The sequence below is a fragment of the Chitinophagaceae bacterium genome, assembly GCA_016710165.1.
Lineage (GTDB): Bacteria > Bacteroidota > Bacteroidia > Chitinophagales > Chitinophagaceae > Ferruginibacter.
The window spans coordinates 922,742-1,038,084 of sequence record JADJLJ010000001.1; the positions used below are offsets into that span (position 1 = coordinate 922,742).

The 115,343-nt window shown below is 45.6% G+C and carries 100 protein-coding genes, 3 tRNA genes and 7 pseudogenes (2 of these 110 running past the window's edge); 69 read left to right on the top strand and 41 right to left on the bottom strand.

The annotated features are described in order from the left end of the window. A protein-coding gene (locus tag IPJ02_04095; GenBank protein ID MBK7374759.1) for a tetratricopeptide repeat protein crosses the window boundary here: on the top strand, nt 1-89 show its 3' end. It extends 718 nt beyond the left edge of the window; 89 of the gene's 807 nt are visible here — the last part of the coding sequence; its start codon lies off the left edge, out of view; its stop codon occupies nt 87-89. A gap of 230 nt (nt 90-319) precedes the next feature. Then, nucleotides 320-967: a ribulose-phosphate 3-epimerase gene (locus tag IPJ02_04100; protein ID MBK7374760.1), complete on the top strand. Its 648-nt coding sequence runs from the start codon at nt 320-322 to the stop codon at nt 965-967. Here the strand turns inward: IPJ02_04100 and IPJ02_04105 are convergent. From IPJ02_04105 to IPJ02_04120, 4 genes are all read right to left on the bottom strand, one after another. Continuing rightward, on the bottom strand, nt 962-1,333 hold the full coding sequence (locus IPJ02_04105) for a DUF3703 domain-containing protein (GenBank protein MBK7374761.1): 372 nt from the start codon (nt 1,331-1,333) through the stop codon (nt 962-964). The genes IPJ02_04100 and IPJ02_04105 overlap by 6 nt on opposite strands. Before the next feature lie 2 nt (nt 1,334-1,335). After that, nucleotides 1,336-3,516 (bottom strand): TonB-dependent receptor, encoded by a 2,181-nt coding sequence (locus IPJ02_04110; GenBank protein ID MBK7374762.1) that lies wholly within the window; start codon nt 3,514-3,516, stop codon nt 1,336-1,338. Nucleotides 3,517-3,594: 78 nt separating this feature from the next. Beyond that, on the bottom strand, nt 3,595-3,918 hold the full coding sequence (locus tag IPJ02_04115) for a hypothetical protein (protein MBK7374763.1): 324 nt from the start codon (nt 3,916-3,918) through the stop codon (nt 3,595-3,597). 174 nt (nt 3,919-4,092) lie between these two features. After that, complete coding sequence (locus IPJ02_04120) at nt 4,093-4,989, bottom strand: hypothetical protein (protein MBK7374764.1); 897 nt, start codon at nt 4,987-4,989, stop codon at nt 4,093-4,095. Nucleotides 4,990-5,055: 66 nt separating this feature from the next. On the opposite strand from IPJ02_04120, the gene IPJ02_04125 reads away from it, so the two are divergent. The 7 genes from IPJ02_04125 to IPJ02_04155 all read left to right on the top strand — a co-directional run bounded on the left by IPJ02_04125 (nt 5,056) and on the right by IPJ02_04155 (nt 12,866). After that, entirely contained in the window at nt 5,056-7,557 is a 2,502-nt protein-coding gene (locus IPJ02_04125; GenBank protein ID MBK7374765.1) for a TonB-dependent receptor, read from the top strand. Nucleotides 7,558-7,684: 127 nt separating this feature from the next. After that, nucleotides 7,685-8,485: an ion transporter gene (locus IPJ02_04130; GenBank protein MBK7374766.1), complete on the top strand. Its 801-nt coding sequence runs from the start codon at nt 7,685-7,687 to the stop codon at nt 8,483-8,485. Nucleotides 8,486-8,514: 29 nt separating this feature from the next. Further along, a complete protein-coding gene (locus IPJ02_04135) occupies nt 8,515-9,297 on the top strand; it encodes a type I restriction enzyme HsdR N-terminal domain-containing protein (protein ID MBK7374767.1) in 783 nt (260 codons plus the stop codon). Between the two features lie 177 nt (nt 9,298-9,474). Then, entirely contained in the window at nt 9,475-9,648 is a 174-nt protein-coding gene (locus IPJ02_04140) for a hypothetical protein (protein ID MBK7374768.1), read from the top strand. Between the two features lie 32 nt (nt 9,649-9,680). Next, the gene (locus IPJ02_04145) at nt 9,681-10,256 is read left to right on the top strand and encodes a DinB family protein (GenBank protein ID MBK7374769.1); all 576 of its coding nucleotides are present in this window, start codon (nt 9,681-9,683) and stop codon (nt 10,254-10,256) included. A gap of 185 nt (nt 10,257-10,441) precedes the next feature. Then, entirely contained in the window at nt 10,442-12,088 is a 1,647-nt protein-coding gene (locus IPJ02_04150) for an AMP-binding protein (protein ID MBK7374770.1), read from the top strand. 91 nt (nt 12,089-12,179) lie between these two features. Continuing rightward, a complete protein-coding gene (locus tag IPJ02_04155; GenBank protein ID MBK7374771.1) occupies nt 12,180-12,866 on the top strand; it encodes a DUF998 domain-containing protein in 687 nt (228 codons plus the stop codon). 62 nt (nt 12,867-12,928) lie between these two features. Here the strand turns inward: IPJ02_04155 and IPJ02_04160 are convergent, their stop codons facing one another. Beyond that, nucleotides 12,929-13,399 (bottom strand): phosphoglycerate mutase family protein, encoded by a 471-nt coding sequence (locus tag IPJ02_04160; GenBank protein MBK7374772.1) that lies wholly within the window; start codon nt 13,397-13,399, stop codon nt 12,929-12,931. Between the two features lie 208 nt (nt 13,400-13,607). Between IPJ02_04160 and miaB the strand changes: the two are divergent. From miaB to IPJ02_04210, 10 genes and pseudogenes are all read left to right on the top strand, one after another. After that, nucleotides 13,608-15,109, top strand: a pseudogene (gene miaB, locus IPJ02_04165) (tRNA (N6-isopentenyl adenosine(37)-C2)-methylthiotransferase MiaB). Continuing rightward, the gene (locus tag IPJ02_04170; GenBank protein MBK7374773.1) at nt 15,106-15,279 is read left to right on the top strand and encodes a hypothetical protein; all 174 of its coding nucleotides are present in this window, start codon (nt 15,106-15,108) and stop codon (nt 15,277-15,279) included. Before miaB ends, IPJ02_04170 begins: the two are co-directional and overlap by 4 nt. A gap of 124 nt (nt 15,280-15,403) precedes the next feature. Further along, the gene (locus IPJ02_04175) at nt 15,404-16,627 is read left to right on the top strand and encodes a sigma-54-dependent Fis family transcriptional regulator (protein MBK7374774.1); all 1,224 of its coding nucleotides are present in this window, start codon (nt 15,404-15,406) and stop codon (nt 16,625-16,627) included. Nucleotides 16,628-16,751: 124 nt separating this feature from the next. Beyond that, nucleotides 16,752-17,225 (top strand): hypothetical protein, encoded by a 474-nt coding sequence (locus tag IPJ02_04180; protein MBK7374775.1) that lies wholly within the window; start codon nt 16,752-16,754, stop codon nt 17,223-17,225. Nucleotides 17,226-17,238: 13 nt separating this feature from the next. Beyond that, on the top strand, nt 17,239-18,195 hold the full coding sequence (locus tag IPJ02_04185) for a hypothetical protein (protein MBK7374776.1): 957 nt from the start codon (nt 17,239-17,241) through the stop codon (nt 18,193-18,195). 1 nt (nt 18,196) lies between these two features. Then, a complete protein-coding gene (gene secG, locus IPJ02_04190) occupies nt 18,197-18,553 on the top strand; it encodes a preprotein translocase subunit SecG (GenBank protein ID MBK7374777.1) in 357 nt (118 codons plus the stop codon). Between the two features lie 246 nt (nt 18,554-18,799). Continuing rightward, nucleotides 18,800-19,030 (top strand): hypothetical protein, encoded by a 231-nt coding sequence (locus IPJ02_04195; GenBank protein MBK7374778.1) that lies wholly within the window; start codon nt 18,800-18,802, stop codon nt 19,028-19,030. A gap of 130 nt (nt 19,031-19,160) precedes the next feature. Next, nucleotides 19,161-19,811 (top strand): endolytic transglycosylase MltG, encoded by a 651-nt coding sequence (gene mltG, locus IPJ02_04200; GenBank protein MBK7374779.1) that lies wholly within the window; start codon nt 19,161-19,163, stop codon nt 19,809-19,811. Nucleotides 19,812-19,859: 48 nt separating this feature from the next. Continuing rightward, complete coding sequence (locus tag IPJ02_04205) at nt 19,860-20,834, top strand: YihY/virulence factor BrkB family protein (protein MBK7374780.1); 975 nt, start codon at nt 19,860-19,862, stop codon at nt 20,832-20,834. Nucleotides 20,835-20,886: 52 nt separating this feature from the next. Continuing rightward, complete coding sequence (locus IPJ02_04210) at nt 20,887-21,483, top strand: thioredoxin family protein (GenBank protein MBK7374781.1); 597 nt, start codon at nt 20,887-20,889, stop codon at nt 21,481-21,483. A gap of 93 nt (nt 21,484-21,576) precedes the next feature. Here IPJ02_04210 and IPJ02_04215 read toward each other — a convergent pair whose 3' ends face one another. After that, nucleotides 21,577-22,068 carry a TlpA family protein disulfide reductase gene (locus IPJ02_04215; GenBank protein MBK7374782.1) on the bottom strand — a complete coding sequence of 164 codons (492 nt, stop codon included), beginning with the start codon at nt 22,066-22,068 and terminating at the stop codon, nt 21,577-21,579. Nucleotides 22,069-22,396: 328 nt separating this feature from the next. Here IPJ02_04215 and lpdA point away from each other — a divergent pair. Continuing rightward, nucleotides 22,397-23,784 (top strand): annotated as a pseudogene (gene lpdA / locus IPJ02_04220) (dihydrolipoyl dehydrogenase). Between the two features lie 395 nt (nt 23,785-24,179). On the opposite strand, the gene bshC reads toward lpdA, so the two are convergent. Further along, nucleotides 24,180-25,778: a bacillithiol biosynthesis cysteine-adding enzyme BshC gene (gene bshC / locus IPJ02_04225; protein ID MBK7374783.1), complete on the bottom strand. Its 1,599-nt coding sequence runs from the start codon at nt 25,776-25,778 to the stop codon at nt 24,180-24,182. Nucleotides 25,779-25,975: 197 nt separating this feature from the next. On the opposite strand from bshC, the gene IPJ02_04230 reads away from it, so the two are divergent. Next, nucleotides 25,976-26,917, top strand: a complete 942-nt coding sequence (locus IPJ02_04230) for a c-type cytochrome (GenBank protein MBK7374784.1) — start codon at nt 25,976-25,978, stop codon at nt 26,915-26,917. A gap of 194 nt (nt 26,918-27,111) precedes the next feature. Beyond that, the gene (locus tag IPJ02_04235) at nt 27,112-28,092 is read left to right on the top strand and encodes a c-type cytochrome (protein ID MBK7374785.1); all 981 of its coding nucleotides are present in this window, start codon (nt 27,112-27,114) and stop codon (nt 28,090-28,092) included. Between the two features lie 60 nt (nt 28,093-28,152). Here IPJ02_04235 and rimO read toward each other — a convergent pair whose 3' ends face one another. Continuing rightward, nucleotides 28,153-29,460, bottom strand: a complete 1,308-nt coding sequence (gene rimO, locus IPJ02_04240; protein ID MBK7374786.1) for a 30S ribosomal protein S12 methylthiotransferase RimO — start codon at nt 29,458-29,460, stop codon at nt 28,153-28,155. 375 nt (nt 29,461-29,835) lie between these two features. On the opposite strand from rimO, the gene IPJ02_04245 reads away from it, so the two are divergent. The 3 genes from IPJ02_04245 (at nt 29,836) to IPJ02_04255 (ending at nt 33,221) form a co-directional block, all read left to right on the top strand. Further along, on the top strand, nt 29,836-30,366 hold the full coding sequence (locus IPJ02_04245) for a DUF2975 domain-containing protein (protein MBK7374787.1): 531 nt from the start codon (nt 29,836-29,838) through the stop codon (nt 30,364-30,366). 3 nt (nt 30,367-30,369) lie between these two features. Next, complete coding sequence (locus IPJ02_04250; GenBank protein MBK7374788.1) at nt 30,370-30,591, top strand: helix-turn-helix transcriptional regulator; 222 nt, start codon at nt 30,370-30,372, stop codon at nt 30,589-30,591. Nucleotides 30,592-30,734: 143 nt separating this feature from the next. Continuing rightward, nucleotides 30,735-33,221, top strand: a complete 2,487-nt coding sequence (locus IPJ02_04255; GenBank protein ID MBK7374789.1) for a TonB-dependent receptor — start codon at nt 30,735-30,737, stop codon at nt 33,219-33,221. Between the two features lie 405 nt (nt 33,222-33,626). Here IPJ02_04255 and ftsY read toward each other — a convergent pair whose 3' ends face one another. The 4 genes from ftsY to rpmB form a co-directional block, all read right to left on the bottom strand. After that, entirely contained in the window at nt 33,627-34,595 is a 969-nt protein-coding gene (ftsY, locus tag IPJ02_04260; GenBank protein ID MBK7374790.1) for a signal recognition particle-docking protein FtsY, read from the bottom strand. A 212-nt stretch (nt 34,596-34,807) separates the two neighbouring features. Continuing rightward, complete coding sequence (locus tag IPJ02_04265) at nt 34,808-34,978, bottom strand: DUF4295 domain-containing protein (GenBank protein MBK7374791.1); 171 nt, start codon at nt 34,976-34,978, stop codon at nt 34,808-34,810. Nucleotides 34,979-35,044: 66 nt separating this feature from the next. Then, on the bottom strand, nt 35,045-35,227 hold the full coding sequence (gene rpmG / locus IPJ02_04270; protein MBK7374792.1) for a 50S ribosomal protein L33: 183 nt from the start codon (nt 35,225-35,227) through the stop codon (nt 35,045-35,047). A 69-nt stretch (nt 35,228-35,296) separates the two neighbouring features. Then, nucleotides 35,297-35,533, bottom strand: coding sequence for a 50S ribosomal protein L28 (gene rpmB / locus IPJ02_04275; protein MBK7374793.1), 237 nt, complete (start codon nt 35,531-35,533; stop codon nt 35,297-35,299). A gap of 133 nt (nt 35,534-35,666) precedes the next feature. Here rpmB and IPJ02_04280 point away from each other — a divergent pair, with 133 nt between their 5' ends. Continuing rightward, nucleotides 35,667-37,847 (top strand): right-handed parallel beta-helix repeat-containing protein, encoded by a 2,181-nt coding sequence (locus IPJ02_04280; protein ID MBK7374794.1) that lies wholly within the window; start codon nt 35,667-35,669, stop codon nt 37,845-37,847. Then, nucleotides 37,844-38,260, top strand: coding sequence for an OsmC family protein (locus IPJ02_04285; GenBank protein MBK7374795.1), 417 nt, complete (start codon nt 37,844-37,846; stop codon nt 38,258-38,260). The genes IPJ02_04280 and IPJ02_04285 overlap by 4 nt, the downstream gene beginning before the upstream one ends. On the opposite strand, the pseudogene IPJ02_04290 reads toward IPJ02_04285, so the two are convergent. Then, nucleotides 38,251-39,155 (bottom strand): annotated as a pseudogene (locus IPJ02_04290) (DMT family transporter). The gene IPJ02_04285 and the pseudogene IPJ02_04290 sit on opposite strands and share 10 nt — an antisense overlap. 502 nt (nt 39,156-39,657) lie before the next feature. Here IPJ02_04290 and IPJ02_04295 point away from each other — a divergent pair. The 6 genes from IPJ02_04295 (at nt 39,658) to IPJ02_04320 (ending at nt 51,306) form a co-directional block, all read left to right on the top strand. Beyond that, nucleotides 39,658-42,828, top strand: a complete 3,171-nt coding sequence (locus tag IPJ02_04295; protein ID MBK7374796.1) for a DUF2723 domain-containing protein — start codon at nt 39,658-39,660, stop codon at nt 42,826-42,828. A 121-nt stretch (nt 42,829-42,949) separates the two neighbouring features. Then, nucleotides 42,950-44,047, top strand: a complete 1,098-nt coding sequence (locus IPJ02_04300) for a hypothetical protein (protein MBK7374797.1) — start codon at nt 42,950-42,952, stop codon at nt 44,045-44,047. A gap of 153 nt (nt 44,048-44,200) precedes the next feature. Next, entirely contained in the window at nt 44,201-44,590 is a 390-nt protein-coding gene (locus IPJ02_04305) for a GxxExxY protein (protein ID MBK7374798.1), read from the top strand. Nucleotides 44,591-44,664: 74 nt separating this feature from the next. Continuing rightward, complete coding sequence (locus IPJ02_04310; protein ID MBK7374799.1) at nt 44,665-46,188, top strand: magnesium chelatase; 1,524 nt, start codon at nt 44,665-44,667, stop codon at nt 46,186-46,188. Between the two features lie 161 nt (nt 46,189-46,349). Then, nucleotides 46,350-49,013 (top strand): tail fiber domain-containing protein, encoded by a 2,664-nt coding sequence (locus IPJ02_04315; protein ID MBK7374800.1) that lies wholly within the window; start codon nt 46,350-46,352, stop codon nt 49,011-49,013. Nucleotides 49,014-49,233: 220 nt separating this feature from the next. After that, nucleotides 49,234-51,306 (top strand): tail fiber domain-containing protein, encoded by a 2,073-nt coding sequence (locus IPJ02_04320; protein ID MBK7374801.1) that lies wholly within the window; start codon nt 49,234-49,236, stop codon nt 51,304-51,306. Between the two features lie 354 nt (nt 51,307-51,660). Here IPJ02_04320 and murB read toward each other — a convergent pair whose 3' ends face one another. The 3 genes and pseudogenes from murB to IPJ02_04335 form a co-directional block, all read right to left on the bottom strand. After that, complete coding sequence (murB, locus tag IPJ02_04325; protein MBK7374802.1) at nt 51,661-52,689, bottom strand: UDP-N-acetylmuramate dehydrogenase; 1,029 nt, start codon at nt 52,687-52,689, stop codon at nt 51,661-51,663. A gap of 27 nt (nt 52,690-52,716) precedes the next feature. Continuing rightward, nucleotides 52,717-55,193, bottom strand: a pseudogene (gene priA / locus IPJ02_04330) (primosomal protein N'). A gap of 30 nt (nt 55,194-55,223) precedes the next feature. Next, nucleotides 55,224-56,006 carry a 1-acyl-sn-glycerol-3-phosphate acyltransferase gene (locus IPJ02_04335; GenBank protein ID MBK7374803.1) on the bottom strand — a complete coding sequence of 261 codons (783 nt, stop codon included), beginning with the start codon at nt 56,004-56,006 and terminating at the stop codon, nt 55,224-55,226. A gap of 175 nt (nt 56,007-56,181) precedes the next feature. Between IPJ02_04335 and rplU the strand changes: the two genes are divergently transcribed. From rplU to IPJ02_04365, 6 genes and pseudogenes are all read left to right on the top strand, one after another. Further along, nucleotides 56,182-56,487 (top strand): 50S ribosomal protein L21, encoded by a 306-nt coding sequence (gene rplU, locus IPJ02_04340; GenBank protein ID MBK7374804.1) that lies wholly within the window; start codon nt 56,182-56,184, stop codon nt 56,485-56,487. Between the two features lie 91 nt (nt 56,488-56,578). After that, on the top strand, nt 56,579-56,845 hold the full coding sequence (gene rpmA, locus IPJ02_04345; GenBank protein MBK7374805.1) for a 50S ribosomal protein L27: 267 nt from the start codon (nt 56,579-56,581) through the stop codon (nt 56,843-56,845). A 512-nt stretch (nt 56,846-57,357) separates the two neighbouring features. Continuing rightward, nucleotides 57,358-59,043: pseudogene (locus IPJ02_04350) on the top strand (DNA polymerase/3'-5' exonuclease PolX). Nucleotides 59,044-59,314: 271 nt separating this feature from the next. Further along, on the top strand, nt 59,315-59,992 hold the full coding sequence (locus IPJ02_04355) for a hypothetical protein (GenBank protein MBK7374806.1): 678 nt from the start codon (nt 59,315-59,317) through the stop codon (nt 59,990-59,992). An 86-nt stretch (nt 59,993-60,078) separates the two neighbouring features. Further along, nucleotides 60,079-60,546: a hypothetical protein gene (locus tag IPJ02_04360; protein MBK7374807.1), complete on the top strand. Its 468-nt coding sequence runs from the start codon at nt 60,079-60,081 to the stop codon at nt 60,544-60,546. Between the two features lie 246 nt (nt 60,547-60,792). Continuing rightward, nucleotides 60,793-61,338 (top strand): hypothetical protein, encoded by a 546-nt coding sequence (locus IPJ02_04365; protein MBK7374808.1) that lies wholly within the window; start codon nt 60,793-60,795, stop codon nt 61,336-61,338. Between the two features lie 523 nt (nt 61,339-61,861). Here IPJ02_04365 and IPJ02_04370 read toward each other — a convergent pair. After that, nucleotides 61,862-62,656 (bottom strand): hypothetical protein, encoded by a 795-nt coding sequence (locus IPJ02_04370; protein ID MBK7374809.1) that lies wholly within the window; start codon nt 62,654-62,656, stop codon nt 61,862-61,864. A 77-nt stretch (nt 62,657-62,733) separates the two neighbouring features. Between IPJ02_04370 and IPJ02_04375 the strand changes: the two genes are divergently transcribed. Next, the gene (locus tag IPJ02_04375) at nt 62,734-63,711 is read left to right on the top strand and encodes a helix-turn-helix transcriptional regulator (GenBank protein MBK7374810.1); all 978 of its coding nucleotides are present in this window, start codon (nt 62,734-62,736) and stop codon (nt 63,709-63,711) included. Nucleotides 63,712-63,964: 253 nt separating this feature from the next. On the opposite strand, the gene IPJ02_04380 is transcribed toward IPJ02_04375, so the two are convergent. The 3 genes from IPJ02_04380 to IPJ02_04390 are packed head-to-tail and all read right to left on the bottom strand — an operon-like array spanning nt 63,965 to nt 69,604. Next, nucleotides 63,965-67,717 (bottom strand): HAMP domain-containing histidine kinase, encoded by a 3,753-nt coding sequence (locus IPJ02_04380; protein ID MBK7374811.1) that lies wholly within the window; start codon nt 67,715-67,717, stop codon nt 63,965-63,967. Between the two features lie 7 nt (nt 67,718-67,724). Then, nucleotides 67,725-68,537: a nucleoside triphosphate pyrophosphohydrolase gene (mazG, locus tag IPJ02_04385; GenBank protein MBK7374812.1), complete on the bottom strand. Its 813-nt coding sequence runs from the start codon at nt 68,535-68,537 to the stop codon at nt 67,725-67,727. Nucleotides 68,538-68,545: 8 nt separating this feature from the next. Beyond that, on the bottom strand, nt 68,546-69,604 hold the full coding sequence (locus IPJ02_04390) for a DUF3667 domain-containing protein (GenBank protein ID MBK7374813.1): 1,059 nt from the start codon (nt 69,602-69,604) through the stop codon (nt 68,546-68,548). A 143-nt stretch (nt 69,605-69,747) separates the two neighbouring features. On the opposite strand from IPJ02_04390, the gene IPJ02_04395 reads away from it, so the two are divergent. Further along, nucleotides 69,748-70,578, top strand: a complete 831-nt coding sequence (locus tag IPJ02_04395; GenBank protein ID MBK7374814.1) for a hypothetical protein — start codon at nt 69,748-69,750, stop codon at nt 70,576-70,578. 218 nt (nt 70,579-70,796) lie between these two features. On the opposite strand, the gene IPJ02_04400 is transcribed toward IPJ02_04395, so the two are convergent. The 5 genes from IPJ02_04400 to IPJ02_04420 form a co-directional block, all read right to left on the bottom strand. Further along, complete coding sequence (locus IPJ02_04400; protein MBK7374815.1) at nt 70,797-71,426, bottom strand: response regulator transcription factor; 630 nt, start codon at nt 71,424-71,426, stop codon at nt 70,797-70,799. Between the two features lie 11 nt (nt 71,427-71,437). Continuing rightward, nucleotides 71,438-72,187: a sensor histidine kinase gene (locus tag IPJ02_04405; protein ID MBK7374816.1), complete on the bottom strand. Its 750-nt coding sequence runs from the start codon at nt 72,185-72,187 to the stop codon at nt 71,438-71,440. 76 nt (nt 72,188-72,263) lie between these two features. After that, the gene (locus IPJ02_04410) at nt 72,264-72,443 is read right to left on the bottom strand and encodes a hypothetical protein (GenBank protein ID MBK7374817.1); all 180 of its coding nucleotides are present in this window, start codon (nt 72,441-72,443) and stop codon (nt 72,264-72,266) included. A gap of 13 nt (nt 72,444-72,456) precedes the next feature. Further along, a complete protein-coding gene (locus IPJ02_04415; protein MBK7374818.1) occupies nt 72,457-72,798 on the bottom strand; it encodes a hypothetical protein in 342 nt (113 codons plus the stop codon). Nucleotides 72,799-72,801: 3 nt separating this feature from the next. Further along, entirely contained in the window at nt 72,802-73,173 is a 372-nt protein-coding gene (locus IPJ02_04420; GenBank protein MBK7374819.1) for a hypothetical protein, read from the bottom strand. Between the two features lie 599 nt (nt 73,174-73,772). On the opposite strand from IPJ02_04420, the gene IPJ02_04425 reads away from it, so the two are divergent. From IPJ02_04425 to IPJ02_04440, 4 genes and pseudogenes are all read left to right on the top strand, one after another. Beyond that, nucleotides 73,773-75,242 (top strand): hypothetical protein, encoded by a 1,470-nt coding sequence (locus IPJ02_04425; protein MBK7374820.1) that lies wholly within the window; start codon nt 73,773-73,775, stop codon nt 75,240-75,242. Between the two features lie 262 nt (nt 75,243-75,504). After that, nucleotides 75,505-75,876: a hypothetical protein gene (locus tag IPJ02_04430; protein ID MBK7374821.1), complete on the top strand. Its 372-nt coding sequence runs from the start codon at nt 75,505-75,507 to the stop codon at nt 75,874-75,876. A gap of 428 nt (nt 75,877-76,304) precedes the next feature. Next, nucleotides 76,305-76,415: pseudogene (locus tag IPJ02_04435) on the top strand (helix-turn-helix domain-containing protein). A 46-nt stretch (nt 76,416-76,461) separates the two neighbouring features. Continuing rightward, nucleotides 76,462-77,022: a transposase gene (locus IPJ02_04440; GenBank protein ID MBK7374822.1), complete on the top strand. Its 561-nt coding sequence runs from the start codon at nt 76,462-76,464 to the stop codon at nt 77,020-77,022. Between the two features lie 477 nt (nt 77,023-77,499). Here the strand turns inward: IPJ02_04440 and IPJ02_04445 are convergent, their stop codons facing one another. Then, entirely contained in the window at nt 77,500-77,907 is a 408-nt protein-coding gene (locus IPJ02_04445) for a helix-turn-helix transcriptional regulator (protein ID MBK7374823.1), read from the bottom strand. Nucleotides 77,908-78,010: 103 nt separating this feature from the next. Here IPJ02_04445 and IPJ02_04450 point away from each other — a divergent pair, with 103 nt between their 5' ends. Genes IPJ02_04450 through IPJ02_04460 form a run of 3 tightly spaced genes read left to right on the top strand, consistent with a single transcriptional unit; the run spans nt 78,011 to nt 80,744 of the window. After that, on the top strand, nt 78,011-78,811 hold the full coding sequence (locus tag IPJ02_04450; protein MBK7374824.1) for an SDR family NAD(P)-dependent oxidoreductase: 801 nt from the start codon (nt 78,011-78,013) through the stop codon (nt 78,809-78,811). 44 nt (nt 78,812-78,855) lie between these two features. Further along, nucleotides 78,856-79,719 carry an alpha/beta hydrolase gene (locus tag IPJ02_04455; GenBank protein MBK7374825.1) on the top strand — a complete coding sequence of 288 codons (864 nt, stop codon included), beginning with the start codon at nt 78,856-78,858 and terminating at the stop codon, nt 79,717-79,719. A gap of 23 nt (nt 79,720-79,742) precedes the next feature. After that, nucleotides 79,743-80,744, top strand: coding sequence for an NADP-dependent oxidoreductase (locus tag IPJ02_04460; protein MBK7374826.1), 1,002 nt, complete (start codon nt 79,743-79,745; stop codon nt 80,742-80,744). A gap of 44 nt (nt 80,745-80,788) precedes the next feature. On the opposite strand, the gene IPJ02_04465 is transcribed toward IPJ02_04460, so the two are convergent. From IPJ02_04465 to IPJ02_04485, 5 genes are all read right to left on the bottom strand, one after another. After that, nucleotides 80,789-80,950: a hypothetical protein gene (locus IPJ02_04465; protein ID MBK7374827.1), complete on the bottom strand. Its 162-nt coding sequence runs from the start codon at nt 80,948-80,950 to the stop codon at nt 80,789-80,791. A gap of 230 nt (nt 80,951-81,180) precedes the next feature. Then, nucleotides 81,181-81,266: transfer RNA gene (locus IPJ02_04470), tRNA-Leu, on the bottom strand. Between the two features lie 218 nt (nt 81,267-81,484). Next, nucleotides 81,485-81,557: transfer RNA gene (locus IPJ02_04475), tRNA-Gly, on the bottom strand. 200 nt (nt 81,558-81,757) lie between these two features. Next, nucleotides 81,758-81,961 carry a hypothetical protein gene (locus tag IPJ02_04480; protein MBK7374828.1) on the bottom strand — a complete coding sequence of 68 codons (204 nt, stop codon included), beginning with the start codon at nt 81,959-81,961 and terminating at the stop codon, nt 81,758-81,760. 48 nt (nt 81,962-82,009) lie between these two features. Further along, nucleotides 82,010-83,035 carry a glycosyltransferase family 2 protein gene (locus tag IPJ02_04485; GenBank protein ID MBK7374829.1) on the bottom strand — a complete coding sequence of 342 codons (1,026 nt, stop codon included), beginning with the start codon at nt 83,033-83,035 and terminating at the stop codon, nt 82,010-82,012. Nucleotides 83,036-83,248: 213 nt separating this feature from the next. Between IPJ02_04485 and IPJ02_04490 the strand changes: the two genes are divergently transcribed. Beyond that, a complete protein-coding gene (locus IPJ02_04490; protein ID MBK7374830.1) occupies nt 83,249-84,403 on the top strand; it encodes a HAMP domain-containing histidine kinase in 1,155 nt (384 codons plus the stop codon). A 488-nt stretch (nt 84,404-84,891) separates the two neighbouring features. Here IPJ02_04490 and IPJ02_04495 read toward each other — a convergent pair. Next, nucleotides 84,892-84,975: transfer RNA gene (locus IPJ02_04495), tRNA-Leu, on the bottom strand. Nucleotides 84,976-85,157: 182 nt separating this feature from the next. On the opposite strand from IPJ02_04495, the gene IPJ02_04500 reads away from it, so the two are divergent. Then, entirely contained in the window at nt 85,158-86,318 is a 1,161-nt protein-coding gene (locus IPJ02_04500) for a DUF2130 domain-containing protein (protein ID MBK7374831.1), read from the top strand. Here IPJ02_04500 and IPJ02_04505 read toward each other — a convergent pair. Continuing rightward, on the bottom strand, nt 86,312-86,896 hold the full coding sequence (locus IPJ02_04505) for a 4'-phosphopantetheinyl transferase superfamily protein (GenBank protein ID MBK7374832.1): 585 nt from the start codon (nt 86,894-86,896) through the stop codon (nt 86,312-86,314). The two genes, IPJ02_04500 and IPJ02_04505, sit on opposite strands and share 7 nt — an antisense overlap. Nucleotides 86,897-87,082: 186 nt before the next feature. Between IPJ02_04505 and IPJ02_04510 the strand changes: the two genes are divergently transcribed. Next, complete coding sequence (locus IPJ02_04510; protein ID MBK7374833.1) at nt 87,083-87,619, top strand: dCTP deaminase; 537 nt, start codon at nt 87,083-87,085, stop codon at nt 87,617-87,619. 15 nt (nt 87,620-87,634) lie between these two features. Beyond that, nucleotides 87,635-88,726 (top strand): serine hydrolase, encoded by a 1,092-nt coding sequence (locus IPJ02_04515; protein MBK7374834.1) that lies wholly within the window; start codon nt 87,635-87,637, stop codon nt 88,724-88,726. On the opposite strand, the gene IPJ02_04520 is transcribed toward IPJ02_04515, so the two are convergent. Continuing rightward, nucleotides 88,723-89,181 (bottom strand): tryptophan-rich sensory protein, encoded by a 459-nt coding sequence (locus tag IPJ02_04520; protein MBK7374835.1) that lies wholly within the window; start codon nt 89,179-89,181, stop codon nt 88,723-88,725. The two genes, IPJ02_04515 and IPJ02_04520, sit on opposite strands and share 4 nt — an antisense overlap. A 30-nt stretch (nt 89,182-89,211) precedes the next feature. After that, nucleotides 89,212-90,291, bottom strand: coding sequence for a DUF3810 domain-containing protein (locus IPJ02_04525; GenBank protein ID MBK7374836.1), 1,080 nt, complete (start codon nt 90,289-90,291; stop codon nt 89,212-89,214). Nucleotides 90,292-90,408: 117 nt separating this feature from the next. Here IPJ02_04525 and IPJ02_04530 point away from each other — a divergent pair, with 117 nt between their 5' ends. The 7 genes from IPJ02_04530 to IPJ02_04560 all read left to right on the top strand — a co-directional run bounded on the left by IPJ02_04530 (nt 90,409) and on the right by IPJ02_04560 (nt 97,835). Next, nucleotides 90,409-90,972 carry a DUF177 domain-containing protein gene (locus IPJ02_04530; protein MBK7374837.1) on the top strand — a complete coding sequence of 188 codons (564 nt, stop codon included), beginning with the start codon at nt 90,409-90,411 and terminating at the stop codon, nt 90,970-90,972. A 31-nt stretch (nt 90,973-91,003) separates the two neighbouring features. Next, entirely contained in the window at nt 91,004-91,198 is a 195-nt protein-coding gene (gene rpmF, locus IPJ02_04535) for a 50S ribosomal protein L32 (GenBank protein MBK7374838.1), read from the top strand. Between the two features lie 256 nt (nt 91,199-91,454). After that, a complete protein-coding gene (gene plsX / locus IPJ02_04540; protein ID MBK7374839.1) occupies nt 91,455-92,402 on the top strand; it encodes a phosphate acyltransferase PlsX in 948 nt (315 codons plus the stop codon). 203 nt (nt 92,403-92,605) lie between these two features. Continuing rightward, nucleotides 92,606-95,104 carry a TonB-dependent receptor gene (locus IPJ02_04545; protein ID MBK7374840.1) on the top strand — a complete coding sequence of 833 codons (2,499 nt, stop codon included), beginning with the start codon at nt 92,606-92,608 and terminating at the stop codon, nt 95,102-95,104. 290 nt (nt 95,105-95,394) lie between these two features. Further along, nucleotides 95,395-96,234 (top strand): alpha/beta hydrolase, encoded by an 840-nt coding sequence (locus tag IPJ02_04550; protein ID MBK7374841.1) that lies wholly within the window; start codon nt 95,395-95,397, stop codon nt 96,232-96,234. Nucleotides 96,235-96,299: 65 nt separating this feature from the next. Further along, nucleotides 96,300-97,163: a sulfurtransferase gene (locus IPJ02_04555; GenBank protein ID MBK7374842.1), complete on the top strand. Its 864-nt coding sequence runs from the start codon at nt 96,300-96,302 to the stop codon at nt 97,161-97,163. A 150-nt stretch (nt 97,164-97,313) separates the two neighbouring features. Beyond that, a complete protein-coding gene (locus IPJ02_04560; protein ID MBK7374843.1) occupies nt 97,314-97,835 on the top strand; it encodes a DUF1905 domain-containing protein in 522 nt (173 codons plus the stop codon). A gap of 275 nt (nt 97,836-98,110) precedes the next feature. Here the strand turns inward: IPJ02_04560 and IPJ02_04565 are convergent, their stop codons facing one another. The 4 genes from IPJ02_04565 to IPJ02_04580 all read right to left on the bottom strand — a co-directional run bounded on the left by IPJ02_04565 (nt 98,111) and on the right by IPJ02_04580 (nt 104,202). Beyond that, nucleotides 98,111-98,407: a gliding motility-associated C-terminal domain-containing protein gene (locus IPJ02_04565; protein ID MBK7374844.1), complete on the bottom strand. Its 297-nt coding sequence runs from the start codon at nt 98,405-98,407 to the stop codon at nt 98,111-98,113. After that, nucleotides 98,404-100,074, bottom strand: a complete 1,671-nt coding sequence (locus tag IPJ02_04570) for a PKD domain-containing protein (GenBank protein MBK7374845.1) — start codon at nt 100,072-100,074, stop codon at nt 98,404-98,406. The genes IPJ02_04565 and IPJ02_04570 overlap by 4 nt, the downstream gene beginning before the upstream one ends. A 208-nt stretch (nt 100,075-100,282) precedes the next feature. Then, complete coding sequence (gene mutS / locus IPJ02_04575) at nt 100,283-102,886, bottom strand: DNA mismatch repair protein MutS (GenBank protein ID MBK7374846.1); 2,604 nt, start codon at nt 102,884-102,886, stop codon at nt 100,283-100,285. A 119-nt stretch (nt 102,887-103,005) separates the two neighbouring features. After that, a complete protein-coding gene (locus tag IPJ02_04580; protein ID MBK7374847.1) occupies nt 103,006-104,202 on the bottom strand; it encodes a DUF4407 domain-containing protein in 1,197 nt (398 codons plus the stop codon). A gap of 238 nt (nt 104,203-104,440) precedes the next feature. On the opposite strand from IPJ02_04580, the gene IPJ02_04585 reads away from it, so the two are divergent. Further along, a complete protein-coding gene (locus IPJ02_04585; GenBank protein ID MBK7374848.1) occupies nt 104,441-105,097 on the top strand; it encodes an outer membrane lipoprotein carrier protein LolA in 657 nt (218 codons plus the stop codon). A 66-nt stretch (nt 105,098-105,163) separates the two neighbouring features. On the opposite strand, the pseudogene IPJ02_04590 reads toward IPJ02_04585, so the two are convergent. Then, nucleotides 105,164-105,723: pseudogene (locus IPJ02_04590) on the bottom strand (UbiX family flavin prenyltransferase). A gap of 40 nt (nt 105,724-105,763) precedes the next feature. On the opposite strand from IPJ02_04590, the gene IPJ02_04595 reads away from it, so the two are divergent. Further along, nucleotides 105,764-106,291, top strand: coding sequence for a DUF255 domain-containing protein (locus IPJ02_04595; GenBank protein ID MBK7374849.1), 528 nt, complete (start codon nt 105,764-105,766; stop codon nt 106,289-106,291). 199 nt (nt 106,292-106,490) lie between these two features. Continuing rightward, a complete protein-coding gene (locus tag IPJ02_04600; protein ID MBK7374850.1) occupies nt 106,491-107,888 on the top strand; it encodes an APC family permease in 1,398 nt (465 codons plus the stop codon). 70 nt (nt 107,889-107,958) lie between these two features. Here the strand turns inward: IPJ02_04600 and IPJ02_04605 are convergent, their stop codons facing one another. Continuing rightward, the gene (locus IPJ02_04605; GenBank protein MBK7374851.1) at nt 107,959-108,393 is read right to left on the bottom strand and encodes a type I restriction enzyme HsdR N-terminal domain-containing protein; all 435 of its coding nucleotides are present in this window, start codon (nt 108,391-108,393) and stop codon (nt 107,959-107,961) included. Between the two features lie 197 nt (nt 108,394-108,590). Here IPJ02_04605 and IPJ02_04610 point away from each other — a divergent pair, with 197 nt between their 5' ends. The 7 genes from IPJ02_04610 to IPJ02_04640 all read left to right on the top strand — a co-directional run. Next, nucleotides 108,591-109,361: an AMP nucleosidase gene (locus IPJ02_04610; GenBank protein ID MBK7374852.1), complete on the top strand. Its 771-nt coding sequence runs from the start codon at nt 108,591-108,593 to the stop codon at nt 109,359-109,361. A gap of 286 nt (nt 109,362-109,647) precedes the next feature. Next, a complete protein-coding gene (locus tag IPJ02_04615; protein ID MBK7374853.1) occupies nt 109,648-111,462 on the top strand; it encodes an ABC transporter ATP-binding protein in 1,815 nt (604 codons plus the stop codon). A gap of 189 nt (nt 111,463-111,651) precedes the next feature. Continuing rightward, nucleotides 111,652-112,701, top strand: a complete 1,050-nt coding sequence (gene queA / locus IPJ02_04620; GenBank protein ID MBK7374854.1) for a tRNA preQ1(34) S-adenosylmethionine ribosyltransferase-isomerase QueA — start codon at nt 111,652-111,654, stop codon at nt 112,699-112,701. Nucleotides 112,702-112,999: 298 nt separating this feature from the next. After that, nucleotides 113,000-113,464 carry a DUF962 domain-containing protein gene (locus IPJ02_04625; protein ID MBK7374855.1) on the top strand — a complete coding sequence of 155 codons (465 nt, stop codon included), beginning with the start codon at nt 113,000-113,002 and terminating at the stop codon, nt 113,462-113,464. A gap of 182 nt (nt 113,465-113,646) precedes the next feature. Further along, on the top strand, nt 113,647-114,465 hold the full coding sequence (locus IPJ02_04630) for a helix-turn-helix transcriptional regulator (protein MBK7374856.1): 819 nt from the start codon (nt 113,647-113,649) through the stop codon (nt 114,463-114,465). Between the two features lie 67 nt (nt 114,466-114,532). Then, on the top strand, nt 114,533-115,108 hold the full coding sequence (locus IPJ02_04635; protein MBK7374857.1) for a DUF4287 domain-containing protein: 576 nt from the start codon (nt 114,533-114,535) through the stop codon (nt 115,106-115,108). A gap of 7 nt (nt 115,109-115,115) precedes the next feature. Continuing rightward, a protein-coding gene (locus IPJ02_04640) for a hypothetical protein (GenBank protein MBK7374858.1) crosses the window boundary here: on the top strand, nt 115,116-115,343 show its 5' portion. 111 nt of this gene lie beyond the right edge of the window; only the first 228 of its 339 coding nucleotides appear in the window; its start codon is at nt 115,116-115,118; the stop codon falls past the right edge of the window.

The following is a 115,343-nucleotide window of genomic DNA, read 5'->3' on the forward strand; positions in this document are numbered from 1 at the left end:
ATGCCATGGAAGATTACCGGACGGCCCTCCTGTATAATCCCGGATATGCTGAAGCCAAAGATGCACTGGCAAGGCTGGAAGGGAAGTGATCGTTACAGGGTTTGAAACCGTTTAATTCGTTTCAGCGTTCGGGGCAAAGTTTTTATAGTCACTTCATAGTAGTTAACTTTGCGGAATAAAAAAAGTCACTAAAACGACTAAAACGACTAAAACGACTAAAACGACTAAAACGACTAAAACGACTAAAACGACTAAAACGACTAAAACGACTTAAACGACTTAAACGACTTAAACGACTTAAACGACTCAAACGTTAACAATGCCCATCATCGCCCCTTCCCTCTTATCCGCTAATTTCCTGGATCTACAGGCCGATTGCAACATGCTGAATGAAAGTGCTGCCGACTGGTACCATTTAGATGTGATGGACGGACATTTTGTACCCAACATCAGTTTTGGTCCCATGCTGGTGGAGTTTTTCAGGAAAGCAACCACCAAGGTTTGTGATGTGCATTTAATGATCGAAGAACCGGGCAGGTATGCCGAAGCATTTAAAAAAGCCGGCGCCGATATCCTGTCTGTTCATATCGAAGCATGCCCGCACCTGCACCGGAATATCCAACAGGTAAAAAGTTTAGGGATGCAGGCCGGCGTGGCTGTTAATCCGCATACACCGGTTGAAAGCCTGAAAGACGTCCTTGCCGATATTGACCTGGTATGCCTGATGAGCGTAAATCCCGGTTTCGGCGGACAATCATTCATACCACACACCCTCCATAAGATCAAACAGCTGCGTGAAATGATCGACGAACGGGCGCTCAATGTAAAGATCGAGATCGATGGCGGCGTTACGCTGGAAAATGCCAGGACCATTTTAGATGCAGGAGCCGATGTGCTGGTGGCCGGCAATACGGTCTTCCGGTCAGCTGATCCCAAAGCAACCATTGCTGCACTGAAGAACCTATAAGTTTTCATGACCTTGTATTATTGCGAGCAGGTCTTCAGGTATTTCCATGGGCTGAAGTGAAGGAACATTTGCCCCGCCTGAATTACCAACCGGTATCTTCCCAATAAATGATTTCACACCGCCAACCAGCAACCGGGGGATCTGCCCGATAATTTCTTTTGTGTTCTTTATTTTAATACCAAAAAGAAGCATTTTCCAGTGAACAGCGGTATGTTCAACCGGGTAGGGTTGCCCCAAAATGTGAGCCCGCTCTAAATGCCGCCAGCTTTGCTGGTATTTTTTTTCAGCAAAGGCATTTTCAGCCGATACCAGTTCCTCCCGGTAAAATGGCCGCAATGTTCCCGGCATTGTTGTATGCATTTTCATAACTACCATTTGATCTTTATTCCACCGTTTGTTACAAACCCTTCTGTATGATTCCAGATATCATCAAAGTTTGGATCACTGTGCGGCGGGTTAACCACCGCCTTGTATTTGCTCTGCCGCTGATCGGTAAAGTTCTCAAAATTTATGAATACCGATACCTTTCCAAAGGTCTTCTGCGCCATGAAACCAAATTCCCAGAAAGACGGTGTCCTGGAACCATTGTATAAATACTGCCGGCCTGTAAAATACCCTTCCAGGCCCAGTTTAAAATTATCTTCCTTTTCATACATGAATGTAAGGTTCAGTTTACTCTTTGGCAATAAGGGCAGAAACTGGTTCGCTGATAAGTAGGTGGCATTGGCATTGGTAAACGTATATCCCACAAAAAACTTCAGATCCTCTTTATAAATGAATTTCAGGTTTGTTTCAAAACCGCTGCTGACAATTGGTTTGGAAGCATTGGCAAAAGAATAATTTCCAAAAGGATCCATCTGCAACACCAGTGGCTTTTTAATGGAAGTATAAAAGAACAGTTGGTTGATACTGAACAACAGGTGGCCACCGATCGTTGTTTTGTAATTAATATCGGCAGTCCCTCCCGCACTTCGTTCCGCAACCACGTTGCTCAAAGGCAGAATATCCCGGTACTGCATGCTTTCTGTCTGCTCCGTGAAAATGGTCGGCATTTTATAGCCGAGGCCTCCCCCGATCCTTGAGCTGACCTTATCGGTAAGTTTGAACAGCGCAGAAATTCTCGGCAACACAAAGGTTTGGTTCTCCGAATAATTATTATTTCGGAGTGCTGAATGATCGACACGTATCCCGCTTTCCAGTTTCAGCCTGTCTGAAATATCCCAGGTATCCTGCAGGTAAATCCCCGATGTGAATGTTCTTGTATCCTGTGTATTGATGATCTCCTGTGTGAACTTATCATACACAAAATTCAATCCGCCGATCAGGGTATGTTTCTGCTTAAAGAACAGCAGCGACAGGTCCGTAAAACTGTTTGTGCTTTGCCCGGAGAATTCATAGTTGGGGATATTGATATGCCGGTCGAAAATGCTCACACTTTGTTTCAGCTTAAGCACATTGCGGTTTGCAAACCGTTTATCCGCTTCCAGTGTAGTTGTATTCCTGAGCGTTCTGTTCTTCTCAAAATAAGAATGGCCGGGAGCCGGGTTCCCCTTGATCATTTCCATATCGCCGCCGGTATTCAATCCCTTTGTAAAGCTGTTGCCGAGCATGATGGTGAGTGAAGGACCCGGATAAAAGAACAATCTCGGGTTAATGGTGAAATTGTTGCTTTTGGGCAATTCAGAAAAATCATCTTTATCCACATCATACGCCTTCTGAAAATTATACAGGCCCAAAAATGCATAACCGAACCGGCCTCTTTTCTGAGAAGCATAGGCGCCAATATTCGTCTGACCAATGTGCGACTGGTTGAACATAAAATTATACTCCGCCTTTTCGCCCGGCATTTTGGAAATAAAATTCACCACGCCGGCAATAGCACCTCCCCCGTATAAAGTGGATGCGGGCCCTTTGATCACCTCCACCTGCTTAAGGTCCAATGGCGGGATCTCCAATATGCTCAATCCGCTTGCAAAATTTCCAAAACTGGGATAGCCGTCTTTCAAAAGCTGGGTGTACCGTCCATCCAGTCCCTGCACCCGTATGCTTGCATTGCCACTGGTGGCAGATGTTTGCTGCACCTGCATGCCCGTACTTTCGTGCAGCAGCATGGATACATTTGCCGGTCGCATATTACCCTTCTCATCCAGTTCCTCCCCGTCTATCGTTTCTACACGTGTAGGCGTATTGGCAATGGTTCGGCTGGTACGGGTTGTTTGCAGCACCACTTCTTCCATTTCCTCCGAGATCTCTGCCAGCAGTATTTCAACCACTTCATCCTTTGCCAAAGGAAAAATAAATGTTTCTGTCCTGGTCTCATAGCCGGTATGACTGAAGACGATCACCTGCTTTCCGCCGGGAATATTCTTCAACTCAGCCAGTCCGCCGGTGTCAGACGAAGTGCCGTTTTGGGTATTTTGTAAAACAATATTCACGCCGGACAATGGATCACGGGTCTCACCATTCCTGGCCAGTATCTTCAAACGATGTTGTGCATCAGCACCATGCACAAGCATGATCAAAAGCAATATGGTAATTATCCTCGGCATAAAAATCTTTTGCTGGTTAAATAACAGTACCCTGCAATACTTTCGTATTTCTACAGGCTTAAAAATATTTATCAGTTATTAACCAACCCGGGGAGGTTGCCAGATATTGCCGAAAGAATCAGAAGGAAGTGAGATGCTGTTGTAATAAGACGGCAGCCTTTTACCGGCCACTGGTTTTACTGTAACAATTTTCAGGATGTGGGAATTTGAAGTAACAATATGCCCACAGCAGGTGCAATTACAAAAAGGGGCACAGGCCTCTTCTTCGTCCTGGTGATCATGCTGACCAGCTGATTGTGAAACCGGGGTCGTTGCCGGTTCGGTGCATTCATCACTGTCCATACAGGGCATGCAGGGCAACACAAGCATGTATATACCGAATATCAGCGTAAGTAGTTTCACAGGCCAAAGATAAAGTTTAAACAAATGAGCAGGCATGATCTGCTGCAGAAATTATCACAACTCCGTTGCAATCTGTTTGAGGTTTGAAGTTTGAGGTTTGAAGCTATTAGCACCCTGTTAAAATAAGCATTATTCTAACTACAAACCTCAAACCTCAAACCCCAAACCTCAAACTCATCTTATCTCATCTATCTTCTTATACATCTGCTCCAGCACCGCCAGGTTCAGTTTCAGCCAGTTGTTTTCTTTCTTTGGCCACTCGTATTTCTGCTCCAGCAGTTTACCGGCAAGCTTATATGCCTGCTTCGCCTGCTCTTTATTGTAAAAACAACGGATCCAGTTATTTGCCAGTTCTTCTTCCTTCTTCAGGTAAATGCCGCCGCCATACCATTTAAAACAGGATGGCAGTCCCCAGAACGAGACCGACCTGTCATCCTTTTCAATGGATGCCTTATAAAATAAAATAAAGAAGCGCAGGTTCTCTTTCAGCCGCTGGCGGATGGCCGCATCGCTTTCTTTTTTTGCCGGCGGAATGCGCCATAGGTTATTCTTTATATAAAAAGGATCTTCTTCCGGGTCCTTAAAACGCCGGGCCGGGGAAATGAATTTTAAGATCGTGCTGGTATTGATGCCGATGTTCAGCAGCTGCAGTTCATCCGGCGCCAGCGCAGCGATCTTATAAACGTCGCTGCCTTTCTCTACAGAATAATTGAGAGTGATGGTCTTTTTATCATCATCGTATACCCAGGTGCCGTGATCCATGGCATTGCGGGGGTTCTTTACAAAGGTTCCGTTGGTTGCAAGATAAAAACTGCGGTAGGGTATCTCAAACTTCGAATCCTCTGTCATGCTTTGCAGCGAGATCTCATCATCTTCCATGGCCCAGCCCTGGCAAAGGGCATTGTACATATTTTCAGCCGTATCCAGGTACAGCAACTTATCACTGCGCTTTTTACCATCGGGGGTTTCTATAACAAGGTCCGGCTCCTTTTTTTTTGAACCCGGCTTGTTCTCATTGCAGGAAAATACCAGCATAGCAAAAACAATAAATGCCGATATTCTTTTGATCACACGCATGGGTTTAGATCTGTAAAATAAGGATTATTGCAAAACACATAAAATATTTACCTTCATGCCATGAGATTTTTTCTTACCATTCTTTCACTGCTTTTTACCCTGTTTTCCGTTGCGCAAAAAAAATCTGCATGGGTCAGTGGCAAGGCCATCGACGAAAATGAAAGACCGGTTGCCAACGCATCGGTGGTGATACTTGGCAGAACAACCGGGCTCACCACCAACGATACAGGCTATTTCCGCATAAAAGTTCCGGCAGACAGATCCTTTGCACTCGTTTTTTCCCATACCGGCTACGCAGATGTGCAGAAGAATTTTTACCTGAGCGACGGAGAGGAAGAAAAGATCAGCATCCTCATGGAGAAGGGCGGCAAAACACTGGAGACGGTGGTGGTAAGTGAGAACAGGGAACGTACCGAGACCGGTCTCACCCGTATAAATCCAAAAAGCGCCATCCGCATGCCCAGTACCACCGGCGGCATCGAAAGTATGATCAAGATACTGGTGGGCAGCAACAATGAACTCACTTCGCAATACAGTGTACGGGGCGGCAACTACGACGAGAACCTTATTTACATCAACGACTTTGAGATCTTCCGCCCTTACCTGGTACGCAGCGGCCAGCAGGAAGGACTCAGCTTCATCAACCCCGAGCTGGCGAAAAACGTGAATTTTTATTCCGGGGGTTTCCAGTCAAAGTACGGCGATAAGATGAGCAGCGTGCTTGACATCCAGTATAAAAAGCCAACCGGCTTCGGCGGCTCGGCCTATGTAAGTCTGCTGGAACAGGGATTACACCTGGAAGGCGCTGCAAAAAAAGGAAGGATCAGTTACCTGGTGGGCATACGCAACCGGAGCAATAAGAACCTGCTGAAGAGCCAGGAAACATTGGGCGCTTACATTCCTTCTTCATCGGATGTGCAGGCTTCCCTTTCCTACAAACTGAATGAAAAGATACTGTTCGAATTCCTGGGTACCTACTCGGTTACCAAATTCACCCTGTTCCCTGAGTCGGCGCAAAAAACAACTTCGGTATTCTCTCCCCTCTTCACGGCCAACCTGGGACTTGACATTGTTTTTGAAGGGCAGGAAAAGGACAGTTACAAAACAAACCTGGTTGGCCTCAGCATCCTGCATACGCCCAACAAAAAATTAAAACTGAAATGGATGCTGAGCCGTTTCCAGAATAAGGAAACCGAAAATTTTGACATTGCCGGCGCTTATCTTTTTGGCGACCGCGACTTTGATAATACCAGCAGCACCTACGGACAGATCATCAACCCGCTCGGCGCCGGTTATTACCAGAACTACGGAAGAAATGAACTGGACATCAATGTGTACAATGCGTCGCTGAAAGGAAGCTATGCCGCCGGAAAACATTTCATACAATTCGGCAACAGCATCGAGCAGGCAAATATCAATGACCGGTTAAAAGAATGGGAGTACCAGGACAGCGCCGGATATTCCCTGCCGCACAACCCGGCAAACCTCAATCTCTTCAGATCATTCAATTCCACCGCCGACCTTTCCATCCAGAAATACAGCGGCTACCTGCAGGATAATATCCGGCTGGGAAGCGCCAAAAGAGAAATTACGTTGCAGGCCGGCGTCCGGTACAATTACAATTCACTCAACAAAGAATTTTTAGTAAGTCCACGCCTGCAGTTCAGTTTTAAACCCAACTGGAAAAGGGATATGGTATTTAAACTGGCGGCAGGCGCTTATCATCAGCCTCCTTTTTACCGGGAGTTGAGAAGATACGACGGCACGTTGAACACAGGGGTAAAGGCGCAGAAGAGTTACCAGGTTGTTGCGGGGGTCGATTATAACTTTAAAGCCTTCGACAGCCGCCCCTTCCGGTTGACCACCGAAGCCTATTACAAGAACATGACGAGTGTGGATGTGTATGATATAGATAATGTGAAGATCCGCTATGCCGGTAACAACAATGCCAAAGCCTATGCCATGGGTTTTGAAGCCAGGCTTTTTGGCGAACTGGTGAAAGATGCAGAAAGCTGGTTCAGCATCGGCATCATGCAGACAAAAGAAGACCTGGACGGCGATCATTATTACCAGTACCTGAATGCAGCAGGTGAGATCATCCGGGCTTCCAGCACCGACCAGGTGGCTGTTGACAGCATACGCAATGAAGTGGGTTATGTACGCCGCCCTACCGACCGGCTGATAACGGTTGGTTTGTACCTGGAAGATTATCTGCCTACCAACAAGAATTTCAAGTTTCACCTCAACATGCTCTATGGCAGCAACATGAGTTACAACATCCCCAACAGCGTGAAGTACCGCAATGCCCTCATCATTGAGCCGTACATACGGGTGGATGCCGGTTTCAGCGCCCAGTTGCTGAGTGAAAAAAGCAAGCGCCGCAGCCACAGTCCCTTCCGTAATTTCCAGAACATCTGGGCCAGTTTTGAAGTGTTTAACCTGATCGACCGGCGCAATACCATCTCCTTCCAGTTGGTGAAGGATTTTGCCAACAATGTGTACAGCATCCCCAACCGGCTAACGCCCCGGCTGGTGAATTTTAAGGTGGTGGGGAGGTTTTAGTGTTATTTTTCAAACCCATTTGTTCAAAACTGAGTGAATAATCATTCATTTTTTGAATAAGAACTTACGTATATTTAAGAGTTGTATACTATTTCTTGAGTATAAAAATAGATTTCTTCACCAAAGTATGTATTCAAAGATTAAACAACAAGTCCACTTATTTCTCGACCCCTCTGAGGGTGGAACTAAGCTAGATAAGATAATTAATACCTTCATCATTACTCTCATTGTTACTAATACACTTGCTGTAATACTAGAAACTGTAAACGAAATTTATATCCCAAATAAGAATTTATTTGAATCCCTTGAGCTCTTTTCAATAATTGTTTTTTCGGTTGAATATATATTAAGAGTTTGGAGTTGCACCTGCATTGAAAAATATCGACACCCATTCTTGGGTCGAGTAAAGTACATTATGAGCACCGGCGCAATCATAGATTTATTTGCAATCGTTCCCTTCTATTTACCTTTAGTATTTAAATATGATCTTCGATTTGTTAGGGTACTTCGTCTTATACGTTTCTTTAGGTTTTTTAAACTAAGCAGATATTTGAATGCAACACAGCTAATTTCTGCTGTATTCAAATCAAAAAAAGAAGAGCTTGTTTTAAGTTTTTTAATTACATTCTTTTTGATAATCATTGCTTCAAGTGTCATGTATTATACAGAGCATGATGCTCAACCGGATAAATTTTCAAGTATTCCTGAAACTATGTGGTGGAGTGTCGCTACCCTTACAACAGTTGGCTATGGGGACATTTATCCCATAACAGGCTTAGGTAAAACCCTGACCGCATTTATATCAATCCTCGGAATTGGGATGTTCGCACTTCCAGCTGGAATCTTAGCTTCCGGTTTTTCAGAAGAATTTTCAAAAAGTAAGAAACCCAAAAAACTTTGTCCACATTGTCAAAAAGAAATCACTTAATTTAGAAATTAACCTAAAACCATTAACCAATGCTTACAGCGAGCAAAAGAGCTAAACTTCTAAGTTCACTCAAAACATATAATAAGAAATTTCTCAGAGGCAAGCCAGCTGAACTAGATGAATCTGGTACTCGATTAATGATAAATTCGTTTTTGACCGACGTTTTAGGCTTCACTCCGATAGAAGAGGTGAAAACCGAATATATGATCCGAGGCACCTATGCAGACTATGTAATTCAAACAAAAGGGACTAGACATTTCTTGATTGAAGTAAAATCACTCTCTTTAAGCTTGTCCGATAAACATTTACGACAAGCAATAAACTATGGTGCTAATGAAGGTATCGAATGGGCTTTACTGACTAACGGGAAGCAAATTGATTTTTATAAAATAATATTTGAAAAACCTATTGATAGACGTTTAGTTTTTTCTTTTGATTTATCCGATATAACAAAACTGAAAAATTGTATTGAGACTCTTCAGTTCCTACATAGAGACTCTGTATTAAACAAAGGGCTTGATCGCCTTTGGCAAAAGACAGTAGCACTAGATCCCAAAAATGTATCAGGACTCTTATATGCTAAACCAGTTATGAACTTTATTAAACGTACATTAAATAAAAAATATAGAAATAAATTCTCAGACGAGGAAATCCAGAATTCAATTAGTAGAATAATTTGTGAAGAAATTCAACTCATAGATGTGAAGCAGGTAAAACTTCGTAAAACAAAAAGAAAACTTAAAGTCTCAAATGGTAAAGGATCCTCATCTGCCGAGACGCCTGAGTCACAACAGGCAACTAGTATTTCTTGACTTCTCCCTGGTCAGTGTCCCCACCGATCGGAACTTCACTGAATGGAAAATTTATTTCCCAGCAACGTCTCCTGCAAGGGACGTTGCGTCAACGAAATTTGTTTTAGCTTACGCAACGTCCTCAGCCAGCACACAAATCACAGGAGAGACGTTGCTGAGAATAAATGAGACACAGGGATGGCAACTTTTTTCTTTTTAAACGAAACGAAAGACAAGGCAAAGATGACACATGGCTTAGTGACGTTTACATCTTTGACTTATCAACAAAAAAAGAATACAAAATCGGCGGAGCAGGCTCTGCTCAATGGACAGACTAAAACGACGGCTTACATGGGGTTAGCTGCTATTTGAAACAACATTTATAATAAAGAGACAGGACAAAAATGACACCGTACAGAAAAATAAGCAGACCAGATAAAAGTGAATATCCTGCATATTCCCAGCATTATTTTGATTTAATAAGAACAGACACGGACATATTGCAGGAAATGCACGACAACTTCTTTAAACTAAAAGAGATGATATATGCATTGCCTGACGATAAATTGCTATACAGGTATGCAGAAAATAAATGGACAATCAAAGAAATATTAGTTCATAACATTGACGATGAAAGAATCTTTGCATACAGGGCATTGCGATATGGCAGGAACGACAATACGCCATTACACGGCTTTGAAGAAAACCATTACGCCAGATATTCCTGCGCCAATGATAGAAGTTTAGACAGTATTTTTGAAGAATACGAATCCGTAAGAAATGCAACGTTAACATTATTTCAAAATCTGCCTGATGATGCTTTTATGAGAAGCGGTGGTGGGATTGATGATGATGGAAGCATTATTAATATCAGAACCGTCAGAGCATTAGCATACCACATTGCAGGACACGAATTAAGACACATCAAAATAATCAAAGAACGTTATCTAAATATGACAACAGAAAAATATGTCATATAAAACAGCCGCCAACACCAACTTGTCTCAGCGTGGTTTTCGCAACGTACTATTTTTATTTTTACATATCCCTTCTGCGAAACCCCGATGTGACGAAAACCTCAAACCTCAAACTTCAAACCTCAAACCCCAACCCTCTTTGCCAAATGAAGTATAATCCTTAGATTGGAATTTAAAACCGCAACGATATGCCTGCTCCCTCGCCGCTTGCCCGGTTCTTGAAATGGGAAACTGAGATCCCGCATGATGTTTTTCTGCGCCAGCCTTTCAACGGCGTATGGAAGACCTGGACCTGGGCAGAGGCCGGTAATGAAGCCAGGAGCCTGGCAGCCGGGTTGTATGCACTGGGTTTACAGAAGGGCGACCATGTGGCCATCCTGTCAAAGAACTGTGCACAATGGATCATCGCCGACCTCGCCATCATGATGGCCGGTTGCAGGTCGATACCCATCTATCCCACATTGTCGGCACATGCCATTGAACCGATCTTGGTACACAGCGACTCCAAAGCCATCATCATCGGCAAGCTGGATGATTTCTCTACACAAACGAATGGCATCCCCCCGGGTATGATCCGCATCGGTATTGATATGTATGGCATGCAGGAACCATTCAGCATGGAAGCGCTGATCGCCGGAAATGAACCGGTGAAAACGGTTTACAACTGGGAACCCGATGATATCCTCACCATCATTTATACATCCGGCACCACCGGAAAAAGCAAGGGGGTGATGCACCGGGTACATGCATTCAGTTCGGTATTGCCCCTGGCGGTTGATACATTGAAAATGCCCCTGAGGCCCCGCCTGTTCTCTTATTTACCCATGAGCCATATTGCCGAAAGGATGGCCATCGAGTTGTACGGCATCTGGTTTGGCGCCATGATCTCTTTTGCCGAAAGCATCGATACATTTCCGAAGAACCTGAAAGACACACAACCGAACATGTTCTTTGCCGTGCCCCGTATCTGGGGCAAACTCAGGGAAGGGATATTGAAAAAGATACCGCAAAAGAAACTGGACCTTCTCTTATCTGTTCCGTTGGTAAGCAGCCTGCTCAAAAACAAGATCCGCAAAAACCTGGGCCTGTCAAAAGCTTCGCATATTTACAGTTCAGCAGCGCCCCTTTCACCCGACATACAAAAATGGTTCATCCGCATAGGGATAAACCTGCGCCAGGCTTATGGCATGACGGAAGACTGTGTGTACTCTCATTTCGACAGCCCCACCGATTTCCGGGTCGGGAAGGTTGGCAGGGCATTGCCCGGGTTACAGGTCAAGATCGCTGCGGATGGGGAACTGCGGGAGAAAAGCGCCGGCAACATGATGGGTTATTACAAAGAACCCGGTCTCACGGCAGATGCATTTGATGAAGAAGGATATTTACGAACCGGTGATATCGGCGAATATGATGCAGACGGGTTCCTGGCCATCACCGGCCGGGTGAAGGACCTTTTTAAAACCGACAAAGGAAAATACATTGCGCCGGCGCCGGTTGAGATGCAGTTGCTTGCTAATGCAAAAATAGAACAGGCATGCGTGGTGGGCACCGGCGTACCCCAGCCCATTGCGTGGGTAACATTGTCGGAGGCAGGCATGAAACTGTCCAGGCAGGAACTGGTATATGAATTCACCGGTTTTCTTGCTTCCATAAACAAAGACCTCGAGGTCTTTGAAAAACTGGAGAAGATCGTGATCATGAAAGAACACTGGACGATCGAAAACGGTTTGCTTACTCCTACTTTAAAAGTAAAACGAAATGAGATCGAAAAAATTCATTTACCCACCTACCCGGCCTGGTATGCCGAAAATGATCGCATCGTTTGGCAACAGTAAGCTGCTTTTTCCTGTTTTCCTTTGAGCCCGTAATCCTTACTGTTTTCCAGGTTAAGTGAATCAATAGCATCTTACAACATTGCAAAGACGTATGTTAAATTCAAAACCTGGTACAGTAAGTAAATTCAAAATACTCCTCGCCCTTGGAGCCATCGCTTGTCCCCTCTTTGTGATCAGCTTTTTAATTCAAGGCGCTGTCCGGGATGGCTACGATCCATTCCGGCATCCCGTCAGTTCCCTCTCCATCGGAGAAAGAGGATGGATACAGGTTGCCGGTTTCATCATTACCGGGCTGCTCATTATTGCATTTGCAGCAGGGCTTGCACGCACATCCTTTTTCACAGATGCATCTAAAAAGGTTCCATGGCTGATTGGGCTGGTGGGCCTTGGGTTAACGGGGGCCGGTATCTTCAGCACCGACCCGGTTTATGGTTACCCGGCGGATGCGCCACTTATTTTTTCACAGCAAAGCATGCATGGATACCTGCACGAAATTTTTTCCATCCCGGTATTCATCGGTTTGCCCCTGGCTTGTTTTATCATGCGCAAACAATTTGCCGCCGAAAAAAATTACAGGTGGGCCGGGTACGCTGTATTCACAGGGATCCTCATGCTTGCAACTTTCATTCTCTCGGGCATCGGCTTCAAACAATATGCAGGACTGGAAAATCATGCCGGGCTCCTTCAACGCATTTCCATCATAACCGGCTGGACCTGGATGACCCTGCTTGCTTTATATTTTTTGAAGAACGCTTCCCGTGCAAAGGGAAATAGCTGAATACATGCTGTCTGTGAAAGATGGACTTTCTCTTTTTCAACCACTTAAGAACCAGGCCGGGTTCAGTGCACTTCCTCTGCACTGAATTTGCTTACAAAACTGTAGCGGTTGGAATTGAACTGGTAATGAAAGACCCGGTGATAATCCTTGCTGAACTGTTCTTCTGACTGTGGCATGATGATATTGCTGATGACGTGAAAGCTGTCCGTCTTGAAACAAAGCAATACATTCCGCACATCGGCATTGGCCTTATTCAGTCCTTCAAAGACCATACTTACATGCGTTTTATCAAATTCGGCCTTAATGCCTTTCATGCCCCGGATGGTATTCCGGCAACGGTTGTAAGGATCAGATGTTTTGATATCATTGGACTGGTAAAAAATATGGTCGAAGTAGATGTCCTTAAAATGATCATCCAGGAAGCCGGCAAATGCAATGCCCTCGTCTGAAAGGTGCAGGTAACTCCTCCTGTCTTTTTCATCCGTATTCACTTTTCCGTGGCGTACGATGTACAGATTGATATGCATAGACATGTTCTGAATTTAGATCTTTTAATGCCTTAAACCGGGAACCTAAGAAATCCCGCACAGGGAATGAAGGAAATGAAAGAGGTCAGGCAGCAAATTTAACCTATTTGTCCCGGAATGAAGGGATTTCATTTATAGCATACAATATTTACTGCCATCCTGTCATCATTAGCCCGGTTTGAGTTATATTTGCTGTTCGATAAAAGAAATGCAGATGCTGGATCTGGCAACCGATAAAACACATGACGAAACAAGGCAAGGGGAGGCTTTTGCCCCCTTTGTGCAGGAAGTGAACCCATATAAAAAACACTTTTATATTGAGAGCTATGGTTGTGCCATGAACTTTGCCGACAGCGAAGTGGTGGCTTCCATTCTTATGAACAATGGCTTTGGCGCCACCCGGACTGCCGAAAATGCCGACCTCATCCTTATCAACACCTGCTCCATCCGGGAAAAAGCAGAGCAGACCGTGCGCAACCGCCTCACCCAATTTAAGGGAATAAAAAAACAAAAGCCCGGTTTGATCGTCGGTGTATTGGGCTGTATGGCAGAAAGGCTTAAGATAAAATTCATTGAAGAAGAGAAACTCGTTGATATCGTGGTGGGGCCCGATGCCTACCGCACCCTGCCCGGCCTGATCGAAGAAGCGGAAACGGGGCAAAAGGCAGTGAATGTTCTGTTGAGCCGGGATGAGACCTATGCAGATATTGCGCCCGTGCGTTTGAACAGCAACGGCGTTACGGCATTTGTAAGCATCATGCGTGGCTGCAACAACATGTGTTCTTTTTGCGTGGTGCCCTTTACCAGGGGAAGAGAGCGAAGCCGGGATGCAGAAAGTATCGTTCAGGAATGTAAGGATCTTTTTGAGCAGGGGTATCGTGAAGTTACCCTGCTCGGACAAAATGTGGACAGTTATTACCAGGCCCCCCCACCCCCCAAAGGGGGGATCTTGGAAGACCCTGCTAAAGAAAAGAATACTTCAGATTTAGCAGGGTCTATGGCCCCTCCTTCGGAGGGGTTTGGGGAGGCGGTGACTTTTGCCCTGCTTTTGGAAAAAGTAGCACAGATCTCTCCCCTGCTTCGTGTCCGTTTTTCCACTTCACATCCCAAAGACATTACAGACGATGTATTGTTCACGATGCTGAAGTACGAAAATATCTGCAACTACATCCATCTTCCGGTTCAGAGTGGCAGCAGCCGGGTACTTCAGATGATGAACCGTACCTACAGCCGGGAGTGGTACATTGCAAAAGTTGACCGTATCCGGGAACTGATCCCCGGTTGCGGCATATCCACCGATATGATCACCGGCTTTTGTACCGAAACGGAAGAAGACCACCGGCAATCACTAAGCCTGATGGAATATTGCAGGTACGACCTGGCCTATATGTATTTTTATTCTGAAAGGCCGGGCACATTGGCAGCAAGAAGGTTTAAAGACGATGTACCCGAAGAAGTGAAGAAAAGAAGGCTGCAGGAAATGATCGACCTGCACCGCATCCATTCCCTGCAAAGTATGCAGCGGGATGTGGGCAAAACATTCAGGGTGCTGATCGAAGGGACGTCAAAAAGAATGAGGCCGAATTGTATGGAAGAACGGATCAGAATAAAGTAGCGGTATTTCCAAAAGGAAATTTAAAGAAGGGTGATTATGTGTATGTGAAAGTGGAAAGCTGTACAGCAGGTACATTGATCGGCAAACCAGTTGACTTATGAAGATACCTGTAAAATACCTGATATTGATTTTTGCATTTTCAGCCGGAATCACTTCATTTAAGGCAGGCAATATTGCTGCAGGAATTGCAGCAGCTGGTGCATTCATCGGGTATGCTTTGATAGAGATTCAGGATCTTAAAATAATGAATAAAGAGGAAAACGAAGGATGAGTATGTAATTGTTCCTGTCAGCTGTCCTTGTATACAGGAATAGTAGTCTAAATCAATCGCAAAGACACTTGGTGCATCTTCGTGCCTTTGTGTTCTTTGTGGTATAAAAAATTGCGGAGCAATCATGGACTTACAATCAATAAAAAACCGTTTTGGCATCATCGGCAATTCGCCTGGCCTTAACCATGCATTAAATGTGGCGGTGCAGGTGGCTGCCACCGACCTCAGCGTACTCATCACCGGGGAAAGTGGTGTGGGCAAGGAAGTATTCTCCCAGATCATTCATTCCTTAAGCGCCAGGAAGCATAACCCGTTCATTGCCGTGAACTGCGGCGCCATTCCCGAAGGAACGATCGATTCGGAATTGTTCGGGCATGAAAAAGGTTCCTTCACCGGTGCGGTTGACAGCCGCAAGGGATATTTTGAGACCGTGAACGGGGGCACCATATTCCTGGATGAGATCGGCGAGTTGCCGCTGGGTACACAGGCCAGGTTATTACGTGTACTGGAAGCCGGCGAATACATACGGGTGGGCAGCAGCAAGGTGCAGAAGACCGATGTACGGGTGATCGCCGCCACCAACAAAGAACTCATCGAGTCAACACAGGTACATAAGTTCCGGGAAGACCTCTATTACCGGTTGAATACCGTGCCCATTAAAGTACCTGCCTTACGGGAAAGAAAGGAAGACATCATCCTGCTGTTCCGCAAATTCGTGAACGATTTTTCAGATAAATACAAAGCCGTGCCCGTGCAGCTGGATGAAGGAGCGAAAGAGGTGTTAATTAACTATACCTGGCCGGGCAATGTGCGGGAACTGAAGAATATTGCAGAACAGATATCGGTATTAAGCAGGGATAAAGTGATCGATGCAAACACCATGCGCACCTTTCTGCCCGAACACAATTATTCCCGCCTGCCGGTGCTGGCCGGTGGCCATGGCGTGGTAAGCCAGTCGGAATTTGCAAACGAACGGGAGATCCTGTACAAGCTTTTCTTCGACATGAAGAAAGATGTGAACGAGCTGAAGAAGATGTTCTACGACCTGTTGCAGAACCCGAACCTGGCACAGCATGCACCCGTTTTTAATGAACAACCCTTTACCGAAGTGCACAGCAATGTGCCCAACCTGTCGGCGGCAAAACCTGTTTTTCTCCCGCACAACGGACAGCCCATTGACCAGCATGAAGACGTGGAAGAATCGCTGAGCATTATGGACAAGGAAAAAGAACTCATCATAAAAGCATTGAAGAAACACAAGGGAAAACGCAAGGATGCATCACTCGACCTGGGCATCAGCGAACGTACTTTGTACCGTAAATTAAAAGAGTATGATATTGAAGAATAAAAACGACAACAGACCACAGACAACAGACCACAGAAGACATTGCCCGAACAGCAGTAGCCTGCTGTCTGTCATCGGTGGTCGGTCGTCGCTCGTCGGTGGTCGTATACTCCTTGGCCTGATATTTATGGGCATCTTCAACTTCGCCACCTGCAAATACGGATTCAAGGATGCCGCCCCCATTCCGCAGGAAGTGAAAACCTTCCGCGTGAATTATTTTGAGAACAGGGCCGAATATAAGAACCCGCAACTAAGCCCGCAGCTTACCGAAAAACTGAAACAAAAGATAATCAGCACCACCCGGCTCCGCCAGACCAATGACGACGATGCCCATTACGATATCAGCGGTTATGTTTCCGGCTACCAGATCACTTCCACCGGGGTTACCGGCAGCAGTACAAGTCTCAACCGCCTTACGGCCAATTTTCATGTTATCTTTAAGAATACCCTGGATGAAAAGAAGAATTTTGAAGGGGATGTGACCTACAGCATCGACTTTGATGCCAACCTCAGCCTTTCACAGGTGGAAACACAGAAGAACGAGGAGATCGTGAAGAATCTTACCGATGCCATTTTCAACAAAATATTTTCCAACTGGTAAACCACCGGCAACCATGCAGCATAACCAGGCATTATTCGAATCGTTGTTCAAAAGAAATTTCTCCGACCCGGGGAATAAAAATTTCCTGGAAGGGATAACGGCCGCCCACCCTTATTTTTCGCCGGCACAGTTTTACCTGCTGCAACGAACGGATGAAGGTACCGCTGCATTTGAAGAACAGGCCGGCAAAACAAATATCTTCTTTAATAATCCCCTTTGGCTCAATTTTCAACTGCAGCAGACCGAGCCGGAGACGCTAAAAGAAGCAACCGTGATAGCGGGATCCGCACCTGAAATACAGGAGGCTGAAAATATAGTTGAACCCGAACCGGTAAAAGTTGATCTTCCTGTTATTGAAAACATAACAGAAACAAAAACAGAACCCGAACCTGAATTTGAACCCGAACCGGTAATGACAGAGTTGCCTGTTATGGAGAATATCACAAAAACAGAACCCGAACCTGAATTTGAACCCGAACCGGTAATGACAGAGTTGCCTGTTATGGAGAACATAACAAAAACAGAACCCGAACCCGAATTTGAGCCCGAACCCCTGAAAATAGAATTAAAACTTCCTGAAGAAAAGAATATAACGGATGACCTGCCGCTCTTTGAACCCATGCACATGGTTGATTATTTTGCATCGCAGGGTATAAAACTGGGTGAAGAAGTGCAGGCAGGGGACAAACTGGGCAAACAACTGAAAAGTTTCACCGAATGGCTCAAGACCATGAAGAAAGTGCATACGGTTGCCACGGCAGAAGAAACCATTAAAACAGATCTGACCGTGGAGGCACTGGCCGAAATGAGCAATACGGAAAACGAAGTGATCACAGAAGCCATGGCCGAGGTGTTTGCCCGGCAGGGAAAGACGGGCAGGGCCATGGAAGTGTACCAAAAATTAAGTTTGCTCAATCCTGCCAAAAGCGCTTACTTTGCAGCCAAAATAGAAAATTTAAAAGGAGCATAACATGTTAATATTATTCGGAATTTTAGTGATACTTGCCTCGGTGATACTTGGTCTCATCGTATTGATCCAGAACCCCAAGGGGGGCGGCCTGTCTTCCAGCTTTGGCGGATTCGGCAACCAGATCATGGGCGTAAAACAAACCACCGATGTGCTGGAAAAAGGCACCTGGTTGTTTGCAGCCATTGTAGCCATCCTGTGCATCACTTCACCGGCCTTTATACCAAAAGAAGGCAGCAATGCCAACAGCGAAAGCAAGGACCTGATCGAAGGCGTTTCAACCAAAACACCGGCCACCACACCGGCTAATACGGCCACACCGCCTGTTCAGAAAGCACCGGATACCAACACAGCTAAATAATATTTTACAAAGATTTCTGAACCCCGTCGTTAACCGGCGGGGTTTTTTCTTTTATTTTGTTGAACACAAAACATGGTAGTACAGCAGTTTTAAAAAATGGATGTCAGCCTTTGTCAGCCTGAGCCCGTCGAAGGGTGTCGAAGGCGATTTAGCAGGTTGATTTGCTTTAAAATCCCGATTGCTATCGGGACAGCCTGACAGGGTTTGTAGTACAAATTTTTCAGCTGATGCGCTACCCAAAACATGATGAGTAAGAAAATAATTCTCAGTACCCTTTTCATTTTACTGGCTGCAGCAGGCTTTTTAGCCTGGCAGGTTTTCGGTCCCACCGTATCGGCCCCGGAGGGAAAATATTTCTACATTAAGACCGGGTCAGGTTATGACGATGTGAAAACTGACCTGGTTGATAAAAAGATCATCCGCAATGTCTTTTCTTTGACCGCATCGCCAGGCAGATCAAATATAACAGGGCGGTAAAGGCCGGGCGCTACCAGGTAAAGGATGGAACAAGCCTGTTCAGCCTCATCCGTATGCTGCGATCGGGCAGGCAGGCCCCGGTGAACCTGGTCATCACCAAGCTAAGGACCAGGGAAGACCTTGCACAAAAATGGCTGTGAATTTTGAAGCGGATTCTGCTGCGTTTGCCCGGGTCATGACGGATGCGGAACTGCTGAGATCCTGGCACCTCGACAGCAATACAATAATGACGGCCGTGATACCAAATACCTATTCTTTTTTATGGAATACAACACCCGAAAAGATATTCAGCAAGCTGGTGAAGGAGAAAGAAAAGTTCTGGAATGAAAAAAGACTTGCCGGGGCAAAAGCGTTGCAACTGGGTCCCGAACAGGTTTATACCCTGGCCAGTATCGTGGAAGAAGAAACGAACAAGGAAGAAGACAAAGGAAAGATCGCCCGTGTGTACCTGAACCGCATGCAAAAAGGGATGAAGCTGCAGGCCGACCCCACGGTGAAATTTGCCATGAAGAATTTTGAACTGAAACGCATCTTGGAGAAACACCTCTCGTATGCATCGCCGTACAATACGTACCAGAACAGCGGGCTGCCCCCGGGCCCCATCTGCACGCCATCATCCAAAACAATTGATGCGGTATTGAATGCCCCCGCCACCAATTATATATTCTTTGTGGCAAGGCCCGATTGGTCGGGACTGTCTAATTTTTCTGAAACCTATGCCGAACATCAGCTCCATGCAAAAAATTACCAGCGCTTTCTGGACAGCGTCAACATCCGGTAAATCTTAGCCAGTATGTTGTAGCTTTGGGTTAATCAATGAACGATCGCTTTGACCAAAATTGAACGCATCATCATCACCAGTTTCCCGGTTGCTTTTATCCTAGGTAAAAGCAAACACTGGTACCTGCCCGGTTTTGAGGGCGTACCGCTGTATGATGTGGGAAGATTTTTTTTAGGACAGGTGAAAACCGTTGGTCTGACAGAAAGGGCTTCGGCCATTGCCTACAACTTCATCATGGCCATACCGCCATCATTCTTATTCCTGTTCACGCTGATCCCGCACCTGCCTTTCATAAAAAAGAAGGATATCCTCAAACAACTCACGCTTATCATAAAAGACATCATCCCGGCAGAAGGGTATAATAAGAACATCATCAACTTTATTGACGACACTTTTTTTAAGACCCCTGTCTTTGGATTACTGTCCTTTGGATTGCTGCTGGCACTTTTCTTTGCCTCCAATGCCATGATGGGCATCATGCGTTCGTTCAATAAGAATTACATCGGTTTTGCAAAAAGAAAGGGGCTGCACGACCGCTGGGTTGCCATCCGCCTTACCACACTTATTTTCGGGCTGGTGCTTGGCTGCCTGATCCTGCTCATCACCCAGGGCGCCGTTTTAAAATGGTTTGGTCTCAAAAGTGAATTCTGGCGCTACCTCATCCTGTATGCCCGGTGGATCGTAATCATTGCCCTTGTTTTCTACTCCATCGCCTTTATCTATAAATATGCCCCGGCCGTTCATAAAAAATGGAGACTGGTCTCCCCGGGCAGCATCCTGGCCACCTTCCTGTGCATCCTGGCCACACTGGGTTTCTCAGAATTTGTGAACAATTTCGGCAGTTACAATGCCCTGTACGGCTCCATTGGAACCATCATCGTTCTGATGGCACTCATTTTCATCAATTCGCTGGTGCTGCTGATCGGTTTCGAACTCAACGTAAGCATCAAATCCCTGCGGGCCATTGCCGAAAGAAGGGATGCCCACGAAAAGGAACTGGCCGGCAAAGAAAAAAATACATGAGTGGTCATTTTTGACCGGTTCTCTTTCTTAACTTTAATAAAAACACGTTACCATGAAAAAGACATTATTTGCATTTGCTGCCATGGCCACACTTGCCTTCACCGTTGGTGACCCGTTGCCCATCGGCAGTGCCATGCCCAGGGCCGACCTGAAGATGAAAGACATTTCCGGTAAAGAGGTCGCCATGAAAGATGCCGCCAAAGAAAACGGCGTACTGGTGATGTTCAGTTGCAACACCTGCCCCTATGTGATCAAGAACCAGCAACGCACCCTCGCCATCAGTGAGTATGCCATCAAAATGAAGATAGGCGTCATCCTGCTCAACAGCAATGAGGCATACCGGGGCAACGAAGACAGTTTTGACGCCATGAAAGAATATGCCAAAGAGCAGGGATACCAGTGGAATTATGTGATCGATAAAGACCATGTGGTGGCCGATGCCTTCGGCGCCAACCGCACCCCGGAATGTTTCTTATTCGACAAGAACCTGAAACTGGTATATCATGGTGCCATTGACGACAGTCCATCTGATGTAAGCGCTGTAAAAAGGATCCACCTGCAGGAGGCCATTAATGAATTGACAACAGGCAAGGAGGTTTCTGTGAAAGAAAGCCGGAGTGTGGGCTGTACGATAAAGAGGAAGAGCTAGGAATTTGTGGTTTGTAGTTTGTGGTTGGGACCCTGAGAATTAAAACGCTTTTATAAATAAATATTGGCTTGTTTCGGGAGAGCCGGGCTTTTTTTATTGTGCAATGGTTGGTTTTATGATGGCTTCTTTGATCATGGTCTCAAAATCCGCTGCACCCATCTCCCCTTCTGTAAATTTCCGGTAACCCGTTTTGTTGTTAACCACAATGGTGGAAGGAATGGAACCACTCCACTTCACATCGATCATCGGGCAGAAATGATCGGCATTGGTCTCATCCAGCCATACAATGGGTACATTGTACTTATTCTTTTTGGCAAAGGCGGCGATCCGGGAAGGGTAATAGGATGCCAGGTCAAGACTCACCAGCAGCAGTTTCACCTTCTGCTTTTCATACTTCTTCACGATCCGTATAAAGTCGGGGATCTCGGCAATACAGGGTTTGCAGAAAGTGGCCCAGAAATTAACCACGTAAACCGTATCGTTGTTCTTTGTGTATGATTTCACCACATCCTCTATCTTCCATTTGCGTATGGACTGGCTGTGGGCAAACCCAACAAATAAAATAAGTGTAAGGAGAAAAAGCATTCGTTTGACCATACTTAAAAATACAGAGAATTGTGGAAGTGTGGGGCTAAAAAAAGTTACATCAATTGAACCACATAGGAACATAGGAAACATAGTCTTGTATCTTCTGGAAAATGCGGAAGGGGCTGGCTAAAAAAAGTTAAACCAAGCAAATACATCTGAACCACATAGGAACATGGGAAACATAGTCTTGTATCTTCTCTGTGCCCTATGTGCCTATGTGGTTCAAAGTTTTTTTCTCCCCCTAAATTAGCGTTTGGCCGATACCCCGTTTCAGGCTAAATTTGCCTCTCATTTAACATTCAACATTTAAAATTCATCATTTCATATGGCATACGACGTAATTGTTCTCGGAAGCGGCCCCGGTGGTTATCCTGCCGCGATCAGGGCCAGCCAGCTCGGTAAAAAAGTGGCGATCGTGGAAAGAGAAAGCCTCGGAGGCATCTGCCTCAACTGGGGTTGCATCCCCACCAAGGCTTTGTTGAAAAGCGCCCAGGTATATGAGTATGCAAAACATGCATCCACCTATGGCGTAAAAGCCGACAACGTGGGCGCCGATTTCGAAGGCGTTGTAAAACGCAGCCGCGGCGTGGCCGATAAGATGAGCAAGGGTGTACAGTTTTTGATGAAGAAGAATAAGATCGACGTGGTAATGGGTAATGGAAAGCTCATTGCAGCAAACAAATTAGAAGTAACTGCAGCCGATGGAAGCAAACAGGTGCTGGAAGCAAAGAACATCATCATCGCCACAGGGGGCAGGGCACGCCAGCTGCCCAGCATGCCCATTGATGGCAAAAAGATAATCGGTTACCGGGAGGCGATGGTTCTTCCCCAGCAGCCAAAGAGCATGATCATCTGCGGAAGCGGGGCCATCGGTTCTGAGTTTGCCTATTTCTATAACAGCCTGGGAACAAAGGTCACCATCGTGGAGTTTATGCCACGGGTAGTACCGGTTGAAGATGAAGAGATCAGCAAGGAACTGGAAAGGCAGTTCAGAAAGCAGGGCATGACCATCATGACCAACGCTGAAGTTACCAGCGTGGATACCAGCGGTAATGGCGTGAAGGCAAAAGTAAAGACCCAGGCCGGCGAAGAAATACTGGAAGCAGATATTTTATTAAGCGCTGTGGGCGTGGTTGCCAATATTGAGAACATCGGGCTGGAAGCCCTGGGCATTAAAACAGATAAAGGAAAGATTCTGGTGAATGCGCTTGGCCAGACCAATATACCCACCATTTACGCCATTGGTGACTGTACACCCGGGCAGGCCCTTGCACACGTGGCCAGCAAGGAAGGCATCAATGCAGCCGAACATTTATGCGGGCACAATCCGCAGCCGATGGATTACAACAATATACCCGGCTGTACCTATTGCACACCGGAAATTGCCAGCGTGGGATATACTGAAAAAGCGGCCAAAGATGCCGGTTATGAAGTAAAGTGGGCAAGTTCCCCTTTATGGCCAGCGGCAAGGCCAGCGCTGCCGGAGCCACCGAAGGTTTTGTAAAAGTAATTTACGATGCCAAATATGGCGAATTCCTGGGATGCCATATGATCGGCATGAACGTAACGGAAATGATCGCCGAGGCAGTCGTTGCCCGCAAACTGGAAACAACGGCTCACGAAATACTGAATGCAGTACACCCCCACCCAACCATGAGCGAAGGATTGAAAGAAGCAACAGCCGTGGCGTATGGTGAGGCTACGGATGTGTAAATGAAAAAACTCCTGACTTATTGTATCCCACCAAATGGTGGGATTTTTTTGTACGCCGTGGCGTGGTCTTTGACCAGCCACCAGGGCAAGCCACCGAAGCAATTGCTCTAGCTTCCACCTTTTTTCCCGTGAAAACAGCATTCGTTCCGGCTGGTCAAAGACCAGGCCGGGGCGAAAAGAGATATCTCCGTTGCTCTGTGTTGTATTTCCTCTTCGCCGTGGTTGGTGTTCCCGGGCTACCCGTAAGCCAACTCTTAAAATCTAAGTACGCGGGGACGAAGATGATCTGTGGCTATCTGAGAAAATAATCTGTGCTGATCTGTGGTTAAAAAATCAATTCGCTGAATTAATCCGGGTTTCTTCAACAGGTAGGAGTGTCACCAATCCAAAAGAAATCATTTCTCCTCCATCACCACAAACTCCTGTTCCAGTGCCAGCGAATTCTTATAAACGGCATCTATGAACCCCCTGCCCCATTTTGCATAAAAGGGCATGAAATTCTCAATGCGTTCCTGCAGGCTGCCGTGCGGGAAGAGCTGCTCCTTCAGTTTGTGCAGCTGCCGCTGCTGGGCCTCAAATTTCTTCTTTTCAGCACGCAGCATTTTTTTCTCAAGCGCTTCCAGTTTGTCCAGCGCCTTTTTGTGGAGGGCTTCGGTATGTCTTTGCAAGCTGGTATCCACTGCCCCTGCAGTTTTCTTCAGGTTGGTATAGAACGTATCCATGGCCTTCCTTTCCTTTTGCAGGCTCAGCTGCACGCTACTGTTGCGTTTTACGATATCATTCAGCAGGTCGTTCTCTGTTTTGAAAAGATCCATGAGGGAAAGTCCCAGGTTGCCCGCCAGTTTACCCTGCTTTTCCTCTGCCAGCATAAACGAATTACGCAGCACCAATGGCGGAAAAGGAACCTTTACCACTTCAAATACTTTTTTCAGTTCCAGCCAGTAGGCGATCTCTCCTCCCCCGCCGATGAAGGCGATGTTGGGCAGGATCATCTCCTGGAATACCGGGCGAAGGATCACATTCGGACTGAAACGATCCGGGTGTTCATTAAACTCTTTTCGTATCTCCGGTTCACTGAACTGCTGTTTACCATTTACTATTGACCATTGGGTACCGCTCTTTTCTATTCTTTGCCGGCTGTCGTCCTTCAAATAGAATAAATTAATGGCCCGCCCACCTGCCTGCACCTTATATTCAGCAGGGAATGCAGCCACCGACTGTTCAACCAGTTTATGCGAAAATGCTTCTGTGAGTTCTTTTTCAATAACAGGTATGAACGCTTTCTTCAATGCCGCATTATCGGGCAGCAATACGACCAGCCCGTATTCCCCAAACAGTTCATTCACCAGTTTGAACGTGGCCTGTTCAATCGTTTCGCCTTCGGTATAACAATCCTTCATCAGCCCGGTGATATCCTTGCCAAAGGGTTGCACGCTGAGTTCCCCGGCGATGACATCCAGCACGCTGGTCAGCGCCTTGTCCACTTTCATCCTGCCCACAGCGCCGGTCTGGTCCGTCTTCCATTCATGTTTAACGCCGTTGATGTACACATGGCCCAGTTCTTCCAGGTCGGCGTCTTCGCTGCCCATATAAAACACGGGTACAAAATCACAGCCGGGTATCTCTGCTTTAAGAAATTCGGCCAGTTTAATGGCATGCATTACCTTGTAAATAAAATACAGGTGGCCGGTAAAGATATTCGGCTGGTGGGCTGTGATGATGGTAAAGCTGTTCCCGGAAAGCAGCAGGCCGATATGCTGCGCTGTTTTTTCTGAAGCAATAACATGCTGGTACTGCTTCTTCAGTTCTTCCACCAGTAATTCCCGGCCGGTGGGGTATTTCTTACGGTCTTCGATGGCCGCCTTTATACCCTCCACGGAGACCGGGTGGGTATAGAAAGGCAGCAAAGGCTTTACCTGGCCCAGGTAATCCAGTACCATTTTCGAAAAAAAACCCGTTTTGCTGTAAGGTGTTTGCGTAGATGTAAAATTCATTGACTATCTTTTGTCCCTCAGGAGTTAAGGCAACAAACTTACATGAATCCTGAAAACTAATGTGTGTCGGTTCAGTTAATTTAATTGCCGGATTTTTCACCGATGGATGACGAATATCATGCAATAATATTTGTTTTTCCCTCTTTTTATTTCATCTTTTACAACCGGAATATTGCAATCAAGTTAAACATTTATTTATGAAAAACAGTTATCTGAAATTCGGTATATTTTTCCTGGGATTGTTTGCATGCACCGCATCGCTTCCCTCCTGCAACAGCGCCGATAAAAGCAGCGATGACAAGGCTGCAAAGGAAGACTCGCTTAAAATGAAGGTTGAAAAGGGCAGGTACCTGGCCTATCATGTGTCTGGCTGCATCGACTGCCACAGCCAGCGGGATTATAAAAAATTCTCGGGACTTATTGTGCCGGGAAGCGAGGGCAAAGGCGGGGAGGTATTCAATGAGATATACGCCATACCGGGAGTGGTATTTGCCAAGAACATCACAGCCGACACGGTGAACGGTATCGGCAAATGGACCGATGAGGAGATCGCCCGGGCAATTACCCGCGGCATCAGCCGTAACGGGGACACGCTTTTCCCCATCATGCCCTACCCCCATTATAACCAGATGAGCAAGGATGATATTTACAGCATCATTGCTTTCTTACGCACCCTCAAACCCAATGACAATAAAGTGACCGAGCGGAAACTCTTTGTTCCCCTTTCGACCGTTTATCCCCCGCTGCCAAGCAGTTTGCTGGAATATAATATCAAACCGGATGTTTCAGATATGGTAAAATACGGCGCTTACGTGGCAAACAGCGCCGCCTGCATGGATTGTCATACACCAATGGATAAGGGCAAATACCAGATGGATAAATTATTCTCCGGCGGATTTGTCTTTAACATGGGATCGTTCAAAGTAACTTCCGCCAATATTACCCCGGATACCGCAACCGGCATCGGCAAGTGGACGGAAGAAATGTTCCTGGATAAGTTCAAGCATTACCGTGACCCGTCGCTGATACCAGTGACCCTGGCAAAACAAATTCCATCATGCCCTGGTCCCTGTTTGCTAAAATGGAAGATTTTGACATCAAAGCCATTTACCGGTACCTGCGTACCGTACCGGCGGTAAACCACCATGTTGATAAATACCCACCTGAGAAATAGTTTTATGACAGATGAAAACGCCTTCGGATAACCGGAGGCGTTTTGCTTATAAACATTCTTTCACATTTTGTCCATATTGTTTGCCGTCTGCTTGTATTTTTCAGGTTTTTTTTATTTTTTGTACTCCGAACAGAAATCAAACAACACAAACTACTGCATATGAAAAGAAAATCTGCAGGCCCGGCAATTTGCCTGGCCGTATTATTTCTCCTGCTCAGCGTGCTGGTTTCCTGCAACAATAATGATGAAAAAAAAGAGCCCGTCGCTGCAGGCAATTCCGATTCCCTGGCTAAGGTGATCGAACGGGGCAGGTACCTGGCCAACCATGTAAGCCTGTGCATGGACTGTCACAGCCAGCGTGATTTCAACCTGTTCTCCGGTCCGCCCAAAGAAGGCACGGAAGGCATCGGCGGCGATGTCTTCGACAAGGGGGTGGGCATACCGGGTGTGGTCTATGCCAGGAACATTACCCCCGACACAGTGAACGGCATCGGCAAATGGACCGATGAAGAAATTGCCCGGGCCATCACCCGGGGCATCAATAAGAACGGCGATACGCTTTTCCCGGTGATGCCTTACCCCTACTACAATACCATGAGCAAGGATGATGTCTATAGCATCATTGCCTACATACGCACCCTGAAGCCCAGTACCAACAAAGTGCCGGAAAGGAAACTGATGATGCCCGTATCGCTGGCTTACCCGCCGCTGAAAAGCAGTTCACCAGACAGCAACCGGGCGCCCGATGTTTCAGATATGGTGAAATACGGCGCCTATGTATGGAACAGCGCCGCCTGCATGGACTGCCACACCCCCATGGAAAAAGGGCAGTTCGTAATGTCAAAGATGATGGCGGGAGGGTTTACTTTCGACCTGGGAAGTTTCGTGGTCACTTCGGCCAACCTGACCCCCGATACCGCCACCGGCATCGGCAAGTGGACCGAACAGCAGTTTCTGGATAAGTTCAGGAACTACCGGGATAAAGCCTCCTATTCCGCCAACCCTGGTAAGAACAATTCCATCATGCCCTGGACCATGTACGCCAACATGACCGACTTCGACATCAAAGCGATCTACCGCTTTTTGCAAACCCTGCCGCCGGTTAACAATAAAGTTGAAAAATATCCTCCGGCAAAATGATATCCTGTAAAACAAAACGCCTTCGCATTAACGGAGGCGTTTTGTTATTTTCTTATTGTATTAAACCACTTCCCCTTCAATATCGTAATCATAAGCCCTGGTGATCTTCACGTTCACAAATTCACCGATGGCCAGTTTTTTCTTTGACTGGATGATCACTTCATTGTCCACTTCCACGCTGTCAAATTCCGTCCGGCCCAGGTAACGGCCAGCTTCTTTTTTATCGATCAGCACTTTGAAGGTCTTTCCAACTTTTTCCATGTTCTTCTCCAAAGAGATCTCCTGCTGCACTTCCATGATCTCCTGAGCCCGTTCTTCTTTTTCTTCAGCCGGGATATTGTCTTCCATATCAAAGGCGCTGGTTCCTTCTTCGTGGCTGTAGGTAAAAATACCCACCCGGTCAAAGCGCATCTGCTGCAGGAAGGTTTTCAGTTCTTCCACATCATCCCTCGTTTCACCGGGAAAACCGGCGATCAACGTGGTACGTAAACAAATACCCGGGATGCGGTTGCGTATCTCCCCCACCAAATCTTCCATCTCTTCCCGGGTGATCTGCCGCTTCATGGCCTTCAGCATATTGTTGGCAGCATGCTGCAGCGGCATATCGAGGTAGTTGCAGATATTCTCCCGCTCTTTTATCGCATCAATGATCTCAATAGGGAATTTTGAAGGGTAGGCATAATGCAGACGTATCCATTCCAGTCCTTTTACATCGGCCAGTGCATGAAGCAGCCTGGGCAGCTCCCTCTTTTTATAAATATCCAGTCCGTAATAAGTCAGCTCCTGTGCGATCAGCATCACTTCTTTCACCCCCCTGTCTACCAGCCGCTTTGCCTCATCCACCAATGATTCTACCGGGCGGCTCACGTGGGCGCCCCGCATCAATGGAATGGCGCAGAACGCACAGGTCCGGTTACAGCCCTCGCTTATCTTCATATAGGCATAATGCTGCGGTGTGTACAGCAGGCGTTCGCCCACCAGGTCATTCTTATAATCTGCCTCAAAGGTCTTTAAGATATTGGGCAGTTCCATCGTACCAAAATAGGCATCTACTTCAGGGATCTCCTCCTCCAGGTTGTTTTTATACCGTTCGCTTAAACAACCGGTAACATACACTTTATCGAGTTTACCCCTTCGTTTTAATTCCACCTGCTGCAGGATGGTGTGTACACTTTCTTCCTTTGCCTTTTCAATAAAGCCGCAGGTGTTCACAATCACAATATTGTGGTCCTTTTTTGCATTTTCATGCACCACGTCAATGTCGTTTGCAATGAGCTGGCCGCTAAGCACTTCACTGTCAACCATGTTCTTGCTGCAGCCCAGGGTGATGATGTTTACCTTGTCTTTTTTAAGTGTTTTTGTTTTCATGAGCCGCAAAGTTATGCCATTACATGCGCAGTTTGGAGACCCCTTAAAATAACACATCATATATCAGTAAATTGGTGGCTTCTTTTCCAATTCAATACGCACAATACTTGAATCATCAGAAATAAAAACTAACCTACCCCCTCTTATTGGTATTGTAGTTACCGGTAAATTGATCAAACAAATCTTACTTAGCGATTAACTGGGCTACGGGCAAACTATTCCTGTATGATCTTGGACAAGACCCGGAATTTTTACTAATTCAGAATCAGCTTCTTAGGAGGACCAGGAAATGTATTTATCTTTTTACTAAAAATATTTATTGTTTTTCAATAAATATTTATCTATATTTGCTTTTCACTTCTAAAAGCACTCAAAATGAGCACGAAAACAAAAACAGAAACGATCCTGGTAGTAATGAATGTGATAGCCTGGATAACTTTTGTTGGGCTGATGATAGAAGCCGGCGCAGTACTAACTACTTACGCGTTAAGTGTAGCAAACCCGAAAGGAGCTATGAATCTCTACAAGGGACTTGATTTTTTCAGCCTGAGGCAATATGATTTCTGGCACTATACGGGAATCATTTCGTTAAAAGCAGCAATCCTGATGGTAGAAGCCTATACTGCATTCCTCGTAATCAAGGTGCTCTCCACGATCAAAATGACAAACCCGTTTACTACGGATGTAGCCAAAAGGCTTGAGAACATTGCCTACACACTTATTTTGGCGTGGGTTGCCGCAATGCTTTACAATGGACAACTGAAATGGCTTTCGAAGCAAGTGGCCGGTTTACAGGAAAACCGCCTTTCTGTAGACTTCATATTCTATGCAGGTCTTGTTTTTATTATCGCCCAGATCTTCAAAAAAGGTGTGGAAATCCAATCTGAGAACGAATTAACCGTATAAGCCATGCCGATCATTGTAAACCTTGATGTGATGATGGCCAAACGTAAGATGTCTCTGAATGAGCTTTCCGAAAAAGTGAACCTGACGCTGGCCAACCTCTCGATCCTTAAAACCGGTAAGGCAAAAGCAATCCGGTTCAGTACCCTGGAAGCCATCTGCAGGGTACTGAATTGTCAACCGGCCGATATCCTGGAATATGTTGACGACCGCAGGGCGCCGGCTTAGGTCATCGGACAAGTTCACACTACTGCAAACCATTCGGCAAATCCCTACCATTCATCCATCAAAAACCCCGGTTCATAGATTGTGACATTGTAACTACAAAATACACGAGCTAAGTTTGCGGCGGAATTATAAAAGTAAAAGCCATGAAACAAAAACTACTATTTATTGCATCGCTGTGTTTTATTTCGTCAACAGCCATTTATGCCCAGGCACCCGCAAAGGTTTCGGGGCAAATAAAAGATAACACCGGCAAGGCACTTTCAAACGCCACCATCATGCTGCATTCAGCAAAGGACTCATCGCTGAAGAAAACAGCCGTTTCCGACAGCAGGGGTTATTACGAAATGCTGGCCATAAATCCGGGCAGGTATTTTGTGACCAGCACCGTGCTGAATATGCAAAAGACCAGCTCTCCTGCCTTTGAAGTAAAAGAGAATGAAACCGTTTCAGCCCCCGATATCATTACCCAGCCGGCTGCCAAAAGCATGGAAGGCGTGACGGTGAGCAGTAAAAAGCCCATGGTGGAAGTAAGGGCCGATAAGACCATCCTGAATGTGGAAGGAACCATCAATGCCGTTGGCCAGGATGCCCTGGAATTATTAAGAAAATCCCCGGGAGTGATCGTAGATAAAGACGATAACCTGAGCCTGGCCGGCAAGAACGGTGTACAGGTATATATAGATGGCAAGCCCAGCCCGTTGAGCGGCGCCGACCTGGCCAGCTATCTTAAATCGCTGCAGTCAGCCCAGATAGAAGCCATTGAACTCATCACCAACCCTTCGGCCAAATACGAGGCCGCCGGCAATGCAGGCATCATCAACATCAAACTCAAAAAAGACAAGACCATCGGCACCAACGGCAGTTTCAACGGCGGGTATAATATCGGTGTGTATGCCAAATACAACGCCGGCCTGTCGCTGAATCACCGTAACAAAAAAATGAACCTGTTCGGCAACTATAACTTCAACACCGGTATAAATGAGAACATCTTCAAGCTGTACCGGGAGCAGGGCGACAGTATCTTTGACCAGCGCAACCGCATGTTGAACCGGAATAAGTATGGCAATAATTTTAAAGCAGGTGCCGATTTCTTTATCAATAAAAAAAGTACGGTGGGCTTTATCCTCAACGGGAATATCGCTAAAACTGTGACCGAATCCGAAGGGCCGATGAACATCATTTACCGCCCGACCAATACGGTTTCCAGGTTATTGCGGGCATCCAGCTATAACGAGTCCAAACGGAACAACCTGAATACAAATATCAACTACCGGTATGCCGTAACAGGTGGTACCGAACTGAATATTGATGCCGACTACGGTTTCTTCAATCTCCGCGGCAACCAGTTCCAGCCCAATGATTATTTCGATGCCTCCGGTAACAATAAGCTGTACAGCAATGTGTACCGCATGATCTCCCCTACTGATATCGACATCTATTCGGTAAAGGCGGATTACGAGCGTAATTTTTACAAGGGCAGGCTGGGCATCGGGGCCAAGGTTGGTTTTGTAAAGACCGACAACGACTTCGCCCGCTATGATGTGATCGGCAACACCGAAGTGTATGACAAGGATAAAAGCAACCGCTTCCGGTACACCGAGAACATAAATGCCCTTTATGTCAATTATAACCGGCCGTTCAAAGGTTTCATGGTGCAGTTCGGGCTGCGGCTGGAGAACACCGTATCAGACGGAAAGTCGACCGGGCTTAAATACAACAGCAATACCGGCCTGTACGAAAATTACGATTCCTCCATACACCGCAACTATACCAACCTGTTCCCCAGCGCTGCCATCACGTTCAATAAGAACCCGATGAGCCAGTTCGGGATCACGTACAGCCGCCGTATCGACCGTCCTGCCTACCAGGACCTGAACCCCTTTGAGTTCAAACTGAATGATTATACGTTCATGAAAGGAAATACCCAGCTGAAACCCCAGTACACCAACAGCATAGGTTTTTCACATACGTACAAATACAAGCTGAACACCCAGCTGAATTACAGCCACGTGAAGGACATATTCACGCAGTTGCCGGATACCACTGAAGGATCCAAGAGCTTCCTTACCAAGAAGAACCTGGCCACCCAGGACATCGTGAGCCTGAACATCAGTTATCCCCTCCAATACATGTGGTACAGTTTCTTTGCAAACCTTAATTCATACTACTCCATGTATAAGGCCGATTTTGGCGGCGGGGACCGTAAGATAGACCTGGACGTTTTTGCCCTGAGTTTCTTTATGCAAAACAGTTTCAACCTGGGTAAGGGCTTTAAACTGGAACTAAGCGGATTTTATAATTCACCCACCATCTGGCAGGGCACTTTCAAGAGCAAAGCCATTTACGGCATCGATGGCGGGATGCAGAAAACACTGTTCAAAGGAAAAGGCAACCTGCGGGTGGCATTAAGTGATATGTTCCGCCTCATGAAGTTCAGCGGAAGCAACAACTTTACGGGCCAGTACAACGAAGCCAGCGGCCGGTGGGAAAGCCGCCAGTTCAAGGTCAATTTCAGCTACCGCTTTGGTAATGCACAGGTTAAAGCGGCACGCCAGCGCAAAACATCCATTGAAGAAGAAAATAAGCGCACCGAAAGCAGCGGAGGCGGCATCGGTGGCAGCGGTAAATAATTTTCCCGGCACATGAAAACATAAGGCCGCCCTGCAAGGGGCGGTTTTTATTTTGTCACAGCAATGTCAATAACCTGTTGAAAACCCGGATCTGTTTTAACGCTCCTTTAACTGCCTTTTGTATAAGTGTTAACAGCAACTTTTAGAAAAGCATCGGATATTTGTGTTGTAATAATCAAGCAATAAAGATTTTCTCATAAGCAGTTAGTTTTGGTAACCGGCCCCTGTCTCTACAGGGGCTTCTTCTTTTCTGTACGTTGCATTTATTTTTTAGCAGAGAAGTGGTATGTGCAGAAACTGAATTTGCAAACCGGTCAGCATTTTAAAAATATAAAAAGCAGCAGCTGTATAAAAACGATCAGTACCTGAAAATCCGGAAGTGACTATTTTAGAAAAGTGAACTTATTAAGCAGGCATATTAAACAGGCTGTCCACAAAATCTGCCTTATCAAAAACCAGCAGGTCTTCTGCTTTTTCCCCTACGCCGATGAATTTTACAGGTATCTTAAACTGGCTGGCGATGGCCAGTACCACGCCGCCCTTGGCTGTTCCGTCTAACTTGGTGATGGTTAACGCCGTTACATCCGTAGCGGCCGTAAAATGTTTGGCCTGCTCCAGCGCATTCTGCCCGGTGCTGCCATCCAACACCAGCATCACTTCATGCGGCGCTGTTGGTATCACTTTCTGTATTACCCGCTTGATCTTCGTAAGTTCATCCATCAAGTGAGCCTTATTGTGAAGGCGCCCGGCTGTATCGATCAAAATTACATCCACATTCTTAGCCACACCGCTGTTCACGGTGTCAAAGGCCACGGCTGCCGGGTCGCTCCCCATATCTTTTTTTACGATGGGTACTCCCACCCGTTCGCTCCAGATGGTAAGCTGGTCAACGGCAGCAGCACGGAAGGTATCCGCCGCACCCAGCAAAACCGATTTCCCTGCTTTTGAAAAGTTGTGCGCCAGTTTGCCAATGGTGGTTGTCTTTCCCACACCATTCACGCCCACCACCAGGATGATATGGGGTTTATGGCCGGCAGGCAGTTCATAGTTCTCATAGCTGCTGTCCTGCGGGGCGCTCACTAAAATATCCCGGATCTCCTCCTTCAGGATATTGTTGAGTTCGGAAGTATTCAGGTATTTGTCTTTGGCTACCCTTTTTTCTATCTGGTCAATGATCTTGACCGTTGTCTCCACACCCACATCGGCGCTTACCAGGGCATTCTCCAGGTCGTCCAGCACTTCTTCATCCACGGTACTCTTTCCGGCAATGGCTTTTGTTATTTTGCTGAAGAATCCCTCCCGGGTCTTTTGCAAACCCTGCTGCAGGCTTTCCTGCTGCTGTTTCTTTCCAAATAATTTATCGAAGATACCCATGGTTGTTGAGTTGATTCGGGATGCGGGATGCAGGATACCGGATACAAGATCCGGGATGATACACGCTGAAAATTAAAAAGGTTTTCATTATTTGAACACTGCCACTATCCTGCTCTCGTATCCGGTATCCGGTATCTCGTATCCAGTATCAAAAAAAGCCATTCTGAAAAACAGAACAGCTTAGTTGTATAATTTTATTCATGACGGAATAATCAGCTCGCCAGGAATTCCTTGATCTTGTCTTTGTGTACGATCGCTTCCTTGAACGTGTATGCACCCGTTTTAGGACTGCGCAAGGTACGTATCACTTTTGTCCAGTTCTTAGCGTCGGCTGCTGCCTTCTGGTCTTTGGTTTTTATCGCTGTTTTAGCTGCTTTTGCCATGATCTTATGTTTAGTAGTTAATCAGTTAACCCGTTTATACGTATTAACCGATTAACGGATTAACGTTTACTTGATTTCTTTATGAACAGTCACCTTCTTCAGGATGGGGTTGAATTTCTTTAACTCCATACGCTCCGGTGTGTTCTTCTTGTTCTTCGTGGTGATGTAACGGCTTGTACCCGGCTGACCACTTGTTTTGTGTTCGGTACACTCCAGAATTACCTGTACCCTGTTTCCTTTCTTTGCCATTTTTTGTATTGTTTATTGGTTAATCAGTTAATCCGTTGATACGTGTTAACCGATTAACGGATTAACGTTTTAGATTTTTTCTCCTGCAGCACGCAGTTTTTTTACTACGGAAAACAGGCCATTTTTATTGATGGTCCGGATCGCTTCGGATGAAACCTTCAGGGTAACCCACTTGTCTTCTTCTGCAAGGAAATAACGCTTGGTCTGCAGGTTGGGTAAAAACCGGCGTTTTGTCTTGATATTTGAGTGAGAAACCTTATTTCCTGTTACCGGCTTCTTCCCGGTCACCTGACATACTCTAGCCATAGTACTAAATTTTGGACGGCAAAGGTAAGGTTTAATATCAATAATCTTGGTTCAAAATGGAAGATTTTTTCCTTTTTTGCAGAAATCTGCCCACAATTCAACTCAAATTGTGAATAAATCTACCTTTACCCCCATGCAAATACTTAAAACCGGCTTCCTGGCGATCGCTCTTTTACTTCCTTCCATGCTGACCATGGCTTCCGGCCCCGTACCGGCTGAACTGAAACCCGGCATGGTCATAACCGCCTCCATGCAGGTTAAAAAAGCCAGCTACCGGTTCAATGGATATGAATCCCTGGACAGGCCCGTGATCCGGATAAAAGGCAACAATATTACGGTGGATTTTAATAATGCCCTGCTGCTGGGCAGCAATAACAAACAACTGCCCAATGAATTTTATGGCCTGGCCCTGCTGATCGAAGGAAATGATATTACCATCAAAAATGCCCGGGTAAGTGGCTATAAAGTGGCGGTGATGGCAAAAGGCTGTACGAATCTGAAGATCGAACATTCTGACTTCAGCTATAACTACCGCCAGCAGTTACAAAGCACCTGGCTTCATGAAGACGTGAGCGACTGGATGAGCTACCACCACAATGAGAACGACGAATGGCTGCGGTATGGCGCCGGCATTTATTTAAAGGACTGCAGCAAAACAGTGATTCAGAACAACATCATCACCGGCGGCCAATGTGCCCTGATGATGATGCGGAGCAATGACGGGCTGATCACGGACAATGATTTCTCTTTCAATTCTGCCATCGGCATCGGCATGTACCGCAGCAGCCGCAACAATATCCTGCACAACAAACTTGATTTTAATGTACGGGGCCACAGCCACGGATTTTACCACCGGGGCCAGGACAGTGCCGGCATACTCATCTTTGAACAATGCAATGAAAATGTATTTGCGTACAACAGTGTAACACACAGTGGTGATGGTTTCTTTTTATGGGCGGGACAAACCACCATGGATACGGGAGAAGGAGGCTGTAATGATAATTATGTTTATAAAAATGATTTCAGCTATGCGCCTACAAACGGGGTGGAAATAACTTTTTCCAAAAATCAGATTAAAGATAATATCATAAATGAATGTGACCATGGTATTTGGGGCGGTTACAGTTGGCAGACATCTATCAATGGGAACATTTTTGAAAAGAACAGGATCGGTATTGCGATTGAACACGGACAGCATAACAGTATTTTCGGCAATCAGTTTACCAGCAACAAACAGGCAGCTATAAAATTGTGGGCAAGAAGGACACAACCTTCAGACTGGGGTTATGCAAACAAGCGGGATACAAGAAGTATGCGGTATTTTCTTTATAGCAATAGTTTCAATAATGAAGCTATCGCTTTAGATTTTAACTTGACCAGTGACATTACTTTGGGAGCGAATTCCTATAATAATACGGCCTTAAAGATAAAGAAAGACAGTACTGTTCATGATTTGGATTCTCAAGCTAATGTAGCCCCGGCTCCTCTTTTTGAGATGCATGAATCTGTTCTTGAATGGAAAACAAAAGAGATACCTGTCACCAATTTTCCCAAAGGCCGCAGCCAGATGCGCATCACCGAATGGGGCCCCTATGATTTCCGCTACCCCATCCTCTTCTTAAAAAAGATCGACAGCAACCAGGTTTATCATTTTGATGTATTGGGACCAAAGGGAAAATTCAAAATCAAGAATTCAAAAGGAGTAACAAACATCAGCCAGACCGAAGGAACGTTCCCTGCGGAGCTAACAGCGCAAAAGAACGGGGAAGATGTGCAACTGAAGATGGAATATACCGGCGAAGCATTCACGGATCAGTTTGGCAGGAGACAGTCAGCAAATAAAGCTGTTGATTTTTCATTCCGGGATTACCAGCCGGATATCAACTGGACCGTGAACTGGTATAGCTGGGATGCAGCACACAACCCCAATAAGAACTACGACCTGTTCAAAACAGTTTATAATAATACCCCGGTAAAAACGGAGCAGGCAAAAAAGGTCGACTACACCTGGTGGGGTTCTATCGGTAAAAACCTGCCGGCTGATTCTTTTGCCATCGTGGCCACCGGGACCGTGGAAGTGGAAAAAGGATCGTACCAGTTAAGTGTTACCGCCGACGACCTGGTAAAAGTTTTTGTTGATGGTAAATTAATGATCGACTTTTGGGATGTCTCTAAATATAAATACGATGAAGACACCCATCACAATGCGACCATTGAATTGAACGGAAAACATACCATCCGGATCGAGCAGGTGGAGAATTCCGGCTATGCAACGCTTATCTTTAAACTAATCCCGCTTAATAACAGATTATGACAACACACAACGTAACCACCGTATTCAACCAGCACATGTCCTTCACCGCCGACATTGACGGGCATAAAATAACCATGGATGACCCCTCTGATGAGATCAGCGACAACAGTGGCCCCAGCCCCAAACGCATGATGCTGGCCTCTCTGGCCGGCTGCACCGGCATTGACATTGTTTCGATCCTGAATAAAATGAAAGTGGAGTTCAGCCAATTCAGCATCCACGTGCATGCAGCGCTCACCAACGAACACCCCAGGATCTACAACCTGGTGAAGATCACCTATAAAATAAAACTGGCTGAAGAAGACAAACCCAAAATGATCAAGGCCGTGAACCTGTCAACCGAAAAATACTGCGGGGTTTTTGCCATGTTCAAGACCTTTGCAAAAATGGATACCGAAATTGATTATCTCTGATCGACAGATCCGTTTCCGGGGGGATATTTACGGTATGCACGCCTTATCCGGAGCATTTGTAAAATAACTGCCAGCAATATCAATCCCACACCAACATAAAATTCCCGGTGCAGGTTCTCATTCTCCTTAAAAAGATAAAGGCCAGGATGATGCCGTAAACAGGTTCCAGGTTATACGTAAGGTTGGCGGTAAAGGCGGATACTTTTTTCAATGCGTTTAGTTGCAGGTCAAAACTGAGCACCGTGCATAACCAGGCCAGCACCAGTAACCACAGCCAGTCGGTACTGGTGGGCAGGTAATAATTTGCCGGGAACTGTGTCAGGTACAGCGGAACCAATAACGTCAACGCAAGCAAGCCTCCTCCCAGTTCATACAGGGTAAGGATCTTTGGTTCGTATACGATCAGCAGTCTTTTATTGAAAATGGGAAAGAGTGCACTGCCCATGGCCGACAGTATCCCGAAGATGACCCCCATCTTATACTGCGGGTGAAAATCGAAAATGATGTAGATACCGGCGATCGCCATCAGCCCCAGCAACACTTCCACCAGCGAAAGCCTTCGTTTCAGGATCAGCGGCTCAAAAAAAGCGGTGAAGAAACCCGTGGCACTGAAACAGACCAATGCCACCGAAACATTGCCATATTTCACACTGCCATAAAACATGACCCAGTGTATGGCAACGATCGCCCCCACACCGGATATCTTCAACACATCGTTGAAAGGCACCTGTTTCAGTTGTTTCCGGAAAAATAAGATGGCGCCCAGCGTAACCACGGTTATCAGCAGCCTGAACCATACCAGCAATCCTTCATTGAGTGTGATCAGTTTGCCCAGTATGGCGGTGAAGCCGGCAAGGAAAACAGCAATATGAAGTTGTACCAGGGCTTTTTTCATGGAGCAACAAAGATAAGAACCAATGTTCCTTTCCCCGATAGATAAATGCGAAGAGACCTCACCCCTCCCGATCGCTATCGGGACCCTCCCTCCTTCGACTCCGCTCAGGAGGAGAGGGCACTGGAAGACCTAAGCGAAGACCATGTTTTGCAAATGATGAGAGAAATGGAGAAGATCGTTGCGAAGAAACCTACCCCCCGATCGCTATCGGAACCCTCCCTCCTTCAACTCCGCTCAGGAGGAAAGAGCACTCGGAGACCTAAGCGAAGATTATGTTTTGAAAAAAAATACTGGTTAAATTATTGCTGAATAAAGAGCCAATGATGATGTGGAAGTTTTAATGGCTGGACCAGTTCTATGTACCGCCTCCTCTCCCGTAGGAGAGGAGGAAGGGTGGTGAGGTCGCAAAAAACTGATAAAAAACCATAAACGGCAAACCATATACAGCAAACTAACTTTATATTTGCCTCCCGATAGGTATCGGATATAACCAAAATATACTATGAGCTTTAAACGCATCAACAACATTACCGGGTGGATCATTTGCATCATTGCCTGTTCCGTTTATATCATGACCATGGAAGCTACCGGCAGTTTATGGGATTGCGGGGAGTTTGCTTCCAGCGCTTATAAACTGCAGATACCCCACCCGCCGGGCGCCCCCCTGTTTGTACTGATCGGCCGTTTGTTCATGGCCCCGTTCGGGCCCGATACCGCCGCCACCGGCATCAACCTGATGAGTGCCCTGGCAAGCGGATTCACCATATTATTCCTTTTCTGGACCATCACCCATTTTGCCCGCAAACTGGTCACAAAAGGCGGTGCTGAATTAACCACAGAAAAGATCTACGGGATCATGGCCGCCGGCATCGTAGGCTCATTGGCCTATACTTTTTCCGATTCATTCTGGTACAGCGCCGTGGAAGGTGAAGTATATGCCCTGTCCTCTTTTTTTACCGCCCTCGTTTTCTGGGCCATGGTTAAATGGGAGCAGAATGTAGATGAAGAAATGAAAGAAGGCATCAAAGGCCATTTCACCAAGGCCGACCGCTGGATCATACTCATCTTCTACCTGATGGGATTGTCGATCGGCGTTCACCTGCTGAACCTGCTTACCATTCCTGCCATCGTTGTGATCTATTTTTATAAGCGCTACGAAAAAATAACCAAATGGAGGACCTTCTGGGCCTTTGTCATCGGTTGCATCATCACCGGCCTTGTACAAAAAGCAGTTGTTGTTTGGACCATCAAAGGCGCAGGTAACTTCGACATCTTCTTTGTGAACAGCCTGGGCATGCCCTTCTTCTCCGGCTTTGCTTTCTTCTTTATTTTCATTGCCGCATTGGTTTATGCAGGCCTGAAGATCGCCGCAAAGCAGAACTGGAATTTTTTAAAGCTGGGTCTCTGGAGTTTTGTTTTCATGCTGCTGGGGTACTCCACTTATTTCACCACCCTGGTACGTTCCAATGCCGACCCTTCCGTGGATATGTTCAATGTAGACAATCCCGTGAACCTGGTTGGTTATCTAAGCCGTGAACAATATGGCGACTGGCCTATCCTGTACGGACAGGATTTTACCGCCCAGCCCATCGATAATAAAGTGACCGAGACCTATGTGAAGAGCAACGGTAAGTATGAAAAGAACGGAAGAAAAGTGGAATACGTTTACGCACCCGAAGATATGCACCTGTTCCCCCGTATGTGGGACCAGAGCAACGACCAGGGCCATGCCGATTATTATGCCGGATGGATGGGCATCGGAAAAGACCAGCAGGGTAACTGGGAAAGGGCCCCAACCGTGGGTGAGAACCTGAAATTTGCCACGGCTTACCAGGTGGGATGGATGTACATGCGCTACTTCATGTGGAATTTTGCCGGCAAGCAGAATGACATACAGGGAGTGAACATGGCCAATGTGCGTGACGGCAACTGGAAAAGCGGCATCGGTTTCCTGGATAACCTGAGATTAGGCAACCAGGATATGTTGCCCGATACGCTGAAGCACAACAAAGCAAATAACAAACTATATTTCCTGCCGCTTATTTTAGGCATCCTCGGACTTATTTACCAGGTGATGAGGGACAAACGGGATTCGCTGGTTACAGGATTGCTGTTCTTATTTACCGGTCTTGCTATTGTTTTTTACCTGAACCAGGCCGGCAACCAGCCACGTGAACGTGACTATGCCTACGTAGGTTCCTTCTATGCATTTGCCATATGGATCGGGCTGGGAGTTTTATATGTGAAAGAACTTTTCTCAAAGTTCATTAAGAATAGTATGATGACCAATGTGGTTGCCGGTGGTTTGTGCTTGCTGGCAGTGCCTGTGTTAATGGCCAGCCAGGAATGGGACGACCATGACCGCAGTAAAAAAACGCTCGCAAGGGACCTGGCCATCGATTACCTGGAGAGTTGTGCGCCCAATGCCATCCTCATCTCTTTCGGCGACAACGATACTTACCCGCTCTGGTATGCACAGGAAGTGCAGGGTATCCGCCAGGATGTGCGGGTGATCAACTCCAGTTTGTTGGGCACCGACTGGTACATCAACCAGCTTCGTTATAAAGTAAATAAAAGCGACCCCATAGATCCCATCTGGACGGCCGCACAGATAGAAGGAGCCAACAGGGCTATCGTGAATTCGGTTGAATCACTGTATGGCAACAACACGGCGTTCATTAATAAATACAGGGCACGTGCCGGCATCACCACCGATCCTTCTGCACCCATGGACCTCTACTCGGTAATGAAAGATTTTGCCGGTAGCGACAACCCCAGTAAAATGGAACAGGGAAGGGACGGCAGCATGCTGAATATCTTCCCGACCAAGAATGTATTCATCCCGGTTGATGTTAACCTCGTGCGCCAGAACGGGACCGTTAATCCGGACGACAGCGTGGTTTCGCAGGTTCAGTTCCAGATAACCAAGAATGTGATATTCAAGAATGATGCAGCCATACTCAATATCATTGCTGCCAATCAATGGAAACGACCCATCTACTTCACATCACAGGATGGTGGCGGGCTCGGCTTCCAGAATTACATCCGCCAGGATGGATTAAGTTACCGCCTGGTGCCTGTGGCAAACAGCGAGGTGAATGACTCCTGGGTATATGATAAGATGATGACAAAATTTGCGGCAGGCAATGCCGACAAACCCGGTGTATATTTTGATGAGGAGAACCGTCGTCACCTGAACACCATCCGCATGGCCTATGCATCGGCAGCCATTGACCTGGCCATTAAAAATAAAAAAGAAGAAGCCAGGAAAATGCTGAACAAAGTGGATAAAATGATGCTGGAGGAGAACTTCCCGTATGGACTGGCTTCCCGTAACCAGCAGCACAACTATGTTTCGCACCTCCTGCTGCAGGCTGCCTATGAGGCGGGTGATACCGTACTGGCAAGTAAAATAACCAGGAGTTTGAAGAAAGACCTGGACCAGCAGATCAAATATTATGCATCTCTCAATGATGACCAGCTGGGCGTATTTGAATACGGTGACCAGACCGGCAGAAGAGGCGGCGATAAGGTTTCTGCAGAACAGCTACTGGTGCGTATCATGCAGTTTGAAGACCAGTATAAACTGAGATCGGCCATGCCGGCGGAAGCACCCGGGCAGATAACCACACAACCGGTGGTGCCGGCAAAACCGGATTCACCGAAAAAGTGATAAACAACTAAGCATCGATAAAATCCCCTGGTCATCCGGGGGATTTTTATTTAACATACCAAACAAACTGCTGCAAAGATTTGTTTCGTAATTTAGTGACCCACGTTATAAAACAGGAACATTGTTAGGATATAACTTCAGTAAATACGACCCCAATGAAAATGGCAGGTCTCCCTTTGAGAAACTGCTGGACCTTTTTCTGCAACTCCTTACCTATACCAACGGCGATTTCAATGAAGCCATGCAATGGCTGAACGAACTGGACAAAGAATATAAACTCACCAATAACGATTACGGCATCGGCGATTTTATTGAAGACCTGAAAGACAAGGGATATATTGATGAAAAAAAAGAGACGGGCGAGATCAGGATCACTTCAAAGACCGAACGGGGCATCCGCCGTAAAAGCCTGGAGGAGATCTTCGGCAAGCTGAAGAAAACCAAAACGGGCAACCACCATACATTCAAACCCGGCGGCGGCGATGAGATAAACCCGGAGACAAGACCCTTCCGGTTTGGCGACACGATGGAACAGATCGACTTCACCAGTTCCATCCGCAATGCACAGATCAATCACGGCATCGACAGCTTCCGCATGCAGGAAGATGACCTGGAGATCCGGGAAACGGATTTCAAATCACAGACGTCCAACGTGCTGATGATCGACATTTCCCACTCGATGATATTATATGGTGAAGACAGGATAACACCGGCAAAGAAAGTGGCCATGGCATTGAGTGAGCTCATCCAGACCAAATACCCGAAAGACACACTGGATATCGTGGTGTTTGGTAATGATGCCTGGCCCATCGAAGTAAAGGACCTTCCCTACCTGCAGGTGGGGCCTTATCATACCAATACGGTTGCCGGGTTGGAACTGGCGATGGATATTTTAAGAAGACGGCGTAACCCCAACAAACAGGTATTCATGATCACCGATGGGAAGCCGACATGCTTAAAGGTAGGCAAGCGTTATTATAAGAACAGTTGGGGTGCTGACCGGAAAATACTGAACCGATGCATGAGTTTAGCCACCCAATGTAAAAAACTAAAGATCCCCATCACCACGTTCATGATCGCATCCGACCCCTGGCTGCAGCGCTTTGTGCAGGAGTTCACCGAAACGAACAACGGCAAGGCGTTCTTTGCATCGCTGGATAAACTGGGAGCATTTATTTTTAAGGATTTTGAGAGCGGGAAAAGGAAGACGGTGTACTAAATGCAACGAAATTTCTAAAAGGACTGTCATGCTGAGCCTGCCTGCCGGTAGGCAGGGAACGAAGCATCTCAGTATAACTCAAAACAGGTTGAGACTCAAAACAGGAATTATTTTTGCCGGGAAGACGGCAAGACGGAATAAAATATTTGAACAGTGTATATTTTAACTGATGTGGAAGAATTTCTTTGCAAAGAGATAGTTGATTGTGCATATAAAGTACATAGCCAATTAGGGCCAGGACTACTGGAGAAAATTTATGAAGCCTGCTTTTGTCATGAATTAAAGAAGAAAGAAATTCCTTATAAGCGCCAGGTCAAATTGCCCATAAAATATGATGGGCTTGAATTTGATGAAGGATTAAAAATGGATGTGCTGGTTGATGATCTTATTATTTGTGAATTTAAAGCCGTTGAGATCATAAATCCTCTTTGGCAGGCGCAAATAATCAGTCATCTGACCTTAACAAAATTACATGTAGGTTTCATTTTAAATTTTAATGTCCCTGTAATAAAAAACGGGATCAGAAGATATTGTGTTGAATAATAGCAAAACGTCTTACCGGCTTACCTGCAAAAAATATTCTTAACAAAACAAAACGTCTTACCGACTTACCGGCTATGAATAAAAAAATCAAAACACTCGGCGAATTAAAAAAGAGCGGCTATATTTCCAAAAGCATCAAGCAGGAGATCCGGGACAACCTCATCAAAAAGATACAGGCAAAGGAAGATCCTTTCCCCGGCATATTGGGTTATGAAGATTCGGTGGTGCCGGATACAGAAAGGGCTTTGTTATCGCAGCATAATATCCTGTTCCTCGGCTTGCGTGGACAGGCAAAGACGAGGATGGCCCGGCAGATGACCGAACTGCTGGATGAATACATTCCCGTTGTTGAAGGAAGTGAGATCAACGACGATCCGCTGCACCCGGTTTCCAGGTATGCGGTTGACCTTATTGAAGAGAAAGGAGATGCCACTCCCATTACGTGGCTGCACCGAAGCGAACGCTACGGAGAAAAATTAGCTACACCCGATGTAAGTGTTGCGGATCTCATCGGCGATATTGATCCCATCAAAGCTGCCAACCTCAAATTAAGTTTTGCCGATGAACGGGTATTGCATTACGGCATCATTCCCCGGAGCAACCGGTGCATCTTTGTCATCAACGAACTGCCCGACCTCCAGGCAAGGATACAGGTATCGCTGTTCAATATCCTGGAAGAAGGCGACCTGCAGATCCGTGGATTCAAATTAAGACTGCCGCTGGATGTATTGTTTGTATTCACGGCCAACCCCGAGGATTATACCAACCGGGGAAGCATTGTAACGCCGCTGAAAGACAGGATCGAAAGCCAGATACTTACCCACTATCCAAGATCACTGGAAACCGCATTGGCGATCACCGGACAGGAAGCAGCCATCAACGATGCCCAGAAACAAAAAGTAAATGTGAGCGACCTGGTAAAACGCCTGATCGAACAGGTTGCTTTTGAAGCAAGGGGCAGTGAACTGGTGGATAAGAAAAGCGGGGTGAGTGCCCGGCTCAGCATCAGCGCTTATGAGAATGCCATCAGTGCCGCAGAAAGAAGGGCCCTCATCAACAATGAAAAAGAAACGCAGGTATGGATCAGTGATCTCATCGGTATCATCCCTTCCATCACGGGAAAAATAGAACTGGTGTATGAAGGCGAACAGGAAGGCCCTTACCAGGTTGCCTTCAACCTGCTGGAACGCTCCATCCGCACTCAATTCGGCCTTTACTTTCCCAACCCCGATACGCTGAAAAAGAAAAGAGGCAAAGAAGCGGTACCGGATGATAATCCATACCGGTCCATCACCCGCTGGTTTGATGCCGGCAATACATTGAATACTTTCTTTGAAACAACCGATGAAGACAAAGTACAGTTATTGTATAAAGTAGATGGCCTGCATGCCCTGGTGAAAAAATATTTCAAAGGGGCGAATGACAAGGAGAATGCCCTGCTGATGGAGTTTGTGCTGCATGGCCTGGCCGCTCATTCACTGATCAGTAAAAAAGTACTGGAAGGGAAGATCGAGTTCAAAGACCTGATGGGAAGTATGCTCAACATCGGTACACAGCATTTCAGCGAAGATGATCTCAACGAGGACGATTTTAATTAGTCGATAGACTTTGCCAAAGTTTTGAACTTTGGCAAAGTTCTTACCCAGTTATTCTTCACCATGACCCGACACCCCTTTTTCCGGTAGTAGCGGAATAAAAATTTCCGATATCTTTAGTACAATAAACTACACAAGATTCACCCGCAATTAAACTGCCCAATATGAACATTTCTATCCTGAAAAAGATAACTACGGTCTTTTTCCCGGTTTGCTTTACGCTGATACACCAGAATACCGGCGCCCAAAGCCTGTCTGTAAATACAACAGGAGCCACTGCTCATGCTTCAGCTATCCTGGATGTAAGCAGTACCAACAAAGGCCTGCTCATACCCAGGGTAAGTTTAAGCAGCATCAACGATGTGGCAACCATCTCCGGCCCGGCCACCAGTTTGCTGGTGTATAACAGCAATGCCGCAATAACCGGTGGCAGCGGTTTGGGTTATTATTATTTCGACGGCACCAAATGGGTGAAGGTAACGGATGCAAACACACCGCTTGTTACCTGGGGCACAGCAGGCAACAGCGGCACCACACCCGGCGCCCATTTCATCGGCACAACGGATAATGTAGGATTCATGTTCAAGGTAAACGGATTTCAGTCGGGCTATATGGATGCAGTGAATTTAAATACCAGTTTTGGAGAAAGAACATTGATCGTGAATACCACGGGAACCAATAACGCAGCATTCGGGTACCGTTCCCTGTTCAGCAATACCACCGGTTTTGATAATGCCGCAATGGGCTACCGTTCATTGCATAACAACAGCACCGGGTATTACAACATAGCCCTTGGCTCCGAGACGCTGATGGCAAACACCACCGGGCGTGAGAACGTGGCCATAGGTATCAAAGCGCTCACGGCAAATACTACCGGAAACAGCAACACCGCTACGGGTTCTTTCTCATTGTTTTCCAATACTACCGGTTTCGGTAATACAGGCTTTGGCAATGCAACGCTATCCACGAACACAACCGGAAGCGATAATACAGCTGTTGGTTCCGTTGCACTCACTGCCAACACAACCGGCCAATGGAACACAGCCGTTGGTTCCAATGCACTCAGCGGCAACTCGACCGGTAATGAGAACACGGCTGTGGGGCTCTCAGCACTTGGCAGCAACACAACAGGCGGATACAATACGGCCAATGGAGTGCAGGCACTCTTCATCAATTCAACAGGAAGTTTCAACGTGGCCATGGGCTGGAATGCCATGCACGATAATACCACCGGCAGTGCCAATACAGCCGTTGGCCCTTCTGCACTTTATTCCAATACCACCGGCGGAACCAATGCTGCTTTCGGCGCATCCAGTCTGCGCAACAACACTACGGGCAACAGCAATACCGCTGTGGGGGCCACTGCCCTGTATCAGAACACAACAGGAAATTTCAATACCGCCCTTGGATTAAACGCCCTTTATACCAATACAACGGGGTCAGACAATACTGCATTGGGAACATTATCACTTTACCTCAACACTACCGGCAATTCCAATACTGCAGTCGGCAATTTTTCACTCCGGAGCAACACAACAGGTTATTCCAATACCGCCGCAGGCCGCAGTGCTCTTTTTTCAAATACGACCGGCTACCAGAATACGGCCGTTGGTGACAGTGCCCTTTACCTGAACACATCCGGAATGGGAAATGCCGGCATGGGTTACAAGGCACTTTACTCAAATACAACCGGTAGCTACAACACCGCAAATGGATACTGGTCTTTATATACCAATTCATCCGGTGGTGGAAATACTGCCAACGGGTATTATGCACTGTACTCAAATACAACCGGAAATAATAACGTGGCCAATGGTTTCAATGCACTTTATGCCAACATAACCGGAAGTAATAATACCGCAACAGGTACAGGTGCGCTTTTAAGTAATACTACCGGGTTTGGGAATACAGCCACCGGCAACTTAGCCCTGGCACTTAGTACCTCAGGAAATTTTAATACGGCCGTCGGAGAACATGCAATGCAGGGAGCCAACACGGGAGATAATAATGTTGCCGTCGGGGCTGCTGCATTATATTTCAATGCATCGGGGTTTTCAAATACTGCCACGGGGTTTGGACCGCTGTACAATAATACCAGCGGAAACAACAATACGGCAGCAGGGTATCATGCACTACTAGCCAATACATCCGGTTTTCAGAGTGTTTCGGTCGGTTCCAATTCACTCCTGCTGAATACGACCGGTGCTTATCATACAGCCGTGGGGTATAACACAGGGCCAAATGCATCCAATTTATTCAACACTACGTCCATCGGTATTGATGCCAGCTGCACGGGAACAGATATGGTACGCATCGGCAATGTCTTTGTGGGTTCCATAGGCGGTTACCAAAACTGGACGAATATCTCGGATGGCAGGTTCAAGGAAAACGTGCAGGAAAATGTACCCGGCCTGCGGTTCATCACTCAATTAAGACCAGTTACCTACCAGCTGAACCGTGATAAGATAAATGACATGAATGGCGTGAATGAACGGAGAAAACAAATTGCGGAGAACATGGAAGGCAAAGGCGAAGTGCCGGTTTTTCTTACCGGTGATAAGTATTCGGAAGTGACCACTGGTTTCATTGCACAGGAAGTAGAGGCTGCTGCAAGAAAAGCAGGCTTTGCTTTCAGCGGCGTGGACAAACCAAAAAATGAAAAAGATTTTTATGGACTGCGTTATGCCGAGTTTGTTGTACCCCTTGTAAAGGGCATGCAGGAACAGCAGGTCATCATTGAAGAGCAGAAAAAGAACCTGGATACCCAGAAACAACGGATCGATGAACTGGAAAAAAGAATAAAAGAACTGGGGGACAGGATCAGATAACACCGGCATCCTTATTTCAACAAAGAAGACCTCCATCTACATGATAAACATTGCCAAAGTTTAAAACTTTGGCAATGTATTATACAGCGCAGCATCGTGTTCCATAGGAGCTTTCCCGCTTTGCCGGTAACAGGAAAAACGGGGCCTGGCTACAATACTGATATAAATCATATTAAAAAAACAGTATTTTAAGGTACTTTATAAACATAATTTACCTGAAATGAAAAAGATATTCTTCCCTAAACTGCTCAGTTTAAAAATAACAGGATGCATTTTATTTTCCATGTCGCTTTATTTTGATATGGCTGCACAAAGCCTTGCCATTAATACTACGGGTGCAACAGCGCATCCTTCTGCCCTGCTGGATGTAAGCAGTTTAAATAAAGGCATGCTGATCCCAAGGATCGGTCTGACCGATGTTACCGATGTAACAACCATCCCGGCCCCGGCAACGAGCCTGATGGTATATAATACGAATGCAGCCATCACCGGCGGAAGCGGAACGGGCTTTTACTTTTATACCGGCAGCAGCTGGGTAAAGATGACCGATGGCAGCACGCCGCTTACCGGGTGGAGTACCACCGGAAACGGAGGAACCATTGCGGGTACAAATTTCGTAGGAACAACTGATCCCGCAGACCTGGTCTTTAAAACAAACGGGGCGGAAAACATGCGGATACTGAATGCCACCGGACGTGTTGCTATTAATACCCCAACCGCTACCCGGCTTTTCCAGGTGAATGGCGACAGCCGCTTTCAGAACAATACCTATCTCGACAATAATTTTTTCCACTATGCTTCAAACTTCGGTAATACAATATTTTACAAGATAGCCGGAATGAATAATGTGAACGAGTTGACCTTTGGCGATAATTCTTTCCCGAATATCCTTACCCGCTTTTACCTCGGGGGAACTGCCAGTACCAATGGATTGAACTTCCAGTCCCCGGCTTTCCCAAACCTCCAATACATAGATGGGCTCAACGGAAGGGTGGGAATTAACCAGAGCCCGGTATTTCTAACCCGTCGTTTCCAGGTGAATGGCGACAGCCGCTTTCAGAACAATACCTATCTCGACAATAATTTTTTCCACTATGCTTCAAACTTCGGTAATACCATATTTTACAAGATAGCCGGAATGAATAATGTGAACGAGTTGACCTTTGGCGATAATTCTTTCCCGAATATCCTTACCCGCTTTTACCTCGGGGGAACTGCCAGTACCAATGGATTGAACTTCCAGTCCCCGGCTTTCCCAAACCTCCAATACATAGATGGGCTCAACGGAAGGGTGGGAATTAACCAGAGCCCGGTATTTCTAACCCGTCGTTTCCAGGTGAATGGCGATAGCCGCTTTCAGAACAATACCTATCTCGACAATAATTTTTTCCACTACGCTTCAAACTTCGGTAATACCATATTTTACAAGATAGCCGGAATGAATAATGTGAACGAGCTGACCTTTGGCGATAATTCTTTCCCGAATATCCTTACCCGCTTTTACCTCGGGGGAACTGCCAGTACAAATGGATTGAACTTCCAGTCCCCGGCTTTCCCAAACCTCCAATACATAGATGGGCTCAACGGAAGGGTGGGAATTAACCAGAGCCCGGTATTTCTAACCCGTCGTTTCCAGGTGAATGGCGATAGCCGCTTTCAGAACAATACCTATCTCGACAATAATTTTTTCCACTACGCTTCAAACTTCGGTAATACCATATTTTACAAGATAGCCGGAATGAATAATGTGAACGAGCTGACCTTTGGCGATAATTCTTTCCCGAATATCCTTACCCGCTTTTACCTCGGGGGAACTGCCAGTACCAATGGATTGAACTTCCAGTCTCCGGCTTTCCCAAACCTCCTGTACATGGATGGGCTCAACGGACGAGTAGGAATCGGCACCGGAACCCCTGCCCACCGGTTAGAACTTTCTACAGACGATGCAGCCAAGCCCGGCACCGGAACCTGGACCGTTGTTTCCGACATAAGAATGAAGCAGAATATCCGTCCATACACCGAAGGGCTTTCCAAATTATTACAGGTGGAACCTGTTGAATACAATTACAACACAATATCCGGCTATGACACCAAGCCATCTTATGTGGGCGTAGTGGCCCAGGACCTGCAGAAAATTGCACCATACATGGTGGGACAATTCAAGAAGAACGGGCAGGAATACCTTGATATCAATACATCGGCCATGACGTACATGATGATCAATGCGATCAAGGAACAACAAAAAATGATCGGGGAATTAAAAAATGAAATAGAAGCGCTGAAAAAGAAATAACATAAATGCAATCAAATCATTTCCCTGGTTAACCGATAAACCAACTTAAATAGAATTCGGATCCAGGGAATTCAAAAAATATAAAATAACCAATGAAGCAATGGCTGCCAGGATCATTACAGACAGCAGCAAACCAATTTTTTTTCTCATTGTGGTTCTTTTGATATAGTCGATAATACAAAGGATGACAAATGCTTTAATACATATAGCCAGTAGCAGGATATACCAGAAAAAAAATGAAGGTATCAAGGCTATAAAAAGACAAACAAAAAAGACCGGGATCAGCTTTTGAATATTTATTGATGTATTCATACGCGTAACATTGATTAAAATTTAACATCTTTTTTAGTCAACTCAAACAATATTCACCTCCCTCTCCAGCACCACCCCAAACTTCTCTTTCACACTCAGCAATATCTCTTCACTCAAATTATAAATCTCATTGCCGCCCGCATTGCCGTAATTCACCAGCACCAATGCCTGCTTTTCGTGGCAACCTGCATCGCCTTTGCGGTAGCCCTTCCACCCGCATTGCTCAATCAGCCATCCAGCAGCCAGCTTTACATTTCCATTTGGTAAATCATATCCAACTATACCGGGGAATTGCGAACGGAGAACTGCAAACTGCGAACTGCTGATCTCCGGGTTCTTATAAAAACTTCCCGCATTACCAATATCCGCCGGATCGGGCAATTTCGAAGAACGGATATTGATCACCGCCTGCGAAATGGCCTGTATGCTCAATTGTTTCACACCCATCCTTTCCAGTTCCTGTTCGATGGCGCCGTAGGAAGTATTGAACTGCGGGATACGGTTTAGCCGGTAAGTAACATGGGTGATGACAAATTCATTTTTATATCTCCGTTTGAACACACTATCCCGGTAACCGAATTCACAATCATTCAATGAAAAGTGTATGATCTTCTTATCCGGGATATGAAAGGCCTCCAGCGAAAAGAACACATCTTTTATCTCCGCCCCATAGGCCCCGATGTTCTGCATGGGTGAAGCGCCCACATTGCCGGGGATCAATGAAAGGTTCTCCACCCCCGCCCAGCCGTTTTGAATGCAATGCAGCACAAAATGATGCCAGTTAACGCCTGCCCCCGCCTGTACATATACATGGTGGGTGTCTTCCTTGATCTCCTTTATCCCCAGTATCTCATTTTTTAAGACCAGGCCATCCACATTTTTGGTGAAGAGGATATTGCTGCCGCCGCCTAAGATCAGCGTTGATCGTTGTCCGTTGGTCGTTGTTCGTGTGTTGAATTCAAGCAGTTCATGTAATTCGTCAACAGAATTAAAACGGGCAAATTGTTTTGCTGAAACATCGATCCCGAATGTATTAAACGACCTGAGTGATATATTCTCCTGCACATTCATTCTTAATTCTTAATTTTTACTTTTTAATCAATTCGTATCCACATCCGCCACCACCGTCACACTCTTGAAATTCTTCTCTGCATTCACCAGGTTTATATAATTCCGGATGGCCGCTTTATACCGTAAACTCATGCCCGGCTCTTTTGGCAGCTTGATCAGTATCTCCATCAGGTATTGGTTGCGGATCCGGTTCACTACGGGTGCAGCTGGTCCTGCTACAAAATCCTTCAGGTCCTGCTTCAGCAAAGTTGCCAGTTTTTCCGCAGCAGCCCCTACAATATCTTTATCCCTGTGTTTCAAAGTAAGTAAAATGATGCGGCTGAACGGCGGGTAAAAGAATTCCTTCCGCTTTTCGATCTCGTACGCATAGAACTGTTTGTAATCATGTTGCTGAACCAGCTGCAGCAACGGGTGCTTGGGGTTGCTGGTCTGTATGAATACCTTGCCCTGCTCCTTCTTTCTGCCGGCCCGACCACTCACCTGCTCCATCAGCTGAAAAGCCCGTTCATTCACCCGGAAATCGGCAAAGGCCAGCAAACCATCTGCATCCAGTATGCCTACCAGGCTTACTTTGTCAAAATCAAGCCCCTTCACCACCATTTGCGTGCCCACCAGGATATCCAGCCGGTGCTGCTCGAATAATTGTATCAGGTTATCATGCGCCGTTTTTCCCCGCACACTGTCCACATCCATCCGGGCTATTTTGTATTTGCTGAAATCCGCTTCCAGCTGTTCCTCGATCTTTTCGGTCCCGAAATTTTTCTCCAGCCAGTTATTGCTGCCGCATGCCGGGCAGGTAATTAATTTGGGATAGGTACTGCCGCAATAATGGCAATGCAGTTTATTGCTGAACTTATGCAGCGTAAGAGAAACATCGCAATGGGTGCACTGCGGAATAAAACCACACACGCCACAGACCAGTAAGGATTATAACCTCTCCGGTTTTGAAACAGGATCACCTGCCGGTCGGCATCCAGCGCCTGCTGCATGGCTTCTTTCAACTGGGGACTGATCATCACTTTGCCCTTCTGGGCTACCTGCCGGGTATTGATGATGTCTATCTCCGGCAATTTGATGCCGCCGAAACGTTCATTCAGTTCCACCAATGCATATTTATCATGCAGGGCATTGTAATAACTTTCCACCGAGGGCGTGGCGCTGCCGAGCAGCACTTTCGCTTTGAACAGCGATGCATAGTAAATGGCAGCATCCCTAGCATTGTACCGGGGAGCCGGATCCTGCTGCTTGAAGGAAGCATCATGCTCTTCGTCCACTATGATCAGCCCGAGGTCTTTAAAGGGCAGGAAAAGGGCGCTCCGTGCACCCAGCACGATCCGCACTTCGCCGGTACGTATCTTATTCCATAATTCAATGCGTTCGTTGTTGTTGAAACGGGAGTGATAGATGGTGATGTTGCCGCCAAAATGTTTCTGCAGCCGGCGGATGATCTGGGTGGTCAACGCGATCTCCGGCAACAGGTATAAGACCTGTTTGCCTTCCGAAAAATATTTTTCGATCAGTTTAATGTACACCTGGGTCTTACCGCTGCTGGTAACGCCATGCAGCAGGCAAACATTCTTTGTTTCAAATGCTTTTGCCACCGCATCGGAACTTTCCTGCTGGGCTGCACTAAACTCAAAATCTATTTCCACGTTCTTTGGCATGGACCTTACCCGGTCAACGGCACGTTTTTCTATGACCAGCACATCCTTATCCACCAGGCCCTTCAACTGGGCCACTGATGCGCCTGATTTTTTTAACAGCTCAGCCTGGGTAACATCGCCTCCTGTTTTCTGAAGATGGAGATAAGCCAGCAATAGTTCCATTTGTTTAGGCGCCCGGCTCCAATTATTAAGCAGGTCGCTTAACTTATCTTCATTGCTGTATTCCGGGTTCAGCAGCACATAGCTTTCCTTTTTTATTTTGTATTGCTCATCCATCGCTTCCCACACATGGCATACCTTTTTATCGATCAGTTTTTTGATGATGGGATACACATGGGTGATGTCCAGTACCTGCTGTACCTCTGTAAGCCGGAGTTCCTTTTTCAGCAGCAATGCTTCCGCTACCAGGAATTCTTCGTCATTCAGGTTAGAGAAATCCTCCCCGGCCTCTTCATTGTAAATTAAAATGGTTTCGCTGCTCAGTTTAAAATGCGTGGGCAATGCCGCCGCCATCACTTCGCCTTCGGTGCACATGTAATATTCGCTCAGCCATTGCCAGAGTTGTAATTGCTGCGGGTACAGGATGGGGGCATCGTCCAGTACATTCAATATCTCCTTGGTAGGGTAATCGGGTTTTTTATCCGATACGGACCCGATTATACCGGCATATTTCTTCTGTTTGCCAAAGACCACTTCGGCCCGGCAACCGGGTTGGGCCCTTTCTTTTAAACGGGACGGAACAGTATACGTGTATGTGGTGGGAACCGCCAGTGGAAGAATGATCGTTGCCCATAGACCGGATGATTCAACTGCAAATGCTATTTCATTTTCCTTGTTCATCTTAGCTCATCTAAAGTTAACCTGAATTTCTCAGTTAATATTTCCTGCCTTGGCATTTATCCAGCTTGCCTTGTACCTTTTTAATCCGTCTTCCATCGCCTGGTACACTTTTCCTTTTAAGGTAGCAACATCATCCAGGGTCAGTCCCTCCACGCTGATCTCTTCCAGGTAAACAGCCCTTGACCTGCCCGGGTTAAGAGAGAAAATGCTGCTGTGGTGCATGCGGTCATACGCATCCAGGATCAAAATGGGTTTGATGGGTGTCTGTGTTTCGATGGCGATCCTGAATGCCCCGTCATAAAATTCCTTCAAAGGATCGGTACTCATATTGAACGTGCCTTCCGGGCTGATGACGACCGAGATGCCCTTTTTGAGCACCGATATGAGTTGTTTTACACTTTTTGCCCTGTTTTCGGGGTTATCCCGCTCCACCATCACCACGGCATTCTTATATATAAAGCCAAAGAGGGGGATCTTTGCCATCTCTGCTTTTCCCAATACCCGGAAATGTTGCCCCCGGATGGCCTTGAACAGGATGGGGATGTCCAGGAAAGAGCTGTGGTTGAATACAAATACATATTGCCGGTTCCTGTCATGGGGCGTTTCAAAGATGTTGCGGTGAAAGATGCCCAGCATAAAGATCACAAAATCAGACCAGCATTGGCAAAGCCAGTAGATAAAATTGCCCCCCTTTATCTTCCCAAAGAACGATGCTGCCACCACCAGCGGAAAGACCAGCAGCAGGAAGGCCGTGAAGGGCAAAAAGGCATAAATGGTAAAAAGGACCCGCAAGGCCCGGCTTATGGATGGCATAATCAGGGGCGAATATAACAGATTCCTCCCTGGCCCCGGGTGGCCGACCCCTGGTTTTGGGGCCAAATACCGGGATTTGGGTATTTTTGCCCGTAACCTGTTGATATTTTTTGGAAAACGCTGCTAGATTTTAGCAGTAAACCCTTACCTTTGCCGTCCTAAATTTGGGATATTTATGTTAGCAGTAGTTAAAATAGCAGGTCAGCAGTTCAAGGTGAAGGCTGGCGATAGCTTATATGTTCCTCACATCGAGGGCAAAGCCGGTGATTCAGTAGAATTTGCCGATGTATTGATGACCGACAACAACGGAAAAGTTGTTCTGGGCAGCGACGTGAAAGCGGTGGTTAAAGCCGAGATCATCAGCGACCTGGTTAAGGGCGACAAAGTGATCGCTTTTAAGATGAAAAGAAGGAAGGGTTTCCGTAAAAAACACGGTCACCGTACCCAGTATACACAGATCAAAGTAACAGGAATTGCTTAATAAAAAAGTTAACAGTTAATAGTTAACGGTTGCTGCACTTCAGAAGTGATCAACTACAAACTACAAACTACAAACTACAAACTCATAAAACATGGCACATAAAAAAGGTGAAGGCTCGGTAAAAAATGGTCGTGATTCACAAAGCAAAAGATTGGGTGTAAAAATTTATGGTGGTCAGCCTGCGATCGCCGGGAATATCATTCTCCGCCAGCGTGGTACCACCTACCATCCTGGCAAAAATGTTGGTATCGGAAAAGACTTTACCATCTTTGCATTGACAGACGGACTGGTTGAATTCAAAAAAACCAAAGGAGATAAGACCCTTGTATCGGTTGCCGCAGTGGAAGCTACGGCTTAAAATTTTTTAATATTTTTTTGGTAGTTTAAAAAATATTTATACTTTTAAGTATTATTTACTAACCAATTAAATTTTAAAAAAATGGCAACAAAGAAAAAAGCTGCAAAAAAAGCTGCTCCTAAGAAGAAAGCTGCTCCTAAAAAGAAAGCTGCTCCTAAGAAGAAAGCTGCAAAGAAGAAATAATCTTCGCTTTTTTAGAAAAGCAAAATATCTTGAAAGTCCCGGAAGTTCTTCGGGACTTTTTCTTTTCAGAAACTCCCGTCCACAAAGGGTTTCAACGGGAACCATTCCGGCAGTTATTTTCAGATCTTCCGTTCCCAGCTATGCTCAAATCTTACTTTTTCCTGTACCGGTAAACAAAACCGTTTTCATTTTTTCCTGTCCGGCATTTTCATTTTCCGCATCATTTTATCCATTGCGCTGTTCCTCCTTTGCATCATTTATGGTTGATTTTCCCGTTTTCAGCCGCCCCGGCCAAAACCGCCCAATTGCCTTATTTGTTACTTTTAGGTATGGATAACTACCAAATAGCCGAAAATTTTTCCCTGCTGGCCAAATTGATGGACATACACGGAGAAAACAGTTTTAAGGCAAAATCGTATGCAGCGGCTGCATTCAATATTGAAAAACTTCCGGTGCAGTTAACGGATGCGCCGCATGAAAAGATCTTCGGGTTTAAAGGCATCGGAGAATCCTCCGGGAAAAAAATAATCGAACTGTTAGAGACCGGTTCTCTCCAGGCATTGCAGGAAATGATCGCTAAAACACCCGCGGGTGTGATCGAAATGCTGAACATAAAAGGCATCGGTCCAAAAAAAATATCCACCATCTGGAAAGAGATGCAGATCGAAAGCATCGGTGAACTTTTATACGCCTGCAAAGAGAACCGGCTTAAATTATATAAGGGCTTTGGCGAAAAGACCCAGCAGAATGTGATGGAGAGCATTGAATTTTATTTAAGCAGTCACGGCAGTTATTTACATCCCCAGGTGGAGGCCGTAGTACCGCAAATAACCGCCTATCTTGAAAAGTCATTCGGCCCGGAAAATGTATTCATCACAGGCAGTTTCAAACGGCAGTTGGAGATCATTGAAGAACTGTAATACGTGATCAAAAGCAGCAATGAGGCCATCAAGCCAAAATTCCAGTCGGCCAACCCGCCCGAACTGCTGGAGGAAAAACCGGGTACCTTATTATATAAGCTGCTCAACGGCCTCAAACTGAGGCTTCATACCGGGGAAACCGATGTGGAAAAAAGGCTCTTCGTTACCGGTTCCAGCCCCGAATTCAGCGAAAACTTCCTCTCCCGCTACCCCAACCTGGATTTCAGCAAGGTTTCCGGGGCCGATGACCAGCCCCTTTTTGCCCAGGCGGGCATCTCCCATATACCAGCCTGCCTGCGGGAAATGCCCACAATAATTGACCGGGCTAAAAAAGCGCCCCTGCCTGAACTTATCCAACCCTTCGATATCAGGGGCATCATCCACAGTCACAGCAACTGGAGTGACGGCAGCAATACCCTGGAAGAAATGGCCCTTGCCGCCAAAGCACAGGGACTGGAATACCTGGTGATCAGCGACCACAGCAAAAGTGCATTTTATGCCAATGGACTGAACGAAGAACGGATAAAAGCCCAGCACCAGTTAGTGGATGAACTGAACAGCAAACTGGCCGGCTTCAAAATATTCAAAAGCATTGAAAGCGATATCCTCTACGACGGAAGCCTCGACTATTCCAATTCAATACTGTCAACCTTCGACCTCGTCATCGCATCGGTGCACAGCATATTAAGTATGACCGAAGAAAAAGCGATGCAACGGCTGATCGCTGCCATTGAAAATCCTTATACAACCATACTGGGGCATATGACCGGCAGGTTATTGCTCAGCCGAAAAGGATACCCCGTTGATCATAAAAAAATAGTGGATGCCTGTGCAGCCAATAAGGTGGTGATAGAACTGAATGCACACCCGAGCAGGCTGGATATTGACTGGCGGCATATTTACCTTGCGCTTGAAAAAGGCGTGATGATCTCCATTGATCCCGATGCCCACAGCATTGAAGGGTTCAGCGACACCCGCTATGGCGTACTGGCGGCACAAAAAGCCATGGTGACCAAAGAACAGAACCTGAGCAGCATGGGGCTGGCGCAGTTTGAAAACTTTATACAGGAGCGGAAGGCGGTGAAAGTGATTTAGCTGAGGCATTTAGGCATATAGGAGAGATAGTTGGTCCCTATATGGTTGAATGTGGTTGAAATTGGTTGAATGTGGTTGAATGTGGTTGAATATTGTTGAATGTCGTTTTTATGTATTTTCTATGTTTCCTATGTGGTCCAATTTGGTTGAATGTTGTTTTGATGCATTTTCTATGTTTCCTATGTTCCTATGTGGTTCAAACAGGTTTAATGTGGTTCACCTGGCATTGCAAATACAACTTTATTAAACTATTTTTCGGAAAACAATCATCATGATCCCCGAATTACCCCTCTACATTAATATTGTTTTTATAATTACCACCTTGCTAACGGTTTTTCTTTTTTACAGGGCTGCCAACAGGTCTATAACAACATTAACTGTAATTACCGGATGGATGCTGGTGCAGGCCGGCCTGGCTTTTAGTGGATTTTATACCGTCACGGATACCTTTCCACCCCGGTTTGCACTGATCGCAGTACCGGCCATTGTTTTTATCATCATCCTGTTCCTGGTACCTGCGGGAAGAAAATACCTAGATGGCCTCGACCCCAGGACCATGACCATACTGCATATCGTTCGCATACCGGTGGAGTTGACCCTCTACTGGTTATTCCTTAATAAAGCTGTACCTGATATAATGACCTTTGCCGGGAGGAACTTTGATATCATTGCCGGCATTACGGCCCCCATCATCTTTTACATAGGTTTTGCAAATAACCAGCCCCGTAAAATGATCCTGGTTGCCTGGAACCTGCTATGCCTTGGCTTGCTTTTTAATATTGTCATCACTGCGGTGTTTTCTGCCCCATCCTCTTTTCAGCAGTTTGGCCTCGACCAGCCCAATATCGCCATCCTGTATTTCCCCTTTGTGTGGCTGCCCTGCTGTGTGGTGCCGCTGGTGCTGCTGAGTCATTTGGCAAGTTTGAGGAAGTTGTTGTTGAATAAATGAGGGTTAATATGGATTGATCGAGTTGTATTTGCGAAAAATTAATAAGCTGAAACTTTCGCCTATTTTTGAGTTAGCTGTAATTAACAATGCTACACGTAAAACTCTTCATATTAGCAACCTTAAGTCTGGTGACACTTAATTGCAGGACAATTTCTCACAAGTATTCAATTGAAATTCGGCATTTTGCTGGTGCAGTGGGTTTGACGATTTATTACATCGTTGACGATAAATCCATAATGGTTGACACTCATTGTGACTTGGAGAATTGCAAAAGAAAAAATGTCTACAAAAGAAGTCTTACATCTGTGCAAAGTGACAGTTTATTTCAAGCATTAAAATCTTTGCACCTGGACACTTTAAAGACAAGTTACAAACCTAAAGGAATGGCATTTGATGGGCTTGTCTCTTCAATAAAACTTCGTGGTTCTGAATTTCCAAACAAGGACATATCTATCGACAATGTAGACTTACCGGCAACGGACAGTTTATATAGAATTTTAGACCGACTTATTTTGGAAAAAAAATATCAGTTTTATCATTTCGGTGAAGAATAACTACAGCCAACTTGGGTTTTGTGCAAGTGTGGCCTGACAAACAAACTTCAGCCAATTGCAAATCCAGGCTGTGGTTCGGGCTGGACAAACAACTTTGGGCTTTAGTTCTTAACTTCAACTTCAGTTTTTCAATCAGCAGCGGCTGTGGGCGGACGGAATACTAATGCCACACCTGCACAAAGCCCTGCTCGGTAGCTGTCTTTGTTGTGTGGCTTTACGTTTATTATACTAACTATCGAAACACTTATGTCGAAAAATGAGACTCTAAATATTCCAAAAATAAATCTCGATTCAAAAGGAGAATTAATAATTGAACCTACTCCCTCTTCATCAAAACATGATTTTGACTTTTTTGAAGGCAAATGGAAACTTCAAAATAAAAAACTCAAATCGAGATTAACTAATTGCAATGAATGGATAGAATTTGAGTCGACGCAAGAAATGTATAGAGTATTAAATGGAATTGGAAATATTGACAATTTCCTTGCAACATTTGATGGGCAACCATTTGAAGGAATGACCGTACGACTTTTTAATCCAAAAACAAAATTATGGAGTATCTATTGGGCTGATTCAAGTCAAGGCAAATTAGATCCACCAGTTGTTGGTTCATTTGAAAATAATGTTGGGTATTTTTTTACAAAAGATATTTTAAATGGTAAAAACGTCTTATTAGTTTTTCGTTGGGATGCTAGAGATAAAGAAAATCCTGTTTGGAGTCAGGCTTTATCAGATGATGATGGAATTAGTTGGGAATGGAATTGGTACATGTATATGTCAAAAATAAAATAACCGCAATAAAAGGTAATAAATTGTGACCTCCCCCCACAACATCGGGTTTTATGCAACTTGGGCAAGACCAGCAACTTCTCAGCTTCGCTACCAATCATTGGCAATGGGCTTGACCGTGCACTATGCATTTTTTTCGTTTTAAAATACAAATTCCGTTTCTTAATTTTTGCTTCAGCGGGGTTTTCGCCAACGGAATTTCCTTTGTTTTTACCGTAGTTTATGCGAAACCCCGATGTTGAGAGTACACTTCATCGGGGTTTCACGGAACTGTCTTATTATTCAGGTGTATGCTGCAAAGTTTCAGCAAAAAAGTAAGACCCCTTTGCGAAGATCTTTGCGGTCTTTGCGGTTACCTTCAACTGTGCAGAGGACTGAACCGCAAAGGACGCAAAGGAAATGCACGCAAAGAAAGCAAAGGGATGTTTCTATCTCAGCGAGGTTTTCTCCAAAGGAATTTCCTTTGTTCTTAGAAAGATTTTTGCAAAACTCCGTTGAAAAAAAACCCAACCTGTTTACCAGTTCCCTATTTAAAATACCTGTACAGCACCCGGTCTTCTCCTTTCCATTGTGCGATCTTTGCCAGCGAATTTATCAAGGGTTCCTGGAACCAGGATGGCATACCAGGCAGGTAAGATTCGCTGTACGCCAGCAGCAATGCCATGTGCCAGGGGTTCCTGGTCATTTCATTTTTCAGGAGCCCGTCATTGATCAGTCCATATGCCACCCGAAGCGTTTTCTCCAAGCCGGCTGCAGGGGCAATTTTCACCTGCAATACCGATTTACTGTCCAGGGCATTTTTAAAGAAATGCATATCCCTTTTACTGGCCGTTATTGTTTTCCCCTTATCCAACAACAGTTCTTTCCCGTTCTGCCCGATACGCACTCGCCCCTCCAATACAGTGAACTGTTCGGTAAACCGGTTGTGGTAATGCCAGTCGTTGCCTCCGTAGGGCTCCAGTTCCACTTCCACCAGTTCATAGGCACCCCCGGTTTCTTTGCCGGTCTTTAAGAACCGGGCTGCATAGTTCCCTTCCCGGTTAATAATAGTTCTGTCGGTACGGTTGCCCACACTGCGGTCCAGTGGCGGAAGGAAGGCAGCAAATAACAGGATCCCCAGGTAACCGGACAGCAGCAGGAATACAGGCAGGTAAAGAACAGAATATACCAGCTTTATCCAGCCACTTCTTTTGCCCTTCCATATTTTAAATACCCCCACCGGATAAAAAAGATACCATAAAGCAGTTAACCGGCTTTGTTTGTTCACAGTTGATGCAGCCTTTTCATCAATACATACGGCTGGGTTCACAATGTTTTGCATGACTATATAATTTTATGCAAAGATGCACCGCACCGGCGCTTCCCCTTTTGAGATAAACGGATCATTATTTACGGAAAATGGATACGATCAATACTGCCGTCTTACATAATCATTTTGGCAATAACGGGCACCGGCTGCTGTATGCCGATGAACGGTATTCCGAAGAGGAAATGAGTTTCAGCGAACCTGCATTGGGTGCTGGTAATATCCGCACTATCGCAACAGCAGCCATGCGACTCACCGAATTCTGCCTGCAAACCGGCCATCCGGTTAAACTGGCAGATACCCAGCCATCTGAAACAACGGAATCAGCCTTTATCTTAAAGGGAGATATTGAATCGAGGTTTAACAATGCAAAGGATACCATGAGGTTCAGCAGGCAGCAGCACAACCTGCAATACAATACAGATTTCAGTGGTGAACATACCCTGCATTCCGGTGAATTGCATGCACTCACCATAACCTATGCCCCATCCTTCCTGCACGGGCTGGTAAATGCATGCGAAGGCAGTACATGGCATGCTTTCCGGAAAAGCCTGGAAAAAAAACAACGGTTCCTGGCATCACCGGCCCCGGTTTATTGCCGGAATGAAATGCAGGACATCATACGATCCATATGTCATTGCCGGTTCCAGGGACTCACCCGCTACCTGTACATTGAAAGCAAGATGATGGAATTATTTGTGCTGCAGATGGAGCAGCTGCACACACACCAGGCCCTGCACCCTGGAGAAAAATGGCGACCCGCTGACAAGGATAAATTGATCTCCGTAAAAGAATTCATAGATGAGCATTACCTTGATCCCCTTACACTAAAAGAAATCGCCAGTACATTCGGGCTTAATGAATTCAAACTAAAAAAAGGGTATAAGCATTTCTTCCAGGCTACGGTTTTTGGTCATATACATCACTTACGTATGCAGAAAGCAAAGCAACTTCTCCAGGAAAAAGAAATGAATGTTTCGGAGACCGCTTATTTCATCGGGTACAACAATGTGAGCAGTTTCTCCGCCGAATTCAAAAAAAGGTTTGGCTATAATCCCAGCAGGGAGTGAGAAGATCCTGGCGGAAAGGCGGGATACGGGATACAGGATACGGGATACAGGATACAGGATACTGGATACCAGATAACGGATACCAGATAACGGATACCAGATAACGGATACCAGATAACGGATACCAGATAACGGATACAGGATATTAGGAAATTATCATTGGGCATTGGGTGCCGCATGTAGCAGGGGACCTTAAAATAGTCAGTGTCCAATGACCAATGACTTAATGACTTAATGACCAATGACCATACCATCATTTTTCATTCACCACCGGCAGTTCCACAAAGAACGTAGTCCCCTCTCCTGCCTTCGTTTCAAACCATATCCTTCCCCTGGCCTGCTCAACGATGCCCTTGCTCATGGCAAGTCCCAACCCGGTGCCCGAGGTTTTGGTAGTAAAATTGGGTGTGAAGATCTTTGCCTGCATCTCTTCCGGTATACCGTTGCCATTGTCCTTCACTTTCACCAGTACTTTTCCATCGGCCAGTAATTCCAGCATATCAATGTTAACCTGCTTATCCTCCGGCACGGCCTGTATGGCATTTAATATAAGATTGGTGAAGAGGCGGTTGATATGTGTACGGTCGGCATGGATACGCACCGGCCCTTCCAGCGGTTTCCAGTTGATGCGTATGCGTTCGTCCACGGCATGCAGCTGGCAGGCAAGGGTGATCACATCATTCAGGTTGAATACTTCATTGTGCGGGTTACCGATATTGGCAAACTGGCTGAACTCCCCGGCTATATGATTGAGGTGATCGATCTGTTCCACCAATGTCTGCGCAACGTTGGCAGTAAGTTCCTTTACATTCCCTGCATCGTTGCTGATGGATTTCTGCAGGTACTGGAGGCTCAGCTTCATCGGTGTCAGCGGGTTCTTTATCTCATGCGCCACCTGCCGGGCCATTTCACGCCAGGCGCCCTCCCGTTCGCTTTTGGCAAGGGCCACGGCACTGTCATCCAGTTTGGCCACCATCTTGTTGTATTCCTTCACCAGTTCCCCGATCTCATCGTCCCTCTTCCAGTCGATGGCTTCGTTCAGCTGCCCCAGGCTCACCGCTTTCATTTTTTTGCTGATGAACGAGAAGGAACGGGTGATGCGGTTGGTGATGAACAGCGCCACGATGCCGGCTATTAAAAAGATGAATGCATTGAGGTTGATGATGGTGACGAGGAAATTGGCGATCTCTTCCTGCAACTTGCTTTCCGAAGTGAAGTAGGGAATATTCAGGTACGCATATTCCCGGCCGCTGCCGTCAATAACCGGCACATAGTTGCTGATGAAATTCAGTTTGCCGATCTTCTCTTCTTTGAAATACTGCACTTCCTTCCCTTTATGAAGATGGTAGTAGGCAATGGGGTCCATCCGGGTGCTGATGATGCCCTTGTTGTAAGGCAGGGGCAGCGAGGACACTTTTAAATTGCCGTCCAGGTCGTAGAGGTTAACATCCACGGCATGGATCTCGGATATCTTGTCGATGATCTTCTCCAGTTTTTCGCGGTAGGCCTCATCATAAACTTTCACCACATCGTCGAAGATGGCCAGGTCCGATAAGGAGATGCGTACTTCGTTCTCCATTACATGGATCACCCGGCTCAGCTTTTCCCGGTTTGTATTCTGGTAGCGGCTGATGAAGAACAGGATGGTTGCCACCCCGATGATGATGAACGAAATGGCGCTGATGAAGATAACCGTGCCGTATATCTGGTTGCGGATGCTGAGCTGCCAGTAATTCCTGAACCGGAACCGGCTGAACCGGGTACGGATGAGCACATTCAGCAGCGAGAATACGCCCGTGACCAGCAAAAAGGCGCAAAACAGGTACGAGAACAGGGTGATGGATTCGATCAGGAAATTATTCTCTTTGGCGATGATCACCACCTTCTGTGCCCCGGCACGGTACCAGAGTTCGTCGTAACTGCCTTTCTTCACGGTCATGAATTCCTCTATAGGCACCTGCGCGGGAGTAAGTTTTGTTGGAAAAGCATAATCGTTGTGACTGCTCACCAGTTGCAGGTTATTGTACACCGCAAAAGCATACACGGCCGAATTCTCAATGGCATTGCTGGTGCCCCGGGAAAAAAGTTCCAGGTTAAGGGCATCTGTTTTATACTTACGGGGATTGGCCAGTATGAATGCATAGCCCAGGGTATCCCCGTCAAAATCGGTGATCGTCTTCTTGCTGATGTAGCTGAACCGGTCGTACGATTCATCATAGTAAAAAAGATCCGGGTTATTGGTGGGCTTTGCCTGGGTCTTCATTACGGTATTCAGTTCATTGAAACCCGTACCATCATCGTTGAACAAAGGATCTTCATTGGCATCAAATGTATAGATCCGGGTCACGTACTTATTGGTATAGCCCGAAAAATTCCCGTTCACCAGGCTGTCTTTAAAGAACCGGCTGGATGAATCGGTTGTAAGCCGGTGAAAATTCGCTGCCAGGTATTCGCTCCGGAAATCGGTGAGCAGGGTATTCAGCAGGGTTTCGCTGGTCGGGTCGGCCTTGGTGGAAAGTGTTTCTGCATAATGCCTGCGGTTACGCAGTTCCTTCCGGCTGTTCTCCACTACGATCACGGAAGTGATGGTGACCGAAAAAAAGAAAAGCCAGAAAATAAGCCGCAGGGATGCCACTTTGCGGCTGGATATGCCCAGGTTTCCACGGTACAACAGTAACAGGTAAACGATGAGCCAGGCCAGTATGAATAATTTAAAGCCGGCATTTTCTTTTCCCAACTGAAAACTGAGGTAAATTAATCCGCCGATGGCCGTGGCCAGGTAAAATACCGGGGAACTTTTCGGGAAGAATGGCTGGATGAAGTGGAGCAGTACCTGGCTCAGTAAAAAATACCCCATGGCCACGCAGCACAGTACCACGAAACCGGTAACACTGTAAATATTCAGCGTGAAGAAATTGATCACATCAAAGGATATCTGCGAATCAGCCACCAGGCTGCGCACGATATCGCCTGCAACAAAGGTTGCGACCAGCAATCCCACACAGGCGGCAGCAAGCACCACCCATCTGAATTCAGGTCTTTTATTACCCAACTGGATCTTCTCGTCCTTCAGGTGATAATGGGTGAATAAAATGATCCAGGTGAACAGCATGGAATTTATCAGCAGGTCGCCCAATGACCGGAACACGATATTTGAACCGTAAATGGAAGGGTCGAACAATTCAAACTGCCGGAAGTTGAGCGGTACCGGCAAATAATAACTCATGACCCGGAGTAAAAGAATACTTGCAAGCAGAAACAGTAAAGCCTTTCCCAGTCCCTTGTTGGCCACTAAAAAATTAGCCAGCAGGTGAATGAACAGCAATACGATCATCGCGGTCAATATCCTTAACCACACCGCAACCTGGTTATTCTTCGGGATCACGATGTTCTGCTTTTCGGTCAGGTAAAATAATGGCCGGCCATGAACCGACCTTACCGGGGAAGCATTGGGCTGTAGGGAAATATCGTAATTCCTTTCAATGTCACGCCCGGTGGCAAACGTATTACGCAGGTATGTATTGGTGATAAAATAATTCCATTTCACCGGAATCAGTGCAACCAGGATACCCGACGCATCATTTACCTTGCGCCACACATAATAACCGTTCTCCAGTTGTATGAACCCGGTGCTGTCGGCCGATGCCAGCAACTCATCCGAGGGCAGCACGGTCTGTGTATTCCAGAATTCCAGTTTGCGCAGGCCGATGTCGTTCACAAAATAGCGGTAGATAAAATATTTCTTACCAACCTGCTTCTGCAGGAAATCCTCTTCATAGCGGTTGTTCCGGATCATCTGCATGGCGGCGGTATCGGCCAGCAGTTTTTCAAAATCCTTTTCATGACGGTGGATATAGCCCTGCAGGTTCTCTTTAACGGCGCCTACCGAAGAATTGCCCGACCAGTAATTGTCGATGATAAAGGATATGGTAATGAACCAGGCAGCAATTATCAGCAGATAACTGTTTTGGATGATAAAACGTCTAAAAGGATTATTGTTTTGCAATCGGTAGTTAACTTGTTTGCTGCTTCTTGATGCTGTTCCAGATGCTGTCCATTTCTTCCAGGGTCATATCCTGCAGGGGTTTGCCGGTATTAAGGGCCGCTGATTCCATTTGGGTAAACCGCTGGATGAATTTTTTGTTGGTACGCTCCAGTGCATTCTCGGCATCTACCTGCAAAAACCTTGCAAAGTTTACCAGCGAGAAGAAAACATCTCCCAATTCATCTTCCATTTTGTTCACATCCCCCGACCGGATGGCTTCAAAAAGTTCTTTCTGCTCCTCTTCCACTTTCTCCCAAACCTGGTCCCGGTTGTCCCATTCAAAGCCCACCTGCTTTGCCTTTTCCTGCAGCCGCATGGCTTTTACCATGGATGGCAATGATTTGGGCACCCCGGCCAGTACCGATACCTTGCCTTCTTTCAGCTTCAGTTTCTCCCAGTTCCTTTTAACATCTTCTTCGTTATTTACATGGGTAAGTCCTGAGCCTGCCTGGCCGGTAGGCAGGCCTGTCGAAGGATAAATGTGCGGGTGCCGGGCTATGAGCTTATCGCAGATGCCGTTGAGCACTTCATCCAGGCTGAACTGCTGCTGCTCGGCCCCTATCCTGGCGTAAAACACAAGGTGAAGCATCAGGTCGCCCAGCTCTTCTTTGATCGATCTCCAGTCGCTTTCGGTGATGGCGTCGGCCAGCTCATAGGTTTCTTCAATGGTAAGCTGGCGCAGGGTATGAATGGTTTGTTTCTTGTCCCAGGGGCATTGTTCCCGGAGTTCATCCATGATCTTCACCAGCCGGAGAAATGAATCAGCATTGGAATTGGACATAATCTTTTTTAAAGTTTAAAGAAGGAAAAGAGGACAAATGTGGTAAACAGAAAGCACAACACGATCAAAAACAGGATGTTCACCAGTATGAATTTGATCATGGTCTTGGCCCTTCGCTGCATGTAAAAATTCCGCATGGCCTTATACTCGTAAAAGAACATGCCCAGGTACAGGAAAAAGATAAGCCAGCTGATGGCCCGCCAGCCGAGTATGCCGTTCAGGCTGTCGAGGCAGAAGATCAGCAGCAGGGCAATAAAAATGAAAATGTACAGGTGCAGGCTGAAGATGCCGTGGCTTACATAATAGAACTCCTTGCGGCGTATATAGACCAGTTTCAGTATCATGGCCAGCAAGGGCAGCGAGAGAAAGAGCAGTTGCGGCAGGCTGTGCAGCAGCAGTTCCTTAAAGTCCCGGAAGGCATCCAGTTTCCTGCCGTTGTATTTGTTATTCAGGTCGATCAGCTTATACGTGAAGGTACGTGCCAGCCAGCCATCGCCTTTGCCTGCTTTCAGCACAGAGTCGTACTGCCGGCGGGTTTTGTAGCTAACATTTATGAGATTGGCATTGGAGGATACAAGCATCGTATCTACATAAGCCCGGAACTCCTCCCGCGTCATTGGTTTATCCGGTTTGCCGTCTTCCCGGTTTATGTTCCGGGTAAAATCTGCAAAGAAAGCTGAATCCATTTTTGCAATATCAGACAGCGTCTTTTTATTTACGGTCGTTCCATTCTGCACATCGATCTTATCCGATTTGAAAAAGGTAAAGAATATCAGAAAGAAAAAGGCCGATGTGAAGATGTACATCCGTACCGGGTTCACATAACTTGCCCGGCGGCCCTGCATGTATTCCTTCGACAGGAACCCGGGCCGTACCAGCAGCCATTTTACCGTACTGAAGAACTTACCGTCAAAATGGGTGATGTCGCGGAAGAAATGGGAAATGAGTTCCCAAACCGATTCTTTGGGTTCTATGTTCTCCTGTCCGCACACATGGCAATACCTGCCCTGCACGTCGGTATTGCAGTTGAGGCAGTTCTTCTGCTGTCTTTCTTTGAGACGGCTCATGGTATTAATTTTGTTAAAAATAATAAAGTTTAAGGGTTTTTATGGTTTGGGGGGGCCGTCCTCCGGGTGACAGGTCACAAAAAATTAAAAAGCCGAATTTCAGTTGCCTAACTTGCATTACTTTTGAAAATAAAATGGCCGTAATGAAAAAAATGTTCCCCGGGCTTTGTGTTTTGCTGTTTGCAGGTCATTCATCTGCCGCCCAGTATTACTATACCGATATCCTGAATAATAAACAGGTGATGGCGGAACTGGCGGTGCTGAAGAGCAGGAATGTGAAGGGGGTAAAAGTGGTTTCCATGGAAGCCGACGGCACCGAAACAGCGGGCTTCACCTGCCAGAAAAAGATAACCAGGGATTTTACCGAAGTGGAGATCTATACGGCTACCGATCAATCTTATCCCAACACATTCATCTCTTATTTCAGCAAAACGGGCGTGCTGCAACGCACTGTTGATTCATCCGAAGCAGGCGCCACTACCATCGGCTATGTGTACGACGCTTCCGGGAAGCTTGTATCCGTTCATTCCGTAAAACGCTTTGCCGATGATGATGCCATGGATGTGGTTGAAAAACACCTGTACAATTACGACGAGGCAGGCATACCCCGGCAGATGATCCTGGTACGGAATAACCGGGATACCACTTTTTATGCTTTTGAAGCAGATGAAAGCGGCAACGTGATCATTGAAAAGAATTCAAAGACCTCCGAAGTATATTATTATTACTACGATACCCGCAACCAGCTCACCGATATTGTGCACCGCTACAGTTTCCAGAAACAGCTCTTCACCGAATCTTCGTTTGAATACAACGAAACAGGACAGCTTGTAAAAATGGTGACCTCCGAAAAAGAAGGCGCTTATTATTTTACCTGGCGCTATAATTACGAAGACGGCCTCCGCACCACCGAACGCTGCTACTCCAAAGAAGGAAGGATCATGGGATCGGTGGAGTATTTATACAAAAAGTAAGCGGATAACGGAGAGCAGATACGAGATACCGGATACAGGATACAGGATACAGGATACCGGATACGAGATACCGACTTGCACTGCATCCAGATAACGGATACCAGCTTCCTGCATCTTGCATCCTGTATCTTGTATCTGGCATCCTGCATCCTGCATTCAAATTCATCATATATCCGATCTTGATCCGGCACTATCGCACCGATACCGGCGGTCAAATCTTATATACCGTTCTTTATCAACAAGCCTTCCATCTTCTCTTCGATCTTTTCCCGGTATCCTTCAATGGTACGGATGCTTAGGTTCAGCTTTTCGGCGATCTCTTTATTGGAATACTGGTCGCATACCAGGCCGATGACCGTGATCTCCTTTTCAGAGAACCGGGGCTTCACGAGTTTTTTATAGGGGTTGAACTTGCTCTTGGCTATCAGCTGCAACAGTTTCTCCGACGTGTTCTTGCAATAATAGTTCTTGTCATTGTTCACTGCCCGGATGGCCTGTATGATCTCTTCCTTGTTTGCATTCTTGAGCAGGTAGCCTTTTGCCCCGGCTTCCAGCATATCAATGATCAGGTTGTCTTCGTCAAACATCGACAGGGCAATGATATTGATACCCGGCTTGCTGCCCACCAGTTCCCGGGTGGCTTCCACCCCATCCATTTTCGGCATTTTAATATCGGTGAGTATCACGTCGGGGTTGAGCTGCTGTGCCAGTGTCACCAGGTCCCTGCCGTTCTCTGCTTCGCCGATGAGTTTCAGCTCCGGGAATTTTTTTACCATGGTGCGGAACCCGTCCCGGAAGATCTCGTGGTCATCGGCGATCAGGATGCTGATGGGCGTATAATGCTTCATTTTTCGGGGGTTTATTTTATAGGTGCAATAAGATGATAGCTCACGCCTTTGCCCGGCCTTGCTTCAATATTCAGTTCGCCCTGCATCACTTCGGCACGGCTGTACAGGTTCTTCAGTCCCAGCCCGCTGGAATGCTCTTTCACTTGTTCCAGGTCAAAGCCCACGCCGTTGTCTTCCGATTTAAGGTCGATCTTCTTTTCATCCATGGCCAGGTGCAGGAACAGCACCGATGCGTGGGAATGTTTGATGGTGTTCTGTATCACTTCCAGTACCATCCGGTAGATATTGATCATTAGTTCGGGTTTCAGTTTGGCATCGCCGCTGTGTTTGAAATGGATCTTTATCGGGAAGATCTTTTCCGTTTTGGGGATCAGTTCTTCAATGGCGGCGATCAGTCCTTTGCGGTTGAGGGCGCTGGGCATCAGGTCGAAGGATATCTCGCGGATGCGGGTGATGGAATCGTCGATATGCTGGCTGGCTTTTTCGATCAGTTCCTTGTCGTCTTCACCCGGTATATCCACGGCATTGATCTTGAACTTGACGGCCGAGAGCAGGGGCCCCAGATCGTCGTGCAGGTCGGCGGCGATGCGTTGCCGTTCCCTTTCCAGCGCACGGATCTCGGCCTGGATATTGTCCAGGTGAAGCTGCCTTGTTTTTTTCTGCTGGCGGATGATGGTGAAAATAAAATAACCCAGTATCACGGCCAGCAACACTGCGGCAGTTATGATGAGAGCATAGACACTTTCTTCTTTGGTATCCATAATACGGCCCAGGCAAATAAAAAGTTTACAAAAAAGTTAATCCCGGTAAAGATTATCAAATACGATAGATCCAGTTTCAGACCCGGCTCCATTCCATGAGGAAAAATACTTCAATAAACGCTTTGTAGGAAAAATAGATGAGCATGCCGCTGCAGATGATGAAGATGGCATTCTTCAGCAGGACTGTTTTGGCCCGGTTTATCATCGAGGTCAACTGGTCGATCGCCAGGAACACCATCATAAAAGAACTGAACATGCGGAACCCGGAGTTAAGTTGTGATGCGGTGAAACACCAAGGTTATCTGCCAGCCAGGCCTCAGCAGTGATGCAGGCAACCAGGCGGTCCGCTTTCTTTTTGTAAAAAGTCCCCAGTTGCTGAACTGCCATATGTATAAGAGCGACTCGATGATCACAAAGATATTTCCATTGACGGCGTTGGACCCGGTGTAATACACCATGGTGAGACTGAGGCTATGGTTAATGAAGCCAAGGCATACGATGATAATAAAAGGTTGATACGCCGGTTCCACTTTACGGTAGCGTATCAACCCCGGAACAGCAGCAAACGCACTGTTAAAGCCCAATATTGCTGCAACCTCGAATAATCTCATTGGTTAAGGGTTTAATGCAGATGGCGGCGGGCAATAAGGCGGACACCTTACGGAGTCGTCCACGATATCATCGCCTACCACATCATTTTCTAAGGTACTGCTTACGGGTAAGATATCCTCATTATTACTGTTCACGGCCACCAGGATGGGGCGAACCTGCAGGTCCTCGTCCATGCCGTAATAAAGACGGATGGCCGTACACTCTGCTTTGTTTACGAGGGTGGCCACGGCAGCTTTGTTGAACGTGTCGCTGATGCAAAGGATGTCCCGCCCTGCATAGAGGGGGTCAATAACGGCGGTCATGTTGTTGCGGTAGCGGGTGGTCATGTCAATGGCTTGTTGCAGGGAGATGAATCCCGGTTCTGGGTTACTCATACTTGAAAAGTTTTAGTGGGTTATTGAATAATAAGGTAATAGGCAGCAAGGTTAAAAAACATCCAGATAATAATAAGGGTATAAATACGGTAATTGTAAAGGTAGTAACCGCAAAATAATAAGGTAGAACTTCCCTTGCTTAGCGGCCCCAAAAAACCCAGTTTTGGATTTTGGGGTTTTTGATCCGTACCCTATACTTTTTGAACATTGAACATTGATCATTGAACATTGATCATTGAATATTTAAAAAATGCTCAATACCCAACGCTCAATGATCAACCTGCTTGCCGGCAGGCAGGTTTTCAACAGGCGGCGACCGAATTTTATCTGTGTAGCGGGGTTTAAACAAACTGTATTTTCTTTGTTTTACGGAGGTTTTTGCGAAATTCCGATGTTGAAAAGAGCCAGGAGTAAACTCCATCGGGGTTTCACGCAATAGTCTGATTAATCAAATGTATGCTGTGCAAATCCCGTTGAGGCAAAAGCAAATTTTTATTACCCCTTGAAACTTTCGCCTATTTTTTATTTGTACCCAATTATTTAAGCCTTTCATATTCTAAAATTTCATATTTTTATTAATATAGAAATAAAAAAATACAATGACAGTCAAAGATTGGTTACCTGAATTCAAAGTTTCGTCAGAAAGTGATGACGAACTTATTCAATACTTTTTTAAAACAAAATATATTGATGAAGTTCTAAAGTCATCTAAATGGCTTGTGCTTGGAAGAAAGGGAACAGGAAAGACCGCAATATATGAGTATTTTAAAAAGACAGCTTTCAATGATATAAATCAATATAATGTCATTCCATTAAATTTTAAAGATTACCCTTGGCCCTTTCATAAAATGTACAAAGAATCTATGGAAGGTGAATTAACTGCATACCAAAAGAGTTGGCTTTATTTAATTACTGTAAAAGTTATTTCTCAAATCATAGCTTTAAAAGAAAAAAACGAAATAAAACTTTCTAAAGATTTATCTGCTTTAAAAAAATATTTTGAGAGCATATATGGCTCACCAAACCCAACTTTAATCGAAGTAATCAAGGGTAAACTACAACGAATTGAAAAAATTAGTTTTCCATCGGTTGACGGCCCTGCAGACATCTCTTTAAACACTGGAGAAATATCTTTCGAAGATCTTTCCAGAAGTACTGAATTAAAAGAGAAGTTACGATACAACGCCTTTAGCCTCTACAACTATTTATATAAAGTTCTGAAACAAGAAATAACGAGTGAAAAATTTCTTGTAATAATAGATCAACTTGATGAAAATTGGCTTACTGAAGAATTAGATGAGCATTCTAAAGTATTGATAAATCTAATTCATGCATGTCAGCACATTAATAAGGAGTTTAATAAGAATATCAAAGTTGTTGTAATGTTGAGAACTGATATTTATGACACATTAAGATTTAATGACAAAACCAAAATATACCAAGACAGTGCTATTGAAGTAAAGTGGGATGCCGAATCATTAGATGATATGTTTTTTGAACGTATCAAAAAATATAAGCCAGTCGTAATTTCACTAGATTTAGCTCAAAAATCCAACTCGATATTCGAGGTAAGAACAGTACGACATGGCGCATCACCGTTTAAGCATATTCTAAGGAGATCATTTTATCGGCCACGTGACATTATTGTTTTCATGAATAAAATTCGGTCAAATTATTCTAATTCTAAATCGGGGCTTTACACTTCAAATGACATCTATTCTGCCGAGAGAGATTATTCAATAAACATATATGGCGAACTTCTGGATGAATGGATAAATCAAAAGCCTTTAATTGAAAAATATTTAGGTATTCTGCAAAGTATCGGAGTTCAAACCTTCACATACAGCGAATATTCAGAAAAGTATTTAAAACAAATCGGCGATGTCTCAAAAGCAACCATCGATGAATCGCTTTTATTTTTGTTCCAAAATAGTATAATTGGACAAAAAATAAATGTCAATTGGGAATACTATTGCACTAATCCATATATTCAAATTGATTTTGACAAAATTTTCCATGTCAACAATGCCCTAAAAAACAGACTCAATCTAACTGAAGGACGTTCATAACTGCGCACAACATTGGTTTGGCGTAATTGGGGCTTGACGGAAAAAATCTCAACTTCAGTACATAGCCAAGCATCTGCTATCGGCTGGATCGTTAACTAATCCACCAGCGGTTCTTTGCTACGCTTCCAGTGCAGCTGGCTGCTTTACAATAACTTAACAATTTCGTTTCTTTATAGAATCACAGGCGGGCGGACGGAAGGCTAATTCCCAAACTACGCCAAGCCCTGAACGTTGGCGGTAATTAATATCAACACTCTGAAAGATGGATTTAACAAGATTAACAGAGCAAGTAAATAAAATCAAAGTAAAGAATGTGGTAGACATGCCACTTTTCTATGGACTTTGGGTACTTGCACTTACTGTTATATCTGCCATTTTCAAATCTCAGCTGGGTAACAATTGTCCTATTTTGTTTTGCCGGACTATTATTTTAATAGCGACATTCAGTTATTTTTTCTTCGCAATGAAGAATCCAGATTATTTAAGGTCTGAAGAATATCATTTACGAAAGCAATCTTTGGAAATACTGGGAGACAAGGAAAAATTACTGCCAATTGACGGGCAAAACATAGTTGACATTGCCAATCCATATCCAACACAATTAGAAGAAGGTAAAAACGAATCGGAAAGTTAATGTACAGAAGAGCATACATATTGACATTTGACAGAGACGACGTCAGAGATTATAGGACATTACATGAAAGTATTGTAAACTTGCCTAGTGTAATTACTTGGTGGCATTATATTAAGTCGTCTTACATCTTAATCGCAAACACAAATAATGCAACAGTTTTAAAGCAGGAAATAAAAGATGTAATGCCAGGTAAACGATTTTTATTGGTCGAGGTAAACATAAAAAATCGAAATGGCTGGCTACCTCAGGAAGCATGGGATTGGCTTAAAACTCAGTCAGAAAAGTTACGTTAAATAACTTTAACTACTCTGAAAATGGAAGAATTACGAAAAATAGTCACATTAATTGAACTAGTCAAGACTTAATCTGACAATTGGGATTAATTTTAAGTAACGACACTTAATTAATCAACCCCAAAAAGTCAGATTATGAATCAAGAAACTAAGTTAATTAAAACCAAGCTAGGTTTAATACAACTAGCCGAACAATTAGGAAATGTATCTCAGGCTTGTAAGATAATGGGTTACAGCCGGGATAGTTTGAAAATCCCTTGCCCCCGTATTCTCCGGTTCTTACCTTTCCACCATGTCTGTAAAGTATAATCACTCCGATACCTACTCCATGTATTTCTGCACGTTCACCTGCTACAACTGGCTGCCGCTGATACGTACAACCAACAGCTATGACCTGGTATATAACTGGTTCACTCTTTTACGTAAGAACAAGATAGAAACCATTGCCTATGTCATTATGCCTAACCATCTCCACTGCATACTCTATTTCCGCGAAACCGGTTTTAACCTGAATAAGATCATCGGCAATGCCAAAAGGTTCATGGCTTATGAAATAGTGAAAAGGCTGGAAGAAACCAAAGAGTCCGGGGTACTGGATATACTAAAAAAAGCGGTTACTGAAAGAGAAAGAAAAAAAGGCCAGGTTCACAAAGTATTCAAAGATTCTTTTGATGCCAAAGCGGTCTTTACGGATAGATTTCTTTTACAGAAACTCAATTATATTCATCACAACCCGGTTTCAGGAAAGTGGAAACTGGCGAAAGATTTTATATCCTATGAACACAGCAGTGCCTCCTTTTATGAAGAAGGAAGATGCATTCATTTTATGCCTTTGCATTACAGGGATATATAAGAAAAGGGATGTAAAAGCAGGGGTATACTCCATCGGGGTTTCACGCAAGTGTTTTCTTATTCAGGTGAATGCGGTGAAAACCCCGCTGAGACAAAAAGAAGGAAGATGTATTCATTTTCTGCCTTTGCATTACAGGGATATATAAGAAAAGGGATGTAAAAGCAGGGGTATATTCCATCGGGGTTTCACGCAGGAGTCTTCTTATCCAGGTGAATGCGGTGAAAACCCCGCTGAGACAACGGGATATATAAGAAACCATATACAAAGACAGGATATATTCCATCGGGGTTTCACGCAAGAGTCTTCTTATCCAGGTGACTGCGGTGAAAACCCCGCTGAGACAACAAGACAGGCTCTTGGGCAGGTTGGCTTCTGTGCTGTGGGTTTGTGTGCCTGACCATGTGCCTGACTTGCAGCGTTAGCTTGTTAGAGTGGTCGTGTCGCTGGGTTTGTCTGTCTGGACCGGGATAAATTTTATCAACTTCTTAATTCTTTGGTTTTTGCTTTAATGTATTCCTCCTTGTTCTTCTTCACTTCTTTCAGTTCCGCTTTTCTATCCTTATTAATGTCGTAATATTTTTCAGACCATATTCCAATTTCAATCATTAATGGCAGCAAGTCAATTCCTTTTAATGTGAGTTTATACAAAACTTTTGCCTTGCTGTCTGGGTGACTAAGTTTTTCAATCACTCCATTTTCTTCTAATGTCAGCAATCGGGAAGCCAAAATGTTGGTTGCAATTCCTTCGGCTGACTTTAAAAAGTCGCCATAGGTGCATTGTTTTGCATACATCAAATCTCTGATAATCAGCAGCGACCACTTGTCTCCCCACACATCAAGGGAGCAACTTACGGGGCAATCTGACCTTCTATTATTCTTAGGCATAAAAAATATTTATTTAATTTACTTGCATATTGCAAGTGATATTGTATGTTTGCACTTGCAATATGCAAGCGAAATTACAATTTAAATTTTAAAGCTAATAAAAATGAATAAGAATATTTTAATAACAGGGGCTTCTTCTGGCTTTGGTTTACTTATCGCAAATGAGCTACACAGAAAGGGTTACAATATAATTGGTACAAGTCGAAATCCCGAAAAAATGCGGTCGGTTCTACCCTTCAAAATGATTGAATTAGACCTTGATTCAGAACAGTCAATAAACACTTTGCCTGAAAGAATTTTCAAAGAAATAGGGCAATTAGATGTTCTTATCAACAATGCCGGCTTTTTAGTTACTGGTATTGCTGAAGAAATACCTATCGAGTTAGGTAGAAAGCAGTTTGAAACAAACTTTTGGGGAACTATCAAAGTAACAAATGCAGTATTGCCCTATTTCAGGAAACAAAAATTTGGTAAAATAATTACTGTTGGCTCAATTACAGGGCTTGTTGCATTTCCAAACACTTCTTACTATGCAGCTTCCAAACATGCTTTGGAAGGATATTTCAAAGCATTACGCTATGAATTATCAGAGTTTAGTATTCGTGTAGCCATGATTGAACCGGGTTCTTTCAAAACAAATATTTTGAATAATTCGTCAACAACCTTAAATAAAATTGAAGACTACAACCCATTAAGGAACAAAAATGAAAAATACACAAATTACATAGTAGAACAAGCTGAAGACCCGGCAATGGTTGCAGCAAAAGTGCTTAAAGTGGTTGAAACAGATAAGCCTCAATTTAGAAATTTGGTTGGAAAAGGTTTATCTGTGTTAATTACGTTACAACACTTTGCTTATGGGATGTTAGAAAAAACAATTCTTAAGCAATTAAACAAAGCTTAATAATGAAACATACAATTCTTCTAACAATTTTAATATTACTTAAAATGACAACACCAAATGCACAAAGTAGTAATTACACTTACGCTACAGTTCCCACTCAGTTCGTGGAAGCTAACGGAATAAAATTCGCCTACCGTTCTTATGGTAAGCAAGGTGAAATTCCTGTTATTTATTTTAATCACTTAACGGCAAACCTTGATAATTGCGACCCAAAAATTATGGATGCCATTGCGGCACATCGGCATATAATTTCTTTTGACTATCGTGGTGTTGGTGCAACCACTGGTGAGCAGGGAACGAGTATTGCTGATATGGCAAAAGATGCTATTGCTTTGATTCATGCCCTGGGATACAAACAAGTAGATATAGTAGCTTTTTCAATGGGCGGTTTTATTACTCAGGAATTACTTTTAGCAGAACCGCAGTTGGCTCGTAAAATAATACTTGCCGGCACAGGTCCAAGAGGCGGAGAAGGTGTTAGTGCCGTGGTTGGGTTAACCTATAAGGATATTTTTAAAGGGCTATTCACATTCAGAGACCCCAAGTTTTATTTATTCTTTACACAAAACAAAGTGGGTAAAGTAGCTGCAAAAGATTTTCTGAAAAGATTAAAAGAAAGAACAGCAAACCGTGATAAGAAAGTAAAACTAAGTGTTTTGAAAAAGCAACTGAAAGCTATCGAAGCATGGGGACATGATACTCCAGCCGATTTGAGTGTATTTAAACATTCAGTGTTAGTTGCTAATGGCGACAACGACAGAATGGTGCCGACACCCAATTCTTACGACTTAGCAAAGCGTTTTCCAAATGCAGAACCAGTAGTAATTTACCCAAATTCCGGACATGGCGGAATATTTCAATATCATGAAGAATTTCTTAAAAAAGCATTGCCATTTTTAACTAAATAAGAAATCAAATAAAAATAGAAATAATGAAAGCATATCAAGTAAAGCGCTACGGCAAAAAAGAAAAACTGCATCTAACAACAATGGCAGAACCTGTTGTAAAGGAAAATGATGTATTGGTGCAAATACATTCAGCAGGTGTCAACCTTTTAGATTCAAAAATAAGAGACGGTGAATTCAAAATATTTTTACCATACAAAACTCCTTTTGTTTTGGGTCATGATGTTGCAGGTGTCGTAACGAAAATTGGTTCAAGAGTAAGCAAGTTCAAAGTTGGTGATGAAGTTTATTCAAGACCTGCTGATTTCAGAATAGGAACTTTTGCAGAATTTATTTCTGTCAATGAAAAAGATGTTGCAATGAAACCAAAAAATATTTCAATGGAGGAAGCTGCATCTATTCCATTGGTTGGCTTAACAGTTTGGCAGGCACTTTTTGAAAAAGCAAACCTGAAAAAAGGACAGAAGGTTTTCATACAAGCAGGTTCAGGTGGTGTCGGAACATTTGCAATTCAGTTTGCTAAACATTTAGGTGCAACTGTGGCAACAACTACAAGTGCTGCAAATATAGCTTTGGTAAAAAGTTTGGGTGCTGATGTTGTGATTGATTACAAGAAAGATGATTTTGAAACCGAGCTGAAAGATTATGATGTAGTGTTGAACAGTCAAGATAAAAAGTCGCTTGAAAAGTCGTTGCGAATATTAAAGCCAGCCGGAAAAGTTATTTCCATTTCCGGTCCGCCTGATGTGGACTTTGCAAAACAAATTAATGTGAATTGGTTTTTGAAAATGGTAATGAAATTTTTGAGTGCAGGAATTAAGAAAAAAGCCAAACGACTTGGCGTAAACTTTTCTTTTTTATTTATGAGATCAGAAGGCGAACAACTAACCCAAATTACAAAACTCATAGAGGCAGGTGTTATAAAACCTGTGATGGATAAAGTGTTTCCATTTGAGCAAACCAATGAAGCAATGGCTTATGTTGAAGCTGGTCGTGCAAAAGGGAAAGTGGTTGTCAAGGTGAAGTAATTTCCCCTACGAAAAACAACATATTGTAGCATGAAGAGTTTCTGTCATTCGGCAAAAACGAAACCGCCTTTAAGCGGTTTTTCTTTTTTCCTCTTTTCTGGGGTTGGGTTTTGTTCCTTCAAATTTAAGGACTGATTGTCATGTGTTGGGTATTGCAGCTCTTTTGCAAGGTTGGCTTTGTGATGAGGGTTTTTTGTGCCTTGCAAATGTGCTGCAATGTGCGGTGGACTATTAGAGACTCCGCCTTGAATGTCTTGTTGCTTGAAGGAGAACGGAATTTCATTTTTGGGTTGCGTACAACAGGGATATATAAGAAAAGAAATGTAAAAGCAGGGGTATACTCCATCGGGGTTTCACGCAAGTGTTTTCTTATTCAGGTGAATGCGGTGAAAACCCCGCTGAGACACAAAAAAGCCGCTCAATAAAAGCGGCCTTGTACTCGGGATGGGAGTTGAACCCACACTTGCATTGCTGCAAACAGGATTTTAAGTCCTGCGTGTCTACCAGTTCCACCACCCGAGTGAAGCTTTCTTTTAATATGCTCTTATTTTTACTATCACCAACAGTATCTTAAGCCCTGCGTCTACCTCCCGATGGCTATCGGGATCACCACCCGAGTGAAACTTAATTATTCCTTTTTCATCTTTACACTCCTTGTGGCTATCGTCCCGATGACTATCGGGAACCCCCGTGAAACCGAAAAGAGAAAAAAAATCCCGGAGGTCCGGGATTAATTTTTGAGCGGAAAACCGGGCTCGAACCGGCCACCTCGACCTTGGCAAGGTCGCGCTCTACCAAATGAGCTATTTCCGCAGTTTGGAACGTTAAAAACGTTAAAGTCGTTAAAGTCGTTAAAATCGTTTAAGACGTTAAAGTCGTTTAAAGGTTAGAACCCTGCAACGTTTGAAACGTTTGCAACGATTTTAACGTATGGAACGATTTAAACGATATATAAAGAACTTACTTATTTTTCGGAGTGCAAAAATAAGCCTTGCGCTGTTACAATAAAAATTTTATTTGTAAGTGGGGTTATACAGGGTATTCGCTGGTACGTTAACTTTTGGCTGGCCCTTATACCGGTGTGTGTACAGGTTATAGCAGCCGCCTAAGATAAAAGCAACCACCAGGAATACCTGGCAGAACCAGATAAAACGGGAAGTGGATACCCAGTTATGAGTAAGATCCTTATGCCTGGTGTCGATGATTTCCTGACTCATTTTATTATAATTTGCTGTGCAAAAATAAGGGCTGGGGATCAAAAAAAATTATTTGCCGCCAACAATTTCTGAAAAGGTCTTTTTCTTCTGTATAAAATGCGCCCAAACCGCCGAGCCATGGTACCATCCGCCCGGCTTTCCATCCCTCCGGGCAGGGAACACCGAATATTTTTGTTTCCGGAAAAGCCAGTCTGCAAAATGCAGGTGCGCCCGGAGTATGGCCATGAAATACCCGCCATCGCCACCCAGTAAAGCACGCCATGCCGCCACGACATCCAGCAGTATCCGGAAGGGGATCTTCCAGAGGGCCTCGCCAAATGAAAAATTTTTTGCCTGCATGATGAGATTATTGCGGAAATTCAGGAAGGTCTTGCGGCTGTTGCCCCGGGGCAAGGTACCGCCCCCCACATGGTATACCACCGATGCCGGCTGAACAAATATCTTATACCCGGCCAGCTGCATACGCCAGCACAGGTCGATCTCTTCCTGGTGTGCAAAAAAGTATTCATCCAGTCCGCCTACTTCGTGGTAAACAGATGCCCTCACAAAAAAAGCTGCACCGCTTGCCCAGAAACACTGCTGCACCGTATCGTATTGCCCGCTATCTTTTTCACAATCATCAAATACCCGGCCCCGTGAAAACGGGTAACCAAATGCATGGAGCCAGCCACCGCAGGCGCCTGCAAATTCAAAGCTGGTCTTATCGGCATAGGCCAGCATTTTTGGCTGGCAGGCAGCAATGGTCTTATCAGGCTCCATCAACCCGATCACCGGCTCGATCCAGCCGGGGGTAACTTCCACATCACTGTTCAGCAAAACATAGTAATCGGCCTGCACCTGTTTGAGGGCCGTATTATACCCTTTGGCAAACCCTTCATTGGCGGGGTTCTGTATCACCTGCACCTGCGGGTACTGCTGCCGGAGAAAAGCAAGGCTGTCGTCCGTAGAAGCATTGTCGGCCACGATAATTCTTTTATTGGGATAGGTTGATGCGGTCACGGAAGGCAGGAACTGCTCCAGGAATCTCTTCCCGTTCCAGTTCAGGATAACGATGGCTACTGATGGATTTGTCATTGGTTGCTTCAGGTGGCCGAGGGCGGTACTTTTTTTGAACCATAACTTGTCCCGCCACCGGCGGGATAGGCACATAGGAAACATAGAAGCCATATAGTATTAACTATGTGTACTATGTTTCTATGTGGTTCAAATTGTACTGAAACCCGGACAGCACAAACATACTTATAACTTATAACTTATAACTCCTAACTTAATGCTTATTTTTACTGCATGTTTACCCAATTATTCAACTGGCGTACAGCGCTGGCCCTGGTTGCGATAGCCATTGTCAGCGGCACCATCTTTTATTCGCAATACCTGGCAAAAAAGATCGCCATCGATGAAAGAAAAAAAGTGAATGTATGGGTCCAGTCCTTAAAAACAAGGGCTGCCACAACGGATGGCTCCGCTTTAGCGCTTACCAATATCATAACCTCCGAGAACAGGGATATCCCCATCATTGAAACAGATGAATACGATAACCCCTCGGGCGCCGGTCTGAACCTGGATACGGTGCAGATCAAAAAAGACAGCAATTACCTGAGAAGGAAAGTAGCCGAATTCAAAAAAGAAAATGAGGCCATCTCCGTTGAAATAAACAAGGATCCCCTCATCATAAACAAATATTACTACGGCGATTCTGAACTGCTGAAGGAAGTGCGGTACTACCCCATCATACAGCTGATCATTGTGGCGCTGTTCATCATCATTACGCTGATCGCTGTTTCTACCCGCAACAAATCGACCCAGAACCAGGTATGGGCGGGCATGGCCAAAGAAACGGCCCACCAGCTTGGCACACCGCTTACTTCCCTGCAGGGCTGGGTGGAGATGCTGAAAGAGATGCCGGGCATGGAAAAGATCGTTCCGGAAATGACCAAGGATGTGGACCGTCTTAAACTGGTAAGCGACCGCTTTGGAAAGATCGGCAGCACCCCCCAGCTGGAAGAGAACAACATTGTTACCCAGGTGGAGAATATGGTGGCATATATTAAAAGGAGGTCGCCGGATAAAGTGAGTTTCAGCATCGACAGTTATGGCGAAAACGAGATAAAAGCCCTGATCAATGGCCCCTTATTTGACTGGGTGATCGAAAATTTATTAAAGAATGCGCTGGATGCCATGGAAGGAAAAGGCAGCCTGGCCATCGGCATAAAAAATGAGACCACGCAGGTTATTGTGGATGTGACCGACTCGGGTAAGGGGATCAGCAAAAAGAATATTGCCCGGGTCTTCAAGCCGGGTTTCACCACCAAAAAACGTGGCTGGGGACTTGGCCTCACCCTCTGCAAACGCATCATTGAACAATACCATAAGGGCGAACTGTTTGTAAAGCATTCCGAGCCGGGAAAGGGAACCACGTTCCGGATCGTGTTGAAGAAATAGCTGCAAGGTTTTCTGAACCACATAGGACATAGGGAACATAGAAGCCAAATAAAAAAGCGAAGTCTGTAACTTCGCTTAGTGCCCGAGACTGGATTCCAACCAGCATCCCGCCACAGGCGGGACCACCACCAATGTGGGGTGTCTACCAACTTCGCCAATCATATTTTGAAGCCTGGTTTTTAATAATAAAAAAGCGAAGTCTGTAACTTCGCTTGTGCCCGAGACTGGATTCGAACCAGCATCCCGCCACAGGCGGGACCATCACCAATGTGGTGCGTCTACTAATTTCGCCAATCATATTTTGAAGCCTGGTTTTTATTAATAAAAAAGCGAAGTCTGTAACTTCGCTTAGTGCCCGAGACTGGATTCCAACCAGCATCCCGCCACAGGCGGGACCACCACCAATGTGAAGCATCTACCAATTTCGCCAATCATATTTTGAAGCCTGGTTTTTAATAATAAAAAAGCGAAGTCTGTAACTTCGCTTGTGCCCGAGACTGGATTCGAACCAGCACGCCGTTTCCAGCGCCACCACCTCAAGGTGGTGCGTCTACCAATTTCGCCACCCGGGCCCTGAGTTTGCAAATGTAAAAGATTGGCGGGGCATAAAAAAACAAAAGCTTAGCTGTGAGGGATATTAATTTGAACCACGTAGATACATAGGGAACGCAGAAGCCACAAAGAACAACCTATGTGGCCTATGTTTCTATGTGGTTCAGGGGAACTTTTTAATTATCTTGTAAAAAATTAGATGATGGGAACCGAGATCAAATGCCCGAACTGCGGGCACCAGTTTGAGCTGAATGAAAGCCTGAAAAATGAAGTGGAGAAAGAACTGCGCAGCAAAATGCTGGACTGGCAGAAGAAAAAAGAAGAGGAATTTGAAAAACAGAGAACGGCCATTGAAACGGCTGCCCGGAAAAAAGCAGGCGACGAACTGTCGGCCAAACTGAACGTGCTGGAAGAGGAAGCCAAACTAAAAACACAGCAGCTGCAGGAAATGCAGAAGAAGGAGCTGGAACTGCTGCGGGAACGATCGGCCCTGGAAGAGAAGCAGAAGAACTTTGAGATGGAACTGGAGAAACGCTTCCTGGAAAAACGGAAAGAGATCGAAGACAGCACCATCAAACGGGAGCAGGAACTGTTTGACCTGAAGACCCGTGAATACAAACTGCAGATGGCGCAGCAGCAGAAATTAATTGAGGAGTTGAAAAGAAAAAGCGAACAGGGCAGCATGCAGTTGCAGGGCGAAAGCCAGGAGACCCTGCTGGAAGATATCCTGAAAGAGAATTTCCCCTTTGATCTTGTGGCAGAAGTGGGCAAGGGCGTGGAAGGCGCCGACTGCATCCAGACCATCCGCAACAACAGCGGCCTGGCCTGCGGCAAGATCATTTATGAAAGCAAGCGTACCAAAACATGGAGCAACAACTGGGTTGATAAACTAAAAGCAGATAAACGGAATACCGGCGCCGATGTGGCCATCCTGGTAACGCAGGCCTTTCCCAAAGACATGGACCGCTTTGGCGAAAAGGACGGGATCTGGATCTGTGGCTTTACCGAAGTGAGCAGCCTGGCGCATGCACTGCGCAGCGGCATCATCAAGATCTATGATGCGCAGAAGGCACAGGAAGGCAAGGGCGACAAGATGCAGATGCTTTACAACTTTCTCACCGGCAACGAATTCCGCGGACAGATGGAAGCCATCGTGGAAGGTTTCATGGCCATGAAGCAAAGCATTACCCGGGAGCGGGTACAGATGGAAAAGATATGGAAGGAACGGGAAAAGCAACTGGAAAAAGTGCTGCTCAGCACCAGCGGCATGTATGGTTCGGTAAAAGGGATCGCCGGCGCTTCGGTAGGTGATATCCCGTTGCTGGAAGGATCAACGGATGAGGAAGCAATGGATGATCAATGAGCCGTTAGCACCCAGGTAAGGAAATTATTATTGAACGAGAGGTAGTGAACAACCAGTTCCGTTTCATTCTTGAAAAGGCAATGCAGTTTTCCTTCTGTATGATCTCCCCGGACCGACTGCAATACCATGCCCCTCTTAAAATCCACCGACCGCTTCCCCCACCATTTAAACACAGATTCCTTTACGCTCCAGCAAAGGGTGAGGCATTGGGTATTGGTCATCAGGCATTGGGTATTGAGCATTTTCATTTCAGCCTCACTCAAAAATTTTTTCTGGAGGATCCCGATCTTATCATTCACCATTTCAATGTCCACCCCCACCCTGTACGCCGTGCTTACGATCGCCGCTGCATAATCCCCGCAATGCGAAATGGAAAAATGAAACGGCTCATCTTCGAGGTAGGGCTTTTTGGTGTCGGCAACCTGGATCAGCGCTACCGGGAAGGCGGGAAACATCTCTTTCAGCAACAAACGGCCGGCCAGGTGCTGCAGGCGCTTATGCCGGTGACTGATATTTTTCTGCAGGGGCACCTGTGCTAAAAAAAAATCTTCCGCTTCCGCAATATGCCATACCGCCATTTTTGTGGATTCGTTAATATTTTGTTGATAAACCAGCGGCATTTAGGCAATTAAAAATTAAGAATTAAAAATTGAAAATTTAGTTTTACAAATTAACAAATTAACCGGTTAACGGATCAACTAATTAACGGATTAACAGATCAACCAATTAACAGATTAACAGACCAACCAATCAACGAACCACCAATGATCTTAAGCGACAAGCGCATTTTAGAAGAAATAGGAAAAGGAACCATCAAGATCGAACCCTACGACCGGGAATGCCTGGGCAGCAACAGTTACGACGTACATTTGGGCAAACACCTGGCCCGCTATACAAACAAGGAACTGGATGCCAAAAAACACAATACGATCGAGCACTTTGAAATACCCGAAGAAGGGATCGTTTTATACCCGCATGAATTTTACCTGGGCGTAACAGAAGAATACACCGAAACGCATGCCCATGTTCCCTTCCTGGAGGGCAAATCCAGTACGGGCAGGCTGGGCATCGACATCCATGCCACAGCCGGAAAGGGTGATGTGGGCTTTTGTGGCAACTGGACACTGGAAATTTCCGTTAAACAACCGGTAAAAGTGTATGCCGGCATGCCCATCGGCCAGTTGATCTACTTCCCGGTGGAAGGAGAGATCGAAGTAAAATACAACCAGAAGAAAAATGCCAAGTACAGCGGCCAGCATAACAAGCCGGTGGAAAGTATGATGTGGAAGAACAGCTTTTGATCTAAACTACTCAATATGCACCTGCAATTTTTCCGGTCCGCAAGAGGGAGTATGCTATTCCTGCTCAGTTTGCTTATAGGCAGTACTTCATTTGCTCAATTGAAACCTGCCCTGGCAGATTCTTTCCTGAATTTTATCAATGCCAATAAGAACAGGGCCTCCGTGTATATTACCCGGAATGATACAGCCATTGCCTCACTGAATGAGAACAAACTGATGCCGCTGGCCAGCACCGTAAAGATCATGGTGGCCATTGAATTTGCCCGGCAGTCGGGACATGATATGATCAATGAGAACAATTATGTGACTTTGAGCGAACTGGATAAATACTATATCCCCAATACCGACGGAGGAGCCCACCCGGCCTGGCTCGATTATGCCAAAAAAAATAAACTGCTAAAAGGCGACAGCGTTAAACTGGTTGACGTAGCCCGTGGCATGATCATCTTCAGCAGCAATGCCAATACCGAATACCTGATGGACCTGCTGGGTTTTGATAATGTAAAAGAGAATATCAGCCTGTTCAACCTGAAACAACACACGGCCATTTTTCCCCTTGTGGGATCGATATTCCTTTACCAGCTTCCCAAAAAAACAACCGAAGACAAACTCCTCAAAACGATCAGCGGGTACTCGGATAAGAAGTACAGCATGGAAGCGTACGATTATCACCTGAACATGAAAGAAGACAGCAGTTATAAAGCAAGGTTCAGGCTCGGAGAATTTTCGATGAAGCTGCAGAAAATGTGGAGCGACCGCCTGCCGGCTTCCACTGCAAAAGAGTATGTGCAGGTGGCACAGGCGCTGAATAAACGGGAAGTACTGGACGAAGGATCCTTTTTTACCATCGCCGAAGTACTGGAGTTTCCGATGGAGAACAAAGCCTTTCAGTCGGTATTCAAACACTATGGCGTGAAAGGCGGCAGCACCGGCTTTGTGCTTACACACGTAATTTATTTCACCATGAAGAACGGAACCCGGATGGAACTGGCCATTTTCTTCAATGACCTTAACCCCGAAGAAGAACAGAAACTGGAAGGCTGGCTGGATCCGTTTGAAGCACAGGTGATGTTTGATGCGGCTTTCAGGGAGCGTGTCAAATTCTAATTAAGCTTCCAGATCGCATAATTCAATATAGAAGCAAAACTCACCCAACTTATATATGGCACCAGCAACCAGGCTGCTGCAGATGAGATCTTCCCAAACCAAAGAATAGTGATGAAGATCATGATCCACATCAGGATGATCTCGGCAAAGGCCCAGCCGGGCAATTGCAGTTTGAAGAAAATAAATGACCAGAAAAAATTCAATGTCAGTTGTACGGCAAATAAAATGATCGCAGTTTGTTTGATGTTTTTATCCGTTTCCGCTTTCCACACTAAAAATAAAGCGATCCCCATCAGGATATAAAGTACCGTCCATACCGGGGCAAATATCCAGTTCGGCGGATTGAACCAGGGCTTGCTGGCTGTTACATACCAGCCGTTAACTCCCGAAGAAGTAAAGAAACCGGCGGAAGCCCCTACTAAAAGCGGAACCAGTATGGATATTATTAACTTCATCCCTGTTCAACGTTCTGTATAAGGAAATGTTCAGATCTTACCGGTCTTTTTGTAATACGCGATCAAAAACCCTGTCACTTCATCATAACTCAATACGCCCTGCGGTTGCTGGTTACGTTTTAAATAAACACCATAGATCCACCGCCACACCGGCTCAATGGGATTCCGGTGGCGGAGATAGAATTTCTTCCACGCTTTCAGGTCTTCCTGCACTTCGGGCGCCAGTTGTTTGCGGAATTGTTTGGAAGCCAGGGAATCTGTTTCAAAAAGATTCCGGTTGCTGTACATGAACAGGTCGAGGTAAACAGAATAATGCAGCAGTTTATCGTTGGAAGAAGCCGCAGCCAGGTAACCCACAAAATTTGCCTCCATCTCTTTGGCATAACCCAGCTGGTGCGCCACTTCATGGCTGGTGGTGAACGGTTGCAGGAATTCCGGCACCAGGGTATTCACCTGCGCTTCGCCGGTAAAGGGATTATAGTAACCCGTAAAACCCATGTAGTTCCCCAGCCAGCTCCACAAAGAAGGTTTCAGCGAAACAGGATCGTACTGCATGAACGGGTAAATTGTTTGTGCCTGTTTATACGCATGGGTGACCCGGGAGAATAATTCTTTTTTTGAGGGATAGTTGATCCTGCCATCCAGCATCATTTGCTTCGACCCGTTCACTTTTTCCAGCAGCAGGGCATTGATCTTCTTCAGGTCATCTGTAGAATATTTTTCCATCTTCAGCCCCAGCTGGCTTGCTATGCCTGCCCGGTTATAATTGATGCCCCAAAGAAAGTTAAAACTGATGTAGATGACCAATAGCACGTTAAACGCATAGCCCGTTCCTGCCAGGAAGCTTTGAACCGAGACCCTTCTTTTAAGAACAGCCCGTATGCCCTTACCCAACCGTATGATAAGCCATAAGATGGCTGCCCCATACAGGATATCCCCGAAGCTGAACGGGATCCAACCCAGCAGGTACCTTAAAACCCGGCTTATCTGCGGGTAAATACCGTTTGAATACCGGCTTTCCACCCGTGCAGGGTCAAGGGAAAAAAGATGGATCGAGACCGCCAAAGCAAGCAGCAAAAGGGTAAGCAACAGGGATTTTTTGAACTTCATATCTTCCCTAAAAGTAATAAAAGCTAAGCCAATGGCTCCCGGGGGTATAAAATCCAAATTTTGAACCTTAAAATTGACAGAATTCCCCTACCTTTGCCGTCCTTTAAACCATACGTAATGGCGGGTAAACGGGCATTTGAGATAGCATTTGTAGGGTTGAAACCGGGTATCCATGAGTTCAGTTACGAGGTGGACGACAAGTTCTTTGCTGAAAGGGGAAACCCGGACTTCAACCATTGCCAGGCAAATATCAAGTTGCAGCTCGACAAAAAAAGCAGTTTCATGCTGCTTAAATTTGAGATCGGCGGCAAAGCGGATGTTACCTGCGACCGTTGCGGCAATCCCCTGAAGATGGACATCTGGGACGAGTTCAACATGCTGGTGAAGCTGGTGGAGAACCCCGACGAGATGAATGAACAGGAAGAAGACCCGGATGTGTTCTATATCTCCCGGAACGAAAGTCATATTGACGTGGGTAACTGGATATATGAATTCGTGCTGCTGAGTTTTCCTTTACAGAAAATGTGCAGTGAAGAAGAGATGGGCGGGCCGCAATGCAACAGGGAAGTGCTGGAAAAACTGAAAGCCATGGAAGTAAAACAGCAGGAGGACAATGCCAACCAGCTTTGGAAAGGACTGGAGCAGTTCAAAAAAGCAAAGAAGGAAAGGACCAAAAAGTAAAATCAATTTTAAAAAATAAAAATCAAGCGATATGCCAAATCCAAAAAGGCGCCACTCACAGCAACGCAGTGCAAAAAGAAGGACGCATTACAAGGCTACCGAACCAACGTTGAGTGTTGACAAAACAACCGGTGAAACACATGTACGCCACCGTGCCCATGTAAGCGAAGGAAAATTATACTACAAAGGAAAATTAGTGGCTGAAAAAGCTCCGCTTAAAGCATAATATTTTTTCAAAGTATCAATTCTAATTCCGAAATTCGTTAAACCGGGTTTCAGAATTAGAATTTTGTATTTATAGGATATCACGGCAACCTTTGCTTAAAAAAATTGTTTTAGCCACAAAGCCCCGAAGGCACAAAATAAAAAACTTCGTTTTTTATTCCTTCGTGACTTAGTGCCTTAGTGGCTGCACTTTTTCTTTCGAAGTAAGAAACTACCTGTTATTGTGATCCCGCATTCTTAACTTAAAGCTGATTGAAATGAATATTGGTCTGGACATGATGGGTGGCGACTTTGCCCCGCTGGAAGCGGTAAAAGGCGCCGCTGAGTTCTTAGCGTCTGCTGCTGACAATATTCATCTTACGCTGATCGGCGATGAGGAAAAGATAAAAGAACATCTTAAAGATCATCCCATACCCGCCGGTAAATACAGCATCGTTCATGCCGCACAGGTGATCGGAATGAATGAACATCCCACCCGGGCTTTAAAGGAAAAACAGCGATCTTCCATCGCCATCGGTTTTCACCTGCTGGCAGGCGGAAAAACAGATGCGTTCATCAGTGCCGGCAATACCGGGGCCATGATGGTGGGCTCCCTCTTCAGCATCAAAGCCATTGAAGGGGTACTGCGGCCCACCATTGGTGCTTACATGCCCCGCGAGAACGGCAGCCTGGGCCTGTTGGTTGATGTGGGCCTGAACGCCGACTGCAAACCCGAGAACCTGAACCAGTTTGCCATACTCGGTTCTTTATTTGCCAAACACATCCTCAATTTTGACGAACCCAGGGTAGGATTGGTGAACCTGGGCGAAGAAGAGGGCAAAGGAAATATCCTGGCACAGGCAACCTATCCTTTATTGAAAGAGAACAAACAGATAAATTTTGTTGGCAACATAGAAGGCCGGGATATTTTATTGAACAAGGCCGATGTGCTTGTTTGTGAGGGTTTCACCGGCAACGTGGTATTGAAACTTGCCGAAAGTATTTACGATATTGTAAAGCGCCGCAACATCCACGATGAACATTTCGACCGTTTTAATTTTGAACAATACGGCGGCGTTCCTGTACTGGGCGTGGCCAAACCCGTCATCATCGGCCACGGCATCTCCCACGCCATGGCATTCAAGAATATGATACGCATTGCATCCCGCATGCTGGAGATCGACCTGATGGGAAAGATGAAGGCAAGTTTCCTGGAGCAGGCATAAGCAGGTATTACATACAATCCTCTACTCTTTTTTTACGTATCCCACCGCCTGTCCGGCTCAGCAACCGCCTGGCTTCTGTCAAAATTTTACATCAATCCTGTTATACATAATTATTACCCTTTATCCCTTTTAAGTTTTCTGTACGAAGCAATTAGTACATTTTCACATAGCCATTTTATTAAAGTATAGCAAAACTACTAGTCATGAAAACAATTTTTCTCCTGGTAACGGCATTGCTGTTATCGGCAATGCTCACCGCACAGAACAAGCCCGGCAAGATACTGGGCACCATCATCAACCCGGATAAAAAACCGGTGGAGTCTGCCACCATCCAGTTATTAAAGGCCGATAGCAAGGCACTGGTGAAGGCAGCCATCACCGATAAGGCCGGTAATTTTTCCTTTGAAAGGATCGCCGAAGGAAAGTACATCGTCAGCACATCGGCATCGGGCTTTTCAAAAAAGATGAGTGAGGTGGTGGAGATCACCGCGGCCAAACCCGATGTGGAACTGGCATCCATCGAACTGAGCAGCCAGGCAAAAGCAATGGAAGGCGTGACCGTGGTTGCACAAAAACCTTTTATTGAACAGAAACTCGACCGCACCGTGGTGAACGTTGAAGCATCTCCCACCAATGCAGGCGCCACTGCCCTGGAAGTGCTGGAAAAATCTCCCGGCGTTAGCGTGGACAACGACGGCAACATCAGCCTGAAGGGAAAACAGGGTGTCATCATCATGATGGATGGGAAACAAACCTATCTCTCCGGCGCCGACCTTGCCAATGTATTACGCAACATGCCGGCATCGGCATTGGACCAGATCGAGATCATGAGCAACCCATCTGCAAAATATGATGCATCGGGAAATTCAGGGCTCATCAACATCAAAACAAAGAAAAGCAAGACCAAAGGCTCCAACGGAAGCATTACCCTGGGCAACACCAGCGGGCTGTTCCGCAAGGACGGAAAAGAAGAGATACTGTGGAAGCCCACCGTTTCGGTGAACTATAATTACAAAAAGAATAAAGTAAACTTCTTTACAAATCTTGTTTACAATTACCGGGAAGGAAGAGGGGCGCTTGACATCACCAGCCGCTATTACGAGAATGAGAAGCAACTCGACAGCATCAATAAGGTGAATACCTCGTTCCGCTTCCGGAATAATAATTACACCCTGAAACTGGGCATGGATTATACCCCCAACAAGAAGAATTCATTCGGCATCGTGCTGAACGGGTTTTTATTTGCCGGCCGCCCTACCCCAACCACCAATACCACGTTCTCCACGCTGGACGGAACCATATTCTCCCGGTTGAACTCAAAAACGATCAACGAACTGAGCTGGAAGAATTTCAGCACCAACCTTAATTACAAACATACATTCGACACTACCGGAACGGAGATCACGCTTGACCTGGATTATGCCCACTACAAGAATGTGTCTGACCAGTTGCTGAGCACAGGCTTCTTCGACGGAAATTTTAACCAGACATCCGATTCAATGTACCTGCGTGGTCACCTGCCGTCCGGTATCAACATCTATTCCATCAAATCTGATTTCACAAAACCATTTAGGAACGGTTTAAGGCTGGAAGCAGGTATCAAATCAAGCTATGTGAAATCGGATAACCTGGTTGATTATGTCCGCAAGTCGGGCAGCAACTGGGTACCCGATTCACGGAACAACCATTTCATTTACGACGAGAATGTGAATGCAGCATATATCAATGCAAGCAGGGAGTTCAATAAAAAATGGAATGTGCAGACCGGTCTGCGCCTGGAGAACACCAATACAAAGGGTGTACAGGTATCAGATAATTCAACCGTTAAGCGCAACTATGTAAGCTTATTCCCCTCTGCATTTGTTAGCTATACCGTGAATGCAAAGAACATGCTGACCGTTTCTGCCAGCAGGAGGTTGCAGCGCCCCAATTACCAGGACCTGAACCCGTTCACTTTCTTCCTCGATTCACTGAGTTTCCGCCAGGGTAACCCATACCTCACGCCGCAGTTCTCCTGGAACTATGAACTGAAGCATACATACAATGGTAAGATCACCAGCACCCTGAATTATACAGCTACCAATGATGTGATCTCGCAGATCATAAAACGGAGGAAGGGAAGCAATAACGAGATCGTCGGTTTCCTTACCATCGACAACATCGCCAGATTCACCAACATAGGCCTGGCCATCAGTGCCCCGGTGAAAGTAGCAAAGTGGTGGAACGTGAACCTCTATGGCAATGTGTACCGCAACCATTACCAGGGCACGTACATTTCCATTGAAAACAACCAGTCGAATGTGGTTGACCTCGACATTTCCTTTACCTCGTTCAGCTTTAATGTAAACAACAGCTTTACCCTGGGCAAAGGATGGATCGCAGAACTGAGCGGCTGGTACAATTATAAAAATGTACAGCAGCTATCGCTGAACAACCCGATGGGCCAGATGAACATCGGCCTGGCAAAAAATAATTTACTGAAAGGAAAAGCCAGTCTCCGCATAAATGCACGAGACCCCTTTGGCTGGCAGCGTTACAGCGGGCTTACCCGGTACGGCAATGTGGACATATCCATCCGCAACCGCTGGGACAACCGGCAATACGGCATAAACTTTACCTACCGCTTTGGAAAGCAGCAGGGACAGAGCCGCCGCAAATCTGCCACCGAAGAAGAACAACAGAGAGTGGGTGCAGGAAGCTAAAGTATAGTTGGTGTTGTTTCAAAGACCATCCGTGATTGGCGGATGGTTTTTTATTTTAAGAACAACCCATGAATTGGTAGTGTCCTATTTTGAATATTTTGTGACCTGTCATGCTGAGGAACGAATCATCTCAGGTTAAACAAACGATCCTGATCAGGAGATCCTTCGTTCCTCAGGATGACAATCATTCAAAACAGGACACTACCCATGAACCATTCACTTTTGTAATCACAATAAATATCTGCACCTTTAAGAGCGTAAAAATCATTCCGCTAAAAAATTCATACACAATGAAACCGTCTTTTCTTTTGGTCTTTATCTTATCCGCCGGCCTTTCATACGCCCAGCCTTCCAACGAAAAGGGTAAACCATTCATCCTCGGCCTGGTGGACGAACTGCCCTCAACCATACTGGCAGAAAAGCGGGTACTGAATATTTATCTTCCCGAAGGCTATGCCCAGAACGATACAGCCAGGTACCCCGTGGTTTATTTACTGGATGGTTCGGCGGATGAGGACTTTATCCATATAACCGGGCTTTACCAGTTCAACAATTTTTCCTGGATCAACCGGGTGCCAAAATCCATCATCGTGGGCATCGCCAACGTTGACCGGGAAAGGGATTTCAGTTATCCCGCCAGCATTGCAGAAAATAAAAAGAATTATCCCAATGCCGGTGGCTCGGAAAAGTTCATCGCCTTCCTTGAAAAAGAACTGCAACCTTATATAGCAAAGAAGTACAGAACAGCCCGGTCCAGAACCATCATCGGGCAATCACTCGGCGGCCTGCTGGCAACGGAGATCTTATTAAAGAAGCCGGCACTGTTCGATCAATACATCATCATTAGTCCGAGCCTCTGGTGGGACAATGGTTCCCTGCTGAAACTAAAACCGGCACCGGTTGATGCCAGGACCGGCGTGTACATCGGCGTGGGCAAAGAAGGATTGGGACCGGGCACCATCCCGCATGTGATGGAAGTGGATGCAAACATACTGGCAGACAAACTGAGAACGGAAGCCAAAAACCTTACCGTTCATTTTGATTACCTGCCCCAGGAGGACCATGCCACGGTTTCCCACCAGGCTGTATTCAATGCGCTGCGGCTTTTTGTACCCGGGGGCAGCAGATAAGAAATAATAGAATTCATATTGATATGAAACCAGACCTTTGTGTAAATAAATAATTTTTCCGCATCATGAGCCAGCAAATGCCACCCCTTATTAAACCAGGCGAATTGCTCTTATTGTACCGCACAAAAGAGATCATCCTTATTGATGCAAGCCCGGGCAACCCTTCAAAAGAACGGTATAAGGAAAAGCACCTGGACCGGGCATTGTATGTTGACCTGGATACGCAACTGGCAGCAATAAAACCGGATGCAGCAAATGGAGGCAGGCATCCCCTTCCAGCCCCGGAACAATTTTCCGGAACATTAAGCAGTCTTGGCATAACCCCAACAAGTCACGTAGTGGTTTATGATGAGAAAAACGGATCAAATGCAGCGGCCCGGTTTTGGTGGATGCTCAGGTCAGCCGGGCATAGTAAGGTACAGGTACTTGACGGCGGTTTTGAAGCAGCCGTGAAAGCCGGGTTCCCGCTCAGTTCAAAGACAGAACTGCCTGCACAGACCGGTACATACCGTTTTGAAAAATGGCTGCTTCCGTTAGCGGATATCGATGAGGTGGATAAAGTCCGGCTGAATAAAGATTTCCTGGTGGTGGATGTACGGGATCATGAACGGTTCATTGGAGCAAAGGAGCCGATCGATCTTATTGCCGGACATATCCCGGGTGCGGTCAATATTCCTTTCAGCAGCAACCTGGACCCGGATGGTTCTTACTTACTGCCGGAAGAACTGCGTAGAAAATATGCGGAAGCATTTGCAGGAGTGAAACCGGAAAATATCATAGTGCATTGCGGTTCTGGTGTAACGGCCTGTCATACACTTCTGGCATTGGACCATGCCGGCATCCCGATGCCGAAACTATACGTGGGTTCCTGGAGTGAGTGGTCGAGAAATGACCGGCCGATAGCAACAATAGCCAACGATCAAAAATAAAAGGACCTGCAGGAGGTTCCCACACCCGAACCCTCCCAACGACTTAAACGACTTAAACGATTTAAACGATTTAAACGACTTCAACGACTTAAACGATTTAAACGATTTAAACGACTTAAACGACTTCAACGATTTTCTTACCTTGTTCCCATGGTCTCATTCAGTACCACCATATTGAAATTCGACAGGCAGGGAGAAAAGACCGGCTGGACATACATTGTTATCCCGGCAACCGTTGCCAAAAAATTAAACCCCGGTGTAAAGAGGTCATATCGTGTAAAGGGCAAATTAGATGCGTATAAAATTGAAAAGACAGCACTGATCCCGATGGGTGAAGGTGATTTCATCATTCCCATCAATGCCGCCATACGCAAAGGCCTGGGCAAAAGAAAAGGAGCCACTGTTAAAGTACAACTCGAAATTGATCATTCGCCCATATTGCCACCCGGCGAACTGATCGAATGTTTGAAGGATGAACCCGAAGCATACAAGTATTTTAATTCCCTTCCGCAAAGCCACCGCAATTATTTCACCAAATGGATCGGATCGGCAAAAACAGAACCCACCAAAATAAAAAGAATAGCGTTGGTGATAAAGACCATGGTACGCAAAATGGACTTTGGCGCAATGCTGCGGGAGGAACGGGATGAGCGGAGGAGATCAGGAAAGTGAAACGGGATGCAGGATACAGGATTCAGGATACAGGATACAAGATACCGGATACAGGATTCAGGATACAGGATTCAGGATGCAGGATACAGGATTCAGGATGCAGGATGCAGGATTCAGGATGCAGGATGCAGGATACGAGATAGATTTCAACTATGTAAAACTTTTCAAAAGACAACTGAGAACATCTGGTATCTTGTATCTGGTATCTTGTATCTTGTATCCGGTATCTTGTATCCGGCATCTTGTATCCGGCATCTTGTATCCGGTATCCGGCATCATCGTATTAAAATCGTCGTTCCCTTCTGCTCCACCCGTTTACCCGTTTCACTATGGGTATACTGCAGTATCCACACATAGGTGGCCGGGTCAACGCCTTGCCCCTTGAAATTGCCGTCCCATTTTTTTGTCCAGTCACTTGTTTCAAACAGCAACTGGCCAAAACGGTTGTAAACCCTGAACTTCAGTTCTGTGGCCTTGTACGCATTAAGCGGGTACAGGAAATCATTCAGCCCGTCGCCGTTGGGCGTGAATGCATTGGGTACAGCTATATAACAGCTGTTGGGTATTATTATTTTTGTGTGGCCGTATCAAAACAGCCATAATTATTCTGAACAATCAGTCTTGGAAAAACAGTTCTCGTTGCGGAAGCCGCCAGGTACGATTGCGCCGGCGGTGACTGCAGGTTGCTGGTATTGCCATTCCCGAAATCCCAGCTCCAGGAAACGATATTGCCGATGCTGTTGTCTTTGAATTGCGCCTGTTCATTGGGGCACAGCACCGCGTTTGTTTCAAAAGCAGCGTTCAGTTCATTATCCAGGAATATGGGTACCACAGCGCTGGTATCGCTGCACACGCCGTTGGAAACGATCAGTTGGGTTTGTTTCTGTCCGAACGTTGCATATATGATGGAGGGATTCTGCAACGTACTCCGCCGCAGGTTATCAAAATTCCATTTCCATACATTCACTTCATTTCTTCCATCGTGGAAATAATTGATGGTGTCACGCTGGCAACCAATCTGTATGTTGTAGGTGAAATCCGCATTCACTGTATCCTTTGTATTAAAATTCAGCACAGAACCTGCCGGGGTGAACTGGTTGCATTCATCGCCGATGGTATTCCCGTCACTGCCGGTTACCAGGCGTATCTCGTAGGTACCTTTTGTTTGTATGGGTGCCGACAATTGTACTTTAATGAGGGATGTCAATCCGTCTGCTGAACAATTACCCGATGCACCGGTAACAGTAACCGGTGTTGTACCCGAAAGCAGGGTCACCACAAAATCACTTCCGTTGGCCGCAATGGTACTGCATTTTATATTTTTCCGGAAAACCAGCTGGATCTCATCAGGACTGCATCCGGGTTTGGTAAGACTGTCCATTGGTGTTGGCAGCAACGGGTATACGATCAACGGAATACTTTCCCCTGCGGGAATATTACGGTCGCAGTTATCCCGGATGGTATTGCCATCGGTTCCGTTTTGTATGGTGATGGTATAATTTCCGGGAGGCAGCGGCGCATCCAGTGTTAGTGTCAGTGAATCCATATCAAAGCCGGTAGTACATCCAAATCCGGTGGCAGCGGTCACATTCGCCAATGGAGGAGTGATGGTAAATTCGGAGCCGGTACCGGTAAGGCTGTTGCATTTCATCCGCTTGTTCATCTTGATGGTGGTGGTGGTTCCATCGCAGGCGGCTTTTGCACTTAACAGGTGGGGTTCCTTCGGATCGGTGATACTTGCGCTGCCTCCTGTAAAAGTAAGATCGTATCCAGTTGTACTCCTTGTCCAGTTTGTGACCATGAGCAGATAATCACGCCCGGTTGTGATCGTTGGCATAGCATTGAAAGGCGTATTTCCATTGGCCGATCCTTCGCAGTGAACATTTCCTGAAGCGCCTGCCCTGCAACCGGTAGGTGATTCAGGAAATGGCGCAGGTCCGCTGCCTGCCCCATAAAGATTGATAGAGATCGCCAGGGCCGGGTTCGAAAAAACATCATTTGGATTACGCCCCGTGATATCAAACAGCACCCAATCATAATCATCTGTACTTGAAATACCGCTGATCAGAAATCCCAAAGTGCCCGTTTGATAACAGGTGAACTTATACCAGAAGGAACTGCTCGAAGTAATGCCTATGGAACAACCAGTCTGGGCAACATTAGGTCCATCGCAATTGGTCACCTGGTCCTGGTGAAATACGGATGTTCCGCAAACAGGAATGGCTTTATCCGGGGTCATTCGGGCAGGGAACAGGGTTGTGCTTTTGCACTTAAAACAACAGAAACAGTAATGATTAAAAGAGTAAAGATTTTTTTGGCCATACGTGCTGTAAAATTATTGTAAAGACACGTTATATTGTCTTTACGCTGCAAGTGTTAATACGATTTTAACAGGTTGGATGATGAGAAGCAGGGAATTACATAATTAACGAGGGCCGTTCATGCTTCTATTTTACTTTTCCTTTAATTTCCTGGAGCTTAAGCAGGGCTTCCACCGGGGTGAGGCGGTTGATGTCCACTTCTTCCAGCAGTTTTCTTATTTCATCAAAAGTCATGGAGTGGGCGTCAAAAATACTGAGCTGCATTTTTGGGGTGGATAATTTTTTCAGGTTACTGTCAAGGGAAGCCGCCTGTCCTCCTTCCCTGCTTTCTTCCAACTGTTTTAAGATCTCATTGGCCCGATCGATCAATGCCGGCGGCATGCCTGCCATACGGGCCACATGAATACCGAAGCTATGGGTGCTTCCGCCCGGGGCAAGCTTACGCAGGAAGATTATCTTATTGCCGACCTCTTTATTGGTTACGTGGTAATTTTTGATGCCGGAGAATTTATTCTCCAGTTCATTCAGTTCGTGGTAGTGTGTGGCAAATAATGTTTTGGGCTGATGGGGTGAATTGTGTAAGAATTCAGCGATACTCCATGCAATACTGATGCCATCATAGGTGGATGTTCCCCTGCCGATCTCATCCAGCAATATCAGGCTCCGTTTGGTAAGGTTGTTGATGATGCTTGCTGTTTCATTCATTTCCACCATGAACGTGCTTTCGCCACCGCTTAAATTATCGCTGGCCCCTACCCGGGTGAATATTTTATCGGTCAGGGGGATCCTTGCATCACTTGCCGGGACAAAACTTCCCATATGTGCCATCAACGTGATCAATGCGGTCTGCCGCAGCAATGCACTCTTACCACTCATGTTGGGGCCGGTTAAAATGATGATCTGCTGCGTGGAGGGATCCAGGTAAATATCGTTGGCAATATAGGATTCGCCCACCGGCAGGTTCCTTTCGATCACCGGGTGACGGCTGTCTTTGATATCGAGGATGAAGTTATCCTCCAGCATAGGCTTTTTATAACCAAAGTAAATTGCGTTATTGGCAAAACAACAGAGGCAATCCAGCACCGCCATCACATGACCATTCACCTGCATGGGGGCAATGTAATCCTGCAGTTCATTCAGCAGTTCTTCAAAGAGCTGCATCTCGATCTGCAGCATCTTGTCTTCTGCACCCACGATCTTTTCCTCGTACTCCTTTAATTCCGGGGTGATGTAACGCTCTGCATTGACAAGCGTCTGTTTGCGTATCCAGGTACCGGGCACTTTTGTTTTGTGCGCATGCGTTACTTCCAGGTAATAACCAAACACATTGTTGAAACTGATCTTCAGGGAAGAAATGCCTGTTGCCAGTGCTTCCTTCTGTTGCAGTTCGATCAGGTAATCCTTACCCCCGCTGGCAATTTTACGCAATGCATCCAGTTCCTCATTCACGCCGGCAGCGATCACCGAGCCCCTGGATGCCGCCGCAGGAGGGTTTTCATTCAGCTCTTTCAGGATCTTATCCAGGATATATTTACAGGGGTTCAGCGAATCTCCCAGTCTTTTCAGATAATCGTTTGACGAATGCTCACAAAGGGACCTTATCAGTTCTGTTTGCTGCAGTCCTTTGGCGATCTGGAGAACTTCTCTTGGGTTCACTTTCTTAAGCGGCACTTTGCTCACCAGCCGTTCCACATCGCCTGCCTGTTTGATGTACTGGGCGATCTTATTCCGCAGGTCAACTTCTTTTATCAGGAACTCCACTGCATTCAGCCGCTCATTTATTTTTGAGATGCTGTTCAGTGGCAGAACCATCCAGCGTTTCAGCAACCTTGCCCCCATGGCAGATACTGTATTGTCCAGCACTTTCAGCAGGGTATTGCTGCCTTCGCTGCCGCCGAATAATTCCAGGTTTCGGATGGTGAAACGGTCCATCCATAAATGCTCTTCCCGGTCGATGCGCTGGATGGAAGTGATATGGCCAAGGTTGGGATGCTCTGTATCCTTTAAATAATGCAGGATGGCGCCCGCTGCAACGATGCCCGTCCTCATTCCTTCAATGCCGAACCCCTTCAGGCTGTGCGTGCCAAAATGCTTCAATAAACTTTCGGTGGCATAGGCTTCGGCAAATATCCATTCCTCCAGGGTGTAGGTAAAGAATTTGGTACCGAAGTTTTCCTTAAAATACCGCTGCTGGTTGCGCTGAAAGATCACTTCTGCAGGCTTAAGACTTTGCAGTAATTTATCGGCATATTCCTTATCGCCCTCCGCAACAAAGAATTCGCCGGTACTTATATCGAGAAATGCGATCCCGGTCCTGTCTTCTTCAAAATGCAGGGCCGCTAAAAAATTATTGCTGCTGTGTTCTAGCAATTTATCGCTGGTGGCAACTCCGGGAGTAACAAGTTCGGTCACGCCACGCTTTACAATTCCTTTCGCCAGTTTTGGGTCTTCCAGCTGGTCGCAGATGGCGACACGGTAGCCTGCTTTTACCAGTTTATGCAGATAGGTATCTAAAGCATGGTGGGGAAATCCCGCCAGTTCTGATGCAGCCGGATTGCCGTTATTGCGCCTGGTCAAAGTGATCCCCAGTACAGAAGAGGTTGTGATTGCATCCTGGCCAAAAGTTTCATAAAAATCCCCTACCCTGAAAAGCAAAATGGCATCCGGGTATTTAGCCTTGATGGCATTGTGTTGTTGCATTAAGGGGGTTTCTGCCGTAGCTTTAGCCATGGGCGGCAAAAATAATGAAAAGAAATTTGGGAATTTGGTGATTTGAAGATTTGAAAATGGGGAAAATCCCTGCATTTAAGCACCCAATCTTCAAATTGGCATATTCCAAGATTTTCAAATCAGTTTTCCTGCTTGCTCAGAATCTCCTTCTTCATCTTTTCCCAAAGCCCGTCGAAGGTCTGGTGGTTCTCTTCCTTCCATTTTTTGCTGAAGGCTTTCATTTTTTCATAGCGGTCGTCCTTACTCAGGGAGAAGAAGGCCGTAATGGCTTCGGAGTCACTTTCAAATGCGAGCTGGTTGTACAGTTCTTTCAGTTGCTGTTCCTTGCGGATGTTGCTGTTTGCTATGGCAATTTCCATCTCTTCCCGCAGCATCACTTTTTCATCATAACTGCCGGATGGCAACATGGTCTTGGCAATTACCGGCATCAGTTCGATCAGCACCAGGATAAAAACGACCAGGTAATAACGGAACAGGAGGGCATCGTTGTTCTTGAGTAAATTGCTCAATGCTTCCACCCGGGTCAAAAAACCATTGTTCAGGTAAAGTGTAAAATTGGCTTCTTCCGCTTTTATCTTATCACCGATCATTTTCAATGCAGCATCGGCACTGTCCAGCCTGGGCTGATCTTCCTTTAACAATGCCTGGTATTCCGCATCCAGTTTCTGGTATTCATTCCGTTTGGCAATGGCAATGTCTTTAATGCCGATCTTCCCGGTGCCGCCGCTGCCGTCTGTTTCTGCCAAAAAGTTTTCCCTTGCTTTGGAAACGGCATCATATTTTGAGGACAGTTCACTCCTGATCGCATCCCTTTGCTTTATTAAATCCTCTTTCTGGCTTTTGAACAGCGTTTCAAGTTCCTGCTGCTTAAGCATCTTCTTCTTTTCATTATCCAGGGATGTCTGCAATCTTATTTCCTTATCAAACATATACAGCACAGCAGGCTGGGCCATGAATGTGCCAATGGTCAAAGCCAGCAACCCCCGGAATAACAGCGGGGCCACTTTCCGTTTGTTGAATTTGGTGATCCCTTTTATCAGGGCCCTGTCGATGGTGAGGATGATAAAACCCATGAACAGTCCGAGTGCGGCGGAAATAAAAAATGAATCCACAACCGTACTGAAAAAATATGCCCAGGTGAACGTGGCAAAGACCCAGGTTGCCAGTACCGTCATGCCGATGATTCGGTACCGGTTGCGGTCAACGACCGAATCCACCAGTATCTCTTTTTCGGCGGTAGCCAGCCACCACAAAAACTCCGTGAACTGCGATGGTTCATAATGTTCCCTTTGGGAAACAGCAATATTTTTTTCCATATTAAAATAACATTAGAAGGTTGCTATAAAGGGATCAATAGCGGAGTTGAAGTTGAAGGGTTGCAAAATAGCTATTCTTTGGTGGATTAACGAAGCCGGGAAGTGGTTATTTTGCCTGCGCCGGTACATTAACAGTTTATTAGAAATAGCCGTTAAACATGGGTTGTCAGAAACCGTCCATTGTCATATCTTTGCAGCCGCTTTAAAAGCGACTGATTTTTTACAACAAAAAAGCAAAATGAAGAAATTTCTCCCTGTGTTCATGGCAATGATGGTGCTGGTTCTAACGGTTTCCGCTCAACCCCCGAAAGGCATGGGCAACAGCGACCCGGATGCAAAAAAGATACTGGATGCCGTGAGCGCCAAATTCAAGACCTTCAGGTCGGTTCAGTCTAAATTCAGTTTAAAGATCGAGAACAGCAGTAACAAGTTAATGGGCAATAAATCCGGTACGGTCTTTATGAAAGGTACCAAGTACCGCATTAATGTCACCGGCCAGGAAATTTATTGCGACGGCAGCAATGTATGGACCGTGGATAAAGCAGCCAAAGAAGTCACCATCAGCAAACTGGATCCCTCCAACAATACCATCACCCCGCAAAAGCTTTTCACAAATTTTTACGACAAAGACTTTTTGTACAAACTGAACAGTGATGCAAAAGGCATACAGGAAATTGAACTTACGCCGATCGACAAATCGAAGCTCTTTCACAAAGTGATCGTTTATATCAACAAGACCACGCAGACCATCACGTCCACCAAAATATTTGAAAAAGCCGGCAACCGGTATACCTATACCGTAAGCGGAATGAATACAAAAGGAAGTATCGCGGATGATACCTTTGTATTTAACCAGAAGAATTACCCGGGGATGGAAATTGTGGACCTGCGGTGATTTCAGGCAAAGAGAGACGGAAGCCCGGAAGATATTTTAAAACGTTCAGCCTGAAGCTGAACTTTTTTATTTACCCCACCTGTACGTCTTAATATCAACCCCTGCCAGGTCAAGCACCCGGTCAACAACCGTGGCAGCCACTTCTTCAACGCTGGTTGGTTTACTGTAAAAAGAGGGTGTAGCCGGGCAGATGATACCGCCGGCCAACGTAACCGTTTCCATATTGCGGATATGAATGAGGTTGTACGGCGTATCCCGCACTACACAGATGAGTTTTCTTCTTTCTTTTAAAACCACATCGGCCGCCCGGCTGATCAGGTCATTGGAGATACCGAAGCGATCCGCCCCAGTGTGCCCATGCTGCAGGGAATGATGATCATGGTATCGTATTGCCCTGAGCCCGAAGCAAAGGGGGCATTAAAATCCTGTTGCTGGGAGAATTTTACGGGCAGATCCCTGAAATCCTCATTTCCAAGCTCTATTTGCCACACTTCCTTTGCATTTTCGGTCATAACTACGGACAATTCTTCCCACTGGTCCTTATAGAAAAGCAGCTTCTTCAGTAGTAAACCGGCATATACCGAACCGCTTGCACCGGTTACTGCCACAACAATTTTTTTCATCATTTTTCCGTTTAACTTTGCCTAAGCTACAAACAAATAAACTATGAATAAAGTTCTGGGTTTTTTGGTGATCCTGGCCGCTCCCCTGCTGCTGGTATCATTCCATGCGCCCAAAAAAGAAAAGATAAACTGGCTAAGTTTAGCCGAGTTGCAGGCAGCGTATGCAAAAGAACCCAGGCCCATCATCATTGATGTATATACCGACTGGTGTGGCTGGTGTAAAGTGATGGATAAGGAAACGTACGGCAACGATAAAGTGGCCGACTACCTCAACAGGAATTTTTACGCCGTAAAGTTCAATGCGGAGTCAAAAAGCCAGGTCGTTTTCGGGAACAGGAAATATGGTTTCAACCCCGCCTATAATGCCAATGACCTGGCCGTTTATTTACTGGGAGGCCGCATGGGTTATCCCACCACGGTCTTATTATCAGCATTGGATGCACAACCGGCTCCCCTTTCAGGATATCTTAAACCTTCAGAACTGGAACCACCGGTAAAGTATTTTGGAGAAGGCGCTTATAAGAACAAGAATTTCCCGGAGTATATGAAGGGATTTGCCGGAACCTGGTAAAAGATATTTGTCATTAAGTCATTGGGTCATTTAATAAGCCTATTACCCTTAAACTCTTTTCAATGACTTAATGACTTAATAACTTAATGACTTAATGACTTAATAACCCAATGACCTGCTACATTATTTCCATTTCCCATAAAAATATATTTTTCTGCTGTTTGCTTCTATATTGTAATTTCCCCATTCAATATTTGGGATGGCAGCACCAAAACTACAGCGAAGCTTAGGCTTATTTCAATCCACTGTGATCAATATGATCGACATGGTGGGCATCGGCCCCTTTGTTACATTGCCCATTGTAATGGGACTGATGGGCGGCATGTTCTTATATGCCTGGATCGCCGGCGCCGTTCTGTCGTTAGTGGATGCAATGATCTGGAGCGAACTGGGTGCAGCATATCCCCTTGCCGGCGGCAGTTACAACTTTTTAAAAGAAGCATATGGCAGGAACGGCATGGGCCGGATGATGAGTTTCCTGTACATCTGGCAAACCATCATACAGGCACCGCTGGTGGCCGCCTCCGCTGCCATCGGGTTCGCACAATACCTGGGTTACCTGGTTGAACTGGATGAGTGGCAGCAAAAAATGGTCTCCGCTTCGGTGATCGTTGTTGTTACCATTTTACTCTACCGGAAAATAGACAGCATCGGGAAAATTGCCGTACTGCTCTGGACCGGTGTGATCCTTACCATCGGCTGGATCATTGTGGGAGGTATTGCCCATGGAAATTTTTTACAAACACTCAAAGACATCAATGAAGGTTTCAGCTGGGGTCACCTGGCATCGTTTGCATTCGGACAGGCATGCATCAAATCCATTTACAGTTACCTGGGGTATTATAATGTCTGCCACCTGGGCGCCGAAATAAAAGACCCCGGCAAGAATATTCCACGCAGCATGTTCATCTCGGTGATCGGCATTGCCATTTTATACATTGCCATGAACATGAGTGTAAGCAGTGTCATCCCCTGGCAGGAGATCAAACAGTGGCAGGATGCCGGTGTAAACAATTTTGTGGTGAGCACTTTCATAGAAAGGCTCTATGGCAAGGTCGCGGCCAATACTGCTACGGTAATGATACTGTGGGTGGCGCTTGCTTCCTTATTTGCCGTAATGCTGGGTTATTCCAGGGTACCGTATGCTGCAGCGGCAGATGGTTCTTTCTTTAAAGTATTTGCCAAACTACACCCCACCCGGAATTTCCCATACGTTTCCTTACTGGTGATGGCGGCATTCGGTTTTGTTTTCAGCCTGCTCTTTAAAATGAGTGATGTGATCAGCGGCATCCTGGCCATGCGCATCATGGTACAGTTCATTGGCCAGGCTGTGGGAGTCATCATCCTGCGTAAAAGAAACGGCACAAAGGCATTGCCTTATAAAATGCCCCTGTATCCCCTTCCGGTTATCCTGGTCATTGCGATGTGGCTTTTTGTTTTTTATTCAACCGGGCTGAAAGTGATCAACTCTTTTTTAATTGTTTTTGGTTCCGGGCTGGTCGTGTATTTCATTTATGCAAAGCTGCAAAACCAGTGGCCGTACAAGAGAAAGGAAGATGCAATATCAGACGAAGAAATCAGGGGGTTTGAGAATTGACAGAGATGCTTTCCTGATGAATCGGGAAAGGCTGTTCCTCAGCATGACAGTCCTTTTTGAAATAAATGTTTTATAGATCCGGAAGGTCATTTATCTCTTTTAATTCTCCGTTTGAAACAGCCAGGGCCATACAAAGACCTCCGTTGGTGATCACCATATAAGGAACCTGCATCGTTATATTGTACCGCAACACCTGGTCCAATACTTTTTTATCCAACGGCACACCCATCTCCTTGCACTCAACGATCATCCAGGGTTTTGAATTCCGGCCGTACACCAGCATGTCAAAACGTTTCTTTAATTCACCCAGCCTGATCTCCTTTTCAATGGCGATCATCGAAGCCGGGTATTTTTTAACCTGCAACAGGTATTGCAGAAAGTTCTGGCGTACCCATTCTTCGGAGGTTAGCGTCACCCAGCGTTTCCGGGCCTCATCAAAGATGAGTTCCTTATCAGCTGCTGCTTTTATTTTGGGTTGATATGGGGGGTAGTCTATCCGGATCATTGGTTCCTATCCCCAAAAGGGGAATGTATTGATCTTAGTAAGGTAAATTTTTGTATTTTTAAAGACTGCATTGGTTGAAATGCCAGGTTCCAAAGGTATAGATTAATCTAAGTTTTTCTACCGCATGCCTTAAAACAGGTGCAGCAATTATTATAAACATTTTAAAGAGAAATCATCCCCCTTTAGGGGATGGGGTTATGAAGACAAAAGAAGAAATTGTACAGAACTGGTTACCCAGGTACACCGGAGAAAAGATCGAAAAATTCGGCGAATATATTCTGCTTACCAATTTTTCCAATTACGTAGAACTTTTTGCCAAATGGAATAAAGTGCGGGTGGTGGGCGTGGGCAAGGCCATGCAATGTGCCACAGCAGGCAATATCACCATCATTAATTTCGGAATGGGCAGTCCCGGTGCTGCCACGATCATGGACCTGCTGAGCGCCATACACCCCAAGGCTGTTTTGTTCCTGGGCAAATGTGGCGGATTGAAAAAGCGTAATAAACTCGGCGACCTCATCCTACCCATTGCTGCAATAAGGGGGGAAGGTACATCCAATGATTACTTCCCGCCCGAGGTACCTGCCCTGCCGGCATTTGCCCTGCAGAAAGCGGTATCCACCACCATCCGTGACTATGCGGTTGACTACTGGACCGGAACGGTGTACACCACCAACCGCCGTGTCTGGGAGCATGATGAAAAATTCAAGACCTACCTCCTGGATATCAGGGCCTATGCCATAGATATGGAGACAGCCACCATTTTTACCGTTGGTTTCTACAATAAGATCCCCACGGGCGCCTTGTTGCTGGTAAGTGACCAACCCATGATCCCCGAGGGAGTGAAAACGGCTGCCAGTGACAAACGGGTGACTGCCAAATATGTGAACATCCACATCAAAATAGGCATCGACTCGCTGAAGCAACTGATGAATAACGGGCTGACCGTACGACATCTTAAGTTTTGATCACGGATTGTATGGATCACGGTAGTGTCCTATTTTGAATGATTGTCATCCTGAGCCTGCCTGCCGGTAGGCAGGGTACGAAGGATCTCCTGATCAGGATCGTTTGCTAAACCTGAGATGCTTCGTTCCTCAGCATGACAGGTCACAAAATATTCAAAATAGGACACTACCTGGATCACACTGATTACACGAATTAACCAACTGTCATGCTGAGTTTATCGAAGCGTTGACAGTACACGGATATCTGTATAGAATTATTAATAATCCAATTCATTTAAAACAATAATTGCCTTCATTACTTTCCATAAGGAACCTGGGTATTCATTTCGGCAAGGGTCACGAAAGGACTACTGCTGTAAAAAATATTTCCTTCGAAATAAAAAAAGGAGAACTGCTGGCCATCGTGGGTGAAAGCGGCTCGGGCAAATCAGTTACTGCATTATCCCTGCTAAGGTTACTCCCCAAACAGAGTACCGTGTTCGGCCATGCTTTTCTTTACCGCTGGGAAGAACAGCCGCTTGACCTTATTCAAATACCGGCAGCCGAGATAAAGGAAGTACGTGGCGGTAATATTGCCATGATCTTCCAGGAGCCGATGACCTCATTAAACCCGGTGTTCACCTGCGGGTTCCAGGTAATGGAGTCCATCATGCTTCATCAGAAAGTGAACAAGAAGACCGCCCGCAAAAAAACGATTGAGCTTTTTGAAAAAGTAAAACTGCCGGACCCGGACGGAATGCTGAGACGTTACCCGCATGAAATAAGCGGGGGACAGAAACAGCGGGTGATGATCGCCATGGCCATGAGCAGCAATCCCTCGTTGCTGATCGCTGATGAACCCACCACGGCGTTGGATGTAACGGTTCAGCGAAACATCCTGGAGCTGATAAAGCAACTGCAGGAGCAGAACAATATGGGTGTCATCTTCATCACCCACGACCTGGGCATTGTAGCCGACATTGCGGACAAGATCGTAGTAATGCACAAAGGAGAAGTGGTGGAGCAGGGCAATGCCAAAGAAATACTCTCCGCTCCCAAACATCCTTATACAAAAGCCCTCCTGGCCTGCCGGCCCGCCGGACAATCAAAAAATAAACGCCTGCCGGTGGTGAGTGATTTTTTAGAGCCAACCAAGGCCGAAATTTTGAAAAGTCAAAAGTCAAAAGTCAAAAATACCAATGGAGCACAGGTCATTGGTCATTCGTCATTAGGCGAACCTCAAACCACAAACCTGCCTACCGGACAGGCAGGCCTCAAACTTCAAACCTCAAACCACAAACCTCAACCTCAAACCAACATTCTTGAAATCCAAAACCTGAATGTTCATTTCCCTGTTAAGAAAAATATATTCGGCAAACCGGTTAAATTCTTTAAAGCAGTTGATGACGTAAGTTTTGATGTTCAGCCGGGAGAAATTGTGGGACTGGTGGGTGAAAGCGGCTGCGGCAAAACAACCCTCGGCCGGAGCATCCTGCAATTGGTAAAACCAACATCGGGGAAAATAATATTGAATGGTGAAGACATTACCAGGATGAAAGCTTCCGTTTTGCGCAGTCTGCGTAAAGACCTCCAGATCGTTTTCCAGGACCCGTATGGCTCATTAAACCCACGGATCACCATCGGCGAAGCCATCCTGGAACCGCTGAACGTACATGGCATATTAAACAACCGGAATGAACGGAAAGAAAAAGTAATGGAGCTGCTTGAAAAAGTAAGCCTGCGCAGCGGTCATTTTAACCGTTACCCACACCAGTTCAGCGGCGGTCAGCGCCAGCGCATCTGCATTGCCCGTGCCCTGGTACTGGATCCCCGGTTTCTCATCTTCGATGAAAGCGTATCGGCTTTGGATGTAAGTGTGCAGGCGCAGGTACTTAACCTGATCAACGATCTTAAAAAGGAATTCGGTTTTACCGCCATCTTTATCTCTCACGACCTGTCGGTAGTGCATTATATCTGCAACCGCATACTGGTGATGCAGCAGGGCAAAATAGTGGAAGAAGGAACGGCCGACCAGGTTTACCATCACCCAAAGAACGAATACACCCAAAAGCTGGTGGATTCGATCCCCGGTAAACTGCTGCTGAAAACAGTACTGGCCTGAGTTTGCGGTCAAATTGATCTCCCCCATGAAAAATCTTCGTACAAAAGCCATTACCTGCTTTATAAATTAACTGATTTTTATTACCTTTGCCCCCTTTAAATCATGCCGTAACATGATAAGCGCCTCTAAAAAGGCTATCACTCAGTACCCAGTGTACACGGCATGTAACCATAATATAAAAACCGTTACATGAAATTATCCCAATTCCGTTTCGACCTTCCGCTTAACCTCATTGCCCAGCAACCTGCAAAAAAACGTGAAGACAGCCGCATGATGGTGATCCACCGTAAGACCGGCCAGATCGAGAACAGGCACTTTAAGGACATCATGGAATATTTCAATGACAAGGATGTATTTGTGGTGAACAACACCAAGGTCTTCCCCGCCCGTATGTATGGCCGGAAGGAAAAGACCGGTGCCAAGATCGAAGTTTTTCTTTTGCGTGAACTGAACAAGGCCAACAAGCTTTGGGATGTGATCGTTGACCCGGCCCGTAAAATAAGGGTGGGCAATAAACTCTATTTCGGCGAAAGCGATGAACTGGTAGCCGAAGTGATCGACAACACCACCAGCCGCGGGCGTACCATCCGTTTCCTGTGGGATGGCACCGACGAGGAATTCAGGCAGATGCTGGAAATACTCGGGGAGACCCCTTTGCCAAAATACATCAAGCGCAAACCCGAAGCAGAAGACAAGGAACGCTACCAGACCGTTTATGCAAAACACGAAGGCGCTGTGGCAGCGCCCACGGCCGGCCTGCATTTCAGTGAAGAATTGATCAAAAGGCTTGAGATAAAAGGGATCCGCTTTGCAGAAGCCACCTTACATACCGGCCTGGGTACATTCCGCCCCATTGAAGTGGAAGACCTGAGCAAACATAAAATGGATGCCGAGTACTATCGTATTGAAGATGCGGCCTGCCGGATCGTGAACAAAGCCAAGGAAGGCGGCCACCGCATCTGTTCCATCGGCACCACAACGATGAGGGCTATGGAATCTTCCTTTACTGCACAAAAATTATTAAAACCGTCTGAAGGCTGGACCAATCATTTCATCCATCCCCCGTACAATTTTAATATCGCCGATTCGCTGGTCACCAATTTCCATTTGCCGAAAACAAGCCTGCTCATTATGGCATGTGCTTTTGCCGGCTACGACCTGATGATGGAAGCATACAAGAAAGCCATCAAGGACAAATACCGCTTCTTCAGTTATGGAGATGCGATGCTGATCATCTAAAGAAACCTTACAACCAATACCAGCCCCTCCATTTTGCGAGGGGCTTTTTTATACCAGGAAGGCCGGATAGAGATCCGGCCCGTACAATTCAATATCCTATGAAAAATCTTATAGAATTACGGTAAAATGAGACCGGCAGATTTCATTCCTTGAAATAAAATGGGGCCAGATGAAGATCCGGCCCCGTTTAATCCAATATCCTATGAAAAACCAATAGTAAGACGCCGGAACGGATTGATTTGTTGCAAATGAATTGTTAACAGTTTTAATTAACTTTAGCTGAGTAAAACTACTCAGTATGAAGACCATTCAGCAATGGCTCAGCGAATACGGCGAGAGTCACAAGGATCATACCAATAAGACCATCCACTGGATATGTGTCCCCTCTATTTTCTTTTCCATAACGGGATTATTGTACAGCATCAAACTACCATTTGCCATTTCCGGCATTACGCTTAATGTTGCCATGGTCGTAATGATCCTTGCGGTATTTTATTATATCTCCCTCTCCCGCACTTTATGGATTGGTATGCTGCTGTTTGCAGTTTTCTGTCTCTGGCTCAGCAACCTGATCGAAAGTTCCGGCATCATGCCCCTCTGGCTTTTCTGTGTGATCATTTTTGTGGTAGCCTGGATCGGGCAGTTCTATGGTCATAAAATAGAAGGCAAAAAACCATCTTTCTTCAAAGACATCCAGTTCCTGATGATCGGGCCGGCCTGGCTGATGAGTCTTATTTATAAGAAACTGGGGATAGGGATATAACGAAATGCTGATACGGGATACAAGATACAGGATACAAGATACGGGATACAAGATACAGGATACAAGATACAGGATACAAGATACGGGATACAAGATACGGGATACAAGATACAGGATACAAGATGCTGGTTAATCAGGGTCTGATGTTAAAATGATATAAATTTTTATTATTGTTCTACTAAATGGTCTTTCAACTCCATATGCCGGCTTACCCGCTCAACCAGTTTGTTGAAAGTTTTATTTATTACCGGGATTATAACCCGGTTCATTCGGTTGACCGGTTCTTACCCGATGGTAATGTGAATATTGTAATTGACCTCACCGATTATCCCAAATACATTTACGACAATGAGACCCTGAAGGAGATACAGGCCTGCCGGGATGTCTGGTTCTCGGGGATGCGGAATAAATACATAAGCATCCCTTCGGGAAGGGACAGTGAAATGTTCATCATTAATTTTCATAAAGGCAGATCCTATCCTTTTGTGCAGATGCCGCTCTATGAACTTACCGACAGCGTGGTGGACGGTGAACTGGTGCTTACCAATGAGATCATGGATTTGCGGGAAATGATCCTGGAAATGCCTTCCATCAGTCAGAAATTCCTTACCGCAGAAAATTTCCTGCTGAAAAAATTTCATACCAAACTTGTTGTGAATCCTTTTATTGAATTTGCGGTTAACAGGATCGTGGAGGCGCCCAGCCAATTAACCATTGAACAGATATCCCATAAAGTGGGTTATTCGCAAAAGCACCTGATAAAACTGTTTAAAGACAATGTGGGATTAACGCCGAAAGGGTTCCTTAAGGTCATTCGCTTTCAAAAAGCCATACAGGAGATCGATGCATCAAAGAATATCAGTTGGGCCGGTCTCGCTTTGGAAAGCGGGTATTACGACCAGGCGCATTTTATCAATGACTTTAAACTGTTCTCCGGCTTTACGCCACAGGAATATCTTCAGAAACAGTCCGAATATCTAAATTACATAGCGGTGGGCTGAGGTAAAATTTTTCCAATACAAGATCATCGTCGCAGCCTTTCTTTGCATCTGAACAAAATCAACCATCATGGCAAAAACATCCGGAGAATTTGAGCAGGAGTTCATTCAGACTGCCAAAGAGAAAACAGGCAGAACCCTGGAACAATGGCTGCCCGTTGTAAAAAAGTCAGGTCTTACCAAACAAATGGAGATCACCAACTGGCTCAAAGCCGAACACAAACTGAATCATTTGCAGGCTCAACTGCTTGCGGGTCTTTACCTGAACAATGGCAAACCCGTTTATCAGAACGAAGCTTCTTTGCTGGACAACCAGTTTGCAAAATGCGAAGAAATGCGTCCGCTCTTCAATGCAGTCTCCGAAATGATCCTGAAGCAGTTCCCCGATACGCAGCTGATCCCGAAAAAAACATATGTATCCTTTACTGCCACCAGGGAATTTGCCGCCATCAATATCAAACCCAAAGAGATCAGGCTGGGCATGGACCTGGGCGATACGGCCTTCCATGAAACCATACAAAAAACAAAACTCTCCGGCCCCATGCCCCGGATATCGCACATGGCTGTTATTACGGATATCAAACAGTTTGATAAAAAACTAATTGAGTATATTCAACTATCCTACAACAGAACCCATAAAAAATGATACCCTGATGTATAAAAACATCCTTTGCGCCGCCTTCATTCTTTTAGTTACCATCCATAAGGTAAATGCACAAACCAATACAAACCCGGGACTTAAAAGTTACCTGAAACAATGCGATATCCTTTTACAGGATGGGGGAAAATGGAGGTCAAATAACCTGGATCATGATCCGGCAAAAGAATTCTCCCCAAGCTATTTCGGTTATGAATTCACAAAGGGCATCAATGCAAATACC

What these genes read in the sequence shown, in the direction of transcription:
- IPJ02_04100 (MBK7374760.1), top strand. Translation starts at nt 320, where the DNA reads ATGCCCATCATCGCCCCTTCCCTCTTATCCGCTAATTTCCTGGATCTA.
- IPJ02_04105 (MBK7374761.1), bottom strand. Translation starts at nt 1,333, where the DNA reads ATGAAAATGCATACAACAATGCCGGGAACATTGCGGCCATTTTACCGG.
- IPJ02_04110 (MBK7374762.1), bottom strand. Translation starts at nt 3,516, where the DNA reads ATGCCGAGGATAATTACCATATTGCTTTTGATCATGCTTGTGCATGGT.
- IPJ02_04125 (MBK7374765.1), top strand. Translation starts at nt 5,056, where the DNA reads ATGAGATTTTTTCTTACCATTCTTTCACTGCTTTTTACCCTGTTTTCC.
- IPJ02_04130 (MBK7374766.1), top strand. Translation starts at nt 7,685, where the DNA reads ATGTATTCAAAGATTAAACAACAAGTCCACTTATTTCTCGACCCCTCT.
- IPJ02_04135 (MBK7374767.1), top strand. Translation starts at nt 8,515, where the DNA reads ATGCTTACAGCGAGCAAAAGAGCTAAACTTCTAAGTTCACTCAAAACA.
- IPJ02_04140 (MBK7374768.1), top strand. Translation starts at nt 9,475, where the DNA reads ATGGCAACTTTTTTCTTTTTAAACGAAACGAAAGACAAGGCAAAGATG.
- IPJ02_04145 (MBK7374769.1), top strand. Translation starts at nt 9,681, where the DNA reads ATGACACCGTACAGAAAAATAAGCAGACCAGATAAAAGTGAATATCCT.
- IPJ02_04150 (MBK7374770.1), top strand. Translation starts at nt 10,442, where the DNA reads ATGCCTGCTCCCTCGCCGCTTGCCCGGTTCTTGAAATGGGAAACTGAG.
- IPJ02_04155 (MBK7374771.1), top strand. Translation starts at nt 12,180, where the DNA reads ATGTTAAATTCAAAACCTGGTACAGTAAGTAAATTCAAAATACTCCTC.
- IPJ02_04160 (MBK7374772.1), bottom strand. Translation starts at nt 13,399, where the DNA reads ATGTCTATGCATATCAATCTGTACATCGTACGCCACGGAAAAGTGAAT.
- IPJ02_04170 (MBK7374773.1), top strand. Translation starts at nt 15,106, where the DNA reads ATGAAGATACCTGTAAAATACCTGATATTGATTTTTGCATTTTCAGCC.
- IPJ02_04175 (MBK7374774.1), top strand. Translation starts at nt 15,404, where the DNA reads ATGGACTTACAATCAATAAAAAACCGTTTTGGCATCATCGGCAATTCG.
- IPJ02_04180 (MBK7374775.1), top strand. Translation starts at nt 16,752, where the DNA reads ATGGGCATCTTCAACTTCGCCACCTGCAAATACGGATTCAAGGATGCC.
- IPJ02_04185 (MBK7374776.1), top strand. Translation starts at nt 17,239, where the DNA reads ATGCAGCATAACCAGGCATTATTCGAATCGTTGTTCAAAAGAAATTTC.
- secG (MBK7374777.1), top strand. Translation starts at nt 18,197, where the DNA reads ATGTTAATATTATTCGGAATTTTAGTGATACTTGCCTCGGTGATACTT.
- IPJ02_04195 (MBK7374778.1), top strand. Translation starts at nt 18,800, where the DNA reads ATGAGTAAGAAAATAATTCTCAGTACCCTTTTCATTTTACTGGCTGCA.
- mltG (MBK7374779.1), top strand. Translation starts at nt 19,161, where the DNA reads ATGGCTGTGAATTTTGAAGCGGATTCTGCTGCGTTTGCCCGGGTCATG.
- IPJ02_04210 (MBK7374781.1), top strand. Translation starts at nt 20,887, where the DNA reads ATGAAAAAGACATTATTTGCATTTGCTGCCATGGCCACACTTGCCTTC.
- IPJ02_04215 (MBK7374782.1), bottom strand. Translation starts at nt 22,068, where the DNA reads ATGCTTTTTCTCCTTACACTTATTTTATTTGTTGGGTTTGCCCACAGC.
- bshC (MBK7374783.1), bottom strand. Translation starts at nt 25,778, where the DNA reads ATGAATTTTACATCTACGCAAACACCTTACAGCAAAACGGGTTTTTTT.
- IPJ02_04230 (MBK7374784.1), top strand. Translation starts at nt 25,976, where the DNA reads ATGAAAAACAGTTATCTGAAATTCGGTATATTTTTCCTGGGATTGTTT.
- IPJ02_04235 (MBK7374785.1), top strand. Translation starts at nt 27,112, where the DNA reads ATGAAAAGAAAATCTGCAGGCCCGGCAATTTGCCTGGCCGTATTATTT.
- rimO (MBK7374786.1), bottom strand. Translation starts at nt 29,460, where the DNA reads ATGAAAACAAAAACACTTAAAAAAGACAAGGTAAACATCATCACCCTG.
- IPJ02_04245 (MBK7374787.1), top strand. Translation starts at nt 29,836, where the DNA reads ATGAGCACGAAAACAAAAACAGAAACGATCCTGGTAGTAATGAATGTG.
- IPJ02_04250 (MBK7374788.1), top strand. Translation starts at nt 30,370, where the DNA reads ATGCCGATCATTGTAAACCTTGATGTGATGATGGCCAAACGTAAGATG.
- IPJ02_04255 (MBK7374789.1), top strand. Translation starts at nt 30,735, where the DNA reads ATGAAACAAAAACTACTATTTATTGCATCGCTGTGTTTTATTTCGTCA.
- ftsY (MBK7374790.1), bottom strand. Translation starts at nt 34,595, where the DNA reads ATGGGTATCTTCGATAAATTATTTGGAAAGAAACAGCAGCAGGAAAGC.
- IPJ02_04265 (MBK7374791.1), bottom strand. Translation starts at nt 34,978, where the DNA reads ATGGCAAAAGCAGCTAAAACAGCGATAAAAACCAAAGACCAGAAGGCA.
- rpmG (MBK7374792.1), bottom strand. Translation starts at nt 35,227, where the DNA reads ATGGCAAAGAAAGGAAACAGGGTACAGGTAATTCTGGAGTGTACCGAA.
- rpmB (MBK7374793.1), bottom strand. Translation starts at nt 35,533, where the DNA reads ATGGCTAGAGTATGTCAGGTGACCGGGAAGAAGCCGGTAACAGGAAAT.
- IPJ02_04280 (MBK7374794.1), top strand. Translation starts at nt 35,667, where the DNA reads ATGCAAATACTTAAAACCGGCTTCCTGGCGATCGCTCTTTTACTTCCT.
- IPJ02_04285 (MBK7374795.1), top strand. Translation starts at nt 37,844, where the DNA reads ATGACAACACACAACGTAACCACCGTATTCAACCAGCACATGTCCTTC.
- IPJ02_04295 (MBK7374796.1), top strand. Translation starts at nt 39,658, where the DNA reads ATGAGCTTTAAACGCATCAACAACATTACCGGGTGGATCATTTGCATC.
- IPJ02_04310 (MBK7374799.1), top strand. Translation starts at nt 44,665, where the DNA reads ATGAATAAAAAAATCAAAACACTCGGCGAATTAAAAAAGAGCGGCTAT.
- IPJ02_04315 (MBK7374800.1), top strand. Translation starts at nt 46,350, where the DNA reads ATGAACATTTCTATCCTGAAAAAGATAACTACGGTCTTTTTCCCGGTT.
- IPJ02_04320 (MBK7374801.1), top strand. Translation starts at nt 49,234, where the DNA reads ATGAAAAAGATATTCTTCCCTAAACTGCTCAGTTTAAAAATAACAGGA.
- murB (MBK7374802.1), bottom strand. Translation starts at nt 52,689, where the DNA reads ATGAATGTGCAGGAGAATATATCACTCAGGTCGTTTAATACATTCGGG.
- IPJ02_04335 (MBK7374803.1), bottom strand. Translation starts at nt 56,006, where the DNA reads ATGCCATCCATAAGCCGGGCCTTGCGGGTCCTTTTTACCATTTATGCC.
- rplU (MBK7374804.1), top strand. Translation starts at nt 56,182, where the DNA reads ATGTTAGCAGTAGTTAAAATAGCAGGTCAGCAGTTCAAGGTGAAGGCT.
- rpmA (MBK7374805.1), top strand. Translation starts at nt 56,579, where the DNA reads ATGGCACATAAAAAAGGTGAAGGCTCGGTAAAAAATGGTCGTGATTCA.
- IPJ02_04355 (MBK7374806.1), top strand. Translation starts at nt 59,315, where the DNA reads ATGATCCCCGAATTACCCCTCTACATTAATATTGTTTTTATAATTACC.
- IPJ02_04360 (MBK7374807.1), top strand. Translation starts at nt 60,079, where the DNA reads ATGCTACACGTAAAACTCTTCATATTAGCAACCTTAAGTCTGGTGACA.
- IPJ02_04365 (MBK7374808.1), top strand. Translation starts at nt 60,793, where the DNA reads ATGTCGAAAAATGAGACTCTAAATATTCCAAAAATAAATCTCGATTCA.
- IPJ02_04370 (MBK7374809.1), bottom strand. Translation starts at nt 62,656, where the DNA reads ATGCAAAACATTGTGAACCCAGCCGTATGTATTGATGAAAAGGCTGCA.
- IPJ02_04375 (MBK7374810.1), top strand. Translation starts at nt 62,734, where the DNA reads ATGGATACGATCAATACTGCCGTCTTACATAATCATTTTGGCAATAAC.
- mazG (MBK7374812.1), bottom strand. Translation starts at nt 68,537, where the DNA reads ATGTCCAATTCCAATGCTGATTCATTTCTCCGGCTGGTGAAGATCATG.
- IPJ02_04390 (MBK7374813.1), bottom strand. Translation starts at nt 69,604, where the DNA reads ATGAGCCGTCTCAAAGAAAGACAGCAGAAGAACTGCCTCAACTGCAAT.
- IPJ02_04395 (MBK7374814.1), top strand. Translation starts at nt 69,748, where the DNA reads ATGAAAAAAATGTTCCCCGGGCTTTGTGTTTTGCTGTTTGCAGGTCAT.
- IPJ02_04400 (MBK7374815.1), bottom strand. Translation starts at nt 71,426, where the DNA reads ATGAAGCATTATACGCCCATCAGCATCCTGATCGCCGATGACCACGAG.
- IPJ02_04405 (MBK7374816.1), bottom strand. Translation starts at nt 72,187, where the DNA reads ATGGATACCAAAGAAGAAAGTGTCTATGCTCTCATCATAACTGCCGCA.
- IPJ02_04410 (MBK7374817.1), bottom strand. Translation starts at nt 72,443, where the DNA reads ATGTTCAGTTCTTTTATGATGGTGTTCCTGGCGATCGACCAGTTGACC.
- IPJ02_04415 (MBK7374818.1), bottom strand. Translation starts at nt 72,798, where the DNA reads ATGAGATTATTCGAGGTTGCAGCAATATTGGGCTTTAACAGTGCGTTT.
- IPJ02_04420 (MBK7374819.1), bottom strand. Translation starts at nt 73,173, where the DNA reads ATGAGTAACCCAGAACCGGGATTCATCTCCCTGCAACAAGCCATTGAC.
- IPJ02_04425 (MBK7374820.1), top strand. Translation starts at nt 73,773, where the DNA reads ATGACAGTCAAAGATTGGTTACCTGAATTCAAAGTTTCGTCAGAAAGT.
- IPJ02_04430 (MBK7374821.1), top strand. Translation starts at nt 75,505, where the DNA reads ATGGATTTAACAAGATTAACAGAGCAAGTAAATAAAATCAAAGTAAAG.
- IPJ02_04440 (MBK7374822.1), top strand. Translation starts at nt 76,462, where the DNA reads ATGTCTGTAAAGTATAATCACTCCGATACCTACTCCATGTATTTCTGC.
- IPJ02_04445 (MBK7374823.1), bottom strand. Translation starts at nt 77,907, where the DNA reads ATGCCTAAGAATAATAGAAGGTCAGATTGCCCCGTAAGTTGCTCCCTT.
- IPJ02_04450 (MBK7374824.1), top strand. Translation starts at nt 78,011, where the DNA reads ATGAATAAGAATATTTTAATAACAGGGGCTTCTTCTGGCTTTGGTTTA.
- IPJ02_04455 (MBK7374825.1), top strand. Translation starts at nt 78,856, where the DNA reads ATGACAACACCAAATGCACAAAGTAGTAATTACACTTACGCTACAGTT.
- IPJ02_04460 (MBK7374826.1), top strand. Translation starts at nt 79,743, where the DNA reads ATGAAAGCATATCAAGTAAAGCGCTACGGCAAAAAAGAAAAACTGCAT.
- IPJ02_04480 (MBK7374828.1), bottom strand. Translation starts at nt 81,961, where the DNA reads ATGAGTCAGGAAATCATCGACACCAGGCATAAGGATCTTACTCATAAC.
- IPJ02_04485 (MBK7374829.1), bottom strand. Translation starts at nt 83,035, where the DNA reads ATGACAAATCCATCAGTAGCCATCGTTATCCTGAACTGGAACGGGAAG.
- IPJ02_04490 (MBK7374830.1), top strand. Translation starts at nt 83,249, where the DNA reads ATGTTTACCCAATTATTCAACTGGCGTACAGCGCTGGCCCTGGTTGCG.
- IPJ02_04500 (MBK7374831.1), top strand. Translation starts at nt 85,158, where the DNA reads ATGGGAACCGAGATCAAATGCCCGAACTGCGGGCACCAGTTTGAGCTG.
- IPJ02_04505 (MBK7374832.1), bottom strand. Translation starts at nt 86,896, where the DNA reads ATGGCGGTATGGCATATTGCGGAAGCGGAAGATTTTTTTTTAGCACAG.
- IPJ02_04510 (MBK7374833.1), top strand. Translation starts at nt 87,083, where the DNA reads ATGATCTTAAGCGACAAGCGCATTTTAGAAGAAATAGGAAAAGGAACC.
- IPJ02_04515 (MBK7374834.1), top strand. Translation starts at nt 87,635, where the DNA reads ATGCACCTGCAATTTTTCCGGTCCGCAAGAGGGAGTATGCTATTCCTG.
- IPJ02_04520 (MBK7374835.1), bottom strand. Translation starts at nt 89,181, where the DNA reads ATGAAGTTAATAATATCCATACTGGTTCCGCTTTTAGTAGGGGCTTCC.
- IPJ02_04525 (MBK7374836.1), bottom strand. Translation starts at nt 90,291, where the DNA reads ATGAAGTTCAAAAAATCCCTGTTGCTTACCCTTTTGCTGCTTGCTTTG.
- IPJ02_04530 (MBK7374837.1), top strand. Translation starts at nt 90,409, where the DNA reads ATGGCGGGTAAACGGGCATTTGAGATAGCATTTGTAGGGTTGAAACCG.
- rpmF (MBK7374838.1), top strand. Translation starts at nt 91,004, where the DNA reads ATGCCAAATCCAAAAAGGCGCCACTCACAGCAACGCAGTGCAAAAAGA.
- plsX (MBK7374839.1), top strand. Translation starts at nt 91,455, where the DNA reads ATGAATATTGGTCTGGACATGATGGGTGGCGACTTTGCCCCGCTGGAA.
- IPJ02_04545 (MBK7374840.1), top strand. Translation starts at nt 92,606, where the DNA reads ATGAAAACAATTTTTCTCCTGGTAACGGCATTGCTGTTATCGGCAATG.
- IPJ02_04550 (MBK7374841.1), top strand. Translation starts at nt 95,395, where the DNA reads ATGAAACCGTCTTTTCTTTTGGTCTTTATCTTATCCGCCGGCCTTTCA.
- IPJ02_04555 (MBK7374842.1), top strand. Translation starts at nt 96,300, where the DNA reads ATGAGCCAGCAAATGCCACCCCTTATTAAACCAGGCGAATTGCTCTTA.
- IPJ02_04560 (MBK7374843.1), top strand. Translation starts at nt 97,314, where the DNA reads ATGGTCTCATTCAGTACCACCATATTGAAATTCGACAGGCAGGGAGAA.
- IPJ02_04570 (MBK7374845.1), bottom strand. Translation starts at nt 100,074, where the DNA reads ATGACCCCGGATAAAGCCATTCCTGTTTGCGGAACATCCGTATTTCAC.
- mutS (MBK7374846.1), bottom strand. Translation starts at nt 102,886, where the DNA reads ATGGCTAAAGCTACGGCAGAAACCCCCTTAATGCAACAACACAATGCC.
- IPJ02_04580 (MBK7374847.1), bottom strand. Translation starts at nt 104,202, where the DNA reads ATGGAAAAAAATATTGCTGTTTCCCAAAGGGAACATTATGAACCATCG.
- IPJ02_04585 (MBK7374848.1), top strand. Translation starts at nt 104,441, where the DNA reads ATGAAGAAATTTCTCCCTGTGTTCATGGCAATGATGGTGCTGGTTCTA.
- IPJ02_04595 (MBK7374849.1), top strand. Translation starts at nt 105,764, where the DNA reads ATGAATAAAGTTCTGGGTTTTTTGGTGATCCTGGCCGCTCCCCTGCTG.
- IPJ02_04600 (MBK7374850.1), top strand. Translation starts at nt 106,491, where the DNA reads ATGGCAGCACCAAAACTACAGCGAAGCTTAGGCTTATTTCAATCCACT.
- IPJ02_04605 (MBK7374851.1), bottom strand. Translation starts at nt 108,393, where the DNA reads ATGATCCGGATAGACTACCCCCCATATCAACCCAAAATAAAAGCAGCA.
- IPJ02_04610 (MBK7374852.1), top strand. Translation starts at nt 108,591, where the DNA reads ATGAAGACAAAAGAAGAAATTGTACAGAACTGGTTACCCAGGTACACC.
- queA (MBK7374854.1), top strand. Translation starts at nt 111,652, where the DNA reads ATGAAATTATCCCAATTCCGTTTCGACCTTCCGCTTAACCTCATTGCC.
- IPJ02_04625 (MBK7374855.1), top strand. Translation starts at nt 113,000, where the DNA reads ATGAAGACCATTCAGCAATGGCTCAGCGAATACGGCGAGAGTCACAAG.
- IPJ02_04630 (MBK7374856.1), top strand. Translation starts at nt 113,647, where the DNA reads ATGGTCTTTCAACTCCATATGCCGGCTTACCCGCTCAACCAGTTTGTT.
- IPJ02_04635 (MBK7374857.1), top strand. Translation starts at nt 114,533, where the DNA reads ATGGCAAAAACATCCGGAGAATTTGAGCAGGAGTTCATTCAGACTGCC.